At 57.9% G+C, this 86,861-nt stretch carries 70 protein-coding genes and 2 tRNA genes (1 of these 72 running past the window's edge); 47 read left to right on the top strand and 25 right to left on the bottom strand.

What is annotated here, in order from left to right; translation table 11 throughout:
- Positions 1-218: 218 nt before the first annotated feature.
- Both ACJO5Y_RS13985 and ilvG read right to left on the bottom strand, forming a co-directional pair.
- On the bottom strand, positions 219-497 hold the full coding sequence (locus ACJO5Y_RS13985) for an ACT domain-containing protein (RefSeq protein WP_406988011.1): 279 nt from the start codon (positions 495-497) through the stop codon (positions 219-221).
- A complete protein-coding gene (gene ilvG, locus ACJO5Y_RS13980) occupies positions 494-2,194 on the bottom strand; it encodes an acetolactate synthase 2 catalytic subunit (RefSeq protein WP_406988010.1) in 1,701 nt (566 codons plus the stop codon). The genes ACJO5Y_RS13985 and ilvG overlap by 4 nt, the downstream gene beginning before the upstream one ends.
- 315 nt (positions 2,195-2,509) lie before the next feature.
- Here ilvG and ACJO5Y_RS13975 point away from each other — a divergent pair, with 315 nt between their 5' ends.
- The 3 genes from ACJO5Y_RS13975 to ACJO5Y_RS13965 are packed head-to-tail and all read left to right on the top strand — an operon-like array spanning position 2,510 to position 7,442.
- Positions 2,510-3,592: an efflux RND transporter periplasmic adaptor subunit gene (locus ACJO5Y_RS13975; protein WP_406988008.1), complete on the top strand. Its 1,083-nt coding sequence runs from the start codon at positions 2,510-2,512 to the stop codon at positions 3,590-3,592.
- 5 nt (positions 3,593-3,597) lie between these two features.
- Entirely contained in the window at positions 3,598-6,669 is a 3,072-nt protein-coding gene (locus ACJO5Y_RS13970; RefSeq protein ID WP_406988007.1) for an efflux RND transporter permease subunit, read from the top strand.
- A complete protein-coding gene (locus tag ACJO5Y_RS13965; protein WP_406988006.1) occupies positions 6,666-7,442 on the top strand; it encodes a pseudouridine synthase in 777 nt (258 codons plus the stop codon). Before ACJO5Y_RS13970 ends, ACJO5Y_RS13965 begins: the two co-directional genes overlap by 4 nt.
- Here the strand turns inward: ACJO5Y_RS13965 and ACJO5Y_RS13960 are convergent.
- From ACJO5Y_RS13960 to ACJO5Y_RS13945, 4 genes are read right to left on the bottom strand one after another with little or no spacing between them, the layout of a single operon-like run.
- Positions 7,434-9,314: a sensor domain-containing phosphodiesterase gene (locus tag ACJO5Y_RS13960; protein ID WP_406988004.1), complete on the bottom strand. Its 1,881-nt coding sequence runs from the start codon at positions 9,312-9,314 to the stop codon at positions 7,434-7,436. The genes ACJO5Y_RS13965 and ACJO5Y_RS13960 overlap by 9 nt on opposite strands.
- Positions 9,307-10,716, bottom strand: coding sequence for an amidase (locus tag ACJO5Y_RS13955; RefSeq protein ID WP_406988002.1), 1,410 nt, complete (start codon positions 10,714-10,716; stop codon positions 9,307-9,309). The genes ACJO5Y_RS13960 and ACJO5Y_RS13955 overlap by 8 nt, the downstream gene beginning before the upstream one ends.
- Positions 10,713-11,483, bottom strand: coding sequence for a co-chaperone DjlA (gene djlA / locus ACJO5Y_RS13950; RefSeq protein ID WP_406988001.1), 771 nt, complete (start codon positions 11,481-11,483; stop codon positions 10,713-10,715). Before djlA ends, ACJO5Y_RS13955 begins: the two co-directional genes overlap by 4 nt.
- A 47-nt stretch (positions 11,484-11,530) precedes the next feature.
- On the bottom strand, positions 11,531-14,404 hold the full coding sequence (locus ACJO5Y_RS13945) for an HD domain-containing phosphohydrolase (protein ID WP_406987999.1): 2,874 nt from the start codon (positions 14,402-14,404) through the stop codon (positions 11,531-11,533).
- Between the two features lie 80 nt (positions 14,405-14,484).
- Between ACJO5Y_RS13945 and alkB the strand changes: the two genes are divergently transcribed.
- On the top strand, positions 14,485-15,153 hold the full coding sequence (alkB, locus tag ACJO5Y_RS13940) for a DNA oxidative demethylase AlkB (protein ID WP_406987998.1): 669 nt from the start codon (positions 14,485-14,487) through the stop codon (positions 15,151-15,153).
- Between the two features lie 20 nt (positions 15,154-15,173).
- Here alkB and ACJO5Y_RS13935 read toward each other — a convergent pair whose 3' ends face one another.
- The 4 genes from ACJO5Y_RS13935 to ACJO5Y_RS13920 form a co-directional block, all read right to left on the bottom strand.
- Positions 15,174-16,454: an MgtC/SapB family protein gene (locus ACJO5Y_RS13935; RefSeq protein ID WP_406987997.1), complete on the bottom strand. Its 1,281-nt coding sequence runs from the start codon at positions 16,452-16,454 to the stop codon at positions 15,174-15,176.
- Positions 16,455-16,511: 57 nt separating this feature from the next.
- The gene (locus ACJO5Y_RS13930) at positions 16,512-17,693 is read right to left on the bottom strand and encodes a BaiN/RdsA family NAD(P)/FAD-dependent oxidoreductase (RefSeq protein ID WP_406987996.1); all 1,182 of its coding nucleotides are present in this window, start codon (positions 17,691-17,693) and stop codon (positions 16,512-16,514) included.
- 94 nt (positions 17,694-17,787) lie between these two features.
- Entirely contained in the window at positions 17,788-18,591 is an 804-nt protein-coding gene (locus ACJO5Y_RS13925; protein WP_406987994.1) for a PhzF family phenazine biosynthesis protein, read from the bottom strand.
- Positions 18,588-18,893 (bottom strand): hypothetical protein, encoded by a 306-nt coding sequence (locus ACJO5Y_RS13920; RefSeq protein ID WP_406987992.1) that lies wholly within the window; start codon positions 18,891-18,893, stop codon positions 18,588-18,590. The genes ACJO5Y_RS13925 and ACJO5Y_RS13920 overlap by 4 nt, the downstream gene beginning before the upstream one ends.
- Before the next feature lie 178 nt (positions 18,894-19,071).
- Here ACJO5Y_RS13920 and ACJO5Y_RS13915 point away from each other — a divergent pair, with 178 nt between their 5' ends.
- Positions 19,072-20,481, top strand: coding sequence for an aminotransferase-like domain-containing protein (locus ACJO5Y_RS13915; protein WP_406987991.1), 1,410 nt, complete (start codon positions 19,072-19,074; stop codon positions 20,479-20,481).
- Here ACJO5Y_RS13915 and ACJO5Y_RS13910 read toward each other — a convergent pair.
- Positions 20,467-21,114: a response regulator transcription factor gene (locus tag ACJO5Y_RS13910; protein ID WP_406987990.1), complete on the bottom strand. Its 648-nt coding sequence runs from the start codon at positions 21,112-21,114 to the stop codon at positions 20,467-20,469. The two genes, ACJO5Y_RS13915 and ACJO5Y_RS13910, sit on opposite strands and share 15 nt — an antisense overlap.
- Positions 21,107-22,585 carry a sensor histidine kinase gene (locus ACJO5Y_RS13905; protein WP_406987988.1) on the bottom strand — a complete coding sequence of 493 codons (1,479 nt, stop codon included), beginning with the start codon at positions 22,583-22,585 and terminating at the stop codon, positions 21,107-21,109. The genes ACJO5Y_RS13910 and ACJO5Y_RS13905 overlap by 8 nt, the downstream gene beginning before the upstream one ends.
- Positions 22,586-22,758: 173 nt before the next feature.
- Here ACJO5Y_RS13905 and ACJO5Y_RS13900 point away from each other — a divergent pair, with 173 nt between their 5' ends.
- The 6 genes from ACJO5Y_RS13900 to ACJO5Y_RS13875 all read left to right on the top strand — a co-directional run bounded on the left by ACJO5Y_RS13900 (position 22,759) and on the right by ACJO5Y_RS13875 (position 30,089).
- Positions 22,759-24,387: an acyl-CoA synthetase gene (locus tag ACJO5Y_RS13900; RefSeq protein WP_406987986.1), complete on the top strand. Its 1,629-nt coding sequence runs from the start codon at positions 22,759-22,761 to the stop codon at positions 24,385-24,387.
- 96 nt (positions 24,388-24,483) lie between these two features.
- Positions 24,484-25,860, top strand: a complete 1,377-nt coding sequence (locus ACJO5Y_RS13895; RefSeq protein WP_406987984.1) for a solute carrier family 23 protein — start codon at positions 24,484-24,486, stop codon at positions 25,858-25,860.
- Between the two features lie 491 nt (positions 25,861-26,351).
- Entirely contained in the window at positions 26,352-27,185 is an 834-nt protein-coding gene (locus ACJO5Y_RS13890) for a metal-dependent hydrolase (RefSeq protein ID WP_406987982.1), read from the top strand.
- A 110-nt stretch (positions 27,186-27,295) separates the two neighbouring features.
- Positions 27,296-28,246, top strand: a complete 951-nt coding sequence (locus ACJO5Y_RS13885; RefSeq protein ID WP_406987980.1) for a DegV family protein — start codon at positions 27,296-27,298, stop codon at positions 28,244-28,246.
- Between the two features lie 138 nt (positions 28,247-28,384).
- A complete protein-coding gene (locus ACJO5Y_RS13880) occupies positions 28,385-29,419 on the top strand; it encodes a hypothetical protein (protein WP_406987978.1) in 1,035 nt (344 codons plus the stop codon).
- 34 nt (positions 29,420-29,453) lie between these two features.
- Positions 29,454-30,089, top strand: a complete 636-nt coding sequence (locus tag ACJO5Y_RS13875; RefSeq protein WP_406988022.1) for a LysE family translocator — start codon at positions 29,454-29,456, stop codon at positions 30,087-30,089.
- Between the two features lie 80 nt (positions 30,090-30,169).
- On the opposite strand, the gene fdxA is transcribed toward ACJO5Y_RS13875, so the two are convergent.
- A complete protein-coding gene (fdxA, locus tag ACJO5Y_RS13870) occupies positions 30,170-30,493 on the bottom strand; it encodes a ferredoxin FdxA (protein WP_041342382.1) in 324 nt (107 codons plus the stop codon).
- Positions 30,494-30,632: 139 nt separating this feature from the next.
- Positions 30,633-33,272 (bottom strand): DNA mismatch repair protein MutS, encoded by a 2,640-nt coding sequence (gene mutS / locus ACJO5Y_RS13865; RefSeq protein ID WP_406987976.1) that lies wholly within the window; start codon positions 33,270-33,272, stop codon positions 30,633-30,635.
- Positions 33,273-33,375: 103 nt separating this feature from the next.
- On the opposite strand from mutS, the gene pncC reads away from it, so the two are divergent.
- From pncC to ACJO5Y_RS13835, 6 genes are all read left to right on the top strand, one after another.
- Complete coding sequence (gene pncC, locus ACJO5Y_RS13860) at positions 33,376-33,876, top strand: nicotinamide-nucleotide amidase (RefSeq protein ID WP_406987975.1); 501 nt, start codon at positions 33,376-33,378, stop codon at positions 33,874-33,876.
- A gap of 74 nt (positions 33,877-33,950) precedes the next feature.
- The gene (gene recA, locus ACJO5Y_RS13855) at positions 33,951-35,000 is read left to right on the top strand and encodes a recombinase RecA (RefSeq protein ID WP_406987974.1); all 1,050 of its coding nucleotides are present in this window, start codon (positions 33,951-33,953) and stop codon (positions 34,998-35,000) included.
- A gap of 27 nt (positions 35,001-35,027) precedes the next feature.
- On the top strand, positions 35,028-35,489 hold the full coding sequence (locus tag ACJO5Y_RS13850) for a flavodoxin family protein (protein ID WP_406987972.1): 462 nt from the start codon (positions 35,028-35,030) through the stop codon (positions 35,487-35,489).
- Between the two features lie 155 nt (positions 35,490-35,644).
- Positions 35,645-38,053 (top strand): Lon protease family protein, encoded by a 2,409-nt coding sequence (locus ACJO5Y_RS13845; RefSeq protein ID WP_406987971.1) that lies wholly within the window; start codon positions 35,645-35,647, stop codon positions 38,051-38,053.
- Between the two features lie 37 nt (positions 38,054-38,090).
- Positions 38,091-38,717, top strand: a complete 627-nt coding sequence (gene fixJ / locus ACJO5Y_RS13840; RefSeq protein ID WP_406987970.1) for a response regulator FixJ — start codon at positions 38,091-38,093, stop codon at positions 38,715-38,717.
- Positions 38,718-38,761: 44 nt separating this feature from the next.
- Positions 38,762-40,348: an ATP-binding response regulator gene (locus ACJO5Y_RS13835; protein ID WP_406987969.1), complete on the top strand. Its 1,587-nt coding sequence runs from the start codon at positions 38,762-38,764 to the stop codon at positions 40,346-40,348.
- Here the strand turns inward: ACJO5Y_RS13835 and ACJO5Y_RS13830 are convergent.
- The gene (locus tag ACJO5Y_RS13830) at positions 40,345-41,217 is read right to left on the bottom strand and encodes a MaoC/PaaZ C-terminal domain-containing protein (RefSeq protein ID WP_406987968.1); all 873 of its coding nucleotides are present in this window, start codon (positions 41,215-41,217) and stop codon (positions 40,345-40,347) included. The genes ACJO5Y_RS13835 and ACJO5Y_RS13830 overlap by 4 nt on opposite strands.
- 230 nt (positions 41,218-41,447) lie before the next feature.
- Here ACJO5Y_RS13830 and ACJO5Y_RS13825 point away from each other — a divergent pair, with 230 nt between their 5' ends.
- A complete protein-coding gene (locus ACJO5Y_RS13825) occupies positions 41,448-42,479 on the top strand; it encodes an AraC family transcriptional regulator (RefSeq protein ID WP_406987966.1) in 1,032 nt (343 codons plus the stop codon).
- A gap of 170 nt (positions 42,480-42,649) precedes the next feature.
- A tRNA-Asp gene (locus ACJO5Y_RS13820) sits at positions 42,650-42,726 on the top strand.
- Positions 42,727-42,788: 62 nt separating this feature from the next.
- On the opposite strand, the gene ACJO5Y_RS13815 is transcribed toward ACJO5Y_RS13820, so the two are convergent.
- Complete coding sequence (locus tag ACJO5Y_RS13815) at positions 42,789-43,850, bottom strand: AraC family transcriptional regulator (protein WP_406987965.1); 1,062 nt, start codon at positions 43,848-43,850, stop codon at positions 42,789-42,791.
- A 146-nt stretch (positions 43,851-43,996) separates the two neighbouring features.
- Between ACJO5Y_RS13815 and ACJO5Y_RS13810 the strand changes: the two genes are divergently transcribed.
- The 23 genes from ACJO5Y_RS13810 to ACJO5Y_RS13700 all read left to right on the top strand — a co-directional run bounded on the left by ACJO5Y_RS13810 (position 43,997) and on the right by ACJO5Y_RS13700 (position 72,722).
- Positions 43,997-46,066 carry an oxidoreductase gene (locus ACJO5Y_RS13810; RefSeq protein ID WP_406987963.1) on the top strand — a complete coding sequence of 690 codons (2,070 nt, stop codon included), beginning with the start codon at positions 43,997-43,999 and terminating at the stop codon, positions 46,064-46,066.
- A gap of 192 nt (positions 46,067-46,258) precedes the next feature.
- Positions 46,259-47,509, top strand: coding sequence for a DNA repair protein (locus ACJO5Y_RS13805; RefSeq protein ID WP_406987961.1), 1,251 nt, complete (start codon positions 46,259-46,261; stop codon positions 47,507-47,509).
- A 129-nt stretch (positions 47,510-47,638) separates the two neighbouring features.
- Positions 47,639-48,523 carry an NAD(+) kinase gene (locus ACJO5Y_RS13800; RefSeq protein WP_406987959.1) on the top strand — a complete coding sequence of 295 codons (885 nt, stop codon included), beginning with the start codon at positions 47,639-47,641 and terminating at the stop codon, positions 48,521-48,523.
- A gap of 2 nt (positions 48,524-48,525) precedes the next feature.
- A complete protein-coding gene (locus tag ACJO5Y_RS13795) occupies positions 48,526-49,539 on the top strand; it encodes a metallophosphoesterase (RefSeq protein ID WP_406987958.1) in 1,014 nt (337 codons plus the stop codon).
- A gap of 3 nt (positions 49,540-49,542) precedes the next feature.
- Positions 49,543-50,403: a rhomboid family intramembrane serine protease gene (locus tag ACJO5Y_RS13790; RefSeq protein WP_406987956.1), complete on the top strand. Its 861-nt coding sequence runs from the start codon at positions 49,543-49,545 to the stop codon at positions 50,401-50,403.
- Between the two features lie 168 nt (positions 50,404-50,571).
- The gene (locus ACJO5Y_RS13785; protein WP_406987954.1) at positions 50,572-50,862 is read left to right on the top strand and encodes a YeaC family protein; all 291 of its coding nucleotides are present in this window, start codon (positions 50,572-50,574) and stop codon (positions 50,860-50,862) included.
- Positions 50,859-51,701, top strand: a complete 843-nt coding sequence (locus tag ACJO5Y_RS13780) for a DUF2797 domain-containing protein (protein ID WP_406987953.1) — start codon at positions 50,859-50,861, stop codon at positions 51,699-51,701. Before ACJO5Y_RS13785 ends, ACJO5Y_RS13780 begins: the two co-directional genes overlap by 4 nt.
- A 73-nt stretch (positions 51,702-51,774) precedes the next feature.
- Positions 51,775-54,417: an aminopeptidase N gene (gene pepN / locus ACJO5Y_RS13775; protein WP_406987951.1), complete on the top strand. Its 2,643-nt coding sequence runs from the start codon at positions 51,775-51,777 to the stop codon at positions 54,415-54,417.
- A 144-nt stretch (positions 54,418-54,561) separates the two neighbouring features.
- A complete protein-coding gene (locus ACJO5Y_RS13770; protein WP_406987950.1) occupies positions 54,562-55,950 on the top strand; it encodes a DUF1329 domain-containing protein in 1,389 nt (462 codons plus the stop codon).
- Between the two features lie 204 nt (positions 55,951-56,154).
- Positions 56,155-57,249, top strand: coding sequence for a WD40/YVTN/BNR-like repeat-containing protein (locus tag ACJO5Y_RS13765; protein WP_406987948.1), 1,095 nt, complete (start codon positions 56,155-56,157; stop codon positions 57,247-57,249).
- Between the two features lie 46 nt (positions 57,250-57,295).
- On the top strand, positions 57,296-59,680 hold the full coding sequence (locus ACJO5Y_RS13760) for an efflux RND transporter permease subunit (RefSeq protein ID WP_406987946.1): 2,385 nt from the start codon (positions 57,296-57,298) through the stop codon (positions 59,678-59,680).
- A gap of 181 nt (positions 59,681-59,861) precedes the next feature.
- Positions 59,862-60,845 carry a TAXI family TRAP transporter solute-binding subunit gene (locus tag ACJO5Y_RS13755; RefSeq protein WP_406987945.1) on the top strand — a complete coding sequence of 328 codons (984 nt, stop codon included), beginning with the start codon at positions 59,862-59,864 and terminating at the stop codon, positions 60,843-60,845.
- An 83-nt stretch (positions 60,846-60,928) separates the two neighbouring features.
- On the top strand, positions 60,929-63,529 hold the full coding sequence (locus tag ACJO5Y_RS13750) for a TRAP transporter permease (RefSeq protein ID WP_406987943.1): 2,601 nt from the start codon (positions 60,929-60,931) through the stop codon (positions 63,527-63,529).
- 152 nt (positions 63,530-63,681) lie between these two features.
- Positions 63,682-65,607, top strand: a complete 1,926-nt coding sequence (gene thrS / locus ACJO5Y_RS13745) for a threonine--tRNA ligase (RefSeq protein WP_406987941.1) — start codon at positions 63,682-63,684, stop codon at positions 65,605-65,607.
- Positions 65,604-66,149, top strand: a complete 546-nt coding sequence (gene infC, locus ACJO5Y_RS13740) for a translation initiation factor IF-3 (RefSeq protein ID WP_406988020.1) — start codon at positions 65,604-65,606, stop codon at positions 66,147-66,149. Before thrS ends, infC begins: the two co-directional genes overlap by 4 nt.
- Positions 66,150-66,243: 94 nt before the next feature.
- A complete protein-coding gene (gene rpmI / locus ACJO5Y_RS13735; protein ID WP_007151842.1) occupies positions 66,244-66,435 on the top strand; it encodes a 50S ribosomal protein L35 in 192 nt (63 codons plus the stop codon).
- 50 nt (positions 66,436-66,485) lie between these two features.
- Complete coding sequence (gene rplT, locus ACJO5Y_RS13730) at positions 66,486-66,839, top strand: 50S ribosomal protein L20 (protein WP_012138471.1); 354 nt, start codon at positions 66,486-66,488, stop codon at positions 66,837-66,839.
- Positions 66,840-67,010: 171 nt separating this feature from the next.
- Positions 67,011-68,009 carry a phenylalanine--tRNA ligase subunit alpha gene (gene pheS / locus ACJO5Y_RS13725; protein WP_406987940.1) on the top strand — a complete coding sequence of 333 codons (999 nt, stop codon included), beginning with the start codon at positions 67,011-67,013 and terminating at the stop codon, positions 68,007-68,009.
- 62 nt (positions 68,010-68,071) lie between these two features.
- The gene (gene pheT, locus ACJO5Y_RS13720) at positions 68,072-70,444 is read left to right on the top strand and encodes a phenylalanine--tRNA ligase subunit beta (RefSeq protein WP_406987938.1); all 2,373 of its coding nucleotides are present in this window, start codon (positions 68,072-68,074) and stop codon (positions 70,442-70,444) included.
- Between the two features lie 3 nt (positions 70,445-70,447).
- On the top strand, positions 70,448-70,750 hold the full coding sequence (gene ihfA / locus ACJO5Y_RS13715; RefSeq protein WP_127331513.1) for an integration host factor subunit alpha: 303 nt from the start codon (positions 70,448-70,450) through the stop codon (positions 70,748-70,750).
- Positions 70,731-71,096: a MerR family transcriptional regulator gene (locus tag ACJO5Y_RS13710; RefSeq protein WP_406987937.1), complete on the top strand. Its 366-nt coding sequence runs from the start codon at positions 70,731-70,733 to the stop codon at positions 71,094-71,096. The genes ihfA and ACJO5Y_RS13710 overlap by 20 nt, the downstream gene beginning before the upstream one ends.
- 120 nt (positions 71,097-71,216) lie before the next feature.
- A complete protein-coding gene (locus ACJO5Y_RS13705) occupies positions 71,217-71,780 on the top strand; it encodes an NADPH-dependent FMN reductase (protein ID WP_406987935.1) in 564 nt (187 codons plus the stop codon).
- A gap of 21 nt (positions 71,781-71,801) precedes the next feature.
- A complete protein-coding gene (locus ACJO5Y_RS13700; protein WP_406987933.1) occupies positions 71,802-72,722 on the top strand; it encodes a pirin family protein in 921 nt (306 codons plus the stop codon).
- 24 nt (positions 72,723-72,746) lie between these two features.
- On the opposite strand, the gene ACJO5Y_RS13695 is transcribed toward ACJO5Y_RS13700, so the two are convergent.
- The 4 genes from ACJO5Y_RS13695 to ACJO5Y_RS13680 all read right to left on the bottom strand — a co-directional run bounded on the left by ACJO5Y_RS13695 (position 72,747) and on the right by ACJO5Y_RS13680 (position 76,224).
- Positions 72,747-73,367, bottom strand: coding sequence for an SCO family protein (locus ACJO5Y_RS13695; RefSeq protein WP_406987931.1), 621 nt, complete (start codon positions 73,365-73,367; stop codon positions 72,747-72,749).
- Positions 73,364-74,206 carry a cytochrome c oxidase assembly protein gene (locus tag ACJO5Y_RS13690; RefSeq protein WP_406987930.1) on the bottom strand — a complete coding sequence of 281 codons (843 nt, stop codon included), beginning with the start codon at positions 74,204-74,206 and terminating at the stop codon, positions 73,364-73,366. Before ACJO5Y_RS13690 ends, ACJO5Y_RS13695 begins: the two co-directional genes overlap by 4 nt.
- 185 nt (positions 74,207-74,391) lie before the next feature.
- A tRNA-Pro gene (locus ACJO5Y_RS13685) sits at positions 74,392-74,468 on the bottom strand.
- 112 nt (positions 74,469-74,580) lie between these two features.
- Positions 74,581-76,224 carry an FMN-binding glutamate synthase family protein gene (locus tag ACJO5Y_RS13680; RefSeq protein WP_406987928.1) on the bottom strand — a complete coding sequence of 548 codons (1,644 nt, stop codon included), beginning with the start codon at positions 76,222-76,224 and terminating at the stop codon, positions 74,581-74,583.
- A 229-nt stretch (positions 76,225-76,453) separates the two neighbouring features.
- Here ACJO5Y_RS13680 and ACJO5Y_RS13675 point away from each other — a divergent pair, with 229 nt between their 5' ends.
- On the top strand, positions 76,454-78,043 hold the full coding sequence (locus tag ACJO5Y_RS13675; RefSeq protein WP_406987926.1) for a BCCT family transporter: 1,590 nt from the start codon (positions 76,454-76,456) through the stop codon (positions 78,041-78,043).
- Between the two features lie 73 nt (positions 78,044-78,116).
- Here ACJO5Y_RS13675 and ACJO5Y_RS13670 read toward each other — a convergent pair whose 3' ends face one another.
- The 4 genes from ACJO5Y_RS13670 to ACJO5Y_RS13655 form a co-directional block, all read right to left on the bottom strand.
- The gene (locus tag ACJO5Y_RS13670) at positions 78,117-79,067 is read right to left on the bottom strand and encodes an alpha-L-glutamate ligase-like protein (RefSeq protein WP_406987924.1); all 951 of its coding nucleotides are present in this window, start codon (positions 79,065-79,067) and stop codon (positions 78,117-78,119) included.
- The gene (locus ACJO5Y_RS13665; RefSeq protein WP_406987923.1) at positions 79,067-80,584 is read right to left on the bottom strand and encodes an inactive transglutaminase family protein; all 1,518 of its coding nucleotides are present in this window, start codon (positions 80,582-80,584) and stop codon (positions 79,067-79,069) included. The genes ACJO5Y_RS13670 and ACJO5Y_RS13665 overlap by 1 nt, the downstream gene beginning before the upstream one ends.
- A complete protein-coding gene (locus tag ACJO5Y_RS13660) occupies positions 80,581-81,282 on the bottom strand; it encodes an ATP-dependent zinc protease family protein (protein ID WP_406987922.1) in 702 nt (233 codons plus the stop codon). The genes ACJO5Y_RS13665 and ACJO5Y_RS13660 overlap by 4 nt, the downstream gene beginning before the upstream one ends.
- A 256-nt stretch (positions 81,283-81,538) precedes the next feature.
- Positions 81,539-81,910, bottom strand: coding sequence for a hypothetical protein (locus ACJO5Y_RS13655; protein ID WP_406987920.1), 372 nt, complete (start codon positions 81,908-81,910; stop codon positions 81,539-81,541).
- A gap of 324 nt (positions 81,911-82,234) precedes the next feature.
- Here ACJO5Y_RS13655 and ACJO5Y_RS13650 point away from each other — a divergent pair, with 324 nt between their 5' ends.
- Together ACJO5Y_RS13650 and ACJO5Y_RS13645 are read left to right on the top strand one after the other, a co-directional pair.
- Positions 82,235-83,467, top strand: a complete 1,233-nt coding sequence (locus ACJO5Y_RS13650; protein WP_406988018.1) for a DNA recombination protein RmuC — start codon at positions 82,235-82,237, stop codon at positions 83,465-83,467.
- A gap of 5 nt (positions 83,468-83,472) precedes the next feature.
- Positions 83,473-84,330 (top strand): hypothetical protein, encoded by an 858-nt coding sequence (locus ACJO5Y_RS13645; protein WP_406987918.1) that lies wholly within the window; start codon positions 83,473-83,475, stop codon positions 84,328-84,330.
- A 9-nt stretch (positions 84,331-84,339) separates the two neighbouring features.
- On the opposite strand, the gene ACJO5Y_RS13640 is transcribed toward ACJO5Y_RS13645, so the two are convergent.
- Positions 84,340-85,359, bottom strand: a complete 1,020-nt coding sequence (locus tag ACJO5Y_RS13640; protein ID WP_406987916.1) for an AraC family transcriptional regulator — start codon at positions 85,357-85,359, stop codon at positions 84,340-84,342.
- A 173-nt stretch (positions 85,360-85,532) separates the two neighbouring features.
- Between ACJO5Y_RS13640 and ACJO5Y_RS13635 the strand changes: the two genes are divergently transcribed.
- Positions 85,533-86,657, top strand: a complete 1,125-nt coding sequence (locus ACJO5Y_RS13635; protein ID WP_406987914.1) for a CaiB/BaiF CoA transferase family protein — start codon at positions 85,533-85,535, stop codon at positions 86,655-86,657.
- A gap of 111 nt (positions 86,658-86,768) precedes the next feature.
- Positions 86,769-86,861: the start of an EF-hand domain-containing protein gene (locus ACJO5Y_RS13630; protein WP_406987913.1), read on the top strand. 261 nt of this gene lie beyond the right edge of the window; the window shows 93 of its 354 coding nt (coding positions 1-93); it begins with the start codon at positions 86,769-86,771; the stop codon falls past the right edge of the window.

Raw genomic sequence — 86,861 nt, 5'->3', positions numbered from 1 at the left:
ACCTTTATTCCGGCAAAAAATCCCCCTGCCACCCCGCGCCGAGATACCAAGGCGGGTTCACGAAGTGAGTGATTTGTTGATTAATAGTAGGTTGGATTAGCCGAAGCCTTTAGCGATATCGGCTTTGCCTGTCGGTAGGGGGTGGGGGTGTCTTTTGAGACCCCCACCCCCTACCTGCCCGCCAATACCTCAGGCTACAAACAACATATCCCCCAAAGTCAGGCCATACGAGCCCGGACCAAAGAAACCTGCTCATGGCAAACGTCAGCCACCGTATGGAGCTTCAACAGCTGGGACTGAAGCATGGCAATTGGCCGTGTGCCCTCCAGGGTGAGGGCGATGTCGAGATGATCCCCGGTGGTTTCAACGGCCATTCGGGCAATCCGGAACCCGCGAATGCGGACCACCTGGCACAGGCGCTCCAGGGCGGCGGTTTCCCGGGTCATGCGGCAGTTGAGAGTGTAACTGGGTATTGAGGTATCCGCTTGCGGGGTCATGCTACGTTCTCCTTGTTTGCAGTGCTGGTGCGCTGGGTTTCGTCGATCATCTCGCGGTTACTGGCGCCGGGTTTTACGATGGGCCATACATTCTCTTCCCGGCTGATGGCCACGTGCAGCAACATTGGGCCGTTGTAGGCCAGGATGGTTTCGATGCCCCGCCGAATCTGGTCGGTGCGTTCAATATGCAATGCCGGGATGTCGAACGCCCGGGCCATGGCCACGAAGTCGGGGTTGTCGTCCAGATTGATCTGGCTTTCCCGGTTGTTGTAGAACAGCTCCTGCTGCTGGCGGACCATGCCCAGGCACTGGTTGTCCATTACGATCAGTTTGACCGGCAGGTTGTAGCGACGGATGGTGGCCAGCTCCTGGGCGTTCATCATGAACGAGCCATCGCCCGTTACGTTGATAACGGTGCTGTTGCGGTCAGCAAACTGGGCGCCGATGGCAGCCGGCAGCCCGAAGCCCATGGTGCCGAGGCCTCCGCTGGTCAGATGATGGCGAGGATGGTCGAACTCGTAGTGCTGGGCCACCCACATCTGGTGTTGGCCGACATCGCAGGCAATGACGGTGTCGTCCGGCGCGACGCGGGAGAGCTGGCGGATAAACGCCGGGCCGGTGATGGGCGCCAGGGCTTCTTCATTGTCGGCGGCGTGGAAGCCGGCTGTGGTGTGCCAGGTACGGCACTGTTTTCGCCAGTCTCCGATGGCCAGTGGTTTGTCCTGCAAGGCGGTGGTCAATGCCGTGAGAATGTCGTTCAGGTCCCCGCGAATGGCCAAATCGGCCGGGCGCAGTTTGTTGATCTCAGCAGCGTCGGCGTCAATGTGAATCATCTTTGCATTGGGAGCAAAGCCGTCCAGTTGGCCGGTGGCGCGGTCATCCAGACGGGCGCCGATGACGAACAACAGATCACATTCGTCCACCGCTTTGTTGGCGGCTCGGGAGCCGTGCATTCCCAGCATGCCGAGGTTGTAGGGATTGTGCTTGCCGGCGTTGCCAATCCCCTTGAGGGTGACCACCGCCGGCATGGCTGACGACTCGGCAAAGGCGCGGAAGTTGTCCTCGGCATGGGCCAGACTGATGCCGCCGCCACTGTAGAGCAGGGGCTTGCGGGCGGTGCGCAGCATGGCCAGTGCTTCGGTCAAATCCGGGCTGCTGGTGGGCTGTAGCTCCGACAGGGAGCAGGAGGTATCGGCAACGTCAGTGAGTAACAGGTCCTTGGGAATATCAATCCATACCGGTCCTGGCCGGCCGCTCTGGGCCAGTTCAATGGCTTCTTCCATGATGGCGGGCAGGGTGTCAGCGTCGTCAATCAGATAGCTGTGTTTGACGATACCCAGGGTCATGCCCAATACGTCGGTTTCCTGGAAGGCATCTGTGCCGATCAGGCCGGAGGGCACCTGCCCGGTGATTACCAGCATGGGGATGGAATCCCGGTGGGCGTTAGCCACGCCGGTAATCAGGTTGGTGGCGCCGGGGCCGGAGGTGGCGATGCATACGCCCAGCTTGCCACTGGCCCGGGCATAGCCGTCGGCGGCCAGGGCGCAGCCCTGCTCATGGCGGCACAGCACATGCTCCACCCCGACATCATCCACCAGCGCGTCGTATAGCGGCATGATGCAGCCGCCCGGATAACCGAAAACCGTGCTGATGGTGTGGCGGTGGAACGCTTCAAGAATGTGCTGTGCGCCGTTCATGGTCGTTTTCCCTTTTTCTTACGCAAAAAAAAGCCCCCGGGACCTTTCGGTGCCGGGGGCTCTTGGTGTCTTGTCAGGTTTGTCGCTATCTCACCCGCTTGTCCACGCAAAAGCCCCCGGACGGTACCACGACCACCAGGACTAGCTTCACAAGGACGATTACAGCGTTGAAGTTCATGAGATAAGTGCGCTTGCTCAAACTTTGTTTACGATAGTGAAAAGTTAACCCGGCAATGGAGGCCAGCGCAACCCCTGATTCCACATTTTTGTGCTACCGTTTGATTCCTCAATGCATGCGCAACAAACGAGAAGAACATGAGCAAGAGCAGGTGGGGCTCCCTTGGGTTGTCATTACTGGTGATCATCGCACTTGTGCTGTGGATGGCCAGTGGCGAGGTGAAAGTGGCGCAACAGGAAGCGCCGGACATGGAAGAGTCCGCCGGCGGAGAGCTCCCCAGTGTGGAAGTGGAAACCCTGCAGGCGCGCCTCTATGAACCGGGCCTGATGTTGCAGGGGCAGTTGGAGCCGTGGCGGACGGTGGCGATCAGCGCCGGCGTCAGCGGCACGGTCGAAGAACTGTTGGTGGATCAGGGCCAGCGTGTGGAACAAGGCCAGACTCTGCTGCGCCTGTCCGACGATGGTCGCCAGTCCGGCGTGGACCGGTGGCAGGCCCGCATCCGGAAGCTGGAGGCAGACCTGGCTGCCGCACGCCGCCTGGGGTCCAGTAACCTGGCCAGTCAGTCGGAAATCCTCGGGCTGGAAAGCGATCTGTCCGGCGCCCGCGCGGAACTGGCGCAGGCCCGGGAGGCCGTCAGCGATCTCGCGCCCAGAGCGCCCTTTGAAGGGATCGTAAACCGCCGGCATGTGGATCTGGGCAGTCTGGTTCAGCCGGGTACGGACATGCTCGAACTGGTCCAGGTCGAACGCCTGAAAGCGACCGGGCAAATCCCCCAGCAGTCCGTTGCCGACGTCGCGGAAGGCCAGAGCGTTTCCATTCGTTTGCTCAATGGCGGTTCCCTGGAAGGGGAGGTGAGCTTCGTTGCGAGCGCCGCAAACCCGGAAACCCGCAGCTTCGCTGTGGAGGTGGCGGTGGAAAACCCGGATCTCCGGCGGGTTGCCGGTGGCAGCGCCACGCTACGGATTGCGTTACCGGAAACCCGGGCGACTTTCCTGTCGCCGGCTTACCTTTCCCTTGGGGACGATGGTCGTCCGGGTGTGCGCTATGTGGATGACAATAACCAGGTGGTGTTCCGCAACGTGACTTTGCTGAATGTGACCACCGACGGCGCCTGGGTCAGCGGGCTGCCGGATGAAATCCGCCTGATCACCCGTGGTGGTGGCTTCGTGTCCATCGGGCAGGAAGTGCAGCCGGTTGACCGCTCGCGTAACCGGGGCTGAACAGCATGCGCACACTGATTCTTGCGGCCATGGACCGCAGCCGCACCAGTCTTCTGACCCTGACCTTCCTCATTCTTGGGGGCATTGCGGCTTTCTATAGTATTCCCAAAGAAGCCAACCCGGATGTCACCATTCCGATGATCTATGTCTCCATGACACTGGAGGGGATCAGCCCGGAAGACGGTGAGCGCTTGCTGGTGCGGCCGATGGAGCAGGAACTGCGCTCACTGGAAGGCGTCAAGGAAATGAAGGGGACTTCCTCGGAAGGGCACGCCTCGGTGATGCTGGAATTTGACGCCGGCTTCGATCCCGACAAGGCTCTCCAGGATGTGCGGGAGAAAGTCGATACCGCCCGCGCCAAGATTCCCCAGGAAGCGGATGAGCCCCGGGTGAATGAAATCAACGTGTCCCTGTTCCCGGTGCTGTCGGTCGGCCTTTCCGGCCCATTGTCGGAGCGGGAGCTGATCACCATTGCGCGGCGGCTTCAGGATGCCATTGAGGGTATTCCGGAAGTGCTGGAAGTCGACATCGGCGGCGACCGGGAAGACCTGCTGGAGGTGGTGGTGGACCCCCAGGTGCTGGAAAGCTACGGGGTTGATTTCGACCAGTTGGCCACCCTGATTTCCCGCAACAACCAGCTGGTCGCGGCCGGCAGCCTGGATACTGGCGCCGGGCGGATGGCGATGAAAGTACCTGGGGTGATCGAGAATATTGAAGATGTGATGTCCATGCCGATCAAGGTGGACGGCGACACGGTGGTCACCTTTGGCGACGTGGCCATGTTGCAGCGTACCTTCAAGGACCCGACCGGATTTGCCCGTATCAATGGTGAGCCCGCGCTGGTGCTGGAAGTCTCCAAACGGGCAGGCGCCAACATCATCGAAACCATCGCCCAGGTTCGGGGGCTGATCGAGGCGGCGGACTCCGAATTGCCGGAGGAGCTGGATGTTCGCTACATCATGGATCAGTCCATGGAAGTCCGCGACATCCTCAGCGACCTGTTGAATAACGTACTGACCGCCATTGTACTGGTCATCATTGTGATCATCGCCGCTATGGGGCCGCGCTCGGCGGTGCTGGTGGGCCTGACCATCCCCGGTGCGTTCCTGACCGGCATCCTGGTGATCTGGGGCATGGGGCTGACCCTCAATATCGTTGTTCTGTTCAGCTTGATCCTGGTGGCCGGCATGCTGGTGGATGGCGCCATCGTGGTATCGGAACTGGCGGATCGAAACCTGTCGGAAGGGTTGGGCGTCCGGTCCGCCTGGGCACAGGCGGCAAGCCGCATGTCCTGGCCGATCATCGCCTCCACCGCAACCACCCTGGCGGTATTTGCGCCGTTGCTGTTCTGGCCGGGCGTGGTGGGTGAGTTCATGAAGTTCCTGCCCACCACGGTGATTATCTGCCTGGCGGCCTCGCTGCTGATGGCGCTGGTGTTCCTGCCGGTACTGGGGGCTGTCAGTGGCGGCAAGCGGGCCCGGCAGTCCATGGGCGGCGGCGTCATGATGGCCGGCTACCGCAAGGTGCTGGCCACTTTACTGGGCCGTCCCGGCCTGACACTGCTGGGCGTGCTGGGGCTGATTATTGTGATTTACGCCGGTTATGCGAAGTTCAATCACGGCGTGGAGTTTTTCCCCAGTGTGGAGCCTGATTCTGCCCAGGTGCAGGTCCGGGCCAGGGGAGACCTGTCAATATGGGAGCGGGACAGTATCGTCCGCGAGGTGGAGGAACGGCTGCAGGGCATGCCGGAGGTCAAGGCGCTTTATGCCCGTTCGATGGTGAGTGCGGGCAATCAGATGGCTCCGGACGTGGTCGGCGTGTTGCAGTTCCAGTTTACCGACTGGTTCACCCGGCGGCCCGCAAACGAGATTCTGGAGGATTTTCGGGCGCGTACCGAGGACATCCCCGGAATTGAGCTGGAGTTTCGCAAGCAGGAGGGCGGTCCGGCGGATGGCAAGCCGGTGGAGCTGAAAGTGAGCAGCATGGACAGTGAGAAGCTCAACCGCTACGTGAACCAGATTCAGGACCGCATGTCCGCCATGAGCGGTTTTGTGGATATTGAAGACGACCGAAGCCTGCCGGGCATTGAATGGCAGTTGCAGGTGGATCGTGAATCGGCGGCCCGCTTTGGCACCGATGTTCTGAGTGTCGGCAGTGCCGTGCGACTGATCACCAACGGCCTGGTCCTGGCAACGTACCGGCCGGAGGACGTGCGGGACGAAGTGGACATCGCGGTGCGGGTGCCGAACAACTGGCGCGAACTGGACCAGTTCCAGCGCCAGACCATCAACACCAGCCGTGGCCAGGCGCCGTTGTCGGAGTTTGTGTCCCTGGAGCCGGGGCAGAAGACCGGCAGCATTGTCCGGGTGGATGGTCAGCGCACGGTGACCATCAAATCGGATATTGAACCCGGTCGCCGAGTGGATGAATTGCTGCGCAGCCTGCAGGCGGACATGCCGGAACCCCCGGAGGGTGTGACGGTTACGGTGGGCGGAGAAAACGAGGACCAGCAACAGGCGGCCAACTTCCTGATCACCGCCTTCCTGGTGGCCATCGCGCTGATGCTGCTGATCCTGGTGACCCAGTTCAACTCCCTGTATCAGACCTTCCTGATCCTGTCTGCGATCGTGCTTTCCACGGCGGGGGTCCTGCTGGGGCTGCTGCTCAATGGTCAGTCATTCGGCATTGTGATGGTGGGGATGGGGATTATTGCCCTGGCCGGGATTGTGGTGAACAACAACATCATCCTGATCGACACCTACAATCAGATGCGAAAGAGCGGCCTTGAGGCCTTCGAAGCCGCACTGGAAACCGGTTGCCTGCGTTTGCGGCCGGTATTACTGACGGCGATCACCACGGTACTGGGTCTGATGCCCATGGTGCTGGGCATCAACGTGGATTTGCTGACCCCGTCCCTCGGTATCGGGTCGCCATCCACCCAGTGGTGGACCCAGCTTTCCAGCGCCATTGCCGGCGGCCTGACCTTTGCGACCATCCTGACCTTGCTATTGACCCCGGCGCTGCTGGTTCTTGGCGACCGGGTAGGGCGCAGAGTCAGGGGGATCATCAGACGATGACGTTTGAGCACAACCCCCTGACCGAACTGTATCGGGATGCCCAACTGCTGGTGGTGCACAAACCGGCGGGCCTGCTGGTGCACCGGAGCCCCATCGACCGGCATGAAACTGAGTTCGCCCTGCAGTATGCGCGGGCGTTGAACGGCGGTGAGCATGTGTATCCGATGCATCGGCTGGATCGGCCGACTTCCGGGGTGTTGGTGTTTGCTCGTGATCCGGAGGCGGCGAGGCAACTGGGCCTGCAAATGATGGCGGGTGAGGTGACCAAGACCTATCTGGCCGTGGTGCGTGGCTGGCCCCCGGAGCAAGGTGTGATTGATCACCCCCTGAAAGAGGAACCTGAAGACCGGCGTCTGAAGGGCCAGGACCAACCGGTTCGAGACGCGTTGACCTACTATCGGCGGCTGGCCACCACCGAAATTCCTGTGGCCGTGGAAACCTACCCCACCAGCCGTTATGCCGTGGTGGAACTGGAGCCGAAAACCGGCCGGAAGCACCAGCTACGGCGGCACATGAAACACATCAGTCATCCCATCATTGGTGATGCCAACCATGGGCGCGGTCGCCACAACCGATATTTCGCCAAGCGCTTTGGTGAAGGGCGGTTGTTACTGGCTGCAACCGGCATTGCCTTTGCACACCCGGCCACGGGCACAATGATGAGCATCCGTTGCCCGCTGGAGCAGAGCTTTATCCGGGCGCTTGAGCTGTTCCCCGGGTTTTGTGATCAGCACGACGGCGCATTCAGCGGCCTGGAAGGAAATTCAGCGTAACTCAGCCGAAAAATAACGTTCCATCAGTTCATGGAACGGCAGGGGCTTGCTGTATAAATAGCCCTGGAGAAAGTCGCATCCCTTTTCAATCAGCCATTGTTCGTGGGCCTCGGTCTCCACGCCTTCGGCCACCACAGACAGCCCCAGCCCGCGGGCCAGGCCAATAATGGAAAGGGTAATCGCACAGTCGTTTTCGTCATCGGGAAGATGATTGATAAATGACCGATCGATTTTGATATGAGAGAACGGCAGGCTCTTCAGTCGCGCCAGCGAGGAATAACCGGTACCAAAGTCATCAATGGCGAGCTTTGCTCCGGCTTTGACGAGGGTTTCCAGCACGCCGGCCAGGGTGTTGAAATCCCCCTGGATGGAGTCCTCGGTGACTTCAAACTGCAGTGCACTGACCGGCATCCGTTGCTTGGCGCATATCTCTGTTATGCGGTCAGGCAGGCCGATGGTCAGTACCTGTTCGGCAGACAGGTTGACCGAGATGATGGGGAGTTGAATCCCCGATGAATCCGCTTTGGACCAGTCTTCACAAACCCTGCGCAGTACGCATTCGCCCAGGGCGTACATCAGGTCGCTGCCGCGGGCAATGTCCAGGAACTCTATGGGAGACAGCCACCCCCGCTGCGGGTGATTCCAGCGTACCAGGGCTTCCATGCACACCATCTTTTCTCCCGATTGGTCCACAATGGGCTGGTAGAACACATCCAGGGCGTCACTGCTGATGGCTGCCCGCAACTCTCGCTCAAGGGCGAATCTCGACTGGGCGCTGACCTGGATGGCGGAATCAAAAACGGTGGCCCGTGCCCGGCCGAGGTTTTTGGCGTGGTACATGGCTGCTTCCGCGCCGCGCAGCAGTTCCTGTGGTTCCAGGCAATCTTCCGGGAGATGGCAGATGCCCAGGCTGGCGCTGATGTTCAGGGATTGACCTGCCACCCGGATGGGTTGTCCTATGGCCAGAAGGATACGGTCTGTCGTGTCGTTCAGGACGTCTGCCTGGGTGTGGTGACGGATCAGTATTGCAAACTCATCGCCGCCGATTCGGGCCAGCAGGTCCTTGCCCTCAAGACGCAGTGCCTTGAGACGCTGACCAATCTCCGCAATAACGCTGTCGCCGGCCTGCGGTCCCAGACCGTCGTTTATGGCTTTCAGGCGGTCCACGTCGACCCAGATCAGCGCCAGGCTGCCCGTTTTGCGCCGGTGGATTTTTTCCGCCAGGTGAATCACGCGATCCTTCAGGGAATCAATATTGGCGAGCCCCGTGAGCGTGTCGAACCGGGAGATGAAATCCAGCGCTCTTTTTGAATTAATCCACGCATCATGGGTGTTGATAAGACTGATAGTGTCGGCAATGGAAACGGCAAACGAGAGCTCCGGCAGTGTCCACTCCCTCGGATGACAGGCTTCCAGGCACACCACGCCGCTGAGGCGGGAACCATCGAATATCGGAGCATCGAGCATGGAGTGAATCCCGACCGACGGCAGGTAATCCGAATTGAAGCTGGAGGTTCGGGGATCGTTGCGAGCGTCATTGACTGCCAGAATTCTTTCTTCGACGATCGCCTGAAAATAGCCGGGATGGTCTGAGCGATAGAGGTTGACGGGGCTCAGGTCCTCCTCAACGGAGGCAATGCTTTGCTGGCGGGCTTCAGGCACATTGCGTTCGTCATACAGGCATTCGCAGGTAATCCGGTCCCGCTCCGGAGGGAAGAACCACACGCTCACTCTTTCCACCTCCAGCAGGCGTCCACAAAGGGACGCTAATGCTGAAAGCTTGTGGTGTCTTTGTTGCCTGATAAAGCCGGAATTGTGACTCAGCTCCATCAGGGCCTTGTGATAACTCACAAAGGTTGAGTGTTCATGCATAGTAGAGAGAATATTCCTCCTCCAGCGAATACGCCAACTCTAGCAGAGTTTGTTCACCGCCGTGGCGACCCATCAAGTGAGCTGCGACCGGTAGGTTATTGTCGGTTTGCCCCATGGGAACAGCGATCGCCGGGGCTCCGGTGGCGTTTGCCAAAGGCGTGAAGCTGACATAGCGGGTGAGGCGCTCGAACAGGGTGTCAAACTCCTGCTCCGGATTCAGGTAACCTATTTCCGGCGTGGTGTGGCCGAGGGCCGGGGTCAGAATGGCGTCAAAGCCGGCGACTGCCCTTGCGTAGTCATGGTAACTGCGGCGAAGCCGCCACAGGGTGGCCGGGAGTTTGTGGAGCTGTCGGCGGAACATTCTGTCGAGCCCCTTGGTCAGGCTGTCCACCCGCGACTTGTCGAATTCCGGGTGCATCAGTTTCCTGCCGCTGGCCCTGACGCCACACGCCAGCATGCCCCAGTAGCGGGCGAAATCGTCCGGGAACGAGGACGCGATGGGCACATCCATCGGTACAACGCGGTGCCCCATGCTCTCCAGCAGGCGCGCGGTGTGCTCTACCGTCTCGCGGGTTGCCCTGTCAGTGGCATGACCGTTGATGGAGTCCAGCACCAGGCCGATGGTCATGGAACGCTGCGACGGCCCCTCGACCATGCCTATGGGGGGCAGCTTGCGGTTGCGATAGTGCTTTTCCGCCTCAGCGTAGAAGCGGGCGGTATCACGTACGCTGCGGGTCACTACGCCGTCGCTGACGATATTGATGGGCAGGGATTTGGCTGCTTCATTATCCACCAGGCGGCCGCGGCTGGGTTTCAGGCCGATCAAACCACAGCAGGCAGCGGGTATCCGAATGGAGCCACCACCGTCGTTGGCGTGGGCTATGGGCACCACGCCCGCGGCCACTAGCGCAGCGGAGCCGCCGGACGAGGCCCCGGTGGAATAGGCGAGGTTCCAGGGATTTCGTGACGGTGGTGCGCTGGCGTGTTCGGTGGAAGCGTTGAAACCGAACTCCGGCAGTGTGCTCTTGCCGAGGCACACATAACCTTGGGCCAGCATCTGCTCTGCAAACGGGCTGGTTTTGGTCGCCGCCCGGGATGGCACGGCTTCCGAACCATGGCGGGTTGGCATGCCCGCAATATCGGTGTTGTCCTTGATAAAGGTGGGAACCCCGTAGAAAAAGCCGCCGGTTGCCGTGCGATTCTGGGCCTGGTCAAAGGCCTCATACGCGATGCCCTGAATAAACGGTTCAACCTGGCGTGCACGGGCGATGGCCGCAGCGGTGACGTCGGCCACAGACAGCTCGCCCCGGCGAATCAGGTCAGCCAGCGCGGTAGCATCGTGATGGCCCAGGGCATCGTCCTGAAAGGCATGGATGCTGTCTGGCTGTTCCCGCATGGTCATTTTCTGGCGTCCTTGATGACATCGTAGGCATGGCTGATTTCCCGTGTCCGCTCTTCGGCCATTTCCCGCATGCTTTCCGGTAGCCCGCGTCCTGCCAGTTTGTCCGGATGGTTTTCACTCATCAGCTTGCGGTAGGCTTTCTTGATTTCCTCATCGCTGGCGGAGGGGGATACCCCAAGGGCCTTGTAGGCGTCGTCGACCTGTTGTGCCGATGAGGGGCGTGCACCGCCAGCCTGGCCGGCGTGGGCGCCGCGAAGCATGGCTTCCAACTGGTCCACCTGGCTTTCCGGCAGTCCCAGCCCGCGGGCGATTCGCACCAGCATTTCATGTTCGGCGGGATGCACCACGCCATCGGCCGCGACTGCGGATACCTGCACCTGGAGAAACATCTGCAGCAATGCCGGCTGCCCGCCACTGATCCGCAGGAAGTGACTCAACTCGGCCTCCAGGTCGAAGTCCGGTTCCTTGCCCCGGTTGAACGCGGCCTTGGCGGAGGCTTTCTGTTCTTCCGACAGCCGGAAGCGCACGAACAGGGATTCCGCCATCTGGATTTCATCCTGGCTGACAACGCCGTCGGCTTTACACAGGGCGCCCATGACGGCAAAAACCGAGTCCACGAAGCCCAATTGTATGTTCTGGAGCTTGCCCAGCAGGCGGCTTTTCAGACGCTGCATGAGAAACGCGCCGAGGGCCGCGCCGATAAGAAAGCCGGGGAATTTGCCGAACGCGTACCCGATCAGACCACCAATTATGATTGCAAACAGCATGGATATCCCTTCAGAAACGATAGATCAGTCGCAAAGTATACGGGTTTTCAGTCAGGTTTCATGAACTGGCTTTCATCAACCTCATCAATTTGATCTGGCCTAAGGTGTTGTTCTCCATAGCGCCGGTAGGTTCCGGACCGCACAAACAGCTCGAACACGGTCCGGTCGATATGGCCCTCGTCCACCATGCGCGACATGATGGTCAGAGCCTGGGTGAGGGTTTTGCCTTCCTTATAGGGGCGGTCAACGGCCGTCAGCGCCTCGAACACATCGGCCACCGCCATAATGCGTTCGGGAATACCCATCTCTTCACTGGTGAGCCTGCAGGGGTAGCCTTTGCCATCCATTCGCTCGTGATGGGTGCCGGCGAGGTGCGGCACATTGGCAAGACGGTCGGGCAGGGGCAGGGCGTCGAGCATGCATATGGTTTGAACGATGTGCTCGTTGATCTTGAATCGTTCTTCGTCCGTCAGGGTGCCTTTGGCAATCGTCAGGTTGTGGATTTCTCCCCGGTTGAACGCATACTCAGGCAATGCCATATCGAATCCCCAGCGATTGCGGGGATCATCCTTTTGCACCGGCGGCACCTGATCTCCCCATTCGCGCAGGTGTGATGGCTTGTCGGCCAGCAGCGTTTCGGTGGCCGGCAGGTTTTCCTCGGGGGCGCCTTTCAGGGCCTGGCGCTCATCACTGGAAAGGCCGATACGGTCGCTGAAATGTCTCTGCCAGGGGCGCAGGGCAATGCTCCGGATATGGGCAATGTCGGCCTCATCCATGAATTCGCCACCAATATTGGCTTTGGCGATAAACGCAAATTCCTCCTGCAGGGTCTGCTGCGTCTGATCCCGCTGCTGACGGGCCTGGTCTGCGTTTTCCCCATCCAGGATGGCGGTCAGGCAGGCGATGTCGGCATCCCGGTGCAGCACCTCGAAGCGGGTGCGGATTTCATGGATGCGGTTCTGGATGGTTTCCAGTTTGACGGCTTTGTCCACCACGTATTCGGGGCTGGTGATCTTGCCGCAGTCGTGCAGCCAGGCGGCAAGGTGGAATTCGTAGCGTTGTTCTTCATTGAGCTGAAAATCGCGGAACGGCGCTTCGGTGCTGTTCTCCGCTTCATTGACCAACATCTGGGCCAGCTTGGGGACCCGGTCACAATGGCCGCCGGTGTAGGGTGACTTGGCATCAATGGCATTGGCCACCAGGCGAATAATGCCCTCCAGCAGGGCCTGCTGGCTTTCGATCAGCTCGCGGGTTTCAATGGCGACGGCGGCGGAGCCGGCTATCTCATCGACGAAGACAATCAAATCGTCGCTGAGGTGGGTATGATCCCCGTGCTCCATTTCAATAACCATGGCGCCGATCAGCTGTTTCCGCCGGTTGCGGAGAATGGCGAACACAGGGTGCCCGGGCAGGTGCCGGCGCAGGTGTTTGATGATGTCGCTGTCATCCGCATCGGTGGTCACAGCGGTAATGGTGGTCGGCAGATGGAGATCTCTGTCGACGGCAAGGGTCAGTTCGCTGTTTTGCCGGCTGAACAGGTAGATAGCGCCCCGGTTCTGGCCGACTATGTGAACAATCTGGTCGAGGATGTCGCGGAGCAGGGTATTCAGGTCCTGCCCCCGGTTCAGGACAGTGGCGATGTTCTGGAAGCTGTGAATGGCGCTGGCCATGTCGTCCAGCGCCACACTGAGTTGCCGGGCTTCACGGATATGGGAATCCACCTTGATCGGGGTATCAAAGCGGAAACGGGACAACGAGCTGACGTGGTCGGTCAGCCGCTCCAGGGGTTTCCCGACCCGGCGGCCCAGCAGCCAGCCAATGATCAGTAGCATCAGGGCAATGGTGCCGGCCACCATGGTTTGCCGTGACAGGGCGCTCCAAACGTCGGCCAGCAGCTCATCGGCGGGAATGGCAACCGCAATGGTGAGGCCCTCTCCGTCGAGCGACGCCAGTGGTTCGGTCATGCCATACCAGTCCCGGTCCGCCGAGGTGTAGCGGCTGACACCGTTATTTCCGCCTTCCGTCCGGGCATGGACCATGGCATCCGCCAATGCTGGATGGGGCAGGTTGTCGACCTGGACCGGCCCTGCCTCGGTAGTGTCGGTGCTGAGAGACTGATCAGTGATGGAATAGGCAAGAACCGCCCCCTCATGATTCACAATGCCAATCTGTGTACCCGGTGTGTGTCGCAGTTGAGCCAGTTGCTGGCTGAGGTCCGATGCCGTGACATCCACACCGAACACCGCGCCGCTGTCGCCATCAACTGTGGCCCGGCGAGAGAGCGTCAGCCCGGTCTCACGGGTGGTGAAGAACACATAGGGATCGGTTAACTCGGTGATGCCGGATTGCCTGGCCTGTTGATACCAGGGCCGGCCCCGTGGGTCGAATTCATAGGTTTCGGGAGACTGGCGGGAGATCAGGGTCCGGTCCTGATCATAGAAGTGCCACTGCGGATTGCGACCGCCTTCGCTGTCCCGGGTAATGGTCTGTAGCAGGAACCGGGTATTCGGTGGTGCGTTGGGGAAGCGGGAAACTTCACTCTCGCGGACTTTTCGCAGCAGGAAGAAGTCGCCATCTCTGTAGCCGGCATATACGGCGCTGACGATATCGCTGCTGGTCAGGATGTCCGCAATGACCGGTAAACGGGCCAGCCGTTGCTCCAGGTTGTCGGTCCTGGCGAGTGGGTCATGGCTGAGAACGGCCAGTGCTGTCGCCGGCGGCCCTGTGATAGCGCGAATGCGGTCGTCGACGCTGACCGCCAGTTGTTTTGCGGTGGCGCTGGCGGCAGTGATCTTGGCCGATTCCATACCGCGAAAACTCTGACCAACGAGTACAATGGTCAGAATGAGCATGCCCAGGGTAATCGCCGACGCAATCAGGAAAGCCAGGGAAACCTGGGCCGACTGGTGTTTGGCTGACATCAATGATCCTTGAAGGCCAGGAAGAACGTATTCCGATAGTAGAAAGGTAGACCCTGAACCGCGTTTTTTCTTTGAATGTTATGAAAAAGTCTCTCTCTATAACTCCTGATCTGTTTGCCGGGGAGTCTCAGGACCCCTGGACCGAGGCCGTTGTTGACGATGCCGTTGTCCTGCGGCATTTCGCGCTGGAAAGGGAGGAAGCGCTGCTGGCTGCCATTGCCGGTATTGCCGAACAGGCGCCTTTCCGGAACATGCGGACGCCGGGTGGTCGTACCATGTCCGTGGCGATGACCTGTTGCGGGGAGTGGGGCTGGGTGACGGATACCTCGGGCTACCGCTACCAGCATACCGATCCCGGCAGCGGCCAGCCGTGGCCAGCGATGCCGAAGGTGTTTCGGGATCTGGCGCGGGAGGCGGCAACTGGGGCGGGTTATCCCGGCTTTGAGCCGGATGCCTGCCTGATCAACCGTTACCAACCCGGCGCTAAAATGGGCCTGCACCAGGACAAGGACGAGAAGGATTTCACCCAGCCCATCGTGTCGGTATCACTCGGGGTTCCGGCAACATTTCAACTGGGTGGCGCCAGACGCCGCGACCGCCCGGTAAATACCACGCTGACCAGTGGCGATGTGGTGGTGTGGGGTCGCTCGGCCCGGATGAACTATCATGGGGTTCTTCGGCTCAAACCGGGACAGCATCCGCTGACGGGGGAGTTCAGGTACAACCTCACTTTCCGGCGTGCCCGCTGACAAACGTAGTGTCGGTAATACTACAGCAGCCAGGCAACGGCGAGCCCCACCAGGAGAGATATCACCATGGGCGCTCCGACCAAAAGGCCCATTTCCTTCCCGCCAATGCTGCCGGACATGCCCGCCTTGACCAGGTTGTTCACTGCGGCGGCTATCACGATGCCGATGACGGCGGTAGGCATTGAAATCGCCTCAAGGGACATGCGGGTGAGCGACAGCGTGATGGCATCCACGTCGGCAATCCCCGAGGTGGCCGCAAGAACCAGTACGCCGGCTTCCCCGAACCAGTTCTGCAGATATTCCCCGAGCAGCAGGATAATCGTCAGCAGCAACCCGAACAGGAAGGCGGATTTTAGGTCCAGTGGGTTTTGGGTAAGTTCCGGTTGCGGTACGTCCAGGCGGCTTTCATGGCGTTTCCAGATCAGCCATGCAGGGCCATAAAGCAGGACTGACATCACGATCACCGGCCACAGGAGCGAGGGCAGTAGTGCCGGGTTAATGAGTGCACAGTACGCCAGAATGCGTGGAAACATGGTACCGCAGGCGATCAGCGTACCGCTTGCAAACTGAGGGCTGAGATTGGGCGCCGTTGAAGCCTGACGTGCAAAGTGGAGCGTCAGCGCCGTGGATGAACTGAGGCCGGCAAACAGGCTGGTAAACAGAATGCCTTTGCTCATGCCGGCCAACCGGATGGCAAAATAACCGACAAATGAAATGGATGCGATCAACACCACCAGCCACCAGATTTCGTAGGGGTTCAGCACGCCACCTGGCCCCATGCCTTCGTTGGGCAATAGCGGCAACATGACCAGGGAAATCAACAGCAGCTTCAGGGCAGCATCCAGTTCGTGGGATTTCAGCTGGCTCAGCGCGTTGTGAATGGACTGCTTGTTGTCGAGAATGATGGCGGTAATAACCGCCGCTCCGACCGCAATGGCAGGGTCGACGGCTACGGCAATGGCGCCAAAACAGAATGTGAGGACCATGCCCACGGTGCCGGTAATGCTGAAGTCGCGAATATGTGCCATTCGTTCGCTATACGCCACCAGCGCCATAGCCACTACACTTGCCAGCAACACCGGAAACGCCCACTCGGTAACTTCCTCGGTCAATACCGCAGCAACGCCCCCTAAAAGCCCTATCAGGGCAAAGGTGCGAATACCTGCGATACGCTCCCCCGCTTTTCTTTCCCGGGCTCCCCAGCCTCTTTCGAGGCCAATGATGGCGCCCAGCAGCAAGGCAATGGCCAGATTGAGTGTGGTTTGGTTCGTGTCGAAGAATTGACTGGCTACGTCTTCCATCCGTGTACTCGGTTGCTGAACTGGTCGACTCGTCAGAATCGGGTATATCTGTAGAGTCTAGGCGCTATTCCCCGCCGCCACACCCGATGCCCAGGCCCACTGGAAATTATGCCCTCCCAGGTGCCCGGTCACGTCGACCACCTCGCCGATGAAATGCAGGTTGGGCTGGTCCAGCACCGCCATGGTTTTGGAGGACAGCTGGCGCGTGTCCACACCACCGAGGGTCACCTCCGCCGTACGATACCCCTCAGTGCCGGCGGGTTTGATGGACCATTGGCCGAGGGTGCTAGCGACCTGGTCGATATCGGTATTCTTGTATCCCTGCAGAGGGCCGGTCCAGCCATGGAGGTCATTGAAGGCCTGGGCGAACCGTTTGGGCAGGTGCTGGGCGAGGTACTGGCCAACGTTGGATTGCGGTTTGTTCTTGCGCAGTGACAGTAGGTCTTCCCGAATCTGGCAGGCGGGCAGCAGGTTGACGGAGAGAGCGTCACCCGGTTCCCAGAAGCTGGAGATCTGCAACATGGCCGGCCCGCTGAGGCCGCGATGGGTGACCAGCATGGGTTCCCGGAAGTGCTCACTGTTACAGCTGACATCCACCGGGCAACTGATGCCGGACAGGGGCGCGAGTTGCTGTTTCAGCTCCGGATGGAGCGTGAAGGGCACCAGGCCCGCACGGGTTGGCAGCACCTCAAGTCCGAATTGCTTTGCGATGTCATAACCAAAGCCGGTGGCCCCCATGGTGGGAATGGACAGGCCGCCGCAGGCGACCACGAGGGATTCGCAGCTCAGGGTGCCTGAGCCGGTATCCAACTGGTAACCGTCGGATGTTGCGACGATATTTCGCGCCTGGGTTTTCATGCGAATCTCGGCGCCGGCCCATTCACACTCGGTCAGTAGCAGGTTGAGGATGTCCTTGGCGCTGTCCCGGCAGAACAGTTGCCCGGCCGCCTTTTCTTCGTGCTCTATGCCGTGGCGTTCCACCAGTTCCAGAAAATGCTGAGGCGTGTAGCGTTTCAGGGCGGAGATACAGAAATGGGGATTCTCCGAAAGAAAGTTGGCGGGGGTGCTGTTCAGATTGGTGAAATTACAGCGCCCGCCACCGGACATCAGGATCTTCTTGCCCGGTTTGTTGGCATGGTCCAGCACCAGTACCCGGCGCCCGCGATAACCCGCGGTGGCGGCGCACATCAGGCCCGCCGCCCCGGCACCGATGATAATCACGTCGTAGTCTGAAGCCATGGTATAACCGCAATCCGTTAAAAGGTGCGGAGATTATACGGATTGGCGTCGGCGACGTCTGCCGGGTACGGCGGTGCGTCCCTGAACTGGACGGTCAGAGGTAAACCTGACCTTCCATGTAGAACGCGGCCTGGCCGGAGATATCGACCCGGTCGCCTTTCAGTTCACAGCGCAATTCGCCGCCGCGGGCGGACAGTTGCCTGGCGTTGAACGTTGTGCCCCCCAGCTGTTCGGCCCAGTACGGAACCAGTACGCTGTGAATGGAACCGGTCACCGGATCCTCATCAATGCCCACACCCGGCGCAAAATAGCGACTGACGAAATCGCAGTCCTTGCCCCGAGCGGTGACGATCAGGCCCTGGTTGCCCAGTTGCTTCAGCAGCCGTAGGTCCGGCTTGGCATCAAGCACCGCCTGTTCTGACTCCAGGACGATCAGGTAGTTGGTGTCATTCGGTACATACAGAGCGGTATCGGGAGCGTCCGGCAGAGCCTGTTTGACGAGCTCCGGTGTGGGCTGTTCCTGCCAGTCCAGGCGCGGGAAATCCAGGGTCAGCCAGCCATCATCGCCCTGGCGAACGCCGAGGATGCCGCTCTTTGACCGGAAATGAACGGTGTCTTTCTCCCAGCCCAGTTTGTTGGAAATGATCCAGGCGCTGGCGAGGGTGGCATGGCCGCACAGGGGCACTTCGGCGCCCGGCGTAAACCAGCGGATGTGAAAGTCCACTTCGGGATCGTCTTTCTCCGCCACGAAGTAGGCTGTTTCCGACAAATAGTTTTCGAGGGCGAGGGCCTGCAGCGTCTCGTCCTCGAGCCATTCTTCCAGCGGCATGACGGCGGCGGGGTTGCCGCCGAACAGGTTACTGGTGAACGCGTCTACCTGATAAATTGGATAACTCATTGGCATGTCTCCCTGAGAAGTCGTTTAGCGTAGTGGTGGGCTTTTCCGGTGGCAAACCGTTCAAGTTCGATTTCACTGTAAAAATGCAGTTCCGGCAAGGGACGGGTGTGGGTGACCACCCAGTGATCCTGTTGTTCCCGATCCACCCGAAAGCCAAGATCGTCCAGCCATTGCAGGGTTGCCCGCATGCCTTTCAGCGTAACAGGCGTGGCCGGTACGTGGTTCAGCGCCAGCAGATCCTTCGTGCTGCTGCGCGGGGGCGGGGTAAAGTTGTGGGGCAGGGCCCTGTTCAATGCGTTCATGGAGAAATTCCTTCTTCCTGTGGCGATGATTCCATTGTCTTTCCTGGCTGACTTCCATAACAGATTCAGATAATCTGTTTTTGAACCGGTACAGATGGTTTATGAAGGTATCTGTACCGGTGTGAATCCGGGCCATCTGTACTGCCCGTCGGTGTCTCAGGTTTGGCAGGATAGCGCTATGGGTATTCTCTATAATCAGGTGGCAGATCAGCTTCAGGCCCTGATTCGCGACGGTGTCTATCGCGAAGGCGAACGTTTGCCCGGAGTTCGGGTATTAAGCCGGCAGTTTGGCGTGAGTATTTCGACCGTTCTGCAAGCGCACCAGACACTGGAGGGCCGGGGGTATCTGGAAGCCCGTGAACGCAGTGGCTACTTCGTGCGGTTGCCGGCAAAGGATGCGCCTGAGCCGGTTATGCGGCGCTACCGTGCACGACCGATGCCTGTCAGTGCGCGGGACATGGCCCTGGAACTGTGTGCCGATGAACAGAAGCGCATGGTGCCCCTGGCTGCAGCGGTCCCGCACCCGGATTTTCTGCCAGTACGGCAGATTCAGCAGTCCATCCTCTGGGCCGCCCGGCGGGGTCTGGAATATCAGGACTATGCCTTCCCGGGCAAGGAGTCCTTCCGGCGCCAGCTGGCCCAGCGCATGGCCGCTCTCGGGGTACCGGTGACCGCAGACGATATCCTCGCCACCAATGGCGCCCAGGAAGCCATCATTCTGGCCCTCCGTGCGGTAACCGTACCCGGTGATATCGTGGTGGTGGAGTCTCCCTCTTTTCCCGGCATTCTTCATGCGCTGGAAGTGGTGGGCTTGCGGGTCATTGAAGTGCCCACTCACCCATCCGACGGGCTGAGCCTGGAAGGCCTGGAAATGGCGTTGGAGCAGTGGCCGGTCAAAGCCTGCGTAGTGGTGACCAATCACAGCAACCCGATGGGCGCGCGCATGTCCGATGAGCGCAAGCGCCAGCTGGTGACCATGTTGGAAGATGCGCGGGTGCCGTTGATAGAGGACGACATCTATGGCGACCTGTTCCATAGCGGTGAACGCCCGCGACCGGCCAAGGCCTTTGACCGTACCGGTAATGTGATTTACTGCAGTTCGTTCTCGAAAACCATTTCCCCGGGGCTTCGGCTGGGCTGGATGGTGCCTGGGCGTTATATGGCCGAGGCTCGGCAACACAAGTACTTCGTCAATCTGGCGACCTCGAGCATCCCGCAACTGGCGGTGGCCCACTTCCTGGAGCAGGGCAGTTATGACCGCTACCTGCGTTCGGCCAGGCAGAATTACCGGCAGACCACGGAGCGGATGCGCATCGCCGTGGCACGCTGGTTCCCGGAGGGCACGGCGGTCAGCCGGCCCCAGGGTGGGTTTGTGCTTTGGGTCCAGTTACCGGGCAAGAATACCGGCACCGAAGTCTACCGTCGGGCCCGGGAGGAAAATATCAATGTGGCGCCGGGACTGATGTTCTCGACTGCCGACAAATACAGCAACTGTCTCAGGCTGAACAGCGCAAATCCCTGGAGCGAGCGTATCGAAGCTGCCGTACGCAGGCTTGGCGAACTGGCGGAACAGTCACTGAACGGCTGAGCTCCGCAGATCCAGCGGATCCATCAACCCGGCGGCAATGGCGATGCCGGTGACATCCGGCATGCGTTCCACGCCCAGGCGTTTCATCACCCGGGAGCGGTACAGGTCGATGGTCTTGATACTGACATCCAGCATGTCGGCGATCTCGCGGCTGGTGTAACCCTGGGCCAACGGCAGGAACACGTCCCGTTCCCGTCGGGTGAGGGTGGCGATCAGCGCTTCGGTATCCTCGTCCCCGCGTTGCTGCTGGCTGGTTTGCTGATGTTCCTGCAATGCCTGCTGCACACTGTCCAGCAACAACTGCTCGTTGAACGGTTTCTCGATGAAGTCGAAGGCGCCTGACTTGAAGGCCCTGACGACAATCGGCACATCCGCATGCCCGGACACAAAGATAATCGGCAGCCGGGAACCGCGCTTCTGCAATTCTTCCTGCACATTCAGTCCGCCCAGGCCGGGCATTCTTACGTCGAGGATCACGCAGCCGCTGGTGGCATCCGCCAGGGCCTCCAGAAACTGGCGGCCGTCCGCGTACGCCTGGACGTTGAGGCCAACGGATTCCAACAGCCACTGGGTGGATTCAAGCATGCCGGCATCGTCATCGACCACGTATACGGTGGTGGAAGCGTCAGTCATGTGGGGGTGTCTCCGTTATATGGACAGGTTTATGGCGTGAGGATGTCGCGGGCGGAAACCGGCAGGTCAGTGTCAGCCCGCCCTGTTCAGCCCTGGCAGCGTCCAGGAAGCCGCCAAAACCCTCAATGATGGAACGGCTCATGGACAAACCGAGCCCAAGGCCCTGGGGCTTGTTGGTGTAAAACGGCGTGAACATCTGCCGCAGCCCTTCGGCGTCCAGCCCCGGACCCTGATCGGTAACCTGGATCAGGGTTTCCCGGGCCCCGGTAACGCTGGTAGTAAGGGTGATCCGGGATGGGCGCTCATTGGCTGATTCGATGTTGGCGTCGATGCCGTTTCGAATCAGGTTGATCAGCACCTGTTCCAACAGGACCGGGTCGGCGGTAATGACCGGACCGGGATCTGCAAGCTGCTCCCGGATGGTGATGCCGTGTTTCTCCGCATCCCACTGGCACAGGCGTGCCACGTTGGTGATAACGTCGTTGACCGCAATGGGGGCGGTGCGTTTCTGGCCCTTACGCAGGAATGCACGCAGGCGCTTGATCACTTCCGATGCCCGGTTGGCGTGGTGGGTGATGCGCTGCAGGCCATCGTCCACACGGTCCAGACAATCCGGGTTGTCCCGCGCCTGTTTCAGGTATCGCTGACTGGCGCTGGCAAAGTTCACGATGGTGGCCAGGGGCTGGTTCATCTCATGGGCAATGCTGGATGCCAGCTCGCCCAGGGTGGCCAGGCGCGCGGTGTGGGCCAGTTCATCGGCCAGTCGCCGGTTATTCTCTTCGGATTCCACCCGCGCGGTAATATCCCGCGACACACTGACAACCTCAATCACCGAGCCGGTATAGGTCTCGCGAATGGCACGGCTGGCAATCTCGAACCAGCGTTTGCTGCCGTCCCGATGGGTAATGTTCAGGGTCATGGTGGCGTAGCCATCGTCCCGGAGCTTGCGCCGGGCCTCCTCCAACTGCTGGCTCACTCCGGTTCCCCGAAAGATGTCTTCCAGGGGTTTGCCGCGAAGTTCCTCGGGCCAGTAACCCAGTAAACGCCAGGATGCGGGGGTGGCATCAATGAACTGCCCATCGGGCGCGTGGCGAGAGATCAGGTCCGTGGTGTTTTCGGTGATCAGGCGATACAACCGGCTGGCGCGGGCTGCCTCGTCCCGGGCCTGGATCTCTTCAGTGGCATTGCGCCCGCGTGCAATCACCTCACCGGTGTCGGGCGCCGGTATAAAGGTCCACAGCAAGATGCAGTCGGCCACCCGGCTTTCAACCGATTCAATGGCCCGCTTCTGGTCCAGGCAAGCCTTCACCAGAGCCCGGGTGTTTACCGGGAGCAAGGCCGCTGCCTCTTTGTGATGACAGTGCCGGCAAAGCTTTGATACTGCCAGGTTTTTACCTTTCACCTGTGCGTTGCCATCCAGAATAAGGGTGGCTTCCGGGTCGAAGTCCTGAAGTGGGCTAAGCTTGGTCAAGGGAATGACATCTCACTATCTGATATTGTTATAGTATATGCACTATAATACATTGGTGTAATTTCTAGTATAATCACTATCAAATACTATTTCGTCTATATCGAAGTATAGCTGTTATAGCGTACTCCCTGAATACACCATAAGAACAATGCAGCTCACAGAGGACCACAACCATGACCTCGATTTTTGACCAGGGCCTTGGGCCCCTTGATGCCAACTACGCTGTTCAGTCTCCCATTGATTTCATCGAGCGCACCGCCAGTGTGTACCCGGACTACCCGGCGGTGATTCACGGGGCGCTGCGCTATACCTGGCAGCAGACATATGACCGCAGCCGCCGTCTCGCTTCGGCCCTGGCCGGTCGCGGTATTGTCCGTGGTGACACCGTGGCGGTAATGCTGCCCAATATTCCCGCTATGGTGGAGTGCCATTTTGGGGTGCCGATGATAGGCGCGGTGCTCAATACCCTCAACGTTCGCCTGGACGCGGAAGCCATCGCATTCATGCTGGGGCATGGTGAGGCGAAGGTGGTGATCGCCGATCGCGAATTCGGCGAAGTTATCCGCGATGCCATCAGCCGCCTGGACGCCAAGCCGCTGGTGATTGACGTGGACGATCCGGAATACGGCGAAGGCACCCAGGTCAGTGACCTGGACTATGAAGCCTTCCTCCAGGAAGGGGATCCGAACTATGCGTGGCGTTTCCCGGAAAACGAGTGGGATGCGATTTCCCTGAACTACACCTCTGGTACCACCGGCAACCCCAAGGGGGTGGTCTATCACCACCGTGGCGCCTACATCAACGCCCTCGGTAACCAGGCGGTCTGGTCCATGGACATGCATCCGGTGTATCTCTGGACCCTGCCAATGTTCCACTGCAACGGCTGGTGTTTCCCCTGGACCATTACCGCCATGGCCGGTACTCACGTGTGCCTGCGTCGGGTAGACCCGGAAAAGATCCTGCAGTTGATCCGCGATCATCAGGTCACCCACATGTGCGGCGCGCCGATTGTGCTGAATGCGCTGCTGAACGTGCCCGAGTCCGCCAAGACTGGGATCGATCACGAAGTGAAGTCCATGACCGCCGGCGCCGCGCCCCCTGCGCAGGTGATTGGCGCCATTGAGGAAATGGGCATTGCGGTGACTCACGTGTACGGCCTGACCGAAGTGTATGGCCCAGTCACCGTTTGTGCCTGGAAATCCGAATGGGATGCGTTGCCGCTCCATGATCGCGCCAGAAAGAAGGCTCGTCAGGGCGTTCGTTATCACACTCTGGCCGGCACCATGGTGGGCGATTCCAATACCATGGAACCGGTGCCGAAGGATGGCAAAACCATCGGCGAGATCTTCCTGCGCGGCAATACCGTGATGAAGGGTTACCTGAAGAACCCGAAAGCCACGAAGGAAGCTTTCCGTGGCGGCTGGTTCCATACCGGGGATCTGGCGGTATGGCATGAAGACGGCTACATGGAAATCAAGGATCGTCTGAAAGACATCATCATTTCAGGCGGCGAGAATATCTCCACCATTGAGGTGGAAGACACGCTCTACCGTCATCCGGCGATACTCGAGGCGGCAGTGGTTGCCCGTCCGGACGAGAAATGGGGTGAAACACCGTGTGCTTTCGTGACCCTCAAGCCGGAAGCCGGCGATGTCAGCGAGGAAGACATTATCAGTTTCTGTCGCGAGCACCTGGCCCGCTTCAAGGTGCCCAAGACGGTGGTTTTCTCGGAGCTGCCGAAGACGTCCACCGGCAAGATCCAGAAGTTTGTGCTGCGTGACCAGGCCAAAGAGCTGGAATAACCGAGCTCGCCGCTGACCTGGCGCTCAGCGCCTCTTAAACACCCTCACAAAAACAACATCAGGTGCACGCTTCTGCGTGCACCCGGAGGCCTTATTATGCAAATTTTTCATCGCAACAACGGGGAAGAGCAGCCGTACTGGCCCGCAGGACCCTTCAAGGTTCGCCTGCCGTTTGTCCATTATCGCTGGGAATCTGCGGAGATGGTCCAGGCGCTGATCATGTTCGTGGTCAGTCTGGCGATGATTCCGCTGCTGGAGAAATACCTGGGCGTGCCTTATGACGTGGCGCTGGCTTACGTGGTCATTTGTGGCATCGGCTTCATGCTGCCGGCGCTGCTCGGTGTGCCGCTGGTGCCGGGCTGGATTACCCCGGGCATTCCGGTGGTGCTGCTGTTTCTGAGTGATTACGAACCCGGCCCCGAAGCCATTCAGGCCCTGTTCGCACTGCAGTTCCTGGTGTTCATCATCTTTCTGGTGCTGGGGATTACCCGCCTCGGCAGCAAGCTGGTGGAGCTGATTCCCCGCTCGATGAAAGGTGGCATCATCATCGGCGCCGGTATCGCCGCGCTGATGGGCGAAATCGAGGCCGGCGGACGGCTGGCGGAAACCCCGATCTCGCTGATTGTGGGTGGCCTGGTGTGTCTGTACCTGATGTTCTCGGTGTCGTTCAAGGGTTTCGTGGATACCAGTAATTTTGCCCGCAAGATCGCCAACTACGGCATGGTGCCGGGGATGGTGGTTGCCATTCTGGTGGGCTTTGCTACCGGTGAGTATGCGGTTCCGAACGTGGAGTGGGGCATTACCAAACCGGCGTTTGACGAGTTGTGGAACTACCTGCCGTTTGCGGTTGGCTTCCCGGATGCCGAAGTGTTCATGTACGCCATTCCCACGGCGGTGATTGCCTACGTCATTGCCTTTGGCGACATCGTTGTCGGCCAGTCGCTGATGAACCGCGTGGATCATCTGCGCAAGGACGAGGACATCGACAACAGCATCGATCGCGTTCACCTGGTGACTGCCATTCGCAACGGTGGCCACGCCTTCTTCGCACCGTACCCCGGCCTCGCTGGCCCGATCTGGACGGCGGTTACCGCCACCATGGCGGAGCGTTACAAGTATGGCCGTAACGCCATGGACTCCATCTACAGCGGCGGCGGCACCTTCTGGATTACCGGTTTCATCGCGCTGTTCGTATTGCCCTTGGTGAGCTTCTTCCAGCCGGTACTGCCGATTGCGTTGTCACTGACCCTGCTGCTGACCGGTTACATCTGCCTGATGGTGGGGCTGGAGCAGTTGGAGAACAACACCGAGCGTGGTATCGCCGGCACCATGGGTGTGGTGCTCGCGGTCTACGGCGCGGGCTGGGGGCTGGCGACCGGCGCGGTCCTGTATTTCCTGATTGAACGTACCAAACTGCTTGGTTTCACCGCGGACCCCGAAGCGCCGGGTGTGCAAGCCGCGGAAGAGCACTAAACCGGTCGCCTCCGGCTTCTGCACCGGAGGCGACCCAACCCCTGTGTGTCCTTCGGGAGGTATCGGCACTGCCATACCTCCCCTTTTTTTGACTAGTGTCCCGTCTGGCTAATTCGTTAACCCACTGAGCCCCTGAAAGCCTTGAGAGCAAGGCGCGGTGGTGAAGGTTTGGTGGTTCCAAATCGAGCCGACGCAACACCGCTCTCAAGGCTTTCAGGGGCTCCCGAAGGGCGTACCGCTGGTGCCTCTGGGCCTGTGTTGCCAGCCCTTGATGTGGAACCACCACACCTACGGACTGGCGCCTTGGCCAGAGGCACCAGTGGTACGCAGTGGGTTAACGAATTAGCCAGACGGGACACTGATGTCATTTCGTGACAATTTGTCTGGTTTTGCCTGTCATCGACTTCCTTCCCTCTGCTTTCCAGGTTTAAACTGATTTGGCTGGTTATTTTTCGTCCGCCACTCCATAACCATAAAAACCGGAGGCAGTCATGACCATCAGCTCCACGCCCGACGGTGTGAACGTTGCTCCCCGGCACATGCGGTTCGACGTCGCCGACGACCTTAAAACCCTGTGGCACGGGAACGATGCCTTCCGTACCGCGTTTTTCAACGCGTTATCCCTGCAGTTTCCCGACGGCGAGCAGCAGTTCATCAATGCCGTACGTCTGTATCGGGACAGGGTTGATGACCCCAAGCTGGCAGAGGAAATTCGCGGCTTTATCGGTCAGGAAGCGCTGCACAGTCGTGAACACAAGAGCTATAACGAAGCCCTGAAAGCCCGTGGTTATGACATCGAAGGGCTGGACCGGAGATTCCGCAAGCACATGGCGTGGGTGGGCCGGCTTCCCCCGAGCCGCCAGCTTGCAGGCACCTGTGGCGCGGAGCATTACACTGCCGTGCTGGCCAATGCGATCCTCAGCCATCCCGAGTGGATGGACGGCGCAACGCCGACCATGAGGGCCTTGTGGCGCTGGCACGCCATTGAAGAAACCGAGCACAAGTCCGTTGCCTTTGATGTCTACCGTCACTGTATCGGCAATGAGCGGCTACGGCGCATTGTCTTCCTGTTCGTGACCTGGAACTTCTTCAAGTACACCTTCATTAATACCTGCAGCCTGCTGAAAACCGACGGCAAACTCTGGAGCCTGCGGACCTGGATGGGCGGTCTGAATTTCCTTTGGGGTAAGCCCGGGGTGCTGCGCAAGTGCATGCCGGATTTCATGGCTTATTTTCGTAAAGGCTTTCACCCGTGGCAGCAGGATAACCGATCACTTCTGGAGGACAATCTGCGGGAGCTGGAAAACGTGGCGTCGGATTCGTAATAGGTGATTGCTGAAATAATGATCACTTTGTGCAAGACTGGCTGCTGCCAAAAACAACGACAATAAAAAGGGAATTCCATGCCAGGAAGTTCCCACAGCTGGAGGCCCCCATGCGAGTTGGTCTAATCGTGGATTCTGCGTGCGATCTGCCCTACGAGTTCAGCCGCAAGCACGACCTGTTTGTTCTTCCCGTTACCGCCGTGATCGACGGCCAGACCTATATTGACGAACACGACCCGGTCCGTACCCAGGAGTTCTACCAGAGTGGTCTGCTGCAAAGGGGACACCAGGCGGATACTCAGGCATTCACCCCGAAACAGATCCACGATCTGTTTATGGAGAAAATTGTTACCCAATTTGATGTGGCGATCTGTGAGACCGTGACCAGAACCCGCAGCCTGATCTACCAGAATGCTACGGAAGCGATGAACAGCGTGATGTCTCACTACCAGCGGGCACGTGAGGCCGCGGGGCGGGAAGGCAAGTTTTCGATGCGGGTGATCGATAGCAAACAGATTTTTGCCGGTCAGGGGCTGCTGGCGGCCCATACTCTCAAACTGATCGGACAAAAACTCTCCAAGAACGCCCTGCGCCATGAAGTGGAAACCTTTACCGACAAGATCTATACCTGCGTGATTCCGCGGGACCTCCATTATATTCGGGAGCGTGCTCGCAGGCGCGGGGACAAGAGTGTATCGGCCCTGGTGGCATTTCTCGGCAAGGCATTGAATATCACGCCGGTGCTTTTTGGTCAGGGGGCGGAAGGTCAGCCAGTGGCAAAAACCCGGAGCTTTGATGTGGCGGTCGAGAAAGTGATGAACTATGCCGCGGCCAGGGTTGAAGCGGGTTTGCTTACTCCCTATGTCAGTCTTTCCTGTGGGCTGACCTGGACCGAAATCGAGGATCTTCCGGGGCTGAACCAACTCAGGAATGCCTGCGAACGTAACGGTGTGGAGTTACTGCTCTCCCAGATGGGGATTACCAGCAGTATCTATGTGGGGCCTGGCAGCCTCTGCCTGTCCCTGGCGGCGGAACCCCATGATTTTAAAGATTTTCAGTAATCACCTGTCTCCTGTGTGGCCGGTTGCAACTGACCCGACCGCACCTGCTTACCTGTATTTTTGGCAAACCGTTCCGGCCGGTCTTCGTGTTAGCCTCTGGCCATCGGATTTCATTCCAGAAACAGGACAGCTGACACCATGACAAAAGGCAATACGGATCTCGCCAACGAGCTGCTGGAGCAGCACGTCAAGCATGAAATGGCGGCGCTGAAGGGCGCGAAACTGCGCAAGTTTGTAGAAAATGAGGTCAGTGAGCTGCTGAGTTACGCCGACGAAGTTACCCTGGGCCGGATTACGTCGGAAGAGCAGGTGATGGGGGTGATTCAGCGCATCGTTGTGGATATGGAGTTGGGGGACGGGCTTCCTGAAATGGCTGCGGAAATGGCCACGGAGGTGCTGAATGCCCCGGTACAGGCCGAGACAACCCTGGGCGAGATCCTTACCCGCGAGCAGGCCACCGGTTTCCTGGAGGAGGCGCTGGAGTTACGGCAGCAGCGGGAACGGATCATCGGCGAAATCATGGCCCACCCGGTCTACCAGGAGCTGGTCTCCAATGTGGTGTATCACGGGCTGGTCAATTATCTCTATGAAGACAACCTGATTACCAAGTCGGTTCCGGCGGTGGGCTCGGTAATGAAGTTTGGCAAGCGCATGGCCAACAGGGCCGTGCCCGGCCTGGACGAGACCTTCGAACGGCGGATCAAGGCATGGCTGTCCGACAGCCTGCCCGGGCTGATCAATCGCAGTGAACAGTTCCTGCATCGCGCCCTGTCCGACAGTGAGCTGCGAGACAGCGTGATGGCGGCCTGGGTGGCGGTGGAAGATCGCACCATTGAAGACCTGCACGAAGGGTTGGGTGACATTCAGCTGCAGGAATTCGTGGTCATGGGGTACGAGTTCTGGCTGCAGTTCCGTAAGACGCCGTACTTTGAAGGCTGCGTCAGGGCGGTGGTGTCTCATCTGTTCGCCAAATACGGTGACCGGCCCATTTCCGACCTCCTGAATGACGTTGGCGTTACCAGAGAGGTCATCATGGCGGAGATCGATGGTTTCATCCTGCCCGTTGTGGACGTTTTGCGGGAAGAGGGTTATGTTGAGGCCCTGGTTCGCCGCCGCTTGTCACCGTTCTACAAATCCGCCGCGGCGCAAAAGATTCTCCAGCAGGAGGCCTGACAGCCAGCGCCTCCGGCTTGCATAAGTGGAGGCGCTGTTGTTTTCGGAACTGTTCTGGGCCTACCTTGTGGCCATCACGCTGCTGACCGTCACCCCGGGAGTCGATACCCTGCTGGTGATGCGCAACACCGGCCGGGGTGGACTGAAGGATGGCTGCGTGACCAGCGTGGGTATCTGTAGCGGCCTGTTCATTCATGCCTCGCTGTCCGCGCTGGGTATTTCCATTCTGTTGGTGGAAACGGCCTGGGCCTTCTCCGCGCTCAAGTGGGCAGGCGCCTGCTACCTGGTGTGGCTGGGCATCGGTTCCCTGCGGCAGGCCATCAAACGCGGCGATGAACCCAGCGCCGTCGAACCCCCGGTGGCCCGGCGCCCTGTTTCCCGCTGGCTGTCTTTTCGGGAAGGCCTGCTTTCCAACGTTCTCAACCCCAAAACCGCGTTGTTCTACATGGCATTGTTGCCGCAGTTCGTTGATCCGTCGGGCAATGCATTCCAGCAGTCATTGATTCTGGCGGGGGTGCATTTCCTGTTGGCGATGTTCTGGCAATGCGGGCTGGCGTGGGTGGTTGTCCGGTTCCGGGGCCTGGGCGCCAGTGTCCGGCTCAAGCGTGCGCTGAATGCGTTGACGGGCGGGTTCTTTGTGGCCATGGGGGCAAAGCTGGCGACGAACTGATGCAGGTTTCCGGCCGGGCAAAGAAAAAGGGAAGCCGAGGCTTCCCTTTTTCTTGATTCGCGTCACGGGACGCGCTGGGATTACTTCTCCAGGTACTGGAGCTTGTTGGGCTTGCCATCCCATTCTTCGGCGTCCGGAAGCGGATCTTTCTTCTCGGTGATGTTCGGCCATTTGCCAGCCAGGTCAGCGTTGAGCTCAACAAACTCGACCTGATCGGCGGGCAGTTCATCTTCGGAGAAAATCGCCTCGGCAGGGCATTCTGGTTCGCACAGGGCGCAGTCAATACACTCGTCCGGGTCGATCACCAGAAAGTTCGGGCCTTCGTAGAAGCAGTCAACCGGACACACCTCTACGCAGTCGGTGTATTTACACTTGATACAGTTATCAGTAACGATAAAGGCCATAGTTTGATTCCTGGTCCAGTGGTCAGTCTCATCAGTTTATAATATGAAGTGCGCGATATTGTAGGGAGCGACCCCCGCTCCCGCAAGCGTCAGGCCGCTATAAACTTATTACATAGATCAATCCGGCCGGATTTGCCGTCTACCTCGCCATTAATTGTTTTAATTCGTACAGCCGGTTCAGCGCTTCCCGCGGTGTCAGGTCATCCACGTCGAGTGTTTTCAGGGCTTCCTCTACCGCGCTTGGCTCCATGCTGGCGAACATATCCCCCTGCCATACCGGTTCATTGACCCGTGGTTCGCTGGCGGTTGGCGTGGTCCTGGCTTCTCCTTGCCCGCCTGCCTGTGTCGGCGCAACCGGATTCACCGGTGTGCTGTTGCCTTCCAGATGGGTCAACTGGGCCCTGGCATTGCGGATAACGTCCTGGGGAACCCCGGCGAGCTTGGCCACCTGCAGGCCGTAGCTCTGACTGGCCGGGCCGTCGTGGACGTTGTGCAGGAACACAATGCTGTCATCGTGTTCGGTGGCAGTCAGGTGCACGTTGACTGCGTGCCGCAGCTCTTCGGCCAGTTGCGTCAGCTCGAAGTAATGGGTGGCGAACAGGGTGTAGCAACGGGTTTCCTTGGCCAGGTGCTCGGCGGTGGCCCAGGCCAGGGACAGGCCGTCGAAGGTACTGGTACCACGCCCCACCTCGTCCATCAGCACCAGACTGTACTCGGTGGCGTTGTGGAGAATGTTGGCGGTTTCCGTCATTTCCACCATGAAGGTGGAGCGGCCGCCGGCAATATCGTCGGAAGAACCCATGCGGGTGAAAATACGGTCCACCGGCCCCACGATCGCACGATTGGCCGGTACGAAGCTGCCGGTATAGGCCAGCAGGGCAATCAGTGCCGCCTGACGCATGTAGGTGGACTTACCGCCCATGTTGGGGCCGGTGATCACCAGCATGCGACGCTGGGTATCCATCAGCAGGTCGTTGGGCACGTAAGGCTCGCTCAGCAACTGCTCTACAACCGGATGACGGCCTTCCTCGATATCAAAGCCCGGCATCTCACTGAACTCGGGCGCGCAGAAGCGCAGACTGGTGGCGCGCTCGGCAAAGTTGCTCAGTACGTCGAGTTCGGCAAGGGCCTGGGCGGCATCCTGCAGGGGCGCCAGTTCCGCGGCGACGGTTTCCAGCACCTCGTCGTAGAGGGATTTTTCCCGGGCCAGGGCGCGGCTCTTGGCGCTCAGGGCTTTGTCCTCGAATTCTTTCAGTTCCGGCGTGATAAAACGTTCGGCATTCTTCAGGGTCTGGCGGCGGATGTAGTCCACCGGCGCCTGGTCGGACTGGGCGCGGCTGATTTCGATGTAATAGCCGTGAACCCTGTTGTAGCCCACCTTCAGGGTGCTGATGCCGGTACGTTCTTTCTCCCGGGTTTCCACATCCAACAGGTACTGGCCGGCGTTCTCGCTGATGTTGCGCAGCTCGTCCAGCTCTTCATCAAAGCCTTCGCGGATGACGCCGCCGTCGCGGATCACCACGGGCGGGTTGTCGATGATGGACCGCTCCAGCAGGTCAGCCAGTTCCGGGTATTCCCCGATGATGGACGCCAGTTTGACGACGTGGTGGGAGTTGACCGGCTTCAGTGCCTCTTGCAAGTCCGGCAGGGCCTGAAACGCATCCCTCATCCGGGCCAGGTCCCGGGGGCGAGCTGATCGCAGCGCGACCCGAGCAAGTACCCGCTCAATATCCCCCACGGTTTTCAGAAGATCGTGAACCGGCTCATAGTGGAATCCATCCAGCAGGGCGGAAACTGCTTGCTGGCGCTGTTGCACCACTTCCACGTCTCGCAGCGGCCGGTTGAGCCAGCGGCGAAGCTCGCGGCCACCCATGGAAGTGGCGGTTCTGTCCATCACCCAGGCGAGCGTGTGCTGGTGGCCGCCCATCAGGTTGGTGTCGATTTCCAGGTTGCGGCGGCTGGTGGCGTCCAGGATAACGGCTTCTTCCCGGCGCTCACGGGTCAGCTTGCGAATATGGGGCAGGGCTGTACGCTGGGTTTCCCGGGCGTATTGCAACAGGCAGCCGGCAGCGCAGATCGCCAGGGTCAGTTCCTCGCAGCCAAAGCCGGTCAGGTCCCGCACCTGGAGTTGCTGGGTAATCACCCGGCGGGCGGTGTCGGGTTCAAACAGCCAGGGGCCCTGCCTGCGAATACCGGTGAAACCTTCCAGCAGCTCCTCGTAGGGGAAATCCTCGCTGATCAGAATCTCCGCCGGGCGCAGGCGCTGGAGTTCTCCCTGGAGGGCTTCCAGGTTCTCCAGTTCAGACACGGCAAAACGACCACTGGAGATGTCCAGGGAGGAAAAGCCGAACTGTTCGCGGTGGTTGTAGATCGCCACCAGCAGATTGTCGCGACGGTCCTCCAGGAAAGCGTCGTCACTCAGTGTGCCGGGTGTGACGATGCGAACGACCTGTCGCTCCACCGGGCCCTTGCTGGTGGCCGGATCACCAATCTGTTCGCAAATGGCGATGGATTGACCTGCCCGCACCAGCCGTGCAATGTAACCTTCAGCGGAATGGTACGGAATTCCGGCCATGGGAATCGGGCTGCCACCGGACTGACCACGGGCGGTGAGCGTGATGTCCATCAGCTCCGCCGCTTTTTTGGCGTCATCGTAGAACAGCTCGTAAAAGTCCCCCATGCGGTAGAACACCAGTTCATTGGGGTGCTCGCCCTTGATTTTGAGGTATTGCCTCATCATCGGCGTGTGCTGGGAAAGGTCGGTCTGAGCTACTGACATGAAGGCGTCCGGGTCATTGGCTTTTTACAGAGTCGGGGATTGTAAGAAAATAGGGAGCCTCTGAATAGCTCCTAATGCTCCGGATGAAACGAGGGAGAGGATTATGTCTGTTACCGATGAGCAACTCGCGGATGCCGGGAATCGTCTCGGGGATGAATTGATCCGTCAGGAACGCACGATAGCCACGGCTGAGAGCTGCACAGGCGGCTGGGTCGCCAAGGTGCTGACTGACCGCGCCGGATCTTCTGCCTATGTAGAGGCGGGGTTGGTGACTTACAGCAATGAGGCAAAAATAAAACTGCTTGGCGTCACCGAAACGTCCCTGGAAGAACATGGTGCCGTCAGCGAACCGGTGGTGCGGGAAATGGTGGCGGGCGCCCTGGCCGCTACCGGTGCTGGCGTGGCGGTAGCGATCAGTGGTGTAGCCGGCCCTGGTGGCGGCAGTGATGACAAGCCTGTGGGCACGGTCTGGTTTGCCTGGGGCACCGCCCCGGACGATACCGTGGCCAGGGTAGAATGCTTCCCGGGTGATCGGGATGAGGTCCGAAGGCAGGCTGTTTTGTATGCACTTCAGGGGGTTGCAGCGTTTGTCGGGGCAGCCTGAAAACAGGGGTTGGTCTCGCCGACGGGTTATGTTTTAATACTGTTCAAATATACAGGAATGAGGGTTTCGCACCGATGGAAGACAACCGCAAGAAAGCATTAAGCGCAGCACTGAGCCAGATCGAGCGCCAGTTCGGCAAGGGCGCCGTGATGAAAATGGGCGACCAGCCCCGTGAAGCCATTCCTGCGGTGTCCACCGGCTCCCTCGGGCTGGATGTTGCCCTTGGTATTGGCGGCCTTCCATACGGGCGGATTGTCGAAATCTACGGCCCGGAAAGCTCCGGTAAAACCACGCTGACCCTCCAGGTGATTGCCGAAGCCCAGAAAGAGGGTAAAACCTGCGCCTTCGTCGACGCCGAACACGCCCTGGATCCCATCTATGCCGAAAAGCTGGGCGTGAATGTGGACGAACTGCTGGTCTCCCAGCCAGACACTGGCGAGCAAGCCCTGGAAATCGCCGACATGCTGGTTCGCTCCAATGCGGTTGACGTCATCATCGTCGACTCCGTTGCGGCCCTCACGCCAAAAGCCGAAATTGAAGGCGAAATGGGTGACAGCCACGTTGGCCTGCAGGCCCGCCTGATGTCCCAGGCCCTGCGTAAGCTGACCGGTAACGTCAAGCACGCCAGCTGCCTGTTGGTGTTCATCAACCAGATCCGCATGAAGATCGGCGTTATGTTCGGTTCCCCGGAAACCACTACCGGTGGCAACGCCCTGAAATTCTACTCATCTGTTCGTCTCGACATCCGTCGCATCGGTGCCGTTAAAGACGGCGACGAAGTGGTAGGCAACGAAACCCGCGTTAAAGTCGTCAAGAACAAGGTATCCCCGCCGTTCAAGCAGGCCGAGTTCCAGATCATGTACGGCAAGGGCATCTACCACATGGCCGAAGTGCTCGACATGGGCGTGAAAGAAGGTTTCGTGGACAAGTCCGGAGCCTGGTACGCCTACAACGGTGACAAGATCGGCCAGGGCAAGGCCAATGCCTGCAAGTACCTTGAAGAAAACCTGGAAATCGCCCACGAAATCGAAGCCAAGGTGCGTGACAAGCTGATGCCGAAGCCGGTTTCCAAGAAGGAAGCGGCAGCCGAAGAGCCGGCGGAAGCCAGCGGTGAACTGCTTTAAGGTTTTAGCCTTTCGGGGGAGGACGCAATGAAACGACTGCTAATCGTCGCCCACGCACCTTCCCCGAATACCCTCCGATTGCGCGACGCCGTTAAAGAAGGCGCCCGCCATGAAGACATCGAGGCCGTCGAAGTAGTGGTCAAAGCACCGCTGGAGGCTGGCCCCGATGACATCCTCGCCTGCGACGCCATTATCCTCGGCACCACCGAAAACCTCGGTTACATGAGTGGCGCCCTCAAAGACTTCTTTGACCGCAGCTACTACCCCTGCCTGGAACTGACCCAGGGCCTGCCCTTTGCCTACTACATCCGCGCCGGCCACGACGGCACCGGCACCAACCGCGCTATCGAAAGCATCACCACCGGCCTGCGCTGGAAACTCGTACAGGAACCGCTGATCTGCCGTGGCGACTATAAGCACGAGTTTGAGGAGCAGTGTCGGGAACTGGGGATGTACGTGGCAGCCAGCCTTGATGCCGGTCTGTTGTAACGCATGCCCGGCGTAACGATTGCAGAAATCTTTGGTGGGAACGCGACATAGCGGGCGGCAGATTCTACAATGACCGGCCATGGAACTAACACGTTTGGCGGTCCGACACCCGAAAAGGGATCGCCAAAGCATTCTGACCGTTACAGGACCGAACCTTGAAGTCACTGTCCCTGCATCAGCTTTACAAAGCCTGTGTACTAAAAGATCTGCCATTCAAGACCACCCGGCAACTGGAACCGCTGGCTGAAATCGTTGGCCAGAACCGCGCCCAGGAAGCCGTCCGTTTCGCGCTGGCGATGCCCCACAGCGGTTACAACGTCTATGCTGTCGGCCGTAACGGTCTGGGCAAGCGCACCATGATGCTCCGGTATCTTGAGCATCATGTGGACACCGAGCAGAGTAGCCATGACTGGTGTTATGTGGCCAATTTCGAAGAGCCCCGTATACCAAAGCTGCTCCGTTTGCCCGCGGGCAAGGGCAATGCCCTGAAGCAGGATATGGAACAGCTGATGGGGCGGCTGATGAAAATGATCCCCCAGACGTTTGACAGCGACAGTTTCCTGGAGCGCGCGGAACAGCTCAAGAACGAGTATGGAAAAAAGCAGGAAGACGAACTGGAAAAAGTGGCCAGCCAGGCCAAGCGCAAGAAGGTCAGCCTGACGGTCTCGACACCGGGCGGTTACCGCTTGGTGGCGATGAATGGAGACGAACCCCATACCGCTGAATCGTTCAAGGAGCTGACGGAGGAGCAGCGCGACAAGTTCGAGGACTCCATCAACAAGCTTGAGAAAAAGCTGCGCCAGGCGCTGCGTAAACTGGCGGACTGGGAACAGGAGTACGCCGAGAAGCAGATGGCCCTTAATCAGGAGACTCTGGAGGGCATTTCCGGGCACCAGCTTGACGAGTTGATTGCCAAATACAGGGACCTGCCAGAAGTAGTGGCCTATTTCGAGGCGGTGCGCGCTGATCTGGCTGAAAGCCTGGATATCTTTCTTGAAGACAATGAGGAGCAGGCCGCTATTGCCTACGCCTCTCTGGACAAGAAAATGCCCCGCCGCTATCTGGTCAACGTCTTGGTACACCAGAAAACCGATGAGGTTCCGGTGGTGGTGGAAGACAATCCGACCTACCACAACCTGTTCGGTTATGTGGAGAACGTGACCTACAAGGGCACGGTGTTTACCGACTTCTCCCTGATTCGGCCGGGGAGCCTGCACCGGGCCAATGGCGGCTACCTGTTGATGGATGCCATCAAGGTGCTGGAACAGCCATTTGTCTGGGACGGCCTGAAGCGGGCATTGCGGTCCAAATCGATCCAGATCAATTCCCTGGAGCGGGAAATGACCCTGTCCGGAACCATTTCCATCGAACCGGAAGCCGTTCCCCTGGACGTCAAGATTGTACTGTTCGGTGACCGCGAAACCTGGATGCTGCTACAGGATTACGATCCCGAGTTTGCCGAGCTGTTCCGGGTTACTGCGGATTTCGAGAACGAAATGTACCGCACCGATGACAGCCAGTTGCTGTACGCCAAGTTCATTGCCAGCCTGGTCAACGAGAAGAAACTGCTGCACTGCAACAATAAGGCGGTGGCGCGGATCATCGAATACAGTGCCCGTATGGCCGATCATCAGGATCGTCTTTCCCTGCATGCGGCGGACATTGCCAACCTGCTGCGGGAATCGGATTTCTGGGCCCGTCAGGCGGGGGCCCGGTTGATTCAGGATATTCATGTGGAGCGTGCGCTGGAGAGCGCGAAGTATCGCAGCAGCCGCATCCGCGATCAGTTCTATGATTCCATCCGTGATGGCTCGACACTGGTGTCCACGACAGGGACTTGCGTCGGGCAGGTGAATGCTCTGTCGGTGCTGTCCACGGGTGGTTTCGAATTTGGCTTGTCAAACCGGATTACCGCCACCTGCTATTATGGTGATGGCGCGGTGATGGACATTGAACGGGATGTCAAACTGGGCGGGAATATCCACTCGAAAGGGGTGATGATCCTCAGCTCCTGGCTGGCAGCCCATTTTGCCGTCAATGACCCCATGCATCTGTCTGCCAGCCTGACGTTCGAGCAGAACTACGGGGAAGTGGATGGTGACAGTGCTTCTCTGGCAGAGTTGTGTGCCCTGGTGTCCGCATTGTCCGGACTGCCGGTTCGTCAGGATCTGGCGATTACCGGTTCGGTGAACCAGTTTGGCGAGATACAGCCGATTGGCGGCGTCAACGAGAAGGTTGAAGGTTTTTTCTACACCTGTCAGCTCAAGGGCGGCCTTACGGGTGCCCAGGGGGTAATCCTTCCGGCCACCAATGTGCAGAACCTGATGTTGGACAGCGAGGTGGTCCAGGCAGTGCGTAAGGATCAGTTCGCGGTTTATTCCGTCAGTCGTGCGGAGGAGGCGATCACATTGCTGCTGGGTAAGCCTGCTGGCAAGGCCGATGCCAAGGGCCGCTACCCGAAGCAGAGTGTTTTTGGCATTATCCAGCAACGCCTCGAAAAAATGCGCGAGCATGAGCGGCAGGAACACGCCCGGGATGATCACAAAGATCCGTCAATCCACTGACCGGACAAGATAATAAAGGACAGGAGAGTAAGATCACATGACTGATATCCAGCAAACCGTTTACGTGGTAGAAGATGACGAAGCCGTCCGGGATTCACTGGAGCTGCTGCTCAAGTCCGATGGCAAGCCGGTAAAGACCTACGAGAACGCCACGGCTTTTCTGCGGGATTACTCCGAGAAAATGGCCGGTTGTATCGTGCTGGATATCCGCATGCCGGGGATGGATGGCATGGAACTTCAGAAAAAGCTCAATGAAAAACACTCTATTCTGCCGATTATTTTTGTGACCGGTCACGGTGATGTGCCCATGGCGGTGGATGCCATGAAAGAGGGCGCGGTGGACTTTATCCAGAAGCCATACCGTGAAGAGGCGTTGCTGGAGAAAATTGAAGCCGCTCTGGAGCAGGATCTCGAGCAGCGGAAATCTCTGGATGAGAAGCAGGAAATCATCAAGCGCATTAAAAGCCTGACGCCACGGGAACATGAGATCATGGACCGGATGATCGCGGGCCAGGCCAACAAGGTGATCGCCATTGAACTGGAAATCAGTCAGCGTACTGTCGAGATCCACCGCTCGCGGGTGATGCACAAGATGGGAACTCACTCCCTGGCGCACCTGGTTCGTATGGTTCTGTCCGTAAAGGACCTTATCGACGCCCGCTGAATTGGCCGGCATGATACGGTTAACTTTTCAACCGGCCTGTTTATATGACTGAAGCTGTCAGCGAGACCGCAGAGGCGACGGTTCTGCTCGTCGATGATAATCCGCAGAACCTCAAAGTCCTCTATGAGACCCTGAAAGACAAAGGCTATCGCCTGCTGATCGCCAATGACGGCGAAAAGGCCCTGGACCTGGCCCACCGCCACCAGCCAGAAGTGATCCTGCTGGATATCATGATGCCGGAGCTCGACGGCTATCAGGTGTGTGAGCGATTGAAAGCCGATCCGGTCACCTCTGACGGCGCCGTTGTATTCCTGTCGGCCCTGGATGATGTCCAGGCCAAGGTAAAGGGGTTTGGCCTGGGTGGTGCAGACTATATTTCCAAACCGTTCCAGGCGCAGGAAGTCATCGCACGGGTAAAGACCCATGCCCGCGTTATCCGCCTCGAGCGTGAACTCCAGGAGCGTAACCGGCAACTGGAGAGTGACCAGGCACGCATTCTGAATTCCATCAGTGAGGGCATTTACGGCCTGGATGCCGAAGGCACCATCGTTTTTGCCAACCCCGCCGCTGCGCTGATCGTGCGTACCCCCGCGGAAGAGCTGATTGGCCGTAATTTCTTTGAGCTTCATTGCGCTGACGTAGATGCGGGCGACACCCGACATCCGGTGCAGTCAACCTGCCGCCAGGGAATTGCCGAGAACCAGAGAAATATTGTCATGGGCCGGCCGGACGGGACATCGTTTCCCGCCGAGTACCGCTCTACGCCCAAGCTGGATGGTGAAGAGCTTCGCGGTGCGGTGGTCGTGTTCCGGGATATTACGGCCGAACTGGCAAGCGAGCAGGCGCTGGAAGACGCCAGGGCGATTGTTCAGGAGCAGCGGGATCAGCTGGCGCACGCGTCGAGGCTGTCCACCATGGGCGAAATGGCCGCCGGCTTTGCCCATGAGGTCAACCAGCCGCTGACCGCCATCACCAATTATGCCCGTGTCGCCAAGCGAATGATGGCCAAAGAAGATCTGGACCAGGACCTGCTGCAGGAAACCCTCGACAAGATTGAGGCTCAGTCCCATCGAGCCAGCGAAATTATCCGCCGTATCCGCCGCTTTATGAAAAAGCCTGCCACCGGTAAGGAAACCCTGTCCGTACCGGCGTTGCTGGAGGATACCCGGCAGTTCGCTGAGGTGGACATGCGCAACAACGAGGGTGGAATTGAAGTCACTGTGGCGGATGACGTGCCAGACGTTCTGGCGGACCCGATCCAGGTGCAGCAGGTGGCCCTGAACCTGATTCGCAACGCCCTGGAGGCCACGGGCAGCGCCGGCTCCTCGGCGCCGGTGGAAGTCTCGGCGGCCATGACAGGCAGTAGCTGTGTGCGGATAGAGGTGAGGGACTACGGCACTGGCCTGCCGGAGGATGCCGAAGAGAAGCTTTTCCTGCCTTTCTACTCAACAAAAGACGATGGCATGGGCATTGGTCTTTCCATGTGCCGTTCGCTGATTCAGGCCCAGGGTGGCGATATCGGGTTTGAAAGGCCGGAAGATGGTGGCGCCCGCTTTTTCTTCACGTTGCCCGTTGCGGGCGCCGAGGGGAATCCCTGTGGGGTTAACGAATTAACCGAACGGGACGCTTAGCCCCAGGTGATGTTCCCGGTCAGGTGCGGTGCATCGCCCTTTGCGTTCAGTAGTTGGTAATCCCAGTTACTGTCACCGGCTCGCCAGTTAAGCTGCGCCGTGCCCGGCAGAAACAGCGGTTTCTTGAACTGACAGGCCACAGATACGGCTTCATGTTTCCAGCCCGCCTGCTGCTCCAGCATTGCCAGAACCTGTGCCTTGCTCCACATGCCATGGGCGATAGCCCGGGGGAACCCGAACGCTCTGGCCGTCAGCGCATGCAGGTGGATGGGGTTGCGGTCCCCGGATACCTTGGCGTATTGGCGACCAATGGATTCCGGCGCATTGATGTTCAGGGTGTTGGGGAAACGCTGCAACTCCGGTGGTTTTCCGGGTTTTGTTTTCTCACCCTGTTGCGGCTGCCGAAACAGGTTGGTGCTGACTTCTTCCCATACCAGCTTTCCCGCTGAGCTCACTTCCGTGACCAGGTCAAACTCAAGCCCCTTCGCACCCTGGCTCTGTCCGTCCAGCCGCACGTCAATGTCCAGAGTTTCGCCAATTCTGATGGGTCTGTGCTGCGTGATGGTATTGCGCAGGTGGACCAGGCCCAGCAAGGGCAGGGGAAAGGCTTTCTCGGTCAGTAACTTCAGGTGAAGCGGAAACGCCAGTATGTGGGGCCAGGTGATGGGGGCGTGGGTTTGTGTCGCAAAGCCACATACCTTCTGGTAGCGTTTCAGGTTATCGTTGGCCGTACTGACGCCCACCAGGCTCGACCTGAGGTCGGGAATTTCCAGGTCACCGCTGGCTTTCTGGCCTTTGGGTAGTAGGGCTTTGCCATACAGCGTCCAGAGTGAGGGTGGACGGCTGTGGTAGACAGACACATCGGACATATCGTTAAATCTCCAACACTTTGAAACAGTTAGATTCCAATTGGTGACCAAAATGGTGAGATGTGTAAACAATCTGGTACAACTGTGCGCATCTGGCCTGATATGCTCTAATATAAGACCAAGGTATAAAGTCTGGCAAACCCGGCCGGATTCGGCATTGACTTGGTTCGCGATGGGGTTTGTCCCATGGGCCAAGGCGGTTTTCAAACACAACTATAAAGCGGGATGTTATGCAGGAACTTCGTGACGCAGGAGTGATGTTGCGCCTGATCTATGAGGCGATGAAACGGAAGGGTATCGACACAGATGCAATATTCAGCCGGTTGGGTGTGGACGAAAAATACGTATACACCGACCAACTAAGAACACCCCATAGCGCTCAGGTTTACTTCTGGCAGGCAGTAGAGGATGTTTCCGGTGATCCTGACATCGGTTTACACCTGGGGCAGTTGCTCCCCGCCTATAAGGGACAGGTGCTTGAGTATCTCTTTCTGAGCAGCCCCACCTTCGGTGAGGGCCTGCGCCGGGCCCAGAACTATCAGCGTCTGCTGAGTGACGCAGCCAATACCGATTTCTTCATTGAAGGTGACAACGCCTGCATGGTGCTGGATGCTGCGTCCGAGGAAATCAGTCGCCTCAGGCATTTCAACGAATGTTTTGTTCAGGGGCTGATTATCTTCTTCCAGTCGATTACCGACGGACAGTTCCAGCCTTCCCGCATTGAGTTCGAGCATCAGCGTGACCACGGTCTGGAGCATGCCGAGGAAATTCTGGGCTGTGAAGTGGTTTTCGGCGCTGAAGAAAATCGACTTTATTTCCCGGTCGAGATGCTGTCCCATGCGTCACCCCATGCCGAGCCGGAACTGCTGGACCTCCATGAGCGATTTGCCAGTGAACAGGTGGCGCGCCTTGAGAAGAAAGACATCGTCGGCCAGGTCGAGCGCATCGTGGCGGAGCTTCTCGATAGCGGAGAAGTCACCCTGGATGCGGTGGCCGAACGGCTGGGCATCAAGCCCAGAACGCTTCGCACCCGACTGACCGAAGCCGAAACCAGCTTTAACCAGGTGCTGGCGGATTTCCGCTACCGGCTGGCGCGGCAGTTGCTGGCGACCACCGACGAATCCATTGATGAGATTGTCTACCTGACCGGTTTTTCCGAACCCAGCACCTTTTACCGTGCGTTTAAGCGCTGGTCCGGAATGACGCCGATCGAATACCGCAAAACCGCGCAGGGCAAGGATGCGATGGTCGATGCCATGTAAGGCGCCCATTATTTAATAAGTTTTTTTGGAAAAATCGTTGACATAAACGGGGGCCTCTTTATAATGCGCCCTCGTTGTCACCAAGCAGTCAGGCCCCTGACTGTGATGAGCGGAACAACCTGATCTCAAAAGAGAAAGTGGTGTTCAGTTCGGAAGGTGGTAGCCAACGCGGAGCGGTAGTTCAGCTGGTTAGAATACCGGCCTGTCACGCCGGGGGTCGCGGGTTCGAGTCCCGTCCGCTCCGCCATTTTTCCTTCCCTGATTTAATCTCCATTTTTATCCGTTGTCTGTAATACCTGAGATACCTTTTCAGCGTATACCTTTGGTTTTCTGTTCCTCATAGAACTGCTTGCGGTGCTCACCCGGGCTGATGCCAAACCAGCGTTTGTAGGCTTTGTGAAAGGCCGCCGGATTGGCGAAGCCGAGCAGCCAGGCAATTTCCGCCAGGGATGTCCTGGTCTCCCGGATATAGTCAGCCGCCAGTTCCTTCCGTGTTTCATCCACCAGTTCCCGAAACCCCGTCTGTTCCTCCGCCAGTTGCCGTTGCAGGGTCCATGGGGCTGTTCCAAGGCGGGTTGCGATGGTTTCCAGTGAGGGCGTTTCCCCTCGCAGTAAGGGTGTCAGAAGGTCCCTGACCTTGTCTCCCGTCGTCCAGCCGTGGCGTATTTTCCGTAACGCGTCTTCACATTGTCGCACCAGGGCGGCATGAACGGCGCTTTGTGCATCCCTGGAGGGAAGGTGGAGTACGTCCGGGGCAAGGGTAATGCCGTTGCTTTCAGCCCCAAAGGTAACCGGACAACCAAACCAGTCTTCAAACTGCTCATCCAGCCCAATGGACGGGTATTCGATGGTTACCCGCTCAAGAACCGCCTGCTGGCCGCTGATGGTGCGTACAAACTGGGTCCAGGCAGCCAGCACTGAGTCGACCACAAAGAAGTTGAACACGTTGTAGGGGCGTATGGAGTAAAAGTGCGCCTGTTGCCCGCTGTGGCGGGTATGTGAGGCGCCCCGGCTGTTGTGGCTGGTCAACAGGCCGTAGCGGATCAGGGTGGTCAGCGCCTCGCCAGTGGTGGCGGCGCACTGGCCAGCCAGCCCGGCGATACCGGCATCCACCGGGCGGCTCAGTGTGCCCATGGTCAGGCCAATTGCGGGTTGGCCGGTCAGTTCAATGGCGGCCTGCCCCAGGCGCATGAAGCGGGGAATGCTGATGCGGGCGTCGGGGGACGCCAGGGTTTCGTCGTTGAGGCGGAATCGCTCCAGCAGGGGAGTGGGGTTTTTCCCCTCTGCGGCAACGGCTCTCATCAGGACTGAAACGTAAAGAACACTGATGTCTCCCAGTGAGTTACGGCGTCGGGCTGATGTCGCTTCCATGATGGCTCTTCCGGATATGTTATTTGAAGATATCAAAATGTAATTCGGGGATATTGTTCATTGCAAGGTGCATCGGTAATTTAGCCTCATCAACAGGGTTGGCACTGGTTTTCGATCAGCCCGGATAAATACTGAGGAGAGAGATTATGACCGCAGCACCGACCCCCGGCGTGCAGAAGTACCCGAACCTTCTGGAACCATTGGATCTGGGCTTTACCCGTTTGCGCAACCGTACCCTGATGGGATCGATGCACACGGGGTTGGAAGAGGCAAAACACGGTTTTGCCCGCCTGGCCGCTTTCTATGCCGAGCGCGCCCGGGGCGGGGCTGGCCTGATCGTTACCGGTGGTATCGCTCCCAATGAGGAGGGCGGTGTGTTCCAGCACGCAGCCAAGATGAGTACCGAGGAAGAAGCCGACCGCCACCAGGTGATTACCCGAGCTGTCCATGAGGCGGATGGCAAGATCTGCATGCAGATTCTGCATGCTGGCCGTTATGCCTACTCGCCGGCGCTGGTGGCGCCCTCTGCGATTCAGGCGCCGATTAACCCGTTCAAGCCGAATGAGCTGGACGAGGCCGGTATCGAAAAGCAGATCCAGGACTACGTGGATTGTGCTGCTCTGGCACAGCGCGCCGGTTACGACGGCGTAGAGGTCATGGGTTCCGAGGGGTATTTCATTAACCAGTTCATCGTATCCCACACCAACCATCGTACGGATCGCTGGGGTGGCAGTTACGAAAACCGCATCCGCTTGCCGATTGAAATCGTTCGCCGCGTTCGCGAGCGGGTAGGTAGCGAGTTTATCCTGATCTATCGGCTGTCGATGCTTGACCTGATTGAAGACGGCAGCACCTGGGAAGAGGTGGTTCATCTGGCGAAGGAAATCGAGAAAGCCGGTGCCACCATTATCAATACCGGTATCGGCTGGCATGAGGCCCGTGTGCCGACCATTGCCACTTCGGTTCCCCGTGGCGCGTTCACCAAGGTCACTGCACGCCTGAAAGACGAAGTGTCGATTCCGCTGGTGACCACTAACCGCATCAATATGCCGGATGTGGCGGAGAAGATCCTGGCGGAGGGCGATGCGGATATGGTCTCCATGGCGCGTCCATTCCTTGCTGACGCGGATCTGGTGCAAAAGGCAGCGGAGGACCGTGCGGATGAGATTAATACCTGTATTGGCTGCAACCAGGCCTGCCTGGACCATACCTTTGGCGGCAAGCTGACCTCTTGCCTGGTCAACCCGAGGGCCTGCCATGAAACCGAGCTCAGCTATGTGAAAACGGCATCTCCCAAGTCCATTGCGGTGGTTGGCGCCGGGCCGGCCGGTCTGGCGTTCGCGACGGTGGCTGCTGAGCGGGGGCATAAGGTGACCCTGTTTGATGCCGGCAGTGAAATCGGCGGCCAGTTCAATGTGGCCAAGCGAATTCCGGGCAAGGAAGAGTTCTACGAAACCCTGCGTTATTTCCGTGTCATGCTGGATAAGCATGGTGTGGATGTTCGCCTGAACACCCGGGTCGACGTGGACGCGCTCAAGGCCGGTGGTTTTGATGACGTGGTCCTGGCCACCGGTGTTGAGCCCCGCACGCCGGAGATCGACGGGGTCGATGATCCCAAGGTGATTGGCTATCTGGATGCGCTGCTGGAGCGCAAGCCGGTTGGCCAGAAGGTAGCGGTGATTGGTGCCGGTGGCATCGGCTTCGACGTGTCGGAGTTCATCGTTCACAAGGGTACGTCCGCCGCGCTGGACCCAGAGCACTTCATGCGGGAGTGGGGTGTAGACCTCAGCGTCGAGCATCGTGGCGGTATCAAGGGGGTAACACCAGAGGTGCCCGAGCCGGCACGGGAAGTCTACCTGCTTCAGCGCAAGGTCTCGAAAGTGGGCAAGAATCTGGGCAAAACCACCGGCTGGATACACCGTACCTCCCTCAAGAACCGTCAGGTGCAGATGGTGCCAGGGGTGAGTTACCGCAAGATTGATGATGCAGGACTGCACATTACCGTTACGCCAAAGGGTGCGGAGCAGGGCGAAGACAAGCTGTTGCCGGTGGATACCATTATCCTCTGCGCTGGCCAGGAGCCACTGCGTGAGCTGCAGCAGGGGCTGGAGTCCGCCGGGCTTCCGGTCCACCTGATCGGCGGCGCCGACGTTGCGGCCGAGCTGGACGCCAAGCGTGCTATCGACCAGGGTAGCCGTTTGGCCGCGGAGATCTGATCACAAAACGTTTCAGTTTTTCGCTGTTCCCCGCCGTCAGTCTGGCTAGACTATTATCCGGAAGTCTGTCAGTTTGAAAATTCGCCCCGGGTCTGAGTGCCCGGGGCGAGGGCGCCGACTTCAACAACAATGGAACACCCACGGGGTGTCGGGCGTGTTGATGTCAGGTTTCAGAATAGCGGGGAGTCAACAATGGTGTCTGCCGACCAGGCGAGCGATGGTTATTCGGCGGTGTTTTTCATGGACGGCAGCAATGTGTCGCGGCAAATGCGCGCGACCGAATTCGGCGCCTTCCTAGATGGGTATGTCGGTCTGTCCGATCTTGCGGAAACCGATGTAAAGGCGGTCCTGGTGGACCTCGCCGGGGACCTTCAGGTTCAGTCGCTGGTGTTTTTCCGCATCTATTTTGATGAGGAAGGGCGCGCTGACAGCCACTGGAATGTTCCTATCGAAAAGCTTGCGCTGGATGGCGCCAAGGGACCCGATATGGGCGCCGGGCCCATTCGCCTGGTGTGTCGTAGCCAGTGCCCGGATCCGTCGTTCGCGGAGGAACTCTGGGACCCGGATATGACGCCGGGTAGCAACCATTTCCAGTCCATTCGCAAGGCGGTGGAAGCCAATTCCCTCAAGTTCCGCAAGATGGAGCCTGCCCAGGAAGAAAACATTCCGGTACTTGCGGCGGAACCGGATGCGGGGGAATCGTCGTCCGGCTCCGGTGATCGTGCACGGCTTGCCCAGTTGATCCGGGAGCAGCGTCTGCGCATCAAGACCCTCCAGAGTGTTCATCGGGATTCATTGTCGGATATTCAGCGTGAGCATCGCCTGGAAATGCAGGCGCTACGCAGTGAGATGTCGGCATTGGAGCAGAAGTACGAGCGCCAGCGCCTGAGCAACGAACAGCTCAAGAAACGGCTGGCGGAGAGAAACGAGCAGTACCTCACCATGCAGGAGCAGATAACCCAGGGGGCGGAGCAGGACGTTCGCAAGGACGCCAATTCCGACGCCGAGATGGTGTTGCTCCGCGAACAGCTGGAACGCAAGCAGCGGGAACTGGAGCTGCGGGATGACAAGCTCGTGGCTCTTGAGCAGGAGAACTACGAACTGCGACACCGCGAACCGCCGGAAAACTCCGTGATGGAGCACTTGCAACGCCAGTCGGTCTTCCTGGTGGCCTACCACGCCGGTGTGGGTCACCTTACCCTTCCTTACGATGACATTGAGACCTATTTCAATAGCCCGGTGGCCTATGCCGCGGAGCGGTGTGGTCTCAACGAGCCTGCTTATCGGGAGTGGCTCGAACATTACGAAAACCCGGTGTGCCTGCATCAGGGGGATGACGGCAAGGCCTGTGGCGAGCCGGTCATGCGTGTGAGCCAGCCTGCGGACTTTCGTGCGGGCACGGACGACCGTTGTGAGAAGCACCGGGAGCCGGTTACGGCGTGAGCCGATTTTGTATCCCGGGGCGACTCTTTTTTCAGTATCAGTGTGACTTTCGTTAAACTGTCTCAAGATCGTCACCGGGTTACGTCCTGAAACCGGCCCGGCTCCATTCCCGACACCACAGGAAGTTACATGGATCAATTCAGGAATATCGGCGTGATTGGCCGTATGGGCAGCGTCAAGGTGGTGGAATCCCTGCGCCAGCTCAAACAGTACCTGGTCAATAATCACTACCACGTCATCATCGAGGAAGACACCGCCAGCATGCTGCCTGGCCACGGTCTGCAAGTGGCCAGCAAGAAGCTGCTGGGTGAGATCTGTGATCTGGTGATCGTGGTGGGTGGCGATGGCAGCCTTCTTGGAGCTGCGCGGGAACTGGCGAAATCAAAGATTCCATTGCTTGGGGTCAATCGTGGCCGTCTGGGGTTCCTCACCGATATTTCTCCCTCTGACCTTGAAGAGCGCCTGGGAAAGGTGTTGCAGGGCGAGTACATCGAGGAAACCCGCTTCCTGCTGGATGGTAATGTGGAGCGCAACGGTCAGCCGCTGGGGTTCGGGACCGCGCTGAATGACGTGGTGCTGCATCCCGGCAAGTCCACCCGAATGATCGGTTTTGACCTGTTTATTGACGGACATTTCGTATATAGCCAGCGTTCGGATGGCCTTATCGTGGCCACTCCGACGGGGTCGACCGCGTATTCATTATCCGCCGGCGGGCCTATCATGCATCCCAAGCTGGACGCCATCGTGCTGGTGCCCATGTTCCCCCATACCCTGAGTAGCCGGCCCATCGTGGTGGACGGCAAGAGCGAGATCAAACTGGTTATCGGTGAAACCAACGAGACCTATCCCCAGATCAGTTTCGATGGCCAGATGAACATTGCCTGCGCCCCCGGTGATATCATCCGAATCACCAAAAAGCCCTTCAAGATCCGTCTGATTCATCCTACGGATCACAATTTTTACGCCACATGCCGCGGTAAGCTGGGCTGGGCCAGTGAGATTTCAGCGAGTTGAGCATGTCAGGACAAATACAAACCGCGAGTCGTGGTTACGATATCATTGGCGATATTCACGGGTGTGCCCACACGCTGACCCGACTGCTGGATCAGATGGGATACCGGAAAGTAAACGGCGTTTACCAGCACCCGCGCCGGCAGGCCATATTCATCGGTGACATCATTGATCGGGGCCCCCGTATTCGTGAAGCATTGCACCTGGTGCGGGATATGGTGGAACACGGCTCGGCCCGAATCGTGATGGGAAACCATGAATACAATGCCCTGGGGTATTGCACCCGGGCGCGGCCGGGTAGCGGGAAAAAATGGCTGCGAGAGCATAATGCCCGCCACGATCGGCTGATCCGGGAAACCCTACAACAGTTTGAGCCGTACCCCCATGAGTGGAACGAATTCCTCGAATGGTTTTACACCATTCCCCTGTTTATCGAAGAAGAGGGGTTCCGGGTGGTTCATGCCTGCTGGGATGGTGATCTGATTAACAAGTTCAAGCATGCCCAGGGCGGGGCCTGCATTGATGAAGATTTTCTGCACGCGTCTTCCGCCATTGAGTCCTTTGCTGGGCAGGTGATGGACACCCTGCTGAGGGGGACTGACCTGAGGTTGCCGGAGGGCGTGAAGATTACCGGCAAGGATGGCTATGTGCGGGAATTCTTCCGTACCAAGTTCTGGGCGGAGAATCCGCAAACCTACGCCGACGTGGTGTTCCAGCCGGACCCGCTGCCACCGAAGGTGGCACGTATGCCGTTGTCCGATGGGGAGCGCCGTCAGCTGATTTCCTACCCGTTGAGTGAGCCGCCGGTGTTTGTCGGGCATTACTGGATGGACAGCAACCCCGCGCCTTTGAAAGCGAACGTGGCCTGCATTGATTACAGCGCCGTTAAATACGGCAAATTGGTGGCCTATCGCATGGATGGTGAGCGTACCCTGTCGAAAGACAAGTTCGTCTGGGTGGACGTGGACCGGCCGGAGCAACCGGACTATCCAACCAGCGAAGACAGCGTGGCGAGGTAATTCGTGTATCGCGTTAAGCAGATGGATGCCAGTATCGACCTGGCGGGATTCAGCCGCTGGTTGCGTGAGCAGGGGGTGACCCACCGCATCACCGAGGAAGGTGGCTTTCAGGTACTGTGGCTGGAGAATCCGGATCACACCGAGCCTGTTCTGCGGGCCCTGGATCGCTTCCTGGAGGAACCCGAGGTGCGGAATGCGGTGAATTCTGCCGGTCACTCGCAGGTATACCGCGGGGGGCGCTGGCAGCCGTCTCCCCGTCATGCGCCGCTGGTGCTGGGCATTATCGTACTTGCCTTGCTGATGGCCTGGATTACCGGGATGGGACGAAACCAGATTTCCACACTGTTGATGGTGGTTGACCCCCAGAACTTTGACTGGAACACCCTGTCATCAAGGGTATACGCCTTGCGGGAAACCCTTGCCAGCGGCCAGGTCTGGCGGTTGATTTCGCCGGACTTCCTGCATTTCAGCTGGACCCATATTATTTTCAACTCGGTCATGCTCTGGTTTCTGGGCAGCCAGATCGAGTGGTTTGACGGCAAAGCCAGGCTGGTGAGCCTGTTCATTTTTACCAGCCTGATATCCAATGGTTTGCAGTATTTCGTGTCCGGGCCTTTGTTTGGCGGTCTGTCCGGCGTTGTTTACGGCATTCTGGGGTATTGCTGGCTTAGCCAGCGACGTGTGCCCAGGTTCCAGTTCCCGCCGGCTCTGGTAACGTTCGCTGTGGTGTGGATGGTGATCGGTTTTACACCGTTACCGGAAATGCTGGGGTTGGGGCGCATGGCCAATGAGGCCCACCTTGGCGGGTTTATTGCCGGGCTGGCATTGGCGGTCGTGTTGCCGGTGAGGGCGGTAAGGACATAAAAAAGCCCCGCCAAAAGGCGGGGCATTAAAAGAGCTTATAGCTCCTGATGAGAGAGACCAAATGAATACGACCTTCGTCATTTGGTGCGTTAATAATAATCATTATCATTTGCGTCTGTCAACCCGTTGCAACTATTTTTAGCAGAAACGTTTTTGCAGGAGAAAACCATGACATACGAAGAGCTGATTGAGCGGCTGGACCCAACGGTTTACCAGAACCTGCGCCGCTCCATTGAGCTGGGCAAATGGCCGGATGGCCGCAAGTTAACGCCAGAGCAGCGCGAGATCTGCCTGGGAGCGGTTATATACTACGAGAACCTGCACAGCATTCCCGAGACCGAACGCGTCGGTTACCTGGATCGCGGAGCCAAGGCGGGAACTGCCTGTGATCCATCGGTAAAGCAGACGTCCGGTTCTGGCGATGTGGATCCGTCGCAGTTTGTCGAGGTCAAGTCTTGAGTGCATTGGTGGATGTGAGTGGCCGGCTGCGAAAGATGCCAGTGGAGGCGGGGCAGCCGGTCGATTATGTGATTCAGGTCGGAGATACCCGGATTCCGCTCAATGAAATGATCGGTTACCCGGTACAGATTGATTATGACGGTGTCATTCGTTGTATCCACTGCAACCGCACCACCAAAAAGAGTTTCAGCCAGGGGTATTGCTACCCGTGTTTCCGCAAGTTGGCGGCCTGTGACACCTGCATCATGAGCCCGGAAAAGTGCCATTACCACGAAGGCACCTGCCGGGAACCGGAATGGGGTGAGACGCACTGCATGGTTGAGCATGCCGTGTATCTGGCAAACTCCTCCGGATTGAAAGTGGGGATTACCCGGGCTTCCCAGGTGCCGACGCGGTGGATTGACCAGGGCGCGGTGGATGCGATTCCGATGATGCGGGTCGCCACCCGACAGCTGGCCGGATTTGTCGAAGTGGCTTGCAAGCAACACGTAGCCGACCGCACCAATTGGCGCGCCATGCTCAAGGGGGATGTGCCCGAAATTGACCTGGTTGCCGAGCGCGACCGGCTGCTGGCATTGATTGCCGATGACCTGGAAGAGCTGAGAGCGGCCCATGGGGCAGACGCTTTGCAGGCAGTGGATGAGCCGAGTCTGGATCTCAGTTATCCGGTCCAGGTCTGGCCGCAGAAAATCAAAACCCATAATCTGGACAAGGAACCTTCGGCGGAAGGCACGCTCCAGGGCATCAAGGGGCAGTACCTGATGCTTGATACCGGGGTGATCAATATTCGTAAATACACCGGGTATGACGTCCGCTTCCGGGTATTTCCCAGGCCCTGAGTCCGTTCGAGTGATACATCCGTGTCGGTAGGCGTAGTCCGTATCGACCGCAACGAATTTCTGGAGACAGCGAATGCGTACCAGTCAGCCACAAACCATTTACCTGAAAGATTACCGTGTACCGGCCTTCCTGGTGGACCACGTCGACCTCCGTTTTGAGTTGTTTGAAGATGGCGCCCGGGTGCACAGCGTGCTGTCCATGCGCCGGAATCCGGAGTCGGGTGACCACCATGGCGCTCTTGAGCTGGATGGTGACAGCCTTAAGCTGGAATCCGTGGTGCTGGATGGCGCTACCCTGGATGAGGGGCAATACGAGGACCGTGGCGACACCCTGGTAGTCACAGACGTGCCCGATGCCTTCGAGCTTAAGGTGGTCACCTGGATTGAACCCCAGAACAACACCCGCCTTGAGGGGCTGTACAAGTCATCGGGGATGTTTTGCACCCAGTGTGAGGCGGAGGGCTTCCGTTGCATCACCTTCTTCCCGGACCGGCCGGACGTGATGGCGCGTTTCCGTACCCGGATCGAGGCGGACAAGGCTGCCTATCCAATCCTGTTGTCCAACGGTAACGATGTGGAGCGGGGCGACCTGGCTGACGGCCGGCACTTTGTCACCTGGGAAGACCCGTTCCCGAAACCCTGTTACCTGTTCGCGCTGGTGGCTGGAGACCTGGTGGAAAAGCGGGATACCTTCACCACTGTGTCGGGCCGCGACATCGACCTGCGGATGTATGTGGAACCGCGCAACTCGGAGAAGTGCGAGCACGCGATGGATTCCCTCAAGCGCTCCATGCGCTGGGATGAAGAAGTCTACGGTCGGGAATACGATCTTGATATCTTCATGATTGTTGCCGTGGATGACTTCAACATGGGGGCGATGGAGAACAAGGGGCTGAACATTTTCAACTCCTCCTGCGTGCTTGCCAGTCAGGACACCGCTACGGACCTGGCGTTCCAGCGCATCGAAGCGATTGTCGCCCATGAGTACTTCCATAACTGGTCCGGTAACCGCGTCACCTGCCGCGACTGGTTCCAGCTGAGTCTGAAGGAAGGCTTCACGGTCTTCCGGGATGCGCAGTTTTCCTCCGACATGGGCTCGCCCACAGTCAAGCGTATCGAGGACGTCACCCTGCTGAGAACGGCGCAATTTGCCGAGGATGGCGGCCCCATGGCGCATCCGGTGCGTCCGGCCTCGTACATGGAGATTTCCAACTTCTACACCCTGACGATCTACGAAAAAGGGGAAGAAGTGGTGCGGATGATCCATACTCTGCTGGGGCCGGAGCTGTTCCGTAAAGGCAGTGACCTGTATTTCGAGAGGCACGATGGCCAGGCGGTCACCACCGATGATTTTGTCTCCGCAATGGAAGATGCCAGCGGTCGTGATCTTTCCCAGTTCCGGCTCTGGTATGTACAGGCGGGGACGCCAGTGCTGAATGTCAGTGACCATTATGATGAAGCGGCGGGCACGTACAGCCTGACCATCAAACAGAGCATTCCGGACACACCGGGTCAGCAGGGCAAGCAGCCCCAGCACATTCCCTTTGCTCTGGGCCTGCTCGACAGCAACGGTCAGGACATGCCTCTGACCCTGGCCGGTGAAGGCGGCGGTTCCTCGTCAGAGCGGGTACTGGAGTTGACCGACGCCAGCCATACGTTCGAATTCACCGGTGTCAGCGAGCGCCCGGTGCCGTCGCTGCTGAGGCACTTCTCCGCGCCGGTGCGGGTGGTGTATCCGTGGACGCGGGAGCAGCTGCTGTTTCTGATGAGCCACGACACCGACGGGTTCAACCGTTGGGATGCCGGCCAGAGACTGGCAGTGGATGTGATCCAGTCGCTGGTTGATGCAGGGGATGATGCCGACATTGAGCCCAGGCTGGTTGCCGCATACCGCCAGTTGCTGTCGGATGAGTCTCTGGATCAGGCGCTGGTGGCCAAAATGATGCAGTTGCCCTCGGAGGCCTATCTGATTGAACTGGCGGACAGCCCGGATGTGCCCGCCATTCACCAGGCTCGGGAACGCGTGCTCACGCATCTGGCCGGTGAGCTGCGGCAGGACCTGTTGGCCTGCTATCAGCGCCACGCAGCGGACGGATCCTATGGCTTGTCCCCTGAAGAGATTGCCGGCCGCAGTCTGCGTAATACCGCGTTGGCGTGGCTCCTCCACATTGATGATGAGCAGGGGCGCGATCTGGCGATGGAACAGTTCCGCGAGGCGGATAACATGACCGACCGGCTCGGCGCATTGCGGGCTCTGGTCAACTCCGGATTCGTGCAGGAGCGGGAGCAGGCGCTGGAGAGCTTCTATCTGCAGTTTTCCGTGGATCCCCAGGTGGTGGAGCAGTGGTTCTCGGTGCAGTCATCCAGCCCGGCCACCGGCAGCCTGGAGCAGATTCGCCAGCTGATGACCCACGAAGCGTTCGACTGGAAGAACCCCAACAAGGTGCGTTCGGTCATTGGCGTCTTCGCCGGTCAGAACCTGTCGGCATTCCACGCGGCGGACGGTTCCGGCTATCGCTTCCTGGCGGAGCAGGTCTGCCGTCTTGATGACAGCAATCCGCAGATCGCGGCGCGCCTGGTTACGCCGCTGACCCGGTGGAAGAAATTTGCACCGGTCCATGGCGATCAGATGAAAATCGCCCTTGAGCAGATCCGGGACAAGAAAGGGCTGTCACGGGATGTTTACGAGGTTGTTCACAAGAGTCTCGTTGGCTAGGGGAGCCGATGCGGATGCAAAATCGCACTTTCGGTCGATAGACAATATTGGCCGATCGGCTAACCTGTCGGATAGTCGATAAACCATGAAACGACAATAAAAAAGGCCCTCGAAAGGGCCTCCAGACGGTATTAGGGTTTCATAATGATCTATAACAAGAACTTTTTCCTGGGCAGTCTGCTCGCGCTATCCGTGGCTTCTGCCCCCGCCGCGGCCGCCGTGTCATCCAATGAGGCTGCACGGCTCGGGCAGGACCTGACACCCTTCGGCTCCATCAAGGCCGGCAATGACGCAGGTACCATTCCTGCCTGGGATGGCGGTCTGACAACGCCGCCCGATGGCTATGAGGGCAGTGGCCAGCATCACATCAATCCGTTCCCGGATGACGAGGTGCTGTTCACTATCAATGCATCGAATATGGACCAGTACAGCGACTACCTCACCGACGGTGTCAGGGCTATGCTGGAAACCTACCCCACCACCTTCCGGATCCCGGTCTACAAGAGCCGGCGTACCCATGCTGTGCCGGGCTGGGTTGCCGAAAACACCAAAGAAAATGCGGTGAACGCGAAGATCGTCGGCGAGGGTGAGGGGCTTGACGGTGCGTTTGGCGGTTACCCGTTCCCGATCCTTCACGGCAATAATGAGGAAAAGGCGTGGCAGGCGATCTGGAATCACCTGACCCGGTGGCGGGGTGTCAGCGTTACCCGTCGCTCCAGTGAAGTGGCGGTCCAGACTGACGGCGATTATTCCCTCGTTACGTCCCAGCAGGAAGCCTTCTTCAATTATTACAGCCCTGAAGGTGGTGAAGAAGATCTGGAAAACGTGATTTTCTACTACCTCTCATTTACCCAGTCACCGCCCCGTCTTGCCGGTGGTGCCATCCTGATTCACGAAACATTGAATCAGATTATCAATCCGCGCAATGGCTGGGGGTATAACGCCGGCCAGCGCCGTGTACGCAGGGCTCCGAACCTGGGCTACGATTCCCCCATTGCCGCTGCTGACAACCTTCGTACTGCGGATGATACCGACATCTTTAACGGTGCATTGGACCGGTATAACTGGAATTACGAAGGCATGCGGGAAATCTACATTCCCTATAATAATTACCGCATTGGTGAGAAAGGCACGCCTTACTCTGACATCCTTGGGGTGTCCCACGTCAATCCGGACCTCACCCGCTGGGAACTTCACCGGGTGCATGTTGTGGAAGCAAATCTGAAGGACGGTGAGCGCCACATATACGCCAAGCGTCGTTTCTATATCGATGAAGACAGCTGGAACACCGTTCTGGTGGATCAGTACGACGGCCGGGGAGAGCTCTGGCGTGTCACTATGGGCCTGCCCAAGAACTATTATGAGCTTCCGGGCGTGTGGACAGTACTGGATGTTTACCACGATCTGCAGTCCCGGCGGTACCACGTTCTGGGACTGGATACGGAAGAGCCGAATACCCGTACCTTTTCCGACGATGTTCCCAACAGGCGTTATTTCTCTCCGGCGTCCCTTCGCCGCCGGAGTGTCCGCTGAGGTTTATATTGCCTCGGGAATGACGTCCTCGCCTGAAGTTATTGGCGAACCCACATACCGGTAACCATAAGGTTGCCGGTATGTTTATGACACCGGCCGTTACACGGCACAACAGAGACACAGTTCAAAACAACATAATAGGCAATCTGAATGGCTACAAGGTTGATGTGCAAGACTCTGGGTGCGGCTTGTCTTGGAGTATCCATGGCACTGTCCGCTCCCTCGGCGTTTGCGCTTGCGGATATCATCGAAACCCCATCACGGCCGACTCTGCTGGCCCCGCAGTCACTGCTTAATGATGTGACGCGTGCGGGCGACAGGATTGTGGCGACGGGTGAGCGGGGCCACATCATTTTCTCGGATGACGAGGGACAGACCTGGGTGCAGGGACAGGTGCCTGTGTCAGTCACCATGACTGGGATCGACTTTGGCACCGAGCAGCATGGCTGGGCCGTTGGTCACAGCGGGGTGGTATTGCACTCAGGCGATGCTGGTGAAACCTGGGAGCTTCAGTTAACCGGTATCGAAGCGGCAAAACTGGCGATTGAAACCAAACAGGAGCAGATTGCCGAGCTTGAACAGCAGATCGAAGAAGCGCCGGAAGAAGAGAAGGGCGATCTTGAATGGGCGCTGGACGATGTGTTTTTCACATTGGGCAATCTGGAAGCCGATCTTGACGTCGGGCCGGTGAATCCGTTGCTGGACGTGTGGTTTGAGAACGAGAATCACGGTTTTGTCGTCGGCGCCTATGGCATGATTCTGCGCACCACCGATGGCGGCGACACCTGGCGAGACTGGTCAACGCAGATTGATAACCCGCAAAGCTTCCACCTCAACAGCATCACCCAGATAACGGGTGGCGCACTGGTGGTGGTCGGTGAGGCTGGCAATATTCACGTGTCCGTTGATGGCGGAGACACCTGGGAACGTCGTGAAAGCCCTTATTCAGGTTCCCTGTTCGGGGTTATTGGCACCGGTCAGGTCAATGAAATGCTGGCATTCGGTCTGCGTGGCAACAAGATGCGTTCGACGGATCTGGGCAAGTCCTGGGAGATGATTACCAATGAGGCCGGCGCCACTCTGAACAGTGGCGTGGTTGCGGACGATGGACGTATCACCCTGGTAGGAAATGGCGGCGCAGTGCTGATGAGCACCAACGGCGGCGAATCCTTCCGACCGTACTTCCGGACTGACCGGGAAGGCGTCATGGCGGTTGTTCCGATTTCAGGAACCAACCTTCTCATCGTAGGCGAGGGTGGCGTCAAGTTCACCGACGCCCATGGCAAGAACCTTCAATAACGCCCTGATGCGGCAACAACAGAACGGATAATAGAGGGGCTTTTGAATGTCGAACCCGAAGCACGATAAGGGCGAACATTACCTGACGACACCGAAGGCGGAGCCGTTCCTGGAACGTCTGATCTTCAACAATCGGGCCATCATCCTGATTGCATTCTTTTTCCTGACGCTGTTTCTTGGCTATAACGCCATCAAGATCCAGCCGGATGCCAGCTTCGAGCGGATGATTCCGCTTGAACATCCCTACATTGTGAACATGCTGGAGCACAGGGACGACCTGGAGAACCTGGGTAACTTTGTGCGTATCGCCGTGGAAGTGAAAGAAGGCGATATTTTCACCAAAGAGTACATGGAGACCCTTAAGCAGATCACCGATGAGGTGTTCTACCTGAACGGTGTGGACCGTTCCGGGTTGAAGTCGCTGTGGACATCCAACGTGCGATGGGTGGAAGTGACTGAGCAGGGGTTCCAGGGCGGGACCGTGATTCCCGACGGTTATGACGGGTCCCGGGACAGTCTGGAAGCCTTGCGCCAGAACGTTCTGCGCTCCAACGAGGTTGGCCGCCTGATTTCGGACAACTTCCGTTCCACCATTGTGTACGCGCCGCTGTACGAGAATAACCCGGAGACTGGCGAGCCTCTGGACTACGGCAACTTCTCCCGTCAGCTGGAAGAGAAAATCCGCGACAAGTACGGCGCGGATAATCCCAACATCGAAATTCACATTGTTGGTTTTGCCAAGAAAGTCGGCGACCTGATTGAAGGGATTGGCGTCATTGCCTACTTTGCCGGCATCACGATTCTGCTGACAACGCTGCTGCTGTTCTGGTACTCCCGTTGTATCGCAGGCACGCTGGTGCCGGTATTCTCGTCCATTGTGGCGGTATTCTGGCAGCTGGGTATTCTCAGGCTTCTCGGTTATGGCCTGGACCCCTACTCGGTGCTGGTGCCGTTCCTGGTATTTGCGATTGGTATCAGCCACGGCGTTCAGGTGGTCAACGCCATGGCGATTGAAGCCTCCAAGGGCTTTGATCCGATTACCGCCGCACGGCTTGCCTTCCGGGCCCTTTATATCCCGGGCATGCTGGCATTGATTTCGGATGCCTTCGGGTTCCTGACCCTCTTGTTCATCCAGATTGACGTGATCAAGGATCTGGCAGTGGCTGCCGGTCTGGGTGTGGCAATCGTGATTATTACCAACCTGGTCCTGCATCCGCTGATCATGTCCTATATCGGCATTACCAAGGGTGGTGTCCGGCATGTGCAGAATCACGGCGAAAAGCAGGATCGCAAATGGCGGGTCATGTCCTACTTCTCCCACCCTGGCGTGGCACCGATTTCATTGCTGGTCGCCGTTATCGGTCTCGGCCTTGGGCTTTACTTCAAGCAGGACCTGAAAGTAGGGGACCTCGACCAGGGTGCGCCGGAATTGCGCGCGGACTCCCGCTATAACAAGGACAACGCCTACATCATCGACAACTACTCCACCAGTGCCGACGTTCTGGTGGTGATGGTGAAGACGCCAGAGGAGCAGTGCACCCAGTACAATGTGCTGCGCGCCATGGACAGCCTGCAGTGGGAGCTTCAGAACACGCCGGGCGTCCAGTCTTCAGCGTCGCTGGCGGATGTGTCCAAGATTGTGACCAAGGCCCTCAACGAGGGTAACTGGAAGTGGTATGAAATATCCCGCAACCAGACCATTATCAACGCGTCCATTCGTGAGGCCCCGGCGGGTCTGATCAACACCAACTGCGACCTGACTCCGGTCCTGGTCTTCCTTGAGGATCACAAGGCGGAAACGCTGCAGACCGTGGTAGAGCGTGTTGAGGAATTCGCCGAAAACAACAGCAACGAGGAGCATAACTTCCTGCTGGCAGCTGGTAATGCCGGTGTTGAGGCAGCCACCAACGAAGTGATTTCCAGCGCCAAGAACATGATGCTGATCTTCGTCTACGGCGTGGTCAGTCTGTTGTGTTTCCTGACGTTCCGTTCCATTCGCGCGGTGGCGTGTGTCGTGATCCCGCTGGGGCTTACTTCGATCCTGTGTGAGGCGATCATGGCGGTGTCCGGTATCGGCATCAAGGTGGCGACCCTGCCGGTAATCGCGCTGGGTGTGGGTATCGGTGTCGATTACGGTATCTATATCTACACCAAGCTGGAAAAATTCCTGCTTGAGGGCAAACCCCTTCAGGAAGCCTATTACGAGACCCTGCGTTCAACGGGTAAAGCGGTTATCTTTACCGGCGTGACCCTGGGCCTCGGTGTGGTGACCTGGATCTTCTCTCCGATCAAGTTCCAGGCCGACATGGGCTTCCTGCTGTTCTTCATGTTCCTGTGGAACATGGTCGGGGCCATCTGGCTGCTGCCGGCACTGGCGCGCTTCTTGCTGCGTCCGGACCGTATGCTTGCCAAGGCGCGGTCAAAGAAATAACCGCCGCCCGCACCTGCAAAAAAGCCCGCTTGGCGGGCTTTTTTGTTTCCCGGTCAACTGGTTAGCCAGCTAATGCAACCTTTATTTATGGTACGAAGTGGTCTATGTTTCAAGACGAACCAGAAGTTTGTCCGCATGCGGATGCGGGTTCCATATGATAATGATGAAAAAGGAAGATCCCATGACGCTAAAAATCAAAAGTTCTGTGCTCGCCCTTGCTGCCGCCGTTAGCCTTGGCGCCGCCTCCTCTGCGGTTTCCGCTCAGGAGCAGCAGTTTGTCACCATTGGCACTGGCGGGGTAACCGGCGTTTACTATCCGGCCGGTGGTGCAATCTGCCGTCTGGTGAACATGGACCGGAAGGAGCACGGTATTCGGTGTTCTGTCGAGAGTACCGGTGGTTCCGTCTACAACCTGAATGCCATTCGTGAAGGGGAGCTGGATCTGGCGGTCGCTCAGTCTGACTGGCAGTATCACGCCTTTAATGGCACCAGTGAATTTGAAGACGCCGGCAAGAATGAAAAACTGCGGGCGGTCTTCTCGCTGCACCCTGAGCCTTTCACCGTTGTTGCGAGCAAAGGCTCCGGCATCAAGACCTTTGAGGACCTGGAAGGCAAGCGCGTTTCTATTGGTAACCCCGGTTCCGGTCAGCGGGCCACGGCGGAAGTGCTGATGGAGGAAATGGGCTGGACCCAGGACAAGTTCTCCCTGGCGGCGGAAATCAAGGCTGCCGAGCAGTCCCAGGCGCTGTGTGATGGCAACATCGACGCCTTCTTCTATACCGTTGGACACCCATCCGGTGCCATCAAGGAAGCGACCACCTCCTGCGACAGTGTCATTGTGAGCGTCGACAACGACGCCACCAATAAGCTGATCGACGATAATCCATACTATCGTAAAGCCGTCATTCCTGGTGGCATGTATCGCGGCAGCGATGATGACGTAACCACCTTCGGTGTCGCGGCAACGTTCGTGTCTTCCACAGACGTGCCCAATGACGTGGTGTATGCGGTTGTTAAAGCCGTGTTCGAAAACTTCGACAGCTTCAAACGTCTGCATCCGGCCTTTGGTGTTCTGAACAAGGAAGAAATGGTGTCTGACGCTCTCAGTGCTCCCCTGCATCCGGGCGCCGAGAAGTACTACAAGGAAGCCGGTCTGATCGACTGATCTGTCTGTGCCTCAACACAGCGGGCCGTGTGCCCGCTGTGTTGTCGATTCAGGGGTTAACTTTCACGTAACAGGAATTCTTTATGGCAACGAGCGACCCGGCTAGAGGGACTGGTGTGCATGGCGGAAACGTAGAGCAGATTCTGCAGACAGAAGTCGGGGGCAGGGCAGCCAGCGGTAACGCCGCTATCATTCTATTTGTCATTCCTTTGGTTTGGTCGTTGTTCCAGCTCTGGATCGCATCACCGCTGCCGTATATCTTCAATTTCGGGTTGTTCAATTCCACCGAAGCACGTTCCATACACTTGGCGTTTGCCGTTTTTCTGGCGTTTTCGGCCTTCCCGATGATTAAGGGGCGGAACCTTCACAGTGTTCCTTTCTATGACTGGATTCTGGCCCTGGTGGCCGCTTTCTGTGCTTCGTACCTATATGTTTTTTATGAGGGGTTGTCCAGTCGCCCCGGGCTGCCGACGACCAGGGACCTCTGGGTTTCGATGATCGGTCTGGTGCTGTTGCTGGAAGCCACACGCCGCTCCCTGGGACTGCCGCTGACGATTGTTGCCGCTGTTTTCATCACCTATTCCATCGCCGGCCCTTACATGCCGAATGTCATTGCCCACAAGGGCGTGAGTCTCAGCAAGCTTGCCTCGCACCAGTGGCTCGGTACCGAAGGGGTGTTCGGGGTGGCGCTGGGTGTGTCCACCAGTTTTGTTTTCCTGTTTGTACTGTTTGGCGCCCTGCTTGAGCGGGCGGGGGCCGGTAACTACTTTATCAAAGTGGCCTATGCAGGCCTCGGGCACATGCGTGGCGGGCCGGCCAAGGCTGCGGTGGTCTCCAGTGGTTTGAGCGGGGTGATTTCAGGTTCCTCTATCGCCAACGTGGTGACTACCGGCACGTTCACGATTCCGCTGATGAAGCGAGTGGGCTTTCCGGCAACCAAAGCCGGTGCGGTCGAGGTTGCCGCCTCAACCAATGGTCAGTTGACCCCGCCTATCATGGGCGCCGCCGCGTTTCTGATGGTCGAGTATGTGGGCATTTCCTATCTTGAGGTGATCAAGCACGCCATCCTGCCAGCGCTGATCTCCTATGTCGCGCTGATTTACATTGTTCACCTGGAAGCCTGCAAGCTCAAAATGAAGGGCGTTGAGCGCCTGAATCGCCCGACGCTTGCCCAGAGAATGTTGAACTGGGTGGTCCTCCTGATCGGCCTCAGTGTACTGACGCTTGCGGTCTATTACGGCATTGGCTGGATGAAAATCTGGCTTGGCGAAGCGGCTGTCTGGGTTCTGGGGCCGTTGCTCCTGCTCGTATACGTGGGGCTCGTGGCCTACGCGACGCGTTTTCCGGAACTGGATATCGATGACCCGAACGCCGACATGGGCGAGCTTCCGGAGATGGGGCCGACGGTCAAAACCGGTTTGTACTACCTGCTGCCAGTGGTTGTTCTGGTCTGGTGTCTGACGGTAGAGCGTTTTTCTCCTCAGTTGTCCGCGTTCTGGGCCACTGTTTTTATGATTTTCATCGTGGTTACCCAGCGGCCGTTGAGGGCGTTTTTCCGTAAGCAGGGTGCCCTCCTTGAAAGCTTCAAAACCGGCATGCTGGACCTGGCCCATTCGTTGTCCACCGGCGCACGCAATATGGTGGGTATTGGTGTTGCGACTGCAACCGCAGGCATTGTGGTTGGTACCGTCACCCTCACGGGCATCGGTCTGGTCATGACGGAATTCGTGGAATTCCTGTCCGGTGGCAACCTGTTGCTGATGCTGATCTTCACTGCGGTCATCAGTCTGATTCTGGGGATGGGGTTGCCCACCACCGCAAACTACATTGTGGTATCTACCCTGATGGCGCCGGTCATCGTCACTCTGGGCGCTCAGAACGGGTTGATTGTTCCGCTGATTGCGGTTCACCTGTTCGTGTTCTACTTTGGCATCCTCGCGGACGATACGCCGCCTGTGGGGCTGGCAGCCTACGCGGCTGCCGCCATATCCGGGGCCGATCCCATACGAACCGGTATCCAGGGTTTCACCTACGACATCCGGACGGCGATCCTGCCGTTCATGTTTATCTTCAACACCCAGTTGTTGCTGATCGGGCTGACCGGATGGCTGGATCTGCTGATTACCATTGCCAGCGCTGTGACGGCGATATTGGTGTTTTCGGCGGCCACTCAGGGATACTGGTTTACCAAGAGCTACAAGTGGGAATCGCTGTTGCTTCTGCTCATTACTTTCACCCTGTTCCGGCCCGGCTTCTGGTGGGACATGGTCTATCCTCCCACCGAGGACCGTCCCGGCGTGGAGATCATGGAGTATGTGGAGACAGTGCCTGCGGATAATCCCATTATACTGAAAGCGTCGGGCATGTCGCTGGACGGCAGTGACGTAACCACGTACCTCAAGCTCGAAATCCCTGAAGGCGATTCGCCAGAAGAGCGGCTAATGAATGCTGGTCTGGAATTGCGGACCGATGGCGATCGTATGGCGGTTGAATTCGTCGGATTTGGAAGTCCGGCAGAGGATGCCGGCATCCAGTTCGGCTGGACAATAGACGCCGTTCAGGTAGAGCTGGAACGTCCCCCCCGGGAAATCATGTTCATCCCCGCCCTGATTCTGCTCGGGTTGCTGGCCTTCGGCCAGTTGCGGCGCAAGAGCAAGGAAGACGCCGCTGCCGCAACGGCTTGATTGCTCTGACTGTCAGGAAAAACCCGGCATTAACCTGCCGGGTTTTTTTCTGTTAAACTCCGCTGCGAATGCGGCCCGTGGTTTGTATCACGGATGGCCGCCAACACGTGATCTTTGGTACGGATCACCGCTGAGACCCACAGGAGATAATCATGCCCGTAGTAACCCTGCCGGACGGCAGCCACCGAAGTTTTGCCGAAGCCGTTACCGTCCACGACGTTGCCGCTGATATCGGCGCAGGTCTTGCCAAGGCTGCCCTTGCCGGACGCGTCAATGGCAAATTGGTGGACACCAGTTTCCAGATTGAAGATGACGCTGATCTTGCCATTGTGACTGAGCGGGATGAAGATGGCGTGGATATTATCCGCCATTCCACTGCCCACCTGCTGGCTATGGCAGTCAAGGAGTTGTTCCCGGCAGCCCAGGTGACTATTGGGCCGGTGGTCGATAACGGCTTCTACTACGATTTCAAGTTTGACCGTCCGTTTACCAACGAAGATCTGGCGCGCATTGAAAAGCGTATGGAAGAGTTGGCCAAGCAGGACATTCCGGTGTCACGTTCGGTGATGTCCCGGGAAGAGGCGGTAAAGCTCTTTGACGATATGGGCGAGGAATACAAGGTGCGTATCATCGAGGACATTCCCGGTGATGAAGACCTGTCTTTCTACCGTCAGGGTGATTTCATTGATCTCTGCCGTGGGCCCCATGTGCCCAATACCGGCAAGCTCAAGGCGTTCAAGCTGACCAAGGTGGCTGGCGCCTACTGGCGGGGGGATACCGGCAACGAGCAGCTCCAGCGGGTGTATGGCACCGCCTGGGGCAACAAGAAGGATTTGAAGGCCTACCTGCATCGCCTGGAAGAGGCTGAAAAGCGGGACCATCGCAAGATCGGCAAGAAGCTGCACCTGTTCCATATGCAGGAAGAAGCCCCGGGGATGGTGTTCTGGCATCCGGATGGCTGGTCCCTGTATCAGGAAATCGAGCAGTACATGCGCGATATCCTGCACCGTCACGGCTACAAGGAAATCAAGACGCCCCAGGTGGTTTCCCGGGCATTGTGGGAAAAATCCGGTCACTGGGACAAGTTCCACGACGACATGTTCACCACCGAGTCCGAAAAGCACGACTTTGCCATCAAGCCGATGAACTGCCCGTGCCACATCCAGGTGTTCAACCAGGGTCTGAAAAGTTACAAGGACCTGCCGCTGCGCCTCGCTGAATTCGGCTCCTGTCACCGGAACGAGGCCTCTGGCGCGCTGCACGGGCTGATGCGTGTTCGCGGCTTTACCCAGGACGATGCCCACATCTTCTGCGAAGAAGACGCCATTCAGGAGGAAGTGTCGCGCTTTATCGACCTGCTCCACGAGGTGTACAAGGACTTCGGTTTTGACCAGATCCTCTACAAGCTGTCGACCCGTCCGGAGAAGCGTGTAGGCTCCGATGAAGTATGGGACAAGTCAGAAGCGGCCCTGGAAGAAGCACTGAACCGGGAAGGCGTGGATTGGGAACTGTTGCCGGGTGAGGGCGCATTCTATGGCCCGAAAATTGAATTCTCCCTGAAAGACTGTATCGGTCGGGTATGGCAATGCGGTACCATTCAGGTCGATTTTTCCATGCCGGGCCGCCTTGGCGCCCAGTATGTGGCAGATAATTCCGAGCGCAAGACGCCGGTCATGCTGCACCGGGCAGTGCTCGGGTCGTTCGAACGTTTCATTGGTATCCTCATCGAGGAATACGAAGGCGCATTCCCCACCTGGCTGGCACCAACCCAGGTTGCGGTCCTCAATATCACCGATAATCAGCGTGATTATTGTCAGAATCTGGCGAAAAAGTGGGATTCTTTGGGCTATAGGGTTAATGCTGACTTGAGAAACGAGAAGATCGGCTTTAAAATCCGCGAGCACACTATTAATAAAGTTCCCTTTTTGATTGTTGTCGGTGACAAAGAAATCGAGAACAACGCTGTTGCGGTGAGAACCCGCAAAGGTGAAGATCTGGGAACTATGTCGCTTGAAGCGTTCGAACAGCTGCTGGCTGATGACATTCAACGCAAGGGCAGAACCAAAACGGAGATCTGATTATTAAACAGCGAGCGAATCGGGGTGGGCGCACACCAAAGGCGCCGATCAATGACAACATTGACGCAACTGAAGTCCGCCTGATTGATGCCGAAGGCACCCAGGTGGGAATTGTTCCGATCGAAGAGGCCTTGAAGCAGGCGGAAGAAGCCACTCTTGATCTGGTACAGGTTACGGATTCCGATCCGATCGTCTGTAAGATAATGGATTACGGCAAGAAGGTCTTCGAAGATAAGAAGGCCAAGGCGGCTGCCAAGAAAAAGCAGAAGCAGACGCAGGTCAAAGAGCTTAAGTTCCGTCCAGGAACTGAAGAAGGGGATTATCAGGTCAAACTACGCAACCTGGTACGTTTCCTTGAAAACGGGGACCGCGGCAAGATCACGATTCGTTTCCGTGGCCGTGAGATGGCACACCAGGAAATCGGTATGAAGCTCATGGGTCGGATCGAAACGGACATCGAAGAGATTGCAACGGTTGAGATGCGGCCGAAAATGGAAGGCCGGCAGATGACCATGATTGTGGCTCCCCGCAAAAAGAAGTGAACCTGATCGGGTGATGATCCCCCGCGTCTGCGGGGGATTTGTCGTTCAGGGGCACATTTTGTTTTATTTAAAAATAGAATGCGGAGTTTTAAAAATGCCTAAGATGAAAACCAAAAGCGGAGCTACCAAGCGGTTCAAGAAAACCGCCACTGGCTTCAAGCACAAGCAGTCCTTCACCAGTCATATCTTGACCAAGAAGAGCCCCAAGCGTAAGCGTCAGCTCCGTGGTACCAAGCTGATTGCCAAGTCTGACGTGGCTTCCATCAAGCGTATGACGGCGTGCTGATTCAGCCGCTAACCATTCCTGCAAAGGTTTAAAGGTAGAAGGATTAAAGTATGGCTCGTGTAAAACGTGGCGTGGTAGCACGTCGTCGTCACAAGAAGATTCTCAGTCAGGCCAAGGGTTATTACGGAGCGCGTAGCCGCGTTTATCGTGTAGCCAAACAGGCGGTTATCAAAGCCGGTCAGTATGCATACCGTGACCGTCGTAACCGTAAGCGCGCATTCCGCGCACTGTGGATTGCCCGTATCAACGCGGGTGCCCGCGCCAACGGTCTGTCTTACAGCCGTCTGATCGCTGGTCTGAAGAAGGCTAACGTTGAGATCGATCGTAAGGTTCTGGCCGATCTGGCCATGAACGAGCAGCAGGCATTTGCTGCCGTAGTTGAGAAGGCCAAAGCGTCCCTGTGATCGCTTAAGCTCTTTCATCGATTATTGATCGATCCGGACGTCCTCATGGTTTCATGGTGGCGTCCTCTAATAGGGGAAGGGCGCGCTCTTCCCCTATTTTTGTTTATAAGTACTGGTTTTGTTTATAGATACTGGTTTTAGTACTCCCATTTCTGGTTTGGAGCAGGGTCAATGGAAAACCTGGAGCAACTGGTTCAGGACGGGTTGGCTGCGGTAGAAAGCGCCGACAGCTTGCAGGCACTTGATCAAATTCGTGTCGAATACCTTGGCAAGAAGGGTGTGATCACCCAGCAGGCGAAAACGCTGGGCAAGCTTTCCGCGGAAGAGCGCCCCGCTGCCGGCCAGAAAATCAACGAGGCCAAGGGGCAAGTGGAGCAGGCCATCAATGCCCGCCGCTCGGACCTGGAGCGCGCAGCGATTGAGCAGAAGCTGGCCAGTGAATCCATTGACGTGACCCTGCCAGGCCGCGGTCAGGATCTGGGCGGTCTCCACCCGGTGACGCGCACCCTGCAACGCATCGAACAGTTCTTCTCCCGTGCGGGCTATACCGTGGAGCAGGGCCCTGAAATCGAAGATGACTACCATAACTTCGAAGCCCTCAATATTCCCGGTCATCACCCGGCCCGTGCCATGCACGATACCTTCTATTTTAATCCGGGCACTTTGCTGCGTACCCACACCTCGCCGGTGCAAATCCGCACCATGGCGGCGGGCAAGCCTCCGTTCCGCATGATATGCCCGGGGCGGGTCTATCGTTGCGACTCCGACATGACCCATACCCCCATGTTCCATCAGGTGGAAGGGCTGCTGGTGGAGAAAGACGTCAGCTTTGCCGACCTCAAGAGCACGGTGGAAGAGTTCCTCAGTGTGTTCTTCGAGCGCGACCTGGAGGTGCGGTTCCGGCCGTCTTACTTCCCGTTCACCGAGCCGTCCGCGGAAGTGGACATCGAGTGGGGGCGTGAGGCTGACGGCAGCATCAAGTGGCTGGAAGTCATGGGCTGTGGAATGGTGCACCCGAAAGTATTTGAACATTGCGGTATTGATGCCGAGGAATACCGTGGCTTTGCCTTTGGCCTGGGTGTAGAGCGCTTGGCCATGCTTCGCTACGGCGTGAGTGATCTGCGTATGTTTTTCGAGAACGACCTGCGCTTCCTGCGCCAGTTCCGATAACACGGCGATCAAACAGGTAATCGAATCAACAGGCAAAACCGCATCAGGACAAGGCAAATACCATGAAATTCAGTGAACAGTGGCTGCGCGAATGGGTTAACCCGACACTCAACTCCCAGGCGTTGATGGATCAGATCACCATGGCGGGTCTGGAAGTGGACGGATTCGAGCCAGTTGCAGGGCAATTCAGCGGTGTCGTCGTCGGGGAAGTGCTCTCCGTCGAGCCCCATCCCGATGCCGACAAGCTTCGCGTATGCCAGGTCAGCAATGGCCAGGACACGGTGCAAGTGGTTTGCGGTGCGCCGAACGTGCGTGACGGACTCAAGGTTCCTTTTGCCGTTGTGGGCGCCGTGCTCCCTGGTGATTTCAGGATCAAGAAAGCCAAGCTGCGTGGGCAGCCCTCCGAGGGCATGTTGTGTGCCGAGTCAGAGCTGGGGCTGTCGGATAACAGTGACGGGTTGATGGAGTTGCCTGCGGATGCACCTACGGGCCGGGATCTAATTGATTATCTTAAGCTCAACGATGTGACCATTGATGTCGACCTCACCCCCAATCGTGCGGATTGCCTGTCCATCAAGGGCATTGCCCGTGAAGTGGGTGTGCTCAACAGCCTGCTGGTCGAAGCGCCGGTGATTGAACCGGTTGCAGCGGTCCATTCCGAAGTGCCGGATATTGCCGTGACAGCCCCGGCTGGGTGCCCCCGTTACCTGGGGCGGGTTCTGCGTAATGTGAACCTGCTGGCGGAATCCCCGTTGTGGATGCAGGAGAAGCTCCGGCGCTCCGGTATCCGCTCAATTGATGCGGCGGTGGACGTCACTAACTACGTCATGCTGGAGTTGGGTCAGCCCATGCACGCCTTTGATCGGGACGAGATCAAGGGAGGCATCGTGGTGCGGATGGCAGAGCAGGGCGAAAAGCTGGTGTTGCTGGACGGCCAGGAAGTGGAGTTGACTGCCGATACCCTGGTGATTGCAGACCATGAAAAGCCCGTGGCTATTGCGGGTATTATGGGGGGCGAGCATTCAGGCGTGAGCGCAAGGACCCGTGATCTGGTGCTCGAATCTGCCTATTTCGAGCCTGTTTCTCTCGCCGGCAAGGCACGCCACTATGGCCTGCATACCGATGCCTCTCATCGCTTCGAGCGGGGTGTGGATTATGAGCTCGCCCGCGATGCCATGGAGCGTTGCACGGCGTTGTTGATGGACATCGTCGGCGGTGAGCCTGGTGAGATTGTTGAAGTTGCCAGTGACGAACATCTGCCGGGGGATCGTACCATCGACCTGCGGGAGCAGCGTGTGGCCGATGTCCTGGGCCTGGCCATTGACCGCACGACGGTCGAAGAGATCCTGAGCCGGCTGGGACTGCACATCGACAAGCTGTTGAAAGATGGCTGGCGCGTGCATGTGCCCACTTTCCGCCCGGATATCTCCATCGAAGAAGACCTGATTGAAGAGATTGGCCGGATCTACGGATACAACAATCTGCCTGTCACCGAACCGACAGGGGCCCTGGGGCTGCGCCCCCAGGAAGAGGCGGTTCGCCCGGTATCGGCAATCCAGAACTACTTTGTTGCTTGCGGCTACCAGGAAGCCGTGACCTACAGTTTTGTGGACCCAAAGGTTCAGCAACTGGTCGATCCGGATCGTGAGGGCATCGAGCTGGCCAACCCGATTTCCTCGGACCTGTCGGTGATGCGTACCAGCCTGTGGAGCGGACTGCTGAAAACCGTGGCCCATAACCAGAACCGGCAACAGCCGCGTATCCGCTTGTTCGAAACCGGCCTGCGCTTTTTAAAAGATGGCGATGCCATTGACCAGCAACCGATGCTGGCGGGTGTCGTGGTTGGCTCGCAACAGCCTGAAAACTGGGTGAATGGTCGCAGAGCAGCTGACTTTTTTGACGTCAAAGGGGAGCTGGAAAGCCTGTTCCGTCTCCTGGGGATCGAGATTCAGTTCCTGGCCAGTCAGCACCCGGCGTTGCATCCGGGACAAACGGCAGAGCTGTTACGAGATGGTGAACAGGTTGGCTGGATCGGAACGTTACATCCACAAGTTCAGAAAAATCTTGAACTTAATGGCACGATCCTGATGTTTGAGCTATCCTTGAATTCGATCGTCTCTGGATATGTGCCTAATTTCAAAGAAATTTCAAAATTCCCTGAAGTTCGGCGAGATTTGGCTATTATTATCGGAAACGATGTGGCGTTTGCCGATGTGGAGCGTGTAGCCAAAAAGCATGCCGGCGAGTGCCTGACGGCGTTACGTGCGTTTGATGTCTATGAAGGCGAAAGCCTGGGTGAAGGTAACCGCAGCCTTGCCCTGAGCCTTTTCTGGCAGCATCCTGATCGCACGCTTAACGAAGAAGAGGTGCACTCACTCTTCAACGGTGTGATTGAGGCATTGAAGGAAGAGCTGGGGGCAACACTGAGGAGTTAACAGATGGCGGCTTTGACGAAAGCGGAAATGGCCGAGCGCTTGTACGAGGAACTGGGCCTGAACAAACGCGAAGCCAAGGAAATGGTGGAAGCTTTTTTCGATGAGATCAGAGGCGCACTCAGCCATAACGAACAGGTGAAGTTGTCCGGTTTCGGGAACTTTGACCTGCGCGACAAAAAGCAGCGGCCGGGACGGAATCCGAAAACTGGTGAGGAAATACCGATCAGTGCACGGCGGGTTGTTACGTTTCGTCCAGGACAAAAATTAAAACAGAAAGTAGAAACGTATGCTGGAACCGAGTCATAACAACGAGTTACCCGCTATTCCGGGTAAGCGCTACTTCACGATTGGTGAAGTGGCCGAGCTGTGTGCCGTAAAAGCGCACGTACTCCGTTACTGGGAGCAGGAATTCCCGCAGTTGTCGCCGGTCAAGCGCCGTGGGAATCGCCGCTATTACCAGCGGGCGGATGTCATAACCATTCGCCAGATCCGCAGCCTGCTGTACGATCAGGGCTACACCATTGGTGGCGCCAAGCAGAAGCTGAGCAGTCATGAGGTGAAAGACGACACCTCCCAGTACAAGCAGCTTATCCGGCAGATGATCACCGAGCTGGAAGAAGTGCTGGATGTGTTGAACGCTCCACTGCGTTGATTGCGGCGGATCAGACGAAAAAACCGAAGGTTCGCCTTCGGTTTTTTTATGCCTGGTTCTGGCATCGACTATGCTGATGGGTGTTGCCTCGCTTTTAGCCCATACAAAGGAAACAAGATTATGGCCTTGAAACTTCATACCATTATCTGCAGTACCCGCCCGGGCCGGGTTGGCCCTGCGGTCGCCACCTGGTTCCATGACTTTGCCAACAGTCAGGGGCAGTTTGAGAGCAGTCTGGTGGATCTGGCTGACTTCAACCTGCCAGTCTACGATGAGCCCAGGCATCCGCGCATGCAGCAGTACGAGCATGAACATACCAAGGCATGGTCCCGGAGCGTTGCCGCGGCAGACGCCTACGCGTTTGTGGTCCCCGAATACAATTACTGTCCGTCTCCGGCGTTCGTCAACGCACTTGATTATGTCTACAGCGAATGGAACTACAAACCCTGTGGCTTCGTGAGTTACGGCGGTGTCTCTGGTGGTTTGAGGTCGGCACAGATGTCAAAGCAACTGGTCACGACCTTGAAAATGATGCCGATGGTCGAGGGTGTCATGGTGCAGATGCCGTGGGAACAAATTGACGAGAATAAAACCTTCAATGCCTCTGAGCACCACGAAAGCTCGGGCAAGGCCATGCTGGAAGAGATGGCCAAATGGGCGCAGGCACTCAAGGCCATGCGCTGAATCAATGAAAGGAGTGACGTCGTGAGTAACACAATGGCTGAAGCCGAACAGGCTTGTGATGCGGTTTCCTCCCCTTGCAGTGCGGTAGAGTTGATTCTCATGCCGAGAGAGACCGATCTTGGTGGCTTTTCCGTCAGGCGATTGTTGCCTACGGCGAAACGCAAAATGGTCGGGCCCTGGATCTTCTTCGATCACATGGGGCCGGCGCACTTTCCAGCAGGGCAGGGGATCAATGTGCGGCCTCATCCGCATATTGGTATTGCCACCGTCACTTACCTGTTCGAAGGGGAGATCCTGCACCGGGATTCCCTGGGGAGCCTGCAGCCCATTCGTCCGGGGGATATCAACCTGATGGTAACGGGGAGCGGCATGGTGCATTCCGAGCGGGAGCGCCCGGAAGTAACCGCGACAGACCACACGCTCGATGGTTTACAGCTCTGGCTGGCCCTGCCGGAGCAGAACGAAGAGGTTGAGCCGTCGTTCCATCATTACCCGAGTGAGGACATACCTGCGGTAAAAGTGGACGGCGTACCCGTGAGAGTGATGATGGGGAGTGCCTACGGCATGACATCCCCGGTCCGGCTTTTCTCCGACACCCTGTATGTGGAGGCCCATTTACAGCCTGGACAAACCCTGAGCCTGCCAGAAGCCGAGGAGCGAGCGGTCTACGTCGCCAGTGGCGCCCTGAAAGCCCAGGATACCGACCTGCCTGCCCAGTCCATGACGATCTTCGCCAACCAGCCGGGTATCGCGATCACGGCTGTGGAAGAATCCCGGATTGCACTGATCGGTGGCGAGCCCCTGGGCAAGCGGTTTATCGAATGGAACTTCGTGTCCAGCCGCAAGGAACGCATTGAACAGGCCAAAAGTGACTGGACAGAAGGCCGGTTTGATAAGGTGCCCGGGGACGAGGTGGAGTTTATTCCATTGCCCCAGAGGTAGGGGGCCCCTGGCTGCAACAGAGCGTCAGGAGTTTTCCCTGGCCAGTGCAATAAGGTCCTGGCGAATCTGGTCAGCGCTCAGGTCTGGCCTGATCAGCAGGCGGGCTTCGCCGTCCCGGTCAAATACATACACAGCGCTGCTGTGAGAGACGGCGTAGTTACCGTCAGCGTCGGGCTCGTCGTAGCCGAAGGTGGTGCGATAGCGCTTGGCAAGCTCACGCAACTCTGGCTCGTCACCGGTCAGGCCCACGATCCGCTTTCCAAAAAAATCTACGTAACTGGCCAGACGCTCCGGGGTGTCTCTCTTGGGGTCGACACTGACAAACAGGGCCAGCGTCTGTGACTGCAGTTCCGACGGCATGGCTTTTATGGCCTGGCTGAGCTTCTGGAGTGTGGTCGGGCAGACATCCGGGCAGGAAGTGAAGCCGAAAAACAGCAACCGTATCTGCCCGTCCAGTTCTCCCGCGCTGACGGTTTCGCCCGAGGTGTCCGTCAGTTCAAAGGCCAACCCTGGCATCAGGCCCTGAATATCCTTGCCGTGCCATGAGTCATCCTCTCCCAGGCAGCCGCCCAGCACGAAAGTTGTGGCCAGAAGCAGGGGCAGGTTGAGCCATGACCGAAGGTTTGCGGGAAAGTGGAAGCTCATGAAGTCGTCACCTTGATCGTGGTGGATCGGGTCGGGTATTTGCCATCTTCGTGCATCGCCCGTCGCAGGATAATCAGAATACCCAGGATGCTCATCATCGCGGGCGGTATCCAGGTCAGCAGCCCTCCGATCAGTTGGTCGGTTGCCGGTTCCATGGGCCATGCCCGGCCACACACTTCGTAGACGTCGTACACCATGCCCCGGGAAAACACGATGGTGGCCCCGAGGATCATCTGAGGTATCGCGACCAGAGCGAGAATCAGCATGCGCTTGCCATAGCCCAGAGCGGAGCTGAGGGCCGGAGATCGAGGGTCAAAGATCAGCCACCAGAAGAGCAGGCCATCCAGCAGCATGCTCCAGTTCATGATCCAGTAGAGATTACGGCTTAGCATCGCGTCAAAGTGGATGGGTGGCCATAGCCAGAAATAGATCAGACCCACGAACAACACGGAGGCAACCAATGGCTGTTGGAGGCAACGGTACACAAAACCCACGGGTTTCAGGGCGCCTTTAAGTCCGGGGCTTATCCGGTCGTACCAGAAGCGCATCACCGGTAACGGGTTGGACAGTGCAATCAGGAAAGGGCCCAGGTGGTGGAGGATCAGGTGCTGACCCCGGTGCACGAAAAACATGTATTGGGAATAGTAATCAAAACGGGTCTGCATAACGCCGTAGCAAAGCATTACGCCCAGCACGAACGTCAGGATGCGACCGCTGCCCGGGCGGTCACTTTCCGGCATCCGGAGAATGCCATAACCATAGAATGCCAGTACCAGCAGGTAGCTCAGTACGGTCAGTGCAGAGAAGTCGTAGGGGACTACATAGTCAAGCATGGACATGAGAGCGCCAGCAACAAGAAGAACGCATGGGTGTTTTTGTTAAGGATTCTGAGTGTTGCCGGAAATGAAAGGAATTACAAGATGGTGAAGCCTGAAAGCCGGCGACCAATGAGGAAAAGTGTGCTGAAATTGTGCCAGCAATGAAAAAGGCCGTCATCAACGTATTGAAATGACGGCCTTTGAATTGGTCGGGACGGCAGGATTTGAACCTGCGACCCTCTGCACCCCATGCAGATGCGCTACCAAGCTGCGCTACGCCCCGAAATGCTATTGGCCAGAGAGAAACTTGGGAGAAATCTCAGTGGCTTAGCGGGAGCGAAGTCTACACGAGCCCAAACCAAAAATAAACAGGCTTTTGGCGTTTAAGCCGGATTTTAATGGAGCTTGGTTTCTCGTAGCTTAACGATGAATTCCGGTGGTCCGAAGGTATCCGGCTGTGCTTCCGGCCAGTATTTGTCGAATACGCTAAGGCCGGTTTTCCCTTCCAGTAATGCGCCAGGCGCGAGGAAGGGGAGCATGTCCATATAGGACTGCACCTCAGTCTTTGAGGTTCGTTGAATGATGTGCTCTGGCCCAAGCTCGGATGGATGGTTCAGGCCAGAGGCTTCAAGCAGGTTCTGCAGGGCACACAGGGTGTTCTTGTGATAGCTGTAGACACGCCGGCTTTTATCTTCAACATCCAGCTTGTTGCCGCGGCGGGGATCCTGTGTGGCTACCCCGCTGGGGCAGTGTCCGGTATGACAGTTCAGAGCCTGGATGCACCCCAGCGAAAACATGTAGCCCCGGGCCGCGTTGCACCAGTCCGCGCCGAGGGCCAGGGTACGGGCGATATTGAAGGCCGACGTAATCTTGCCCGCGGCGCCGATGGCGATGTCTTCCCGCAGGTTGGTGCCTACCAGGGTGTTGTGTACCAGCAGCAACGCTTCCTTCATGGGCATGCCCAGGCGGTTAATGAACTCCAGGGGTGCGGCGCCGGTGCCGCCTTCGCCGCCATCCACCACGATGAAGTCCGGTTTCATGCCGGTTTTCAGCATGGCCTTGACGATCGCAAACCATTCCCAGGGGTGCCCGATGGCCAGCTTGAAGCCCACGGGCTTGCCGCCGGAAAGCTCCCTCAGGCGTTCGATGAATGCCAGCATTTCAATGGGGGTATTGAATGCCGAGTGCCTGGCCGGAGATACGACGTCTTCACCCACGGCCACGCCCCTGGCTTCCGCGATCTCCGGCGTCACTTTAGCGCCGGGGAGAATTCCTCCATGCCCCGGTTTTGCCCCCTGAGATAGTTTGAGCTCTATCATTTTCACCTGGTCCAGGGTGGCATTTTTCACAAACATGTCTTCGTTGAAGGTGCCGTCCGGGTGGCGGCAGCCGAAGTAGCCGGAGCCGATTTCCCACACCAGGTCGCCGCCGGGCTCGCGGTGGTAGCGGGAGATCGACCCCTCCCCGGTGTCCTGGTAGAAGTTACCCATCTTCGCGCCAGTATTCAGGCTCAGGATGGCATTGGCGGAGAGGGAGCCAAAACTCATGGCGGAAATGTTGAATACGCTGGCGCTGTATGGCTTCTGGCATTGTTTGCCAATAAGAATCCGGAAGTCGCTGTTTTCCAGACGTGTCGGATTCAGGGAATGGTTCATCCACTCGTAGCCCTGGTCATACATGCCCAACTGGGAACCGAAAGGACGCTTGTCGAGCACGTTCTTCGCCCGTTGATAGACGATGGTTCGCTGTTCCCGCGAGAAGGGCCGTTCTTCGGTGTCGGACTGGATGAAGTACTGGCGGATCTCCGGACCAATGGATTCCAGGAAATAGCGGAAGTTGGCGAGAATCGGGTAGTTGCGGCTCACGGTACGCCGGCGCTGCATCATGTCCCATGTGCCGACGACGGTAAGCGCGCCAAACGTAACCGGGAGCAGGTACCATCCTTCCAGGAACATGCTGAGTGGCATGGTGATCAGCAAGCCTGCAATGCTCACGGCAAAAGCAGTATATCTCAGGGGGAAGGTGGCGGTTTTCTCCATGGTGTCCTCATTCTGCGTTGACGATTTGCGGGTAAGTGTACGTGCTTACGGCATAAAACCATTAACCGATTTTCTCTCCCAACGGCGATGCCTGACAAATTGGTCTATGCTCAGTGAGGCGGCGACTCTAAATTGTGTCTTTGATGTTTCGAATTCAAAACACTAGACTGACGCGCTTGTAACCTGTGAACCTTAATTTTCGGTAATCATTCTGAACAGGAGGCTCCACGTGGGCGACGTTGTAAAAGACGAGTACCAGACGGATTACGTCGCGGGCCAGGATAATATAAATCCTTTCGGCCTCGACCTACATGCACCGGTATTCCCGATTACGGCGATATTGGTGGTGGTTTTTGTGGTTGGAACGCTGATGTTTCCGGCCGAGTCGAAAGAGCTTCTTGATGGTGCGAAATGGAACATCATCGGCACCTTTGACTGGTTTTTCCTGCTCAGTGCCAACATTTTCGTGGTGGTGTGCATAGCGCTCATTTTCATGCCGGTTGGTAAAATCCGGATTGGCGGTATGGATGCCAAACCTGAATTCTCCACCATATCCTGGTTTGCCATGCTGTTTGCGGCAGGTATGGGGATTGGCCTGATGTTCTGGGCGGTGGCCGAGCCAACGGCCTATTACACCGGGTGGTATGAAACGCCCTTTAATGTGGAAGCGAACACCCCCGCAGCGCATGAAATGGCGATGGGCGCCACCATGTACCACTGGGGTCTTCACCCTTGGGCCATCTACGCGATTGTCGCTCTTTCCCTGGCGTTTTTTGCCTACAACAAGGGCATGCCACTGACTATCCGCTCGGCATTCTTCCCGCTGCTGCGTGACAAGGTGTGGGGCTGGCCCGGCCACATTATCGATGTGCTGGCTGTTCTTGCCACTATTTTTGGTCTTGCAACATCCCTGGGTTTTGGGGCCCAGCAGGCGGCCTCAGGTCTGGAGTATCTGTTCGGAATCTCGTCCGGTATCAATGTCCAGATGGCCATTATCACCGGCGTTACCGCAGTTGCTCTGATTTCGGTTCTACGTGGCCTTGATGGCGGTGTGAAGGTTCTCAGTAACTTCAACATGGCCCTGGCGGGCATCCTGCTGTTCTTCATTATCTTTGCTGGTCCCACCATGACCATCATTGAAACTCTGTGGGTGACTTCATCCACCTACGTGACAAACATTATTCCGTTGAGTAACCCGTTTGGCCGTGAAGACGAAGCCTGGTTCCATGGCTGGACTGTCTTCTACTGGGCATGGTGGATTTCCTGGTCACCGTTCGTCGGCATGTTTATCGCCCGTGTTTCCAAAGGGCGTACGGTTCGTGAATTCGTGACCGCCGTGCTGATCATCCCGACCGTGATCACCGTTGTCTGGATGAGTGCGTTTGGTGGCTCCGCTCTGGAGCAGATCCAGCAGGGCGTTGGCGTGCTGGCAGAAGAAGGGCTGACCGATGTCTCCCTGGCCATGTTCCAGATGTTTGCCAACCTGCCGCTGACCGGCATTATCTCCTTTATCGGGATCGTGCTGGTGCTGGTGTTCTTCGTGACCTCTTCGGACTCCGGCTCGCTGGTAGTGGACAGTATTACCGCTGGCGGCAAAACTGATGCTCCGACAGCCCAGCGCGTATTCTGGGTAATCATGGAAGGTGCGATTGCCGCTGCGCTGATCTTTGGTGGTGGTGAAGACGCCCTTGGGGCAATCCAGGCAAGCGCCATTTCGGCAGGCCTGCCGTTTACGGCCATATTGCTCATTATGACGTGGGGGCTGTTGAAAGGCCTGACCCACGAACGGAAGCTGCTGGTTGCGGAAGGGAAGCTGTGATAATTCGCAGTTGAATAAAAAACCGGAGCCCAAGGGCTCCGGTTTTTTTTGCCTTCATTTTCTGCCCGGTCTGCTATCGCTGACTGGCGAAAGTCTCCATGACGAAGCGGGCGCGCTCCTCCGGGGTGAAATGATGTCTCTTGAGGCTCTCAATCGTGCGCAGGCGCGGTAACAGGCCTCTGCCATTAGCCATCTGAATGGCCAGCCCCGGGCGTGCGTTCAGCTCAAGCAACAACGGCCCCTCGTTGACATCCACCACCAGGTCGACCCCCATGTAGCCGAGTCCGGTTGCTTCATAGCACCGTGAGGCCATGGTCAGCATCTCTTCCCAGTCGTCAATATTGATGTTCTCCAGGGCAAGGCCCGTATCCGGATGGAGGGTGATCGGGCGGTTGAACTGTACGGAGTTCAGGCTTCTCCCCGTGCCGATGTCCAGGCCCACGCCTACCGCGCCCTGATGGAGGTTGGCCTTGCCATCGGAGGCAGTGGTGGCCAGCCGGAGCATGGCCATGATCGGATAGCCCTGAAAGATGATAATGCGAATGTCGGGAACGCCCTGAAAGGAGTATTTGGCCAGTTCCGGCACCGATTGCACCAGGTTTTCGACAATCGCCACATCGGGTGTTCCTGCCAGGGAGTACAGGCCGGCCAGGATATTGGACAGGTGGCGTTCCAGATAAGCTGTGGGCACCCTGGCGCCGGATGCCTTGATGAATTCCTCCTCGTCACGGCCAGTGATGACCGTGATGCCCTTGCCGCCGGAGCCTTTGGCCGGCTTTATGGCAAAGCCGGCGAGCTCGTCCGCCATATCGCGGAAATGGGGAATCTCGTGTTGTTGGCGAACCACCTGCAACAGCTTGGGGGTTTTTACGCCGTACTCGGCCACCACCAGCTTGGTTTTCAGCTTGTTGTCCACCAGCGGATAGGAGGTGCGATCGTTGTACCGGGAAATGTAATCGACATTTCGCCGGTTCATGTTGAGCATGCCCATCCGGGTCAGGGCGCGGGGCGATATCCAATCCATCAATCGTAAGCCTTCATCGGTGTGAAGCGACGAAGTTCACTCAATTTGTAACCGGTGTATTGACCCATCAGCAGGATAAGACCCAGCACCACGAAATGCAGTTCCGGGAAGTTGAAGGTCAGGTGCCGGGATAGAGGCGCGTCCATCACCAGGAACGCGCACACAGCCACAAACAGACTGCCCGCACCTTGCACGAATACCTCGTGGGCTCCTTCTTCTTCCCACAGGATGGACATACGCTCAATGGTCCAGGCGATGATTACCATCGGGAAGAAGGTTACGGTCATGCCAGTGTTGAACCCCATCTGGTAGCCCACAATACTCAGGCCGGCAGTGATAAATATCACCAGGATAATCAGGGCGGAAATCCTTGAAACCAATAACAGGTTCAGGCTGGACAGGTACCCGCGCATCAGCAGACCGATGGAAACCACCGATGTGAACGCGATCAGCCCCGGTAGCAGGTTGGTCTGGACGAACGCCACGGCAATCAGCACTGGCATGAAGGTGCCCGAGGTACGGATGCCAATGACAATGCGCATGAAGGCAACCATGAGAGCGCCCAGCGGTAGCAGGAGCAGCATACGGAACATGCTTTGTTCTTCTACCGGAAGCTGGTAAAGGCTCAGGAACCCAAAGCCATTCTCCTCGGATTGCATGGCTGCCAGCTGCAGGGCGGGAATTGTCTGGCGCAGGATTGAAAAACTGACGGTGGAGTTGCCGCCACCCATCACATCCAGCAGGGATTCGGCGCCCTGTCGCCACAGCAGCGTGTCCTCCGGGAGCCCTTGGTCACCGGAGCGGGGGTCAAAGGTCAGCCATTCGTCACCGTTATAGATTTGCAGGAAGGGCGTCAGTCCCTGGCGCCGGCGGGCGTCTTCCAGTTTGAGGCCATCGGCGGTCCTGGCCGGTATGCCGGCGTGGTTCAGCATCCGGACCAGGAGATCCAGATAATTGGTTCCGGACACCAGCAATGTTGTGTTCTGTGCCTGGGCATCAGGCTGCATCAGACGGATCAGCTCGCGGGTCATGCTCTCAGCGGTGCTCGAGCGCTCCTCTGCCTGCTGAAGAATTTCCCGTACGGCGGTAGCCTGCGGCTCTTCCCAGAAAACGGCCATGGGCTTTGGTGCACGACGGGGGCGGTCCCGGTTGGCGCTGGGGTCGGGAATAAACTGGGTCTTGAAGTAGAGCGTTTGCGGGCCGGAGACGTCCCGTTTACTCCATTCGGCCCGGCGGCTTCCGTCTTTCTCGACTACCGAAAAGCCATACCCCGGAGATGCCGCCTGTTCGGAAAGTATCCGAAACCCCGGGGACTGCTCGGGAATATTGAGGCTGGCCAGCACGGGCTGGTTAGCGGCGTCGAAGTCAATTCTCGCTTCAACCATCCAGACTGGATGTTGCTCACCGGTGAACCAGGGAATGCCCAGTTCAACATGGCGCCAGATGGCAAGGGCGGTCCCCGCCAGTATCAGCAGAGCAATGGCCGTGAAAAATGGAATTCGGGAGCGGGTATTCACGAATCATCCCCGTTCTTTTTGGTGAGGGATTCCGGCAGTTTGGTGGAGAACTCCTTGCCGACGTCGATTAACATCACGTCGCGGAGAACGTTTCGTCCGATCAGCACATTGTGCGACAGGTGCTGGCGGTCCGTCAGGGTAAATTCCGCCACCTGCTGGTGGTCGCCGATGGCAAACTGAAGTTCGACAACCACACGGCGATCTGCTTCATCCGCGCTGGACTGGATGATTTTCACGCGGCGGGAAACTTCCTTTTCTATGGTGACGTATTGATCGCTGTCTGGCACCGGGACATCAAAACGAACCCAGTTGTTACCGTCCCGTTCGAATCTGGCGATGTTGCGGGCGTCAATGGAAGACGTTTCCGCGCCGCTGTCGATGCGGGCGTTGTAAACCAGGCCGGGACCGGCGAGGTAGAATTTTTCAAGCTCACCAACAATCACCTTGCCTTTCAGGCGGTCTGCGCGACCCCTGGCTTGTTGATCCATGACAGGAGGGCAGGCCTGCGCGGTGACCACCGGGCACTCGGGCTTTTCGATTTTTTGTTCAATGGCTTCCAGAATACTTTTGGTAGAGGTGTTATTGAGGTCCACCAGTTTTTCGTGGCGGGACGCCGCATTCCCCTCCATGGTAACCAGCGTAGCGCGCTGGGACTGAACAGAACCGTTGAGCTTGTCCAGATTTTCCTTGGGCACCATTAAATAACGGTCCGCGGAGCAGCCTGACAATACAAACAGAATAGCGAGACCAGCCAGCGGCTTCCCGCATCGAAAACGCGTTGAGAACATCAATAACCCCTGAACCTGCGAACCGATAGTTTATCAGCCTGGGTTCGCCGTGAAGACCCGCAAATATCCGCAGTAAGATACTCGCAGGGGGAGTATACAACAACCGATGTGTGTGGTTGCTTTACAGTTGGTTAAGGGTAGGAAATTTTTACGGTTTGTGCGGTTTTCAGGTTTTGTTGAGGAAGTGCTGGTGGTCGAGTACATCTTCGGAGCGCAGGTATTCCTGAATCACCGGGGAGCAGTTCAGATAAAACAGCAGCAATTCCCGCTGGATATCCTGATCCTGGATGCGGGACGCGAAGCGGATGAGGTCCCGGATGCCCTCATCGGCGGTTTCATCTAACTGATTGAAGGACTTGTTGTATCGGCTTTTCAGCAAGGCCGTTAGCCGCTCCAGGTGGAACTCACCGGTATGCGTGATATGGGGAAGGAGCCGGAAACTGGCGCCCGGAGCATCGTTTGCCCCACAGCCCTGGCCACCTGCATAGCCGGATTGGGAAAATTCCGATCCCAGTTTTCTCCAGAGCTCTTTCAACATGATTAATGCCCACTCCTCTCATCGCTCCGGAATCCCGGCCACCGGTTAAAAACCGGTAATTCCGCCGGTTCGACAGAACACTTTACTCTTTTAGTTTATATTACGACTTGAGTCCATAGGTGGATGCAACGTCATCCCCCGTTTTGCCAAGCAGTCACGATTTGCGCGTTCAGGGTATTCATCAGGACGCGCCTGAACGAAAAAGGTTCCAGTCAACAGGAGGAAAATGTGCCCGAAGCCGTTACAGACATCATCCGGAATCAGCCAGTGGTTTTCAGTGTTGTCGCGTTTCTGGTGGTGCTGGTTGGTTTTCTGGTTACGCTGATGGTCAGGAGCAACCGTGTCAGGATTCGTCAGCTTGAGGCAGAGAAAGCCGAACAACAGCGGCGGGCGGAATCGCTGGGGGAGGAATTGGCAAATGCCCGGGTGCAGTTGCGTGAGTACGAGGTAAACCTTGCCAGCGAGCGGCGTGCCAGTTCGGAGAAACTGGCGCTTCTGGAGCACAACCGGGATGCCTTGAAGCAGGAGTTCGAAAACCTGGCCAACCGCATTTTCGAGCAGAAAAGCGAGCGCTTCAGTCAGCAGACCCGCACCAGTCTGGATACCCTGCTTAACCCATTCCGCGACCAACTTCAGGACTTCCGCAAACGTGTGGAGGATGTCTACACCTCGGAAACCCGGGACCGGCAGGCATTGCGCAGCGAAATCAAATCCTTACAGGACCTTAACCGACAAATCACCGAAGAGGCTGCTAGTCTTACCCGCGCTCTGAAAGGCGACAAGAAGATTCAGGGTAACTGGGGCGAGCTGATACTGGAGCGGGTGTTGGAGCGCTCAGGGTTGCGCAAGGGTATTGAATACGAGACCCAGGGCAGTTACCGGGATGGTGACAACCAGCTGCTGCGCCCGGATGTGGTGGTGCACCTGCCGGACAACCGCAATCTGGTGGTGGACTCCAAAGTGTCACTGGTCGCCTACCAACAGTGGATCAACGAAGAAGATGAAAGCGTTAAAACAGAGGCGCTCAGGCAGCACGTAGAGGCTGTTCGTACGCATATCCGCACCCTGAGTGAGAAAGACTACAGTCAGCTTAACGGTCTTCACTCCCCGGATTTTGTCCTGCTGTTCATGCCCATTGAACCGGCGTTTGTGGCGGCGTTTCAGCAGGACGAGAACCTCTTCGCAGAAGCCTTCGAACGAAAGATTATTGTAGTAACACCAACCACCTTACTGGCCACCCTTCGCACCATCGAGAACATCTGGCGCTATGAACGGCAAAGCCAGAACGCCGAGCGCATAGCCGAGCGGGCTGGTGCGGTGTACGACAAGCTTCGGGTTTTCGTGGAGTCGATGGAAAAGCTTGGCGCCCAGCTCCATACGGCGCAGGGCAGTTACGATGCCGCCATGAACACCCTGACCCGGGGGCGGGGAAACCTGGTTTCACAGGCGAATCGCTTTGTGGAGCTTGGGGTTCGTGTTAAAAAAGAACTACCAAAGGCCATCATGGATCAGGCCGAAGTGGATCCTGGTGAATTTGCCGACAGTGAGCAGGAGTAGAGGTAATGGAAAAAACATCCCAAACGGGGCGTAACTTGGCTCGTAGTCTGGTACTGGCCTCGTTGCTGGCAAGCATCGGCGCCCAGGCCACCTCCCTGGCCCCGGAGCATGAAGTCCGCCGCCTGATGCTGGCCACCGAGGAAGCCGTTGCCGCCGAGAACTGGGGCGAGGCCGGTGAATACCTCAACCGGCTCCAGGGCCTGGAGGGTGAGAAGCCCGTGGACTACTACTATTTCCGCGGCCGCGTCATGCAGGAATCCTCCCACTTTAATGAAGCGCAATCGGCCCTGGAGGCTTACGTTTCCCGTGCCGGATCCGAAGGCAACCATTATCGGGATGCGCTTAAGCGTATCACCGCCATTGAGAAGTCCCGCAAGGAGCGTGCGAGTAAAGACCAGAACCAGGTCAGTAAGAGAGAGCCGGTCGCTATCATCGAGCCGGCCGGTCAGCAGGAGCTGGCGAACCTGCGCAAGTTGTACCTGGTGGATTCCGATCGTGAAGCACTGACCATACACCTGAACAGCCTGCTGGAAGTGGCAGGATGGCGGGCCGATCAGCGGGTGGTCAGGCTCGACGTGCCTGCGGATGTGAGCTACCGGATCGCGTCCGGCAACAGCCAGATCGAAGTTCAGGAATCCAGCAGGGAAGACGACGAGCGAATCACCAGGAACACCCAGTCCATCAACGTGTATGGCATCAGCCCCCAGGTTGAGTGGGACTGTCAGCCTTCCGCAGGGACCTGCTGGGTGTACGACCCCAGGGATGGCTCCAGGTTGCTGAAGCTTGGGCCAAACCGTGACCGCGCCGAAGAGATTGCCAGTACCCTGGGCCGCCTGATCAAGACGCTCCAGGCCCCGGGTTAATCAGCCCCGCTAATCCCCGGCGCTGCTTCGTTCGCCCTCGCGATAGGCGCCGGGGGTGACCCCCGTCCACTTCTTGAAGGCGCGGTGAAAGGTGGATGGTTCCGTGAACCCCACCTTGGTGGCAATGTCATTGATCGGCAGATCCTGCCGGCCCAGATAGTAAATCGCCATGTCCCGTCGCAGCAGATCCTTTATTTCCTGAAACGAGGTGTTTTCCTGCTTCAGTCGTCGGCGCAGGGTTTGCGGGCTGGTGTGCAGCTCGGTGGCAATCCACTCGAAATCCGGCAGGGGTTTGGAGAAGTCGCGGCCAATCAGGGCGCGGATCCTGCCGGTGAACGTGTTGCTTTCATCCGGTCGTGACAGCAGATCCGCCGGGGACGTCTTGAGGAACTGGTGCATTTCCGGCCGGTCGCGGATCACCGGCGCTGACAGAAAGCGCTTGTCGAAGGTGAGGGCGGTGCGTTCGGTCTCAAATGCCAGTGGGCAGTGAAAAATGTGGCGGTATTCATCGCCGTGATCGGGGCGAGGGTAGTTGAATTCAGCCTTCAGCAACTCCACCGGCTGGCCGACCAGCCAGCTACCCAGACGGTGCCAGATCACCAGCAGGCTTTCCCGCATAAAATACCGGGGATCATTGATATCCCCCTCAATCACCGTTACCAGGCGGGCCACCTGGTCATCCACTTCCAGTTCCATGGACACCATGGGCTCGAACAGGCGAGAGAACTGGAACGCCTGCCGGTAGACCGCCTCCAGGTTGGGGCAGTCAATCACCAGGGCACACATGGTGGCGAACGTGCCGGCACGGCATTGCCTTGGCCCGAAACCCATGAACTCGTCGTCCATACGGCTCCAGATGACCTGCATCAGCCGGCTGAACTGATCGCTGTTGACCCGGGCCATCTCAATTTTCAGCAAATCCGGCGAGATGCCGGCTTCCCGCAGCATATCGCGGGTGTCATAGCCGGCGCGCTCCGCGCCAATCAGGGATGCCTCAACAAAGTGCCGGGAAACCGTCAGGTTTGACATGCCACTCGCTATTTCCTGGAAAACGAAGCCCATCATAAAACCCCCCGGCTACAATGCAACCTGCAGGCGCCTCAAAAGCTGGAAGAAATGGCCAATTGGAATGACGGAACCCGCAGTTGGCCCCATCGGGAAAAACCGTCAGCATAGAAGTAACCACCAACAAGGAGAACAACATGCCAGGCCCACTGACTTCCCTGAAAGTGCTCGACTTCAGCACCCTGCTGCCCGGACCCTACGCCACCATGCTGCTGGCGGACATGGGAGCGGACGTGCTGCGTGTGGAAGCGCCGGACCGAATGGAGCTGACCCGGGTCATGCCGCCCCACGACGGCGGAACCAGCACGGCCCACGCGTACCTGAACCGTGGTAAGCGGTCACTCGGCCTCGACCTCAAGAAAGAGGGCAGTGCCGACGTTATCAAGGAAATGGTGCAGGACTTTGACATCGTCATCGAGCAATTCCGTCCGGGTGTGATGGACCGCCTGGGCATAGGCTACGACACCCTCAAGGCCATTAACCCGAAGCTGATCTACTGCGCCATCACCGGCTATGGCCAGACTGGCCCCTACAAAAACCGCGCGGGCCACGACATCAATTACCTGTCTCTCGCCGGTGTATCCAGCCATTGTGGCCGTGCGGACAGCGGCCCACCGCCCATGGGCATCCAGATTGCTGATGTGGCCGGCGGCTCCCACCACGCGGTGATGGGGATTCTTGCGGCGGTTGTTCATCGGCAGCAGACCGGGGAAGGACAGTTTGTCGATATCAGCATGACCGACGCGGCCTTCGCTCTTAACGCCATGTCCGGCGCTGCCTGCCTGGCCGGTGGTCAGGAGCAAACACCGGAAAGCAGCCTTCTCAATGGCGGCAGTTTCTACGATTACTACCAGACCCGCGATGGCCGCTGGCTGTCCGTCGGCAGCCTGGAGCCCCAGTTTTCATCCCGGCTGTGCGACATCCTGGGCCTGCCCGACATAAAGAGCTTTGCCCTCAGCCAGAACCCGGAACACCAACAAAAAATGAAAGCGGCCCTGAAAGAGAAAATTGCCGAGAAAACACTCGCGCAATGGCAGGAGATCTTTGCGGATCAGGACGCGTGTGTGGAACCGGTATTGACCATCTCCGAGGCGGCAGAGCATCCCCAATTAAAGGAGAGGGAAATGGTGATCGGTGTGGATCGGGAAGATGGCAGTGAACAGAGGCAGATTGGCTACCCCATCAAGTTCAGCCAGACCCCCTGTTCCGCGAAGCATGTGGGCAGGGCGCTGGGAGCGGATAACGACTCTATTCTTTCCTGAACTAAGCGTTGCCCGCAGGTTACTAAAGCGTCATTGGCGTTTTATCGAAATTGGGTCCTTAATTGAAAATGCAGTCAACCATAGATCAAAAAATGATCAAGGAGGTGTCTGATGAGTGTTAAAACCCTGAGCCTTGCCACCATGATGTCCATGGCGCTCTGCATTCCGGCCGTTTCCGCTGCCGGTTCTGACGAGACCGAAAAA

The sequence above is a fragment of the Marinobacter alkalisoli genome, from assembly GCF_045449855.1.
Taxonomy (GTDB): domain Bacteria; phylum Pseudomonadota; class Gammaproteobacteria; order Pseudomonadales; family Oleiphilaceae; genus Marinobacter.
Note: the sequence above shows the minus strand (reverse complement) of the source record. Positions and strands in the feature narration are given on the sequence as shown.

What these genes read in the sequence shown, in the direction of transcription:
- ACJO5Y_RS13850 (WP_406987972.1), top strand. Translation starts at nt 35,028, where the DNA reads ATGAAACGACTGCTAATCGTCGCCCACGCACCTTCCCCGAATACCCTC.
- ACJO5Y_RS13750 (WP_406987943.1), top strand. Translation starts at nt 60,929, where the DNA reads ATGGCAACGAGCGACCCGGCTAGAGGGACTGGTGTGCATGGCGGAAAC.
- ACJO5Y_RS13830 (WP_406987968.1), bottom strand. Translation starts at nt 41,217, where the DNA reads ATGTCCGATGTGTCTGTCTACCACAGCCGTCCACCCTCACTCTGGACG.
- ACJO5Y_RS13695 (WP_406987931.1), bottom strand. Translation starts at nt 73,367, where the DNA reads ATGAGCTTCCACTTTCCCGCAAACCTTCGGTCATGGCTCAACCTGCCC.
- alkB (WP_406987998.1), top strand. Translation starts at nt 14,485, where the DNA reads ATGAAAAAGTCTCTCTCTATAACTCCTGATCTGTTTGCCGGGGAGTCT.
- ACJO5Y_RS13640 (WP_406987916.1), bottom strand. Translation starts at nt 85,359, where the DNA reads ATGTCAAACCTGACGGTTTCCCGGCACTTTGTTGAGGCATCCCTGATT.
- ACJO5Y_RS13960 (WP_406988004.1), bottom strand. Translation starts at nt 9,314, where the DNA reads ATGCATGAACACTCAACCTTTGTGAGTTATCACAAGGCCCTGATGGAG.
- pepN (WP_406987951.1), top strand. Translation starts at nt 51,775, where the DNA reads ATGCGTACCAGTCAGCCACAAACCATTTACCTGAAAGATTACCGTGTA.
- fixJ (WP_406987970.1), top strand. Translation starts at nt 38,091, where the DNA reads ATGACTGATATCCAGCAAACCGTTTACGTGGTAGAAGATGACGAAGCC.
- ACJO5Y_RS13825 (WP_406987966.1), top strand. Translation starts at nt 41,448, where the DNA reads ATGCAGGAACTTCGTGACGCAGGAGTGATGTTGCGCCTGATCTATGAG.
- ACJO5Y_RS13655 (WP_406987920.1), bottom strand. Translation starts at nt 81,910, where the DNA reads ATGTTGAAAGAGCTCTGGAGAAAACTGGGATCGGAATTTTCCCAATCC.
- ACJO5Y_RS13965 (WP_406988006.1), top strand. Translation starts at nt 6,666, where the DNA reads ATGACGTTTGAGCACAACCCCCTGACCGAACTGTATCGGGATGCCCAA.
- pheS (WP_406987940.1), top strand. Translation starts at nt 67,011, where the DNA reads ATGGAAAACCTGGAGCAACTGGTTCAGGACGGGTTGGCTGCGGTAGAA.
- ACJO5Y_RS13680 (WP_406987928.1), bottom strand. Translation starts at nt 76,224, where the DNA reads ATGGAGAAAACCGCCACCTTCCCCCTGAGATATACTGCTTTTGCCGTG.
- ACJO5Y_RS13705 (WP_406987935.1), top strand. Translation starts at nt 71,217, where the DNA reads ATGGCCTTGAAACTTCATACCATTATCTGCAGTACCCGCCCGGGCCGG.
- ACJO5Y_RS13975 (WP_406988008.1), top strand. Translation starts at nt 2,510, where the DNA reads ATGAGCAAGAGCAGGTGGGGCTCCCTTGGGTTGTCATTACTGGTGATC.
- ACJO5Y_RS13955 (WP_406988002.1), bottom strand. Translation starts at nt 10,716, where the DNA reads ATGACCATGCGGGAACAGCCAGACAGCATCCATGCCTTTCAGGACGAT.
- mutS (WP_406987976.1), bottom strand. Translation starts at nt 33,272, where the DNA reads ATGTCAGTAGCTCAGACCGACCTTTCCCAGCACACGCCGATGATGAGG.
- ACJO5Y_RS13910 (WP_406987990.1), bottom strand. Translation starts at nt 21,114, where the DNA reads ATGACTGACGCTTCCACCACCGTATACGTGGTCGATGACGATGCCGGC.
- ACJO5Y_RS13690 (WP_406987930.1), bottom strand. Translation starts at nt 74,206, where the DNA reads ATGTCCATGCTTGACTATGTAGTCCCCTACGACTTCTCTGCACTGACC.
- ACJO5Y_RS13885 (WP_406987980.1), top strand. Translation starts at nt 27,296, where the DNA reads ATGCGAGTTGGTCTAATCGTGGATTCTGCGTGCGATCTGCCCTACGAG.
- ACJO5Y_RS13710 (WP_406987937.1), top strand. Translation starts at nt 70,731, where the DNA reads ATGCTGGAACCGAGTCATAACAACGAGTTACCCGCTATTCCGGGTAAG.
- ACJO5Y_RS13810 (WP_406987963.1), top strand. Translation starts at nt 43,997, where the DNA reads ATGACCGCAGCACCGACCCCCGGCGTGCAGAAGTACCCGAACCTTCTG.
- pncC (WP_406987975.1), top strand. Translation starts at nt 33,376, where the DNA reads ATGTCTGTTACCGATGAGCAACTCGCGGATGCCGGGAATCGTCTCGGG.
- ACJO5Y_RS13930 (WP_406987996.1), bottom strand. Translation starts at nt 17,693, where the DNA reads ATGGCTTCAGACTACGACGTGATTATCATCGGTGCCGGGGCGGCGGGC.
- ACJO5Y_RS13795 (WP_406987958.1), top strand. Translation starts at nt 48,526, where the DNA reads ATGTCAGGACAAATACAAACCGCGAGTCGTGGTTACGATATCATTGGC.
- ACJO5Y_RS13920 (WP_406987992.1), bottom strand. Translation starts at nt 18,893, where the DNA reads ATGAACGCATTGAACAGGGCCCTGCCCCACAACTTTACCCCGCCCCCG.
- ACJO5Y_RS13815 (WP_406987965.1), bottom strand. Translation starts at nt 43,850, where the DNA reads ATGGAAGCGACATCAGCCCGACGCCGTAACTCACTGGGAGACATCAGT.
- ACJO5Y_RS13915 (WP_406987991.1), top strand. Translation starts at nt 19,072, where the DNA reads ATGGGTATTCTCTATAATCAGGTGGCAGATCAGCTTCAGGCCCTGATT.
- ACJO5Y_RS13805 (WP_406987961.1), top strand. Translation starts at nt 46,259, where the DNA reads ATGGTGTCTGCCGACCAGGCGAGCGATGGTTATTCGGCGGTGTTTTTC.
- ACJO5Y_RS13935 (WP_406987997.1), bottom strand. Translation starts at nt 16,454, where the DNA reads ATGGAAGACGTAGCCAGTCAATTCTTCGACACGAACCAAACCACACTC.
- rplT (WP_012138471.1), top strand. Translation starts at nt 66,486, where the DNA reads ATGGCTCGTGTAAAACGTGGCGTGGTAGCACGTCGTCGTCACAAGAAG.
- ACJO5Y_RS13900 (WP_406987986.1), top strand. Translation starts at nt 22,759, where the DNA reads ATGACCTCGATTTTTGACCAGGGCCTTGGGCCCCTTGATGCCAACTAC.
- ihfA (WP_127331513.1), top strand. Translation starts at nt 70,448, where the DNA reads ATGGCGGCTTTGACGAAAGCGGAAATGGCCGAGCGCTTGTACGAGGAA.
- ACJO5Y_RS13670 (WP_406987924.1), bottom strand. Translation starts at nt 79,067, where the DNA reads ATGGATTGGATATCGCCCCGCGCCCTGACCCGGATGGGCATGCTCAAC.
- djlA (WP_406988001.1), bottom strand. Translation starts at nt 11,483, where the DNA reads ATGCTGTTTGCAATCATAATTGGTGGTCTGATCGGGTACGCGTTCGGC.
- pheT (WP_406987938.1), top strand. Translation starts at nt 68,072, where the DNA reads ATGAAATTCAGTGAACAGTGGCTGCGCGAATGGGTTAACCCGACACTC.
- fdxA (WP_041342382.1), bottom strand. Translation starts at nt 30,493, where the DNA reads ATGGCCTTTATCGTTACTGATAACTGTATCAAGTGTAAATACACCGAC.
- ACJO5Y_RS13645 (WP_406987918.1), top strand. Translation starts at nt 83,473, where the DNA reads ATGGAAAAAACATCCCAAACGGGGCGTAACTTGGCTCGTAGTCTGGTA.
- ACJO5Y_RS13650 (WP_406988018.1), top strand. Translation starts at nt 82,235, where the DNA reads ATGGTCAGGAGCAACCGTGTCAGGATTCGTCAGCTTGAGGCAGAGAAA.
- ACJO5Y_RS13800 (WP_406987959.1), top strand. Translation starts at nt 47,639, where the DNA reads ATGGATCAATTCAGGAATATCGGCGTGATTGGCCGTATGGGCAGCGTC.
- ACJO5Y_RS13755 (WP_406987945.1), top strand. Translation starts at nt 59,862, where the DNA reads ATGACGCTAAAAATCAAAAGTTCTGTGCTCGCCCTTGCTGCCGCCGTT.
- ACJO5Y_RS13945 (WP_406987999.1), bottom strand. Translation starts at nt 14,404, where the DNA reads ATGTCAGCCAAACACCAGTCGGCCCAGGTTTCCCTGGCTTTCCTGATT.
- ACJO5Y_RS13895 (WP_406987984.1), top strand. Translation starts at nt 24,484, where the DNA reads ATGCAAATTTTTCATCGCAACAACGGGGAAGAGCAGCCGTACTGGCCC.
- ACJO5Y_RS13925 (WP_406987994.1), bottom strand. Translation starts at nt 18,591, where the DNA reads ATGAGTTATCCAATTTATCAGGTAGACGCGTTCACCAGTAACCTGTTC.
- ACJO5Y_RS13890 (WP_406987982.1), top strand. Translation starts at nt 26,352, where the DNA reads ATGACCATCAGCTCCACGCCCGACGGTGTGAACGTTGCTCCCCGGCAC.
- ilvG (WP_406988010.1), bottom strand. Translation starts at nt 2,194, where the DNA reads ATGAACGGCGCACAGCACATTCTTGAAGCGTTCCACCGCCACACCATC.
- ACJO5Y_RS13880 (WP_406987978.1), top strand. Translation starts at nt 28,385, where the DNA reads ATGACAAAAGGCAATACGGATCTCGCCAACGAGCTGCTGGAGCAGCAC.
- thrS (WP_406987941.1), top strand. Translation starts at nt 63,682, where the DNA reads ATGCCCGTAGTAACCCTGCCGGACGGCAGCCACCGAAGTTTTGCCGAA.
- ACJO5Y_RS13835 (WP_406987969.1), top strand. Translation starts at nt 38,762, where the DNA reads ATGACTGAAGCTGTCAGCGAGACCGCAGAGGCGACGGTTCTGCTCGTC.
- recA (WP_406987974.1), top strand. Translation starts at nt 33,951, where the DNA reads ATGGAAGACAACCGCAAGAAAGCATTAAGCGCAGCACTGAGCCAGATC.
- ACJO5Y_RS13770 (WP_406987950.1), top strand. Translation starts at nt 54,562, where the DNA reads ATGATCTATAACAAGAACTTTTTCCTGGGCAGTCTGCTCGCGCTATCC.
- ACJO5Y_RS13765 (WP_406987948.1), top strand. Translation starts at nt 56,155, where the DNA reads ATGGCACTGTCCGCTCCCTCGGCGTTTGCGCTTGCGGATATCATCGAA.
- ACJO5Y_RS13760 (WP_406987946.1), top strand. Translation starts at nt 57,296, where the DNA reads ATGTCGAACCCGAAGCACGATAAGGGCGAACATTACCTGACGACACCG.
- ACJO5Y_RS13970 (WP_406988007.1), top strand. Translation starts at nt 3,598, where the DNA reads ATGCGCACACTGATTCTTGCGGCCATGGACCGCAGCCGCACCAGTCTT.
- ACJO5Y_RS13985 (WP_406988011.1), bottom strand. Translation starts at nt 497, where the DNA reads ATGACCCCGCAAGCGGATACCTCAATACCCAGTTACACTCTCAACTGC.
- ACJO5Y_RS13785 (WP_406987954.1), top strand. Translation starts at nt 50,572, where the DNA reads ATGACATACGAAGAGCTGATTGAGCGGCTGGACCCAACGGTTTACCAG.
- ACJO5Y_RS13660 (WP_406987922.1), bottom strand. Translation starts at nt 81,282, where the DNA reads ATGGTGCCCAAGGAAAATCTGGACAAGCTCAACGGTTCTGTTCAGTCC.
- rpmI (WP_007151842.1), top strand. Translation starts at nt 66,244, where the DNA reads ATGCCTAAGATGAAAACCAAAAGCGGAGCTACCAAGCGGTTCAAGAAA.
- ACJO5Y_RS13635 (WP_406987914.1), top strand. Translation starts at nt 85,533, where the DNA reads ATGCCAGGCCCACTGACTTCCCTGAAAGTGCTCGACTTCAGCACCCTG.